Genomic DNA, 86,440 nt, shown 5'->3' with positions numbered 1-86,440 from the left:
AAAATTGACCGAGACAAGTCAAATTATAACACAGTTAGCAATGATCAGAATTTTTATAAACAGAATAAAATGAAATTTCCTAACAGTTACTAAGAAACGAGATTTATGAATAATATAGTGATACGAGAAATCAGAAACTCCGAAATTGATAAAATGGGAGATATGCTATATGAAGCAATCTATCAGCCGGATGAGAATAATCTGATATCAAGAGATGTCTTGGAAATACCTGAAGTCAATGCCTATATAAAAGATTTTGGGAGTGGGAAAGATGATTATTGTCTGATTGCAGATTCTAATGGAGAAATTGCTGGTGCTGTTTGGGTAAGAGTTATATCCGGCAATATAAAAGGCTATGGTTATATTGATGATTATACGCCAGAGTTTGCCATTTCTCTCTTTAAGGAATATCGGAATCAAGGTCTTGGAACCCAATTAATGATTGCTATGATAGAGCATTTACAAAAAAATGGCTACAAGCAAACCTCTATAAATGTAAAAAAAGAGAATTATGCCGTAAAACTCTATAAGAAAGTCGGATTTGAAATTGTTAGCGAAGACAATGAGGATTATCTGATGCTGCTGAAATTGGATTCAAGTACTCCGAAAAAAATAGCCCTGCAATTCAATAACTGTATAACTTATGCCGATATAGAGGGATTATCAGCATTGATGACGGAAGATCATGTATTTATTGATACTGAAAATAATCGAATTGAAGGGAAGGAGAACAATATTGTTCAGGCATGGAAGCCATTTTTTACTCTTTATACCGGTTATCGGAATATATTTGAAAATATTGTAGTAAGAGGCTCTACTGTTATTATGCAAGGTTATTCGATTTGTTCTGATGAAATACTTAATAATGTTCGTGCCATCTGGGTTGCAGGAATTATAAACAATAAGGTTGGTTCATGGCATATATATCCTGACACAAAAGAAAATAGGAAAATACTTAACTTGTAATCCTTTATATCTGAACATAAAGATATATTCCTAAAAGGCAGTATTTAGGTAGCAAATCTTTCGCTTAACTACTCTATACTCTTCCACTTTACCTATCAGAAGAATATGGCGAAATAACATTGAATGTGCCTAATCATCAAGTACTTGCTGTATTCTTCCAAATTCTGCCTATCTTTGCGAGATTTTTGTTATATTTGCTTTGTAGCCTTTTGTGGCCTGATTCTATCTGGTTTTACTATAGAGATTTAGAGAGTGCTTTTTATTAATAAAAAATAGATGATATGAGTAATTATTCTAAACTTAACAAGTCTGTCACGGGGATGCTGGGTGTTGCTATTATTGCTGTTATAATAACGATAGCTCTTATAGTAATGTATTAAGTTGCGCAGAAAACATTCGTTTTCGGGCTAAAATCGCTTGTGTGCGGGTGGAAATGGGGTGTTTGCTGTTGAGATTGGGGTGTGGGGGATGCGATCACTGCGCTCAGTGCGATCACTATTTTCAAACTTTTCTATTTTTATGTTCCTCGTTCCTCATTTTGGCGTTTATTATGAGGAACGAGGAACATGTTTTTTTAGAAAGTTTTAAAAACATGATCGCAGTGATCGCAGTGATCGCAAGGCCTCTTATGAGCTGAATCCTATAACTCCCTGTGTTCCTTGTGTATGGGGTGGTTTTGAGTTGCTTTTTTGTTCTTCTTCTATGACGTCTTCGGTGAGCACGACTACCTCAAAAATGCGTCCCTTACGTGCCTGAGAGTACCGAAAACCGTGCTTCTTGAGGGTTGTTGAGATAGTCATTGTGCCTCGTTTTGTGATTTGCATGCTGCTTTTGAGGCACATGTGACGCAGAATTTCGCTTGCTGTGAGGAACATCTTTTTCTCGTCTTTTTGCTCGGGTTTGCGGATGTATGTGAACAGGAGTTCTTCTTCGGGGGTGCGGATACGGAAGTCTTCGTTGTTACTGTTAATTTCTTGAATTTCAGGTTCTGATAGCCAGTATTGGAAGCCTGATTTCAGCAGGGTGACGGCTTGCGAATAGACGTTTTGGTAGTCTACGGGTGCCATGTAATCGATCTTCAGGGCTTCGAAGCAGAGGAACCGACGGGAACCGGTGAGGTCTTCAAATACCTGCTCGTCATTTACCGATCCGGCGCATGATGCCCGACGGATGAGTGTTTCGGGATTGCGTCCGTAGGGCAGGCGTTCGCGTACTACGCCTTTGGTGATGAGTTCCTTTAGCTTATTCATCTCGCGGGTGGAGAGGCTGCCTAGTTCGTCGAAGTTGACGAAGATACATTCCGACAGGGTGATCAGGGAGTCTTTAGAGTAGGGGTTGAGTGCGCCAGAATAGCGGTATTCTTTTAGTTCAGGGGGGATGAGGTGTGTACACCAGGAGGTTTTACCTTTCCCTTGTTCGCTTTTCAGTATCAATACGGTATGGTTCTCTTTGTCTTCCTGTGTGGCGCAGGCTACCATGGCTACCAGCCATTTGCGGAAGCATCTGTGCCATAGGTCTTGCTTGGTAGTTGTTACGGTATCTGCCAGGTGGGCGATATGGTCTGTTTGGCCGTCCCATTTGGGTAGGGAGTTGAAGTAGGTTACAAAGGGGTCGTATGTAGTGCAGAAGTCGGAGTATAATACGGCATTTAGTTCGTGTTGCTTGCATTTGATGCCTTTCTTCACCAGCTCGCGCCAGATGCTGTTTTCTGCCCTGTCGTTCATGCTTTTGTGGGTTTGGTTCGAACTTTTCCTTTTATATTCTACGCGGTGTGTTACTATGTTGTAGCGTAGTTTGTAGCGTTCTTCCAGGTGCTGCTCGATGCGTTCCAGGATGGATATGCTTTTGTCTTCTGCTTGTTCTGTTTGCAGGGCATGTTCTCCTTTGTGCCTGTAGGCGCTGTGGATGGCTCCGAGGCGTTCGTCGTCGGACAGTTCGGGGAACTGTTGCTGGCTGTAGGCGATGACTTCGTGGGCGGGGAGGCCTAGGCGGTTGCAGTTGTTGGCGAAGTGGAAGAGGTAGTTGTTGCGGTTGCCTTCTTCGTACTTCATCCTGCGGGTTGTTTGTTTGCGGGCGATGGATAGCTTTTTGTTTATGGGCGGGAGGCTGTCCATCAGGGGTAGCTCGCTGAGGCAGGCATCGGTTTCTCCGCGTAGGAAAGCTGCGTGCAGAGGGTTGATGTAGAGCTCGGGGTCGTAGGATACGAAGCACAGGCGGCCGATGTCTTTCCCCGAAGGGTCTACCTGTATATCCAGCAGTTCTTCGTAGTATTGCTGTACGACCTGGAAGGTTTTCCGGTGATTCTCGGGCTCTACGGGGTGACTTACATGGGGCAGGACGCCTATTTTGAGTCCTTTCCCTCCGGGACTACGAAAACAAAAGAGCGTATGGGGGATGGCGATGGCCTTTTCTTTGACCTCCTTCAGCTTGTTGGCTTCCAGCTTGTCTATGTCGAGTATCAGCACTCCATTGTAATGGATGATGCCAGTGTCTACTCTTCGCGCGCTGTAGGTAGCCGACAGGGTAAAGGCGGGAAGGCTTTTCTTTATTGCCTCTGCCGATGCTTGCTCTCCTTTTTTCATAGCTTTTTGCAGGTTTGTAACGGGGTCGGCATAGCGACCATTTTTGATATCCGAAAGGATATCCATCACCGGCGAGCTACCCTCATTCCGGTGAAATTTGGTAAAAAAGTTTACTTTCATATTTAATAATTAGGAAGAATGGAACACGCAGCACGCAGTACGGGAAGTTATACACCCCCTGCCTCCCTCTTAAGAGGGGAAGGCGTGCTGCGTTCTGCGTGTTCCGTTCTGCAATTTGTGTTGCAAATAGTCAAGGTTCTCCGAGATGTTTAACAATGCAGGCTACTTGTTTGGGTGTAAAGCAGCGTTGTTTGTGGACATATCCGTTTTGCTTTAGCTCTTCGTTTAGCAAAGGGTGATAGGAGATCCATCGCCATAATTGGCGGACGGCTGCCTGAGATGTTAAATTGGGAACATAAAGCTTTGCTAAATCCGATACATAATATGCATGTATCTCGAATAACGGTTCTGGTAGACTACTATTCATCTGGCGTTTATAATCATTTTTTACACTGCAAAAATACGAAATAAAGCGTTAATACTAAAACAATTAGATGTTAAATACTGCTTAATTATGCTAAAGCGGCAGTAAACGTCTTTTTCTGTACAAAAACGTACGAAAAGGACACCATCAACCGTAAACTGCCAATGCCCTTTTGCCCCATCGTACCTTTGTGAAACGAAAGAGCGAAAGAGTCGCTAATTATTAATCATGAATCGTTAAACGCTAAAAATTGAATTATGGCATTAAAGTACAAATTGGTTTTGAGAAAGAACATGTCGCCCAAGGCGCCGAATGGTCAGAAATTGTTTTATGCACAAACACGTGCTACAAGGGTATGTAACTTTGAAGAGATCTGCGACGAGGTAGCGGATACGTCTACGCTTTCCAGTGGCGACCTGAAACTGGGGGTAGACCGTATCACTAGCCAACTGGTAAAGAGCCTGAAAAAAGGCGAAGTAGTGCATATGGGCGAACTGGGCAACTTTCAGCTCCTGGTACGCAGTACCGGCAGTGAAAAGGAGGGTGAATTTACCCAGGCCAACCTGCGCCGTGCCCGCCTGATCTTCCGCCCCGGTGCCAAACTACGCTACCTGATGGAAACCGTAGCCAGCGAACGCTACATCCCCGAAACAAAAGAGGTAGAATGCACCAGAACCCATCTGGATTAATGGAAAAGCATGTTTTTGTAAAGAAGTTCCTGCCGCTTGCTCAACAGGTGAGTGATATGTATGGTATCCATCCGGTGGCCGTATTGGCACAATGTGCCGTAGAGTCGGGTTGGGGCGAGAGTGCCCTGGCTGTCCGCCACCACAATTATTTCGGTATCACCGGCTATGGATGTACCAACGCCTACTGGCAAGGACGGAAAAGCGAAGCTTCGCGTAGCGGACTGGTATTCCGCAGTTATGATGCCCCTCTGAACAGCTTTCTCGACTTCGGACGCCTGATCGCGTCGGCTTATAAAGCGGCAGCTGCCGTAAGCCACCTATACGACGCCTATGCACACGAGATAGCCTACAGCCCCTACATCAGCGAGCAGAATGGCGACAACCGTTCGTCTTACAAACGAATGATCAGCCGCATCTGCCACTCCTTAGACACGATTATTAACGCTAAAAACACAAACAATGAAAGCAGAGAAAGCCCGCAAGATTGTTGAGTTCATCATCTCCCTCCTGTCCTTCCTGGTAGGACGCAAACAGAAAAAACGAGATGACAACTAACCCCCGTGAACGTAGAGACAAGGCACCGCCGCCTTGTCTCTTTTGTCTATTTGTCGGAAAATGTACGGATCTTCTTTGCATCTTCATCTGATAAATGTATTTTTACCGGATACTTAAGAACAGGTACAGAATGAAGATAGAACACTTGGCTATTTGGGCGGATGATATAGAGTTGCTTCGTGAATTTTATATGAAGTATTTTGATGTTAGTTGCAACGATAAGTACACAAATACGAAAAGAGGCTTTTCGTCTTACTTTTTATCTTTCGGAGAAGATAAAAGCCGTATAGAACTGATGCATATCGGAGATCTGCAGGAACCACTAAAGCGCGGACAGATGAAAGGCTTGGCTCATATTGCTATTTCAGTAGGAGGCAAAGAGGCAGTAGATGCCCTTACGGAAACATTTCGCAAGGATGGATACACCGTAGCCAGTGAACCGCGAACCAGTGGAGACGGTTATTATGAAAGTGCGATTCTCGACCCGGAAGGAAATTATGTGGAAATTGTCTCGTAAAAAATCATTACTTTTGCCCCATGAAAGAATTTATAATCTCTGAGGCTCAAACGGAAAGGGCAGTGTTGGTGGGGTTGATTACTCCGGGGCAGAATGAACAAAAGGCAAAAGAATACCTGGACGAACTGGCATTTCTGGCAGATACAGCCGGAGCCGAACCGAAGAAGACCTTTTTCCAACGCCTGGATTATCCGCATCCGGTAACCTTTGTAGGCACCGGCAAACTGCAGGAGATCAAAGAATATGTCATCGAAAATGAGATAGGTTTGGTGATCTTTGACGATGAACTATCGTCTAAGCAGCTTCGGAATATAGAAAAAGAACTACAGGTAAAGATACTGGATCGTACCAACCTGATCCTGGATATATTCGCACGAAGGGCACAAACCGCTCATGCGAAGACACAGGTGGAACTGGCCCAGTACAAATATATGCTACCCCGACTGACCCGCTTATGGACCCACCTGGAGCGGCAACGCGGAGGTATCGGTATGCGTGGCCCCGGTGAAACACAGATAGAAACCGACCGCCGTATCATCCTGGATAAGATCTCCAGACTGAAACAAGAGCTGGTAGACATAGACAAACAAAAGAGCGTACAGCGCAAAAACAGAGGCAAGATGGTACGCGTAGCTTTGGTAGGCTATACCAACGTAGGGAAATCTACCCTGATGAACCTGCTGAGCAAAAGCGAGGTATTTGCCGAAAACAAGCTGTTTGCCACTCTCGACACCACCGTGAGGAAGGTGATCATAGAGAATCTGCCCTTCCTGCTATCGGACACCGTAGGCTTTATCCGCAAACTCCCGACAGAGCTGGTAGAGTCGTTTAAGTCTACACTAGACGAAGTACGCGAAGCCGACCTGCTGGTGCATGTGGTAGATATATCCCATCCCGGCTTTGAAGAGCAAATAGAGGTGGTAAACAAAACCTTGTCTGAGATAGACAAGACAGAGAAGCCAATGATTATGGTGTTCAATAAGATCGACGCCTTTACATTCGTCCCGAAAGAGGAAGATGACCTGACACCTCGCACCCGTGAGAACATCGACCTGGAAGAGCTGAAGCGGACATGGATGGCAAAAATGGGCGAGAATTGTATCTTTATCTCGGCCAAGGAACGGGCCAATATCGAGGCGTTGAAAAACTTGTTGTACGAACGGGTGAAGGATATACACATTACCCGTTTCCCGTACAATGATTTCTTATTTCAACAGTACGACGATGGGGAATGATTAAATATAAAGAATGAAAAAACGAAGAAACCTTACGCCGGACGAGATTGCAATATTGGAGTCTCAGTCTTGTTATTGTGAAAATTGGGAACAAGTAGAAGTACCGGAAGTGTTCGATATAGCGTATGTGCATCACACCCGTTTCTCGGGGAATGTGAAGTTGGGCGCTTTTGAGAAAGCCTTTGAACTGCCCGGCGGCTTAAAGAAACACAGCGGCCTGCGGCACGTAACACTCCACAACTGTACGCTAGAAGATAATGTGTTGATAGAGAATGTGCAGAACTACATCGCCAACTACCATATCGGCGAAGATTGCTTTATCCAGAACATCAATATCCTGCTGACGGAAGGAGAAACCTCTTTCGGAAACAATATCTCTGTAGCCGTATTGAACGAAATGGGCGGACGTGAAGTGCCGATCTATAACGAGCTGTCGGCTTCGCTGGCCTATGTGATTGCGCTATACCGCCACCGTCCGGAGTTGATCAAGCGCTTGCAGGATATGATCTCTGCCTATACTCAACAAATCAGCAGCCGATACGGCACGATAGGAAAGCGGGTAAGGATTACCAATACCGGTACGATCCGCAATGTGAAGATTGGCAATCACGCCACTATAGAGAACTGTGCCCGCCTGGAGAACGGCTCTATTAACAGTACGGAGGAAGCCCCCGTCCTGATGGGTGATAGTGTGATTGCGCAAGACTTTATTGTTTCTTCCGGAGCAATAGTGGCTGATGCGGCGAAGATTATCCGTTGTTTTATCGGCCAGGCTTGCCATGTAACGCATAACTTCTCGGCGCATGACTCTTTGCTGTTCTCCAACTGTGCTTTCGAGAACGGAGAAGCCTGTGCCATCTTTGCCGGTCCGTTTACCGTCTCCATGCACAAAAGCAGCCTGTTGATTGCCGGTATGTTCTCCTTTCTGAATGCAGGGAGCGGCTCCAACCAAAGCAATCATATGTACAAACTGGGTCCTATCCACCAGGGGATCGTAGAAAGAGGCTCGAAGACCACCAGTGACTCCTATATCCTGTGGCCGGCACGTATAGGCGCCTTCTCGTTGGTAATGGGACGGCATCATCATCACAGCGATACCTCGGATATCCCTTTCTCGTATCTGATCGAAAACAACGACGAAACTCACCTTGTCCCCGGTGCCAACCTACGCAGCGTAGGAACCATCCGCGACGCACAAAAGTGGCCGAAGCGTGACAACCGAAAAGACAGTGTAAAGCTGGATAAAATCAACTACAACCTATTGAGCCCTTATACCATCCAGAAGATGCTGAAGGCTGTAGACATCCTGAAAAACCTCCAGCTACTGGCCGGAGAGACGTCTGAGATCTACTACTACCAGAATACCCGCATCAAAGGAACGTCCTTGTGCAAAGGCTTGAAGCTATACGATGTGGCAATCAATAAATTCCTGGGGAATTCACTCATCCAACGTCTGAAAGGGACAACCTTTGATTCTATCGAAGAAGTAAGACAGCGATTGCTCCCCACAGAGCCGGAAGGCTCCGGAGAGTGGCTGGACTTATCCGGCCTGATCTTGCCGAAAGATTCCCTGGATAAGCTACTCTGCAAGATAGAGAGTGGAGAAGTGAACAAACTATCAGCCATCGAATCCTTCTTTGAAGAGGAATATAAGAACTATTACTCGATGGAATGGACCTGGGCATACGAACATATCGAGTCGTATTATGACATTTCCCTGCAATCGGTAACAGCAGAGAAACTGATCGAACTGGTACGGAAATGGCAGGCAGCAGTTATCGGACTGGACGAAATGCTGTACGAAGACGCCCGCAAGGAGTTCTCGCTAACGTCCATGACGAGCTTCGGCGTAGACGGCTCCCGCAAAGAAAAGAAACGAGACTTCATCGGCGTAAGAGGCGATTTCGAAAACAACCCCTTCGTCACTGCCGTCAAAGAACACATCACCACCAAAAGAGCCTTAGGTGACGAACTAATCTCCCGGCTCGAAAAGTTATTATAACAATGGATAACATCAAACAACTAATATACGAAGGGAAGCTGGAGGAGGCAATCCGGCAGTTGGATGCTTATATAGCAGAGCATCCGGAGGCTGACGAAGCCTGGTATCTGCGGGGAAATGCTTACCGTAAGACGGAGGATTTCCAGCAGGCGCTGAATAGTTACCTGAAGGCCATGGAGATAAATCCCGATAGCCCGGCTGCCGACGCGTATCAGATACTTACAAAGATACTGGACTATCGGAACAAGGAAGTCTATAACCCCTAAGCCAGCCTGTAGCGGTTGCCGGGGATTGTTTTGACAATACCGTCCATTTCCAACTCGAAAAGGAGAGGAGAGAGCTTAAAAACGGGTAATCCGAGCTCGGCTGATAGTTCGTTGATATGAAGTTCCGTTTTCTCCTTCAGTAGATTGTATATCCGGTTTATCTCTTCATTTTCGTGAAAGAACAGCTTGGCTTGTACGGGAGGCCCTATTTTCTTCTCTTGGACATCCCAGCTTAAGGCCTCAATCAAATCATTGGCGCAAGTAATAAGCCCGGCTTTGTTTTGCCGGATGATGCGGTTACAACCTTCCGAAAGCGCATCAGTTGTCCTGCCGGGAAAGGCAAAGACATCTCTTCCATAAGAAAAGGCGATATCAGCTGTAATAAGCGAACCTCCTCTGTTGGCTGACTCTATGATGATCGTGGTGTCGGCTAATCCGGCGATGATACGGTTTCGTTTGATGAAGTTCGGCTTGTCGGGGTTGGTGCCGCTGGGGAAGTCCGTCAGAAGACCTCCCTGTTCCAACATCTCAACAGCCGTAGAGCGGTGGGACGGAGGGTACAAGCGATCTAATCCATGCGCCAGGACGCCAACTGTCGGCAGTTGGTTCTTTAAGGCGCTTCGGTGGCCGATAATGTCAATGCCGTAAGCCAATCCGCTAACGATAAGTAAATCGGGAAAAATGACGGACAGGTCGGAAATCAGCTTTTCTGTTAGTTCCCTTCCGTAGTTGCTGGCTTTCCTTGTCCCCACTATGCTGATGATCCGTTTGGCATTCAGATCAGCCTTTCCTTTAAAGTACAGGACTAAAGGAGCATCTGTGCATTCACGCAATCGGACGGGATAGTCTTTGTCTGTCAGGAAGAAACAACTCAGCTTATTCTTTTCGATAAAGGCAATCTCCTTTTCCGCCCGCTTCAGGGCATCCGACTGACTTATCTCGTTGGCAAGTGCCTGGCCTATGCCGGGAATCTTTTCTAATATCCTGGGCTTTTCCGTGAAGACAGCTTCCGCGCTTCCTACGGCTTGTAGTAATTGCCTGCCCAGGATATCTCCTATCCCGTTTATCATAGTCAGGCCGATTTGGTAAAGGTTTTGGTTTGTCATACGTTGTTTATTTTTTCAGTCCTTTTATTAATTCGTCGAAGTATTCGCCCCTCGTTAGCTTCCCGTCTTCCACTACCACGGTCTCTACCTTTCCTTTGGCGGCCAGTACCATGTCGGAGGCTCTGTAAATGTCTTGGTAGAAGACTAGCTTGGGGCCTTCTTTTGACAGGTTCAGGCAGGAGACGAAAGAATCTCCGCTACGCAGCGATGTTTTGTATTGGATGTCTACCCTTGACACAAAGGCGTCTACTCCTTTCTCGTGCATGACGCCGAAGTTTTCACCCAGTGATTCCAGAAACTCATGGCGCGTATGCTCCATGTAGTGTTGATAGTTGGAGTTGTTCACCACTCCCTGCAAATCACATTCGTAATCACGAACTTTTATCGTCAGTTTATAAATATATTCTTTCATTTTTCTTTTACTAGTTTGTACATCCGGTCTGAGGGACGGACTTTTTCTTTTACTTTGAAGGAAAAGCGTTCGCCACGGACGGTTTCTTCTACAGGCTTCAGGTCTACGCGGATCTCGTCTATGGTTTGCATGATGGCTCCGGTAGTCGGGCCGGTGATAAGGATCTCGTCGCCTACTTTCAGGTTTTGCGATTCCATTTCAAACTCGGCTACTCCCAGTCCGCTGAAGTATTTGATGCCTTTGGCTACGTACACCTTCTTTTTGGTGGCTCCTGAGCCGTATTTGCTGCTCCATTCGCCTAATCGCTGCCCCAGGTAATAACCATCCCAGAAGCCCCGGTTGAATACGGAGCGGAGGCGTTCGTCCCAGTCGGCTATCTTTTCTTCGGTATAGCTTCCTTCGCAATAGGCTTTTACCGCTTCCTTATAGCATTCGGTTACGATGCGCACATATTCGGGGCCGCGAGCCCTTCCTTCTATTTTAAAGACACGTACACCCGCATCCATCATCTTGTTCATAAAATGAATGGTCTTCAAGTCCTTGGGCGACATGATGTATTGATTGTCGATATCCAGCTCGATGTTGCTTTCCTTGTCTTTTACGGTGTATCCCCGGCGGCAGATTTGCATACAGGCTCCCCGGTTGGCAGAATGGTTCATCTCGTGCAGGCTCAGATAGCATTTGCCCGATACCGCCATGCACAAAGCGCCGTGACTGAACATCTCGATGCGGATCAGTTCCCCCTTAGGGCCTTTGATCTGTTCATGTTCAATCTGTTGGTAGATATGTTTTACCTGTTCCAAGTTTAGCTCCCTTGCCAGTACTACTACGTCGGCAAAACGGGCGTAGAATTTCAAGGCTTCGGCATTGGTGATATTTAACTGGGTAGAAAGATGCACTTCCTGACCGATACGATTGGCATAATCCATCGCCGCTACGTCTGCCGCAATGATTGCCGATATATCCGCCTCTTTGGCAGCATCGATAATCTTGCACATCAGCGAGATATCATCGTCGTAAATAATTGTATTCACTGTAAGATAACTCTTTACCTGATGCTCCTTGCAGATAGAAGCAATCTTGTGCAAATCTTCAATAGTAAAGTTGTTGGATGAGCGAGACCGCATATTCAATCCCTCGATACCGAAGTAAATCGAATCAGCCCCCCCTTGTATAGCGGCCATCAGCGATTCGTACGAACCAGCCGGCGCCATGATTTCAAAATCTTTTTCGTTCAAAATAATAATCACTTTAGAATGAACGGCAAAGATACGCATTTTTACGAAATGCCTAACGAGCTATTTTATTTTGCTGACGTCTCGCTTTAAATTACTAATGTCTTGAGATTTGTCTATAACGACCTTTTTCAGGCGTAGAAAATCAAGATCATCAGTTGGGCAACCAATACACGCAGGAACATGGTGATAGGGTAGACCGTGGCATAACCTACAGCCGGAGAATCATTCCCTGCCGTGGCATTGGCATAAGCCAGTGCAGGAGGGTCGGTGGTACTACCTGCCAGTAATCCCATCAATGTAAAGTAATTGATCTTGAAAAAGTAGCGCCCTATAAAACCAATGAGCAACAAGGGTATAATGGTGATCAGGAATCCGTAACCAATCCAGGCGACACCTCCTTTGTTTACGATGGTATCGATAAATCCTTCTCCGGCACTAAGTCCTACACAGGCCAGGAAGATGGTGATACCTACTTCGCGCAGCATCAGGTTGGCGCTTTGAGTGGTATAGGTGATCAACTTATAATGATAGCCAAAGCGGCTGATCAGGATAGCCACGATCAGCGGACCTCCGGCAAGCCCCAGTTTGACAGGTTGCGGTATGCCCGGGAAGGCGATAGGAATACTTCCCAGAATGATCCCCAAGGCAATTCCCAGGAAGATGGTAATGAGGTTTGGCTCGTTCAGTCGCTTCAATGAATTACCCAGCATTTCCTCTGCTTTGGCTACGGCAGGCTCACTACCTACTACCGTGAGGCGGTCGCCTATCTGAAGGGTGAGTCCAGGAGCTGCCACTAGATCAACGCCCGAACGGTTTAGCCGGGTGATATTAACAGCCAATAGTCGGCGCAGTTGCAGGTCTATCAAGCGCTTTCCGTTCAGTTCCGGTTTGGTAACGATGATTCGTTTGCTGATAAACTCTGAATCGGCAGGGATCCATTGCTTACGATCCATCTGTATTTCCAAGCCGATAAATGTTTTGATGGTCTCTGTGTCGTTATCGGTGGTGACAACAAATATCTTATCGTCTTCACGTAATACGGTGTCGGCGGTTGCAATCTCTATTTTGCTTGTTTCGTGATTCCAGTAACGGGAGATTACGAACTCGCGGTGTGCCAGTAAGGCAGACACTTGTCCGATTGTTTTATCGAAAATTGCCGGGTTTTTAACGATCAGGGAGATCGGAGTGGCACCGTGAACCTGTTTGCTTTCTTCCTCGGCAATCAGGTCGCTCTCCTTCTGCATATTCACCCGGAAGATGTAACGTATCAGAAGCATCGACAGGATAATTCCCACTACTCCCAGCGGATAAGCCACAGCATATCCCAACGCAATGGTAGGGTCTGTAGATCCCATCAAATCACTAAATGCCTGCTGAGCAGCCCCTAAACCAGGTGTATTGGTTACAGCGCCTGACATAATACCTACCATCGTAGCAATAGGAGTTCCGGTGATGTAATGTATACAAAGCATCGTGACAGCTCCCAGGAAGACAATTCCACAAGCCAGCAGATTCAACGTAATACCTCCTTTTTTGAAAGATGAGAAGAACCCCGGACCTACCTGCATCCCTACCGAGAAGACAAACAGTATCAGTCCAAATTCCTTAAAGAAATGAAGAATCTCTTCATTAATCCTAAACCCGAAATGCCCTAAAACAATCCCCACAAAGAGTACGAGAGTGACTCCTAACGATACTCCGAAAATTTTGATTTTACCAAGCTGGATGCCCAAGGCAATGGTTACAGACAGAATAAGTATTGCGTGGGCTATTCCATTTCCCCACAGCAGTTCATTAATCCAATTCATAGCTAATAAATAAAGTACCTAGTATAAATTCGGCACAAAGGTAATCAATTCTTCGAACTAATGACCAAATTTCATTTGAAGTGCAAGATTGTAAGTATACTGTAACGGTGTACATATTCGATAATATTATAGGCAAAATGTAAAAAACTGTTTACGAAGATTTGTCTTTTTGATTATATCTATATCTTTGTACTCCAAAGTTGTGCTGTGGAATGGCAAAAGAAGAACTGATTAAGTATGTTGATCTCAGGAAAGTATTCCAGGAGAAAGCTCCTTCTTTGTATAAGAAGTTGCCTGGTTTTCTTATCAACTATCTGATTCGTATAATTCATCAGGATGAAGTGAACTACATCCTTAATCATTATCACGACAAGGATGGAGTGGATTTTATGGTTGAGCTGATGGATTATTTCGATCTGACATTACGCACTACGGGAGAAGAAAACCTTCCGGAGAACGGACGTTATATTTTTGCTGCCAACCATCCGTTGGGAGGTTTGGACGGTATATGCCTGTCGGCTCTTCTGGGTCAGAAGTACGACAAGAAAGTCCGCTACCTGGTAAATGATATTCTGCTGTTTTTGCCTAATCTTCGTTCCATCTTTATTCCGGTCAACAAGCATGGCAAGCAGGCAAAGGAAACGGCTGTACTTACAGACGAAGCCTATGCCTCGGACAAACAGATTATCACCTTCCCGGCCGGACTTTGTTCGCGCAAAAGAAAGGGTGTGATTACCGATCTGGAATGGAAGAAATCGTTTGTGCAGAAAGCTGTAGAGTATCAGCGGGATGTTGTCCCGGTTTACTTTGAAGGAAGAAATTCTAATTTCTTCTATGGGCTGTCTAATCTGCGTACCGCTCTGGGTATAAAGGCAAATATTGAAATGCTTTACCTGTCGGACGAGCTCTTTAAAAGCAAACACTCAACCTATCATATCTATTATGGCAAGCCGATTCCCTGGCAAACGTTTGACCAGACAAAGAAACCGGCAGAATGGGCCAAATGGGTACGTGACATCGTTTATGGATTAAAGAATTAATTGAAAAACACTTATATGCAAGACGTAATAGCGCCGATTGGCCGGGAACTGTTAAAAGCAGAACTGACACCGGATAAACTTCTCAGGAGAACGAACAAATCGAACAATGAGATATACATTACAACTGCGCATGATTCGCCGAATGTGATGCAGGAGATAGGCCGCCTGCGCGAGTTGGCCTTTCGCCATTACGGCGGAGGAACGGGGCAGCCGGTTGACATAGATGAGTTCGACACGATGCAGAATGCCTATCGCCAGCTGATAGTCTGGAATCCTGAAGAAGAGATTATCTTAGGTGGATATCGCTTCCTGTGCGGGGCGGATGTAAGGTTTGATGAAGCTGGTAAACCTTCATTGGCTACGTCGCATTTGTTTAATTTCTCGGAAGAATTTATCAAAGATTATCTGCCTTATACCGTAGAGTTGGGGCGTTCGTTTGTTACGCTTGAGTTTCAGGCTACCCGTGAAGGAGCAACCAAAGGTATCTTTGTGTTGGATAATTTATGGGACGGATTGGGCGCTTTGTCGGCTATCGACCCTACTTTGCAATATTACTTCGGTAAGGTGACGATGTATAACACCTACAATCTGGAAGCCCGGGATATGATCCTGTATTTCCTGTCTTTGCATTTCCCGGACCCTGATCACTTGATTACTCCGATACATCCGTTGAAAACAAATCCAGATCTGAAAAAGATGAAAGAGATGTTTACGTCCGACAACTATAAAGACAATTATAAGGTATTAAACCAGGAAGTACGTAAGTTTGGTATCAATATCCCTCCCTTGGTGAGTGCCTATATGAGTCTGTCTCCTCAGATGCGGGTGTTCGGTACGGCTGTCAACCATGAATTCGGCGAAGTAGAAGAAACCGGTATCCTGATTGCCATTGACGAAATCCTGGAAGAAAAGAGAAAGCGTCATATTGAAACCTACCTCAAGGAAGAATACCCTTCCCAGCCCTCGCTGAAAGGAGAACAATAATAGCAGGTTTTGGTGGGCGGAAAGCCAAGGTTTTTTATCCCTTGGCCAACCTCATGACGCGTTCAACGGCATCGTCTATCTGGGCGATTGATTCCATGCCAAGAGTCAGACTGTTTACATTTCCTTCTGTGAGGGCGAACTTGATTGACTTTTCACGCTCTGGATCTGTGATATGATCTCCTTCTCCGAATATCTTCATGCCGATTACTCCTTTGCCGTTTTGCTGAGCCAAAGCCAGTATTTCCTTTACCTCGTCCGGACTTCCGTCCATTTTTGTACCGAAAGGATTGATACGAGCCATGATTACATCTACCCAGGGATGTGTTGCAGCCGTGCGCAGGGCGTCAATATTGTGGCAAGATACACCTACAGCTTTCACAATACCGTCTTGTTTGGCTTTGGAAAGCCCGTCTATGTAATGTGTGCGTGTTTTGTCCCAATCGCCTTGCATCAGGCAGTGCATCAGGAGGATGTCTATGTAGTCTACACCTATTTCCTGACGGTATTTATCGAGAGTTTCGCCTACGGGGCGTACATGCTCGGAGCCGTTTTCGTGTGTCCACATCTTGGTGAGTAGCGTAACCTTTTCGCGAGGCAGTGTTTTGATAGCCTCTCCTACGTATGGATGTGAGCCATATCCGTCTGCCATATCGAAAAAGCGAATGCCTCTTTCATAGGCATGGCGAGCCATATTGGTGAAGCTTTCCATGCCCTGCCGGGTTTGATTAGACGCCTTGTTGCCGCCTACCGTTCCGGTGCCCATGGCTATCCGTGAAACCTGCAATCCCGATTTACCCAACTTTACCTTGTCGACACTTACACCGGCAGAGGTACAACTTGCATTTAAAAGTCCTGATCCGGCTACTGTTAGTCCGGCTAATCCGGTTACACCGGTCTTGATAAATTTCCGCCTGTTTATTTTATCCATGATAGATTAGATTTTTTAACGGATGCAAGATAAGTCTTTTTTAGTTTTTCTGCAAGTGTTTGTATTTTAAGAGAGAATGGTTGCCACTATTTTTCTTCTTCCTCCGGAATACCTGAATTCGCACAAATAAATACCCTGCCAGGTGCCCATATTGAGCTTGCCGTTGGTGATGGGAATACTCACGGATTGTCCCACTACCGACGACTTGATATGAGCCGGCATATCATCCCGGCCTTCATATACATGCTCGAATTTGGGATAATGATCCGGTATCCAGTCAGAGAAAAACTGTTTGATATCATCCGGCACCGAGGCGTCGGCATTTTCATTGATCGTTAATCCGGCTGAGGTATGCTTGATAAACAGATGCAATATACCTGTTTCGGGCAGCTTACCGATTTGCGACAACACCTGCGATGTTACCAGATGAAATCCATACGGATAGGCCGGAAGCGTAAATTCTATTTGTTGTGTCATAGGGCGTGTATTTTGCAGGTCTGACTACATTTCCAAAACCAATACTTCTTTTGGAGCGAGGCGTACTTCTTTGTCTAACGAAACGCTCTGTTTGCTGATTACGTCTTTGCCGCTTGTCTTGCCGCGCAGCACTTCGGTATAGCGGTCGAGCGGAAGGTCTATTGCCGAGTTGCGTCCGTTCATAAAAACCAATACGCTCTTGCCGTTCAGGCTTCGTTCGTATACATATACGCCCTGGTTGATTGCAAAATGTTTCATCTTTCCTTTGGCTATTACGTCATTGCCGCGACGCCATTTCAGCAGGTTTTGCATATAATTCCAGGCTTCGTTTTGTAAGGCGGTCCGTCCCGAGGCCTCAAACTGGTTTACATTGTCTCCCGGCCAGCCACCCGGTACATCCAGACGAATGTAGCCATCGCCTTTTTCTTTGCTTCCGTTCATCAACAACTCTGTTCCGTAGTATAACTGAGGGGTTCCGGGGATGGTAAGCAATAGGGCAATCCCTTGTTTGAAAGCATCCAGATTGTCGGGCATTTTCGAGAGAAAACGATCGGTATCGTGATTGTCCAGAAAGCGTAATACATTGTAGATATCCGGATATACATAGTCGTAGCACAAATGCTCGTAGATGCTGTATAAGCCACCGCTCCAGCCGGTTTCTTCTTCAAATACCTGGTGAGCCAAGCCCATCAGTCTGAAGTCCATCACCGATTTAAGGTGTGTGTCTTTTCCCGGATTCAGTTTGCTGCCGGTTTGCCAGTAAGCCGATCCGATTGTATAATTCATCCAGGCTTCTCCTACTATATTGTAATTGGGATATTCCGCATAAATGGCTTTGCACCAGTCTATCATCATGTCGTAGTCGGCATACGGATATGTGTCTTGGCGGATACCGTCTACTCCGCTGTATTCTATCCACCAGATAGAGTTTTGTATCAGGTATTTGGCTACGTGAGGATTCTTTTGATTCAAGTCTGGCATGGTGGGGACAAACCATCCGTCTATCAGGGTATTGAAGTCATACTCCGAAACGTACGGGTCGAAATAGGCCTCTTTGGCATGGTTGGTCTGCACATAATTGTCGATATTGTTGAACCAGTCGTGGCTGGGTATATCCTTCATCCAGGGATGATCGCTTCCGCAATGGTTGAAGATCATATCCATTACTACTTTCATGCCTTTCTGATGTGATTTGTCAATCAGGCGTACATAATCTTCATTGGTGCCGAAACGGGAGTCTACCCGGTAGTAATTGGTGGTGGCGTATCCGTGGTATGAACCGCCTTCCATATCGTTCTCCAATACGGGATTCAGCCAGATAGCCGTTACGCCCAGGTCTTCAATGTAGTCCAGATGTTTTTCTATACCGGCCAGGTCACCTCCATGACGGGCGTTCGGGTTATCCCTGTCTACCTTGTAAGGCATCTTTAAAGCTAAATTATCGTTGGAAGGATCCCCATTTGCAAAACGGTCGGGCATGATCAGGTATAATACGTCCGAAGAGTCGAAGCCTTTTAATTCGCTAGCGTTGGATTTCCTGGCTTTCAGTTCATAACGATAGTTTATTTTCTTTTTATCTTTTGTAAAGGTAATGTCAAATGTTCCGGGCTGAGCATCTGCTATATCAAGATAAACCAACAGATAGTTGGGGCTTTCGAGGCTAACGGCACTTTTCAGATGCACACCGGGATAAGTAACCGACGGACGGTAGGAGCCAATCCCTTGTCCGTAAACCATTAACTGCAATTCGGAATTTTTCATCCCGCTCCACCAGAAAGCAGGTTCTACCTGGATGGTATTCGCCATCATTGCCAAAGGCAGGAATAGAGCAATAAAGAAGCTCAGTATAATTTGTCTGTTCATGATATAATAGTACGTTTTTAATTAATAACAAAGAGAATACAAAACAAATGTAATGATTGTCAACTGCTTTTGTTCAATTATCAGCATGTAAATAACAATATTTGCTTGCAAACGTTTGCAAAACCGAAATATTTTTTGTCAATCTTTGATAATTTTTTATATTTACATCGTAGACTGGAACTGCTTGGAAGAATGACTGATCTGAATGCTTTTAATCAATTATTTACGGATTATCAGGGAAGATTTATCCGTTTTGCCAATACGTATGTGAGGGATCTGGCAGTAGCTGAAGATTTCACGATGGAAGCGCTCATGTACTATTGGGAGAATAGGCATTCCATAAAACAAGATTCAAATATACCCGCTTATATCCTTACAACTATTAAGCACAAATGCCTGAATTATCTTCAGCACCTACAGATACGTGAACAAGCTGCCGGAACGATAAAGGATCATGCCGCCTGGGAGTTGCAGACTCGTATATCAACCCTGGAAGCTTGTGATCCGGATGAATTGTTTTCGGCTGAAGCCATGGAAATCGTACGAAATACATTGAAAGCCATGTCTGAAAGAACCCGTGAGATATTTGTAATGAGCCGCTATCAGAATAAAACGTATAAAGAAATAGCCTCCCGTTTACATATAACAGAGAAAGGTGTAGAGTTCCATATATCAAAGGCCCTTAAATTACTGCGCCACCACTTAAAAGACTACCTCCCGGTTTTTGTGTATTTATTTTTATAAAAAATGTTTTTTCTCACTAGGGGGCTTTCTTTCTGAACTGCTATACATATACAGGAGGTCGTAAAACAAGAAAATGAAGAAAGATATATTATACAGATTTTTTGAAGGAACAGCTTCTTTGGAAGAGGAACAACAGATCAGGGAATGGATGGAAACTTCCCCTGAAAACAAATCCCTTTTCTTTAAAGAACGCAAGCTGTTTGACGCTATGACCTTGCTGGCTACTGACGACCTTGCAGTTAAAAGACAAATCCACTCCGGAAGGTTCTTGCGCGAGATGTTGAAAATAGCTTCTGTAATCCTCCTGACACTTACTGCCGGATACTTCTTCACGCAATATCGTCAATCGTATAAAGAGATTGCCATGCAAACCATCCATGTACCTTCCGGACAACGGGTAAACCTTACCTTGCCGGATGGAACAAATGTATGGCTGAATGCCCGTACAACCTTAAAGTATCCTGTCACTTTCAGTGCTAAGGAACGCTTGATGGAACTGGATGGTGAAGCCTATTTTGAAGTAACGGAAAACAAAGAAAAGCCTTTTATCGTAAAGACAAGCAAGGGGGCGGTTGAGGTATTAGGAACAGACTTTAATGTAGAATCTTATACTTGGAAGAATGATTTTGAAACCACCCTGATGCGAGGAAGTGTAAAGGTTACTTCTGCCGCTAATGAAGAGAAAACTGTAACCCTTACCCCCGACAATAAAGCTATATTGAGAGACGGTGAGTTTGTTGTAGAAAGAGTAGATGATTATACTACATACCGCTGGATAGAAGGGCTGATTTGTTTCAAAAACGAGTCGTTTACTTCTATCATGAAAGACTTTGAAAAATATTACGGTGTAACTATTAAGGTCAAGAACCGGAAGATTCAGCAATATCATTACACCGGAAAGTTCAGACATACAGACGGCATAGATTATGCCTTACGTGTATTGCAAAAAGATATATACTTTACTTATTCCCGTGACGACGAGAATCAAATAATCTATATTGAGTAAATTAAGAATGATTGCTAATTTTAAAAAGAGTATTTGCCTATGATGAAATGACAAGCCAACCTGAAAAAATGCCGGTAATAGCACCACCAATTACCGGCATCTATTAACACAATTCATTGAAATAAACTGTATTAATTTTCAAAACATTACAAAGATATGGAAAATAAATCTTTGTCGGTAGGATATTATCTGAAAAATCCGCGACTTAAACAAATCTTTAGAATTATGCGATTAACCACGTTTTTATTAATGGTCTGCATACTCTGTACTTACGCTGAGAACACACACTCCCAGAATGCCCGGGTAAGCATAAATAGAAGTAATGCTCCCTTAGACGATATATTAAACGAAATAGAAAAACAAACAGATTATCTTTTTATTTACAACAATCAGGTAAATGTAGAAAGAAAGGTGTCTGTAAAGGCTAAAAGCAAAGCTGTTTCAAGTGTCTTAAACGACTTGTTCAGAAATCTGGATGTAGATTATTCGATGGAAGGTACGCATATTGTACTGTCCAAGAGAAACGAGCCAATAATACAACAGGAGACTCGCAAAATTACGGGAATAATAAAGGATATTAGCGGTGAGCCGATTATAGGAGCCAACGTAATAGAGAAAGGGACTACCAATGGTGTGATCACGGACTTTGACGGACGGTTCAGCCTGAACGTAAGCCCCGGTGCTATCTTGAGTATCTCATATATCGGTTATATGCCGCGTGAAGTATCGGTAGGAAACCAAAGCGTAATTGATGTTGAGCTGACGGAAGATATGAAAGCATTAGACGAAGTAGTTGTCATAGGATACGGTACTTCCAAGAAGAGCGACTTAACAGGTTCGCTATCCTCTGTTTCGGCAAGAGACATTGAGAAATTGCCGATGACGAATATAGCATCCGCTTTGCAGGGACAAGTTCCCGGAGCTATGATATCAAACACTTCAGGAGCTCCCGGAGCCAGTCTGAAAGTGCGCATCAGAGGTGCCAATTCCATCCTTGGCAGCAACGATCCTTTATACGTTGTAGACGGAGTAGTCCTCAATGTAGGACTGAATGAACTAAACGTAGGCGACATAGAGCAGATGAGCGTTTTGAAAGATGCTTCGGCTACAGCTATCTACGGATCACGTGGAGCCAATGGTGTTATTCTTATCACCACAAAGAAAGGAGCCGATCAGGCACCTAAAGTGCAGGCAAGTGTAAACATAGGAATCAGCCAGCTACCCAATAAGTATGATCTGCTTGATGCCCCTTCTTTTGCAACTGTAACGAACCAGATCAAACCCGGCTATTTCTCAGACGAGCAAATAGAAGGCTTCCGAAGGAATGGTGGCGTAGACTGGCAGGATGAAATATTCCAGACCGGTATCACGCAAGACTATAAAGTAGGGATAAGCGGAGGTAGTTCTACTTCGTCTTATTATATCTCAGGGAATGTAATCAACCAGACAGGTATTGTTACCAACTCAGATATAAATAAATACCTCTTGCGCTCGAACGTTAGTACATCTATCGGAAAGAAAATAACGGTTGACCTGAACCTGACAGCCGGTAGAACAAAAGGATTGAATACAGAGGATAACGGAGCGAAGGGGTCTCCGGTGTGGTTGGCTCCTGTTTTCCCGACAACCTTCCCTATCTATACGGATGGACAATGGAACCGGGTGGACAATCTTTCCGGGCCGAATTATTCCAACCCATTAATGAGCCTGAAAGAAAGACATAGCGATTATATAACCAACTCGTTGACGGCAAATACAAAATTGTCTTATCAGATCATTGACGGATTAAAGCTTGATGTCTTGTTAGGTATAGATAATATCAGCCGCCAGGGAGGTAATATCTCTAACGCTTGGGTTAGTACAAATCCTTCCGCTTCCTTAAACGAAGCTAAAACATATACCTGGCAGAATAGTAATATTTTGACCTATAATAAAATATTTGGAGAAATACATGATCTGACTCTTATGGCTGCCAATGAACAGACCAGTTCGCAATATTCTTTTTTCAGCGCCAGCGCTCAGGGAGTAGATCCTATTTCTGTCGGATATGATAATTTAGGACTTGCGGATAATAAGAATGCTACTTCTTCAAGAACAAAGTATGCCTTGCAATCTTTCTTCGGAAGGGTTTCGTATTCTCTTATGGGTAAATACTTACTTACGGCCACTTATCGTGCAGACGGTACATCTAAATTCCAAGAGGATAACAAATGGGGATATTTCCCTTCGACTGCTCTTGCCTGGAGGGTGTCGGAAGAGTCATTTATGAAGAATCAGGATATAATAAGTAATCTTAAGCTACGTGGAAGTTGGGGTATTACAGGTAATCAGGGAGTAAACCCTTATGCTACGATAGCCAAGGTATCTAACTGGTCGCATTCTTACGGACAAAGCGTAATGTATCCGGGTACGTATTATGTTGGTGCCGATAATCCAGATCTGAAATGGGAAACAACCAAGCAAACCAACGTAGGGATGGATGTTTCGTTCCTGAACGGACGCATTAGTTTAAGTGCCGATTATTACGTGAAGAATACTACCGATCTGCTATTGGCTGTTTCTATACCCAATTACAACGGAGGCGGAACAATGAACAAAAACGTAGGAAACATACAAAACAAAGGGTTCGAGATTACACTCTCCAGTACGCCAATAGACAACCGGAATTTTTCCTGGAACTTTAATTTCAATATCTCATCTTATAAGAATAAGGTGAAAAACCTGGGAGATGAAGACTTTATCCTGAGTTCTACGATACCAGCTACCGGTATGTTCGCCACTTCTCCTTTTGTGTTGAAAGTAGGTGAATCCATGGGCTCATTCTGGGGCTACAAGTGGGGAGGAGTCTATCAGACTTCCGAAGCTGAAGAAGCTGCAAAATACGGATTTAAACCCGGAGATAATAAATATCTGGACTACGACAATGACGGCGAAATCACCAGTAAAGACCAACACATTATAGGAAAAGCATTACCCGATTTCGTATGGGGCTTTGACAATAATTTCACGTATAAAAACTTTACATTAAACTTTATGATCCAGGCAGCCCACGGACGGGAAGTGCTGAATACGATGTATGCGGCGGCTTCTACTGTCTTATCGGATGCAACTGTTATATCAAGTGTTGATGGCGCTGACTTCTGGACTCCTCAGAATGAAGGTGCGAAGTTTGCAAGCCCCTCTACCAGTACCGGTAAGAACTTCATTGCTTCTACTCAATTCTTGCAGAACGGAAGCTATGTGAAACTGAAGAATATAGGTATATCTTATAACCTGGATCGGTCTGTTACCAAGTTTACTGATATAAGGTTGACTCTTAGTGCTCAGAATCTGTTTACTATTACGAAGTATAAAGGCTATGACCCGGAATCATCTACTACCAACAACGATATCGACGGAGCGATTGATGTAGGTGCCTATCCGAACCCGCGTACTGTTACTTTAGGTTTACAATTCAACTTTTAATTAAATTAGCAAAGACATGAAAAGACATATAATTTCTCTTTTAGCCATCTTTCTGTTTTTTTCCTGCGATAGCTTTTTGGACGAAAAAACGTATGGCCTTGTTGTTCCCAGCACATATCCTCAGTCTATAAGCAGTCTGGAGAAATGTGTGAATGCACTCTACAGTATAAATAATAGTATGTATCGCGAAGCGGGATGTTTTGTGGCCTGCATGGGAGGTGATGATGTAACTACCTTGCCCGGAGGTAATAAAGGAGCCTTCTTGCAATTCGATATCTTCAACGCACAAGACAACAACGATCGTATAGAGAAGCAGTGGGATACCGCTTATGATGTGATCAAGCAGGCAAATGTAATTATCGGAGCTATGGATAATATCAAAGAGCCTACCCTGTCTATAGAATATGTAGAAGCTCAGAAGAACAGAGCACTGGGACAAGCTTATTTTCTGAGAGCCCTTGCTTATTATAACTTAGTGCGTACCTTTGGTGAAGTGCCCATCGTGGATGGTTTGACTATTGATTATGAGCTGACCAAGGCGCCTTTCGGGGAAATTTACACCCTGATAGAAACCGATCTGATAAATGCAGAGAAGCTGATTCCCGCAGATTACAGAACAGCTCCCAACGCCTCTGATATGGAGAAGACAACTTATTACGCACGTGCTTCGTTAGGCGCAGTAAAGTCGCTGATGGCATCTGTTTATCTTACCTGGGCCGGTTTCCCGCTCAAAGATAATTCGAAGTATGCTTTGGCTGCAGCGAAAGCAAAAGAGGTGATTGATAATGCAAACACTTACGGATACCGTCTATTGGAGAATTACGGCGATTTGTGGAAATGGGAAAGCGGCTGGAAAGAAGTAGGCAATGCCGAGAATGTATTTACCTGTCATTATAATACCTCTGTAGGGGATTGGAGTGATGGTGGTACGGAATCCAATGGTAATATGTTGGCTCCGGCATCTATGTTTCCTGAAAACTTCGGGGGATGGTCTGATGCTTTTGCAGAGCTAACCTTTTTCAACGAATTTCCGGAAGGTCCCAGAAAAGATGCTACTTTCCTGACGAGTGGACAGGCTACTCCCGAAAGTCCGGTTATAGGGTGGGATCAGTTTACGGCCTCTCATCCATACTATAAGAAGTATATAGAAATCCCGGGCTTTGATTATACCAACATGAGTGCGTATATTGACTGGTGGAGTTCGCGTACAAGCCAGGTAATCCGCTATGCAGAGGTCTTGTTGATATATGCGGAAGCTCAACCCATGGCTGATGGCAGTCCGAATCAAATGGCATACAGCTGCCTGAATCAGGTTAGAAACAGAGCCGGATTACCGGACATGACTACCGGTTTGAGCAATACCGCTTTTCGTGATTCGGTTGTTATGGAGCGTAAGTGGGAGTTTGCCGGATTAGAGCCTTGCGCTCGCTGGTATGATATGGTAAGGACAGAAACGGTAGCTGCTACAACTGCTAAAAGGAACTCGAAGGAGATTCCGGTGGTAGGCGCTCCCAATGATCAGAGCCATGAGAGATACTTCGCTCCTATACCTCAGAAGGATAAAATGCTTAATCCTAATCTATAAATAAAATGAACAACTATCTGGCCTTTTTTGTCGGTTGCTTATTGATGCTACCGTTTATTTCATGTGAGCAATCAGAGAAGGGAGTGAAAATGCAGTTTTCTTCTGCAGAGAGCCTAGCTACTTACTCTTGGGCGTTAAATGATATGGCTCCCGATCTGCCTTCGGACTGGTCGACGTATAATTATCTGGTGTTGGAGATGAAGGCTTCATCGCCGCAGCGGTTCTCGATGGGACCGCTTACTGCCGGAGGACTTCTGCCCAAGAATATTCAGCCTTTTCCGGGTGCATGGATACGGTTTACCATTCCGCTTGATTACTTCAGGGAGTTGCCCGCATCGGCTGTAGATATGGCAGCTACTTACAATAAGCGCAGGAAACTGGGTCAGATTAATATTCACACCTCCCAGGTAGGTCCGTTGACGGGTATTGACAGTCTTGTCTTTTTTATGCGCAATCCGGTTAATGACCCTACTTTGGAGATTCGTTCGGTATCGCTGGACGTTGAAGATCCGGGAGAGGCTTTACTGCAAGAGGGATATCTGGTAGATGCCTTCGGACAATGGGCTACAAAAGACTGGACTGGTAAGGTGAAGTCATCGGAAGAGCTTCAGGCTGCTTGGAAAGCGGAAGACGAGCAATTAGAAACACCTTTGTCTTCAGAGGTCTCACAATATGGAGGCTACAAATCAGCCCCACGGCAAAAGGCTACTGACTTTTTCCGGGTAGATAAGATTGACGGTCGTTGGTGGTTCGTTGATCCCGAAGGATATCTGTTTCTCTCTGCCGGGGTAGACTGCATGAATGCTTCGGTACGTACGACTACCGAAGGACGGGAGTTTATCTTTGATGGACTGAAAGAAGGCGAAGGCTATGCAGACTATTACCTCTGGAATATTCAAAAGCGCTATGGTGTAGGGAATGAGAGAGAATGGATCAATACAGCTGTTAAACGTATGCACAACTGGGGACTGAATACCATCGCCAACTGGTCGTCGCGCGAAATCATAGGCTCTAACCGGATGCCGTTTGTTCTCTCATTGCCGGGCTTAAAGTTGCACGAAGGAATCATGGGTTTGCCCGATGTGTATAATCCGCAATACGAAAAAGATATCGATCAGTCTATCGGTGGAATGGCTGCTCAATACAAGGATAATCCTTGGCTTCTCGGATACTTTGTCGGGAATGAACAGCCTTGGCCGGGACAGGAAAGTGTTCTTTGTGATCGTATCTTAGCCTTGGAAAAGGAGGCGCCTATCAAAGGAATGCTTCAATCCTATCTGAAAGCTAATGGCGATACGCCGGAAAACAGAGTGGACTTTGTACAGGAAACCTTCAATGTATTCCTTGGCCTGGTAAACCGTACGCTTAAGAAGCACGACCCGAATCACCTGAATTTGGGTATGCGCTTTGGCGGACATACTTCCAATGCCTTACTGGCTATAACGGCTAAGCATTTTGATGTATTCAGCTTCAACTGTTACGAGATACAGCCTTCGCTTGATTTTATGAAGCGGATTGACGAGCAAACGGCTTTGCCTATTATCATTGGCGAGTATCACTTTGGCGTTCCCGACCGGGGGATGGCTGCCGGTATTATGCAGGTTCCCAATTACGATGAAAGGGCAAACGCCTATCGTTTCTATAATGAGCAAGGGTATAGCCACCCGTCCTTGATCGGCGCCCATTGGTTTCAGTGGATCGATCAGGCAAATACCGGGCGAATGGACGGCGAGAACTATAATATAGGCTTGCTCGACATTACCGATCGCCCCTATCCGGAAATGGTAAAAGCGATGCAGGAAACTCACAAACGTATATATCAGGTTCATAGCGGAGAATTAGCGCCTTATGATATAAGCCCTAAAGCTACCGGTTATTAATTAATTATCAACTAAGTTACATACCATGAAAAAAATATATTTAGCATTATCCATGCTGATGATGCTGGGATATTATATCAATGCCCAGCAAGTGAAGATGGAGCAGAAGACGTTGACACTTCCTACGTATGAGATTGGTGCTCCCGATGCGAACTCTATTTTCTTTACAGGGCGCGTGTATCAGGGGGCACAGGGACATATCTATCCCTATCCATTGTATGACATTCTAACAGACGTTAAAGTTGACAAAGACTATAACGCATTGTATCTTGATAATGAATATGTAAATGTATGCGTTCTCCCGGAAATGGGAGGACGCATCCTGTCGGCAACAGATAAGACGAACAATTACGAGATCTTTTACAAACAAACGGGTATTAAGCCGGCCTTGATCGGGATGCTCGGTGCCTGGCTGTCGGGAGGAGTAGAATGGAACTTCCCGCATCATCACCGCCCGTCGAGCTATATGGATATAGACTGGACGATGGAAGAAAACGAAGACGGCAGCAAGACCATCTGGGTAGGAGAAACGGAGTTTCGCCACCGCTTTAAATGGTCGATAGGCGTAACGGTCTATCCCGGACGCTCCTGGGTAGAGGCAAAGGTAAAGGTCATGAACCGTACGCCTTTTATCCAGTCGATGCTTTACTGGGCCAATGTCTCGGTGCATTGTAATAAAGGTTATGAAGTAATATTCCCGCCCGCTACACAATTCGGTACCGACCACTCGAAGGTGTACTTTACCCGTTGGCCGTATGGCGAGGCTGTACACGGAAGCGGTGAGGATGTAGATCTGTCCCGCTGGGAAAACTATACAGGTAATTCACGATCTATCTTTGCCTGGAATTTTGAAGACGACTTCCTGGCGGGATACGATCACGGCAAACATGCCGGAACGGTACATGTGGCCAACCATCATGTGGTGAACGGAAAGAAGTTTTTCCTCTGGGGAAACAATCCAAGTGCCGAGATGTGGAACACGATGCTGTCTGATAAAGACGGGCATTATCTGGAACTGATGGTAGGCGCTTTTTCGGACAACCAACCGGATTATAGCTGGATAGGCCCGGGCGAAACGCGCGAGTTTTCACAGCGATGGTATGGTATCCGTGATATCCGCTCGGTAAAGAATGCTACCGACGATGCGGCGGTAAACCTGGAGCGTTTAGCCCCCGGTAAGGTGTTTATCGGATTGAACGCGACAACGAAGTATCCGAACGCACGTGTATTGCTGACCCATGGCAATGAGATCCTTTTTGAACAAACCATACAAATTGACCCGGCTACTCCTTTTGTGAAAGAGGTAGACATTCGCCAGAGCATTAAAGACGAAGAAATGCGTGTTGTATTGACGGATGCCAACGGAAAGGAGCTGGTAGCCTATCAGCCGGTGGTATTGGAAGAAAAGCCGCTCCCCGAAGTGGTAGAAGGTACAAAGCCGGTAAGCGAATATAAGACGGTTGAGGAGCTCTATCTGGCAGGCTTGCGTGTAGAGCAGTTCCATAACGCCCGCCTGGATCCGATGGACTTCTATAATGAAGCTTTGCGCCGCGATCCGCTGGATGCACGGGTGAATACGGTAGTAGGTATCCGCTATGCGCGTGGCGGAGAATGGGAGAAGGCAGAAGAGCACTTGTTGAAGGCCTTGGAACGCTCCGCTAAAGATTATACGGTAGTAAAAGACCCCGAACCTCACTACTACCTCGGGCTCGTTTATCAAATGCAGGGAAGATACAAAGAGGCTGCCAATGCCTATTGGAAAGCAACCTGGTATCCTACCTTCCAGCATCCTTCCTATTATGCTTTGGCCGAGATAGCCGCCATACAGGGTGATATGGCTGAAGCAATGGATATGATAGATCAATCGCTGAATGTCGGAGGAAACGACACCAAGGCGCTTACGCTGAAGGCCTATCTTCTTCGTAAAGCAGGAAAAGCCAAAGAGGCTTCGGATGTATTGAAGAAGGTGCTGGCAATAGACCCACTTGATTACTGGTCGCTTTCGGAAGAAAGCCTGCTGGCCGGTAAAGGGGTAGCTTTCCTGGGCAAAGCCGACGATTCACGCGGAAACGGTATTGTCCGCCTTCAGGAGTTTCTGGAGATTGTCATGGATTATGGCAACATAGGGGGGTATCAGGAAGCGATTGATTTGCTGAATGCAGCGATAGCCCTTGGTGAGCCGTATATTTCATCACCCTTAGTCTATTATTATAATGGATATTACAACCTGAAACAGGATAATAAGGAAACGGCAAAAGTTATGTTTGACAAGGCAGCTCAGCAACCTTCCGCTTATTGTTTCCCGTTCCGCCTGGAAGAGATCGCCGTCCTGAATGCCGCTTTGCAAACCCATCCGATTGACGGAAAAGGTGCTTTCTATCTGGGGAATCTCTTCTATTATTTAGGCCAAAAAGAGAAAGGCGTTGCTTGCTGGGAGCAGGCTGTAAAGGCGGATCCATCCTTTGCACAGGCCTATCGCAACCTGGGCTTTGGTTATAACCGTGCCGCTGATCTTGGCAAGGCTGTTGCGGCTTACGAACAGGCGGTCAAGGCAGATAAGAATGATCCCCGCTTCTTCCTTGAATTAGACCAGCTTTATGAGCAATCCGGTAAAACGGCAAAAGAGCGTCTTTCGTTGATGGAAAAGAATCTGAAGACCGTCTTGAAGCATGACGATGCCGTGATTCGTCTGCTCACTTTATACAATGAAACAGGCGCCTATGATAAGGCAATCAAGATTCTGGACGAACGGCATTTCCACGTATGGGAAGGCGGCGGACAGGTACATGGCGTATATGTGGATGCTCATCTACTAAAAGGCATGAAACTACTAAACGGAAAGAAATATGCCGAAGCCATCAAATCCTTTGAACGGGCAGACCTATATCCCGAAAACCTGGAAGTAGGACGTCCCGTTGGTGGGGGACATAGCCCCAAAGGCTTCTACTATATGGGCGAGGCCTACAAGAAGATGGGTGACACAGAGAAGGCGAAGCAATGTTTTGAAACAGCCGCCGGAGCACAAACGCACCGCTGGAGAGCCGTATCGGAAGATGTCTTCTTCAAAGCATTGGCTATGCGCGAAAGCGGACAAACAAGTGAAGCCAATAAACTTATGGCCAACTTGAAAGAAGAAGTCAACAAGCAACTAAACAGTTCGGCTGTAGTAGACGAATACTCTAAGTTTGGTGAAGACGGTTCACGCGCCGAACGCTTAGCTAACCTGAATTACCTGAACGGACTTGTCCACTGGTACGAAGGCGATCAAAACAAAGCAAAAGCCGACTTCCAAAAAGCTGTTCAGATGAATCAGAACATGATCTGGCCCAAGCAGTTACTGAATAAATAAAACTCATTGTTATATGCTGAAAAATTGCATGCATGCGATTTTAGAAACGCATGCATGCAATCTCAAAAACGCACGTGTGCAATTTATAAAAAGGACACGTGCGATTTTTTTTCGCTAACGAGCTATAAATATTGATGGGTGTAAACCTTAGAAATTGAGGGTGAGTTGTTCGGGTAGGAGGGTGAATGTTTTACGATGATGAGGTGTGATACCGTGGGCTTGGATGGCTAGCCGATGGGCTTTGGTGGGGTAGCCTTTGTTGTTTTTCCAATGATAGGCGGGATGTATTTTGTCTAATTCGTCCATATAGTCGTCGCGGTATGTTTTGGCCAGGATGGAAGCGGCGGCGATGGAGAGGTACTTACCGTCTCCTTTGATTACGGTGGTGTGCCGGATGTCGGGGTAGGGGGTGAATCGGTTGCCGTCTATCAGTAGATGCTCCGGCCTTACTTTTAGTTGGTCTATGGCCCGGTGCATAGCCAGGAAAGAGGCGTTCAGTATGTTTATTTTGTCGATCTCCTCGGCAGTTACGATACCTACAGCCCAGGCGATGGCCTCTTGCTCTATGATGGGGCGTAGGGCGTAGCGATCCTTTTCGCTCAACTTTTTACTGTCGTTTAGCTTTTCATTGCTGAAGTTGGCAGGCAGAATAACGGCGGCGGCAAAGACGGATCCTGCCAGACAGCCTCTTCCTGCCTCGTCGCAACCCGCTTCTATGCGTCCCGCTTTGAAGTAAGGTAATAACATATCAGCTCTTTTTGATAATCCGGGGACGTAAGACATACCAACAAAACAAGGATGCCGTAAGCACTCCTCCGGTATTGGCCAAGAAATCGAACCAGTCACCCCCGCGATATGCAGTAAGGTATTCTTGTCCCAGTTCTACTATTCCACTGAACATAATGGGGCAGAGAATAGCACCCACTACGATGTGTTTGATACTTAGTCGCTCCCTTCTGTGATTAAGCAGATATTCAAGCCATAGCATGCCCGACATCCCTCCGTACATGCAAAAGTGAGCTACTTTGTCTATACCCGGAAAAAACGGCATATCCAGGGATGGAGGTTTGAAGAATGACAAATAAAGGACAATCAGTATAATTGTCAATGAGAAAGGATATTTCTTAATGTAGTAGAGCATAACTTATATTTGTCAAAACATGGTTTTAACCCGTTCGATACCTGCTATGAACGTGTCTATTTCTTCCTTGGTATTGTAGAAGGCGAAAGAAGCACGAACGGTTCCTTCTATACCGAATGCCTTCATTAAAGGCTGCGCACAGTGATGCCCGGTACGTACGGCGATTCCCAAACGGTCTAACAACATTCCCATATCGTAATGATGAATGTCTCCGATCAGAAAGGATAACACGCTGCTCTTATGAACAGACTGCCCGAAGATACGGACGTCTTCAATAGCCTCCAGGCGCTTGCTGGCATGACGAAGTAGCTCGTCTTCGTGGGCGGCAATGGCCTCTATGCCCAGCTGCTCTACGTAATGTATGGCTTCGGCAAGGGCTGTGCTGCCGATGTAATCCGGGGTGCCGGCTTCAAATTTGAAGGGTAACTCATTAAATGTCGTCTTCTCAAACGTAACCGTAGCGATCATTTCGCCCCCGCCCTGATAAGGAGGGAGTTTGTCCAACCAGTCTTCTTTGCCGTATAGTACACCGATTCCGGTTGGTCCATATATCTTGTGTCCGGAGAATACATAGAAATCAGCATCCAATGCTTGTACGTCCACTTTGGTATGGGGCACGGCCTGGGCACCGTCCAGCAAAACCGGTACGTCGTGCTGATGGGCTATCTCGATAACTTCCTTCACCGGATTTATAGTACCTAATACGTTTGAAATATGAGCGACCGATACCAGCTTGGTTCGCTCTGAAAACAAGCTGCGATACGTATCCATGCAAAGCTCTCCCTTCTCCGTAATAGGAATAACCTTCAGACTAATGCCTTTCCGGGCAGCCTGTATCTGCCAGGGAACGATGTTTGAATGGTGCTCCATTTCGGAAATAATAACTTCGTCGCCCTCTTCCATAAAGGCATCGGTAAAACTGGAAGCAATCAAGTTGATCGATTCGGTAGTCCCCCTTGTAAAGATAATCTCGTTGGACGAGCGGGCGTTCAGGAAACGTTGTATGGTTTTGCGAGCCTCTTCGTGTGCTTCGGTAGCCGCCTGGCTCAGAAAATGTACGCCCCGGTGAATATTGGCATTCACATTGTAATAGCCATTCTCTATCTTCTCTACCACTTGGCGGGGCTTTTGCGTGGTAGCGGCATTGTCGAAATAAATCAACGGTTTATCATATACTGTATGGGACAGGATCGGAAAATCCTTGCGTATGGATTGTATGTCTAACATAATCTTCTGAATTAAATCATATTCATATAAACAAACGTCAAAGATACGATGTTTATTTCATTCTATATTTCCGGGAATAATATTCGGAAGCAATATTATCTTTGTAAAATGAAAAATTGGAAAAAGATTTTCCTTATTATCTGGTCGGGGCAATTCTTGTCTATCCTGAGTAGTACGATTGTAAACTTTGCCATTATCTTGTGGATAAGCATTGAGACCGGTTCGGTAGAGATGCTGGCCAAAGCTGCTATTGCTGCCATGCTTCCGCAGGCTATACTAGGCCCGGTTACCGGTGTGTTTATCGACCGCTGGAATCGTAAGCTCGTTATGATATTGTCGGATAGCTTTATTGCCCTTTGCACGTTGATACTGGCTGTTTTGTTCTGGGTAGGGGTAGCCGAGATGTGGCATATCTTTGTCTTGCTGGCGATGCGTTCCGTAGGATCCGCTTTTCACGGACCGGCGATGCAAGCCTCTGTTCCCCTGATCGCACCGCAAGATCAGTTGACCCGCATTGCCGGTATCGACCAGATTATCTTTTCGGTAGGGAATATAGCTGGTCCGGCCTTGGGCGCTCTATTCCTGTCTATCTGGGATATGCAATATGTATTACTGCTGGATGTACTGGGAGCTATTATAGCATGTGTCTCTTTGCTCTTTGTACATATTCCCGATCCGGAGAAGGCGGAAGAGGAGGAGCCGAAACGTTTTCTACGTGAGATGAAGGAAGGCTTTATGGCTATCTGGGACAACAGAGGCCTTAGCTGGATGTTCCTTTTTTCAATTATTATGATGTTCTTTATCATGCCGGTTAGTGTGATGTTCCCGTTGATGACATTAGAGCATTTCAATGGAAACGCTTTTCAGGTGAGCCTGATTGAAGCCCTATGGGGCGCCGGAGCCTTGATCGGTGGAGCTATTATGGGAGTGAAAGTCTACCGGATCAATAAAGTGGTATTGATTAACCTGATGTATATTGTGCTGGGGTTGACGTTTCTTTTCTCCGGTATCTTATCGCACGACGGATTTGTGTTATTTGCCATTCTAACATCCATTGGCGGTATATCCGGAACCGTATTCATCTCTGCTTTTACAGCTATTGTGCAGACGAAGATAGACCCGGCTGCTTTGGGGCGTGTTCTTTCCATGTACTATTCGGTAGGGCTTTACCCTTCGCTGATCGGATTGGCCGGGATAGGTTTTTTTGCCGACCATCTAGGGCTTACTACCTCCTTTATCGTTTGTGGTATAATGATGGTTGTGATTGGTTTCATAGCTTTCCTTCCTACTACTTCGCTTCGTTTAGATCGCCGCGAAAAGAAAATTACCTGAGGGGTTATTGTCTTTTTCTACAAAAAAAGGTGAAAGTAGCATTAAAAATGTTATATTTGCTTTTTTGAATGCTACCACTTTAATCTTTATGGAAGACATAGATAATACGCGGGATCTGAATAGTCTCTTTGTAAACTATAAAGAGCGTTTTGTCCGTTTTGCCAAAACCTATGTTTGCCTGGAAGAAGCTGCCGAAGATATTGTGATTGATAGTTTTATGTATTATTGGGAAAATAGGACGAATTTAGCCAACGAATGGAACATCCCTGCTTATATTCTGACCACAATCAAGCATAAATGCCTGAATCATCTTCAGCGAATGCAAAAAGAAGAAGAGATAAGGAGTTACATATCCAAGACAAACGCCTGGGAACTGGATATGCGCATAGCCACACTTGAAGCATGTAATCCGGAAAAGCTTCTTTCTTCCGAAGTACAAGAGATTATAGACAATGCATTGACGTCGCTTCCAGAACAAACGCGTGATATCTTTGTACGAAGCCGTTTCGAGAAACAAAGCCACAAGGAAATAGCCATAGCCATAGGGCTTTCCACGAAAAGTGTGGAGTATCACATAACAAAAGCATTGAAAATATTGAAGAGCGCTTTGCAGGATTATTTCCCTCTTTTGCCGCTTCTTCTTTATTTTTCTGAAAAAAGTTTAAATTTGTTTTAGGGATATTTGCATCTTGTTTGCTTTATTAACAAAAGCATAATATGGATAAACGGATTTTATATCGTTTTTATGAGGGTTCAGCTTCTCAACAAGAGAAAGAAGAAGTCAAAAACTGGGTTGACTCTTCTTCTCTGAACAAGGAGGAATTTATGAGAGAGCGTGAGTTCTTTGATGCGATACTCTTATCCGGCTATAAACGTAATGAAAATAAACAACTGAAAGGACATCGTTCTTCAACGATTCGGCGCGAACTGTTAAGGCTTGTAGCTGCTATAGCTCTTCTGATAATTGCGGGAGTTAGCTTTTATCAGTTGAAAATAAACGAAATAAATACGGTGCAAAATACCATTATTGTGCCGGCTGGCCAGCGTGTCAACCTAATCCTTCCGGATGGAACGAATGTTTGGCTGAATGCTCTTACGGAGTTGAAGTATCCATCATTTTTTAACGGATCTACCCGTGAGGTATATTTGAACGGGGAAGCTTATTTTGATGTGAAGCCTACCGGAGGTAAAAGATTCGTTGTCCATACGGAACGCTATGATGTGGAGGTTTTAGGAACCAGCTTCAATGTGGAAGCCTATAACGAAACAGGGAAATTTTCAACAGCGTTGATGGAAGGCTCTGTCAAGATTGTAAACCGTAGCAATGAAGCGGATAATATTACACTTGAAAGGAACCAGAAGGCGTATGTGTCCTCGCAAGGTTTGCTGGCTTCGAGTATAATTAGCGATTTTGATATGTATCGTTGGAAGGATGGTCTTATCTGTTTTAAAAACACCAATTTTATAGAGCTGATGAATTGGTTTGAAAAATATTATGACATTGATATCATAATAGAAAACGAAAGGCTGGCCGACCATGTATTCAGTGGTAAATTTCGAATATCAGACGGAATAGATAATGCATTAAGAATTTTACAAAAAGATGCAAAATACACATATATAAGAGATATAGAAAACGCCGTGATTTACATTAAATAACTTTTTAACCCTAAAATAAAAAATTAATTGCCTATGGAGAAGTAACCAATTTGAAAAACACAAAAAAGCCGACAAGTGCGCCAACACTCATCGGCAAATCAACACAATTAACTAATTAACTGTATTAATCTAATAGACATGTAAAGATATGGATAAAAATTCATTATCAGGAGCCTTGCTATATAAAAGGCCACGATTTAAACAATTTTTTAGAATAATGAGAATCACCACAATACTGTTGTTAGCCTTCGTTTTTGGCCTTCAGGCTGAAAATGCTAATTCTCAGAATGTACTTATTACCCTGAAGAAGGAACGTTCGCAATTGGAGCAGGTTTTAAACGAAATAGAGAAACAATCAGACTACTTGTTTGTCTATAACAAAAACGTGGATGTTGACAGAAATGTCTCTGTAAGTATTACTGAAGCACCTTTGCAGAAAGCATTGGAGCAAATCTTTGAAGGTACGGGTATTGATTATGAGTTTGAAGGTTCTTATATCCTCCTTTCTTCTCATAAGCTGAAGAATGCACCTGCCGTAAATCAACAAACGATTACTGTTACAGGTACGGTAGTAGATGAAACAGGAGAATCATTGCCAAGTGTAACTGTATTGGTGAAGGGAACTACTATCGGAACGATCACTGATATGAACGGAAGGTATAGTATCAATGCTTCTTCTGCTAATGCAACACTGGTTTTCTCTTATATCGGATATACAAGTGTTGAAAAGGCAATAGGCAACCAACGTATCATAAATGTAACGATGCAGGAAGATAGTAAACTGATTGACGAAGTAGTTGTTACAGCCCTGGGTATCGTAAAGAAAGAGAAGTCTCTGACTTATTCTACGCAAATAGTAGACGGGGAAGAGTTAACCCGCGCAAAAGACCCGAACCTGATCAATACCTTAGCCGGTAAAACTGCCGGTGTGCAGATACGCAGTAGCTCTGCCGGTTTAGGGGGATCCGTAAAAGTTACCATACGTGGTGACCGTTCCGTTAACGGAAGTAACCAGCCGTTGTACGTAATCGATGGTGTGCCTATCAATAGCTCCGCCAATAACCAGACGGCAACAACCATAGGTGGGAATAATGATGCCGGAAACCGCGACGGTGGTGATGGTATCTCCAACCTGAACCCGGATGATATTGAAAGTATGAACATCCTGAAAGGTCCGGCGGCAGCCGCTTTGTATGGTAGCTCAGCAGCAAACGGGGTTGTAGTAATAACAACTAAGAAAGGAAAAGTAGGCCGTACCGCCATTACTTTCAATTCTAACACAACATGGGAAAATGCCGTTCATGGCAGACCTGAATTCCAGAATAGTTATGGTGGCTATTCTACCAGCTGGGGGAAAATGCCCGACAGTGACGAGTATATAAAGATATCCGGTAGCCCTGATTATATGAAAGAATTTTTCAAAACAGGCTTTACTACCATAAACTCTCTTGCATTAAGCACTGGTTCAGAAAGCATGCAAGCTTATTTTTCTTATGCCAATACACATGCAAAAGGCGTTATCGAGAATAGCTCTCTGGACAAGCATAACTTCAATTTCAGGCAAACAGCTAATTTCTTCGACAAAAGATTAATTGCCGACGCAAACATCAACCTGATGTATCAGGATGTTCGCAACAGACCGTCGCCCGGAGGTTTCTACATGAACCCGCTGATCGGTGTGTATCGTTTCCCCAGAGGTGGCGTATATGGCGGAGAATCATTTGCCTATTACAAGGAAAACTACAAAGTATTCAACGCAGAGCGTAATATGTATCTCCAGAACTGGTACACAGAGCCTACAACCTGGGAACAAAACCCATTCTGGTTGACCAATATGCTCCCAAGTGAAGATCAACGCTATCGTACAATTGCTAACCTGAGCCTTTCTTTCAAAATAAATGAATATTTCACCGTAAAAGCGCGCGGTAATGCCGACCTTATACTCGACAATTATGAAATGAAGATGTATGCTGGCACAACCCCCGCATTGACAGGTGGAAACAACGGACGTTATTCCGTGAGCGAATCAAACAGCATGGGTCTATATGGCGATGCAATGTTAACCTACATGCAGACATTTAATGATATCAGCGTGAATGCCACAGCCGGAGCCAGCATTAAAGACGACAGAGGCAAATCTCTGGGCGTAGACTCATATCCTGGTGGAATGTATAATCCGAACTTGTTTAATTCGGGCAATATAGATTATAATGGCGGCTCGCCTTCTATGGGCAAATATCATGGACAGGAGCAAGCGGTATTTTTTGCCGGACAAGTGGGCTTCCGCGACTGGTTATTCCTGGATGTAACAGCTCGTAATGACTGGACTTCTACCTTGGCTTTCACTAAATATAAAAACAAAGGTTTCTTCTATCCTTCTGTGGGTCTAACCTGGGTGATGAACGAAGCATTATCTCTTCCGGAATGGATTAACTTAGGAAAAGTTAGAGGCGCTTGGTCTAAGGTAGGTAACGGACTGCCTCGCTACAGAAGTAATCCGTTGAACAGTGTAGGACGTAGTGGAACAATCGGTTATAATTCTACAGCTCCTTTTAATGAACTGAGACCGGAAATGACAACTTCTATCGAAGCCGGTACGGAATGGCGTTTCTTCAATAGCCGTCTGGAATTTGATTTCACTTTCTATAAAACAAATACCAAGAACCAGTTATTCTCTCTGTCTGCTCCTTCAGGATCAAAATATACGACTTATTATGTAAATGCAGGAAATATACAGAACAAGGGTGTTGAAATCATACTAAGTGGTTCTCCTGTTTGGACCGGTGACTTCAGATGGAAAACTGGTGTAAACTTCTCTCTGAACAGAAATAAAGTGATAGAATTGACGGAAGAGTTGGGCTATTTCAGCGTGAGCGGACAGAATTCTAACAGTTATCAGATGAGATTGGAAGAAGGTGGATCTTTCGGTGATATTTACGGAAGAACATTCTCCCGCGACGAACAAGGCAACATCCTGTATGATAATAACGATGTGCCGATGCCGGATAAATCGGATTTGCAGAAAGTGGGAAACACCTCTCCGAAGTTTAATTTGGGTTGGAGCAATACCTTTACGTACAAAGGCTTCTCATTATACTTCCTGATAGACGGACGTTTCGGAGGCGATGTGCTGTCACTGACAGAAGCAGAACTGGACAAATACGGTGTGAGCAAACGGACTGGGGATGATCGTACAAGAGGCGGTGTTTCCTTCGACGGAAAACTCATCAAGAATGTAGAAGGATTCTATAACATCGTTGGCGGACGTGATGGTATCACAGAATATTATGTATACGATGCAACCAACATTCGTTTACGCGAATTGTCTTTGGGATACTCGTTCCCACGTAAGATGTTCAACAATACTCCTTTTATTAAGGGTATAGACTTGTCTTTGATTGGTAGGAATCTGTTCTTCTTCAAGAACAATGCCCCTTATGATCCGGATGGAACATTATCTGTAGGAAACTCATTACAGGGGGTTCATGCCTTCGGTATGCCGAGTTCACGCTCTTTTGGTTTCAATTTGAAAGTTAATTTTTAAATCTACGGAACATGAAAACAATAAATAAATATATAACAGCTATTTTATCGCTTTTCCTTTTATTGCCTGCATGTACGGGTGATTTTGAAGAAATGAATACAAATCCGTTTGGAGTGACCGACCAGGAACTGACACAGGATAATAACATCATTGGTATGCACTTCCCGAGTATGCAGAAGTCTATTTATTACAATCCGAGCGGTTTTGGTTGGGATTTTCAGCTGTATCAGAACCTGAGCGCCGATATCTGGTCGGGGTATATGGCTTCACCTACCAATTTTAAGAACGGAATTAATAACCAGACTTACTTCCTGAATAATGACTGGAACGACGCCTGCTGGTCATACACCTATAGCAGTGTGATGGTAAATCAGCTGAAAGTAAAAGAAAAATGCCAGGAACTTGGATATGAAACCTATGCCCATTTTGATGCCATAAACTCTATTATCCGTGTGCTGACGATGTCTCGTATTTGCGACCAGTACGGGCCGATTATCTACACAAGATATGGTGAAACGATGACCGGCGGTGTTTATAATTCGGCAGAAGACGTATATAAAGCTTTCTTCTCTGAATTGACAGAAGCCGTAGGCATACTAGAGGGTTTCCTTGGTAAACCGTCTGCTTCCTTTGCTAAATTTGATCTATGTTACGGAGGGAAATTGGACAAGTGGATGAGATTGGCCAACTCCTTACGCCTGCGCTTGGCGATGCGTGTTGTGAAGTATGATGCTATATGGGCAAAGAAAGAAGCAGAAGCGGCTATCAAAGCTCCTCAGGGAGTTATGAAAAAGGATGATAGCTACATCGTAAACGGATACGGTTGGAGACATCCACTATATACGTGTTCTATTTCATATAATGACATTTTTATCAGTGCTAATGTGCAATCTATATTAGGGGGGTATGCAGATCCCAGATTGCCTCTGTATGGTTTGGCAAAAACTTCAGACGGTGTGATTGGTGTAAGAACCGGATTACCAGATCTAAGCGTCCTGCAAGATTCGTATAAGGAAATTATTTCTCAAATAAATGTTACACAAGAGCAGCCAGGTGTTATCTTTACAGCTGCAGAAAGTTATTTCCTTTTGGCTGAAGCAGCATTAAGAGGATGGGATGCCGGAGGTAATGCGCGGCAGTTCTATGAAGAAGGCGTGAGTGCTTCATTCTCACAATGGGGAGCATCCATGGGGGATTATCTGAATAGCGCTAACAAACCGGCCGACTGGGTAGACCCGCTTCGTGAAGATTTTAATTCTCCTGCCGTAAGCAAAGTATCTCCAAACTGGGACGATGCTAAGACCGATGAAGAGCGATTGGAAAAGATCATCACCCAAAAATGGATCGCAGGCTTCCCCGAAGGAATGAACGCATGGGCTGAGTGGCGCCGGACAGGCTATCCCAAATTATTCCCGGTAGTGTGGAATGCAAGTCAGAATGAAGAAATTTCTACTGAATGGGGAGTACGACGCCTTACCTATACAAACAGGGAAAAAAGCGATAATCCGGAAGGTTATGCCAAAGCGGTAGAAATGCTGAAAGGTCCGGATTCCGGCGCCACCCGTTTGTTCTGGGATATCAATAAACCCAATCTGTAATGTGGCAGATTTAGACCCAAATGTTAAAAATAGTACCGTATGAAAAAAGTTTTAGGAGTAATCTCTCTGATCCTTCTTGGACACAGTAGCCTCACGGCTCAAATTGATGAAAAACTAAAGGAGGATATTCGTAATACAGGCTATGTTCATAGCCCGTTACCATTGGATTATAGCAAATCATTCGAGACTTTCGGGCTGACTAAAAAAGTCAGCCTCTCGGATATGCTTTGCGATATGGAGGATATGAGCAAGTGGTCTCATGACGGAATTGGCGGAATCTATCAAACCGCTGAAAGAAGCAAATCCGGCAAGCATAGTTTGCGGATTGTCGCTCCCTCTACAGTAGACGAGTTCCTGGGTTGGGGGCTGGGTTTCGGAACCTCTTTGGCCAGCTATGATGTAGGTGGCGAAAACTGGGAAAAGTATAATCGTATCAAGCTGTCTGTTTTTCCGGACTGCGAAGGTGCCCGTAGTATCTATCTGAACCTTTATGTAGAGAATGACGGAGAGATCAAAGTGCCGGATAAATATGGCAGGGAAGGTTATCATGAAATAAACCTTGTCAATGGTCAGTGGAACGAGTGTTTCGTTGAAATGCCGGAGTTGGCGCGCGATAAAGTAACCAAGCTCTCATTTGCTATTGAAGTGTTTGGGAAAGAACGTACTATGGGTGATTCTCTGAAGTTTGATATAGATGCGGTAGAATTGCAAGTGATTGAAAATCCAGAGGTCGTGTCCGGCTGGCAACCGGCCACGGGCCGTATAATTTTCTCCACGTCCGGTTATCGGGCAGATAGTGAGAAAACAGCTATCGTCCGGATAGACGATCATAAAGGTAAGTTCCAGTTGATAGATTATAGGACTTCGCTGGTAGCTTATGAAGGTGATATCGTTTCCGGAAAGACAGCTATCGGGGCCTTTGAAACACTTGATTTTTCCGAATTCAAGAAAGAAGGACAATATGTAATCCGGGTAGGGGATGTTATTTCTATGCCCTTTTATATCAACAACAACCTGTGGGAGAACTCCGCCTGGCGCGTTTTGAACTTTATGTTTGTAGAGCGCTGTGGCTATCCTGTTCCCGAGAAACATGGTGCTTGCCATACCGACTTGAACGGCGTGCATAACGGACAGATGTTTACCGTAAATGGCGGTTGGCACGATGCGGCAGATATGTCTCAGCAGACGTTGCAGACCGGCGAAATAGCCCTTTCTATGTTGGAAATGGCAAACCGGGCAAAGGAGAAAGGCAATAAAGATCTCTACCTGCGCTTGCTGGAAGAGGCCCAATGGGGATTGGATTATGTCTTGAAAACCCGTTTTGGAGACGGTTACCGGGTACAAACCTGGGGTACCAATCTTTGGACAGACGGCTTTATCGGAACAAAGGATGATTCGGGTCGCAGACAGGTTCGCATCCACAATCGCGCCTTTGAAAACTTTGTCTTTGCAGGTATAGAGGCATATGCAGCTATGAGCATAGAGAAAGACGTGATGTTGAAAGAGCATCTTCAGAAGGTAGCGAAAGAAGATTTTGAGTTTGCTATCAAACGTTTTGAAGAAATGGGCTACAAGGAACTGGCCAGTGGAGGCGGTGGTGGAGACCATGCAGCTATGGCATCGCAGAGTCAATACATGGCGAATGTGTCATGGTCTGCCAGTATGTTGTACAAACTTACCGGAGATAAGTACTATGCTGACAAAGCAGCCGAGGTGATTCAATACACCCTGCAATGCCAACGCACAGAGCCTTTGAAAGACAAAAACAAAATCCGTGGTTTCTTCTATCGTGACTTAGATAAGAAATCGATTGTTCATTATAACCACCAGTCGCGTGACCATTACTTTATGTGGGCTTTGACACTGCTTTGCGAAACACAGCCCGGACATAAAGACTATGCAAACTGGGAAAATGCCATCAAACAGCATGCGGAATACCTGAAGAGCATCATGCAATATGTAAAACCTTACGGCATGGTGCCAAGTGGGGTGTATCATATCGATGAAGTGAAGGATTCGGCTAATTTCTATATCGCACAGGTAGGAATCCGCAAGGGGGCTGATGCTGATTATAAGGAGCAGCTGGAGAATGGCTTCAAGCTGGATAAAGAACATTACCTGAGAGTGTTCCCCGTTTGGTTCTCTTTCAAAGGAAATGCTGCGGTTCATCTGGCAACCGGGAAGTCTGCCGCTCTTTGCGGGAAATTCCTGAAAGACCGGGAGCTTATTGATATTGCTGAACAACAACTATTCTGGATTGTAGGGAAGAATCCGTTCGGACAATCTCTTATCTGGGGTGAGGGAAGCAACTATGCGCAACAATATACCGCACTTCCGGGCGAAACCGTAGGTGAGATCCCCGTAGGGATGCAGTCTCGCTTCAATGAAGATACTCCTTACTGGCCGCAATTTAATACGGCTACGTATAAAGAAGTCTGGGGATCTTCTGCCGGAAGGTGGATTTCGTTAATTTCCGAATTTTGATGTTTTATGAAAACGGACTTTACGCAAAGAAATGTAGGCATAGATCTGTTGCGGGCACTCACTATGTTTGTGATGATCTTTGTCAACGATTTCTGGAAGATACATGATGTCCCTCATTGGCTGGAGCATGCCAAGTGGGGGGAGGACTTTATGGGGCTGGCAGATGTAGTATTCCCCTGCTTCCTGTTCGTGGTTGGGATGTCAATCCCTTTTGCCATCGAACGCAGGTACAGCAAAGGATTTTCGGGAGAATCAACAATAGGACATATCCTCTCCCGTACATTTGCATTGCTCGTGATGGGCGCTTTTATCACTAATTCCGAAGCTCGTTTGCATCCGGATGTTAGTTATAAGATCGGGGTATATTGGATCTTGATGGTGATAGGCTTTATCTGTATATGGAACCAATATCCACGCACAGAAGATCCTAACAGAAAAAGGCTTTACACTGGGCTGAAAGTGTTGGGGACAATCATTCTGATCTATCTGGCAATTACTTTCCGCAATCCGAAGGAGGGTGTTTTTGGTGCTCATTGGGGTATTCTGGGCTCTATCGGCTGGACGTACCTCTTGTGTGCTGTTATCTATGTGTTTACACGTGATAATCTGAAGAAATTGATCCCTATATGGTTTGTGTTTGTCATTATCTGTATCCTGGGTTCAAGGATGAGGGAAGAGTTTGGGGCTACGGCTATCCTGAATTTGCCACGCCCTAACTTCTATAACGATTTCTTAGGTATCCTGCATATAGGAAACGGAGCTTTGCCGGCCTTTACAATGGGAGGTGTGATTTTGTCGCTGATAAGTACCAAGTACTCGCAAGTGGCTACTCGTAAGAAAATCATATTTGTGCTTGTAACTGTCGCTGTATTATTCCTAGCCGGGTTTATTTCCCGGAACTTCTGGATATTGGCGAAGATAGGCGCTACTCCTCCTTTTGTCTTTTATGTTACGGCTATAGCTGTTGCCATGTATGCTCTGCTTACCTGGCTGGCAAATGCGGGCAAGGCTTCCTGGTTCGATATCATCAAGCCGGCTGGTACGGCTACGCTCACCACGTATCTGATACCTTATGTTTCTTACGGACTGGCTGACCTAACGGGGATTATATTGCCGGATTGGTTTACGCACGGATTCATGGGGATTGTTAATTGCCTCTGTTTCGCCTTTGTCATTATAGGCGTGACGTATCTGCTGGGACGTGTTTACATAAAGTTAAAGATATAGTTAGATAATATATAATTAATGAAATATGAGAAATCTGAAAATTGTTTTGTTATTGCTGGTAGCTGTGGGAATGCTTTCCTGTACAGAAAAAAAAGAAGAGCCAGTATCTAAGTATCCGATGTTCTGGACATGGTTGGACTATCGCCCAACGATGAATTTCGACTCGGTTTGCGTCGTTATGAAAGAGACGGGAATTGAAGGCGTAATGCTGAATGCGCCAACGCCCGACGATTACCGTAAAGCCATTCCAATTGCACATAAACACGGGCTTGAAGTATATGCCTGGTTATGGACGATGAACCTGGAGCACGATCGGGAAAGAATCCTGAAAGAACATCCCGAATGGTTCAGTGTAAACCGCAAAGGAGAGAGCCTGGCGGATACAAAAGCGTATGTGAATTATTATAAATTCATGTGCCCCATCCTCCCTGAAGTACGCCAACACATCCGCGAGAAAATCAAAGCCTATTGCGAAGTAGAAGGGCTTAATGGTATCGCTATCGACTATCACCGCTTTGTAGACGTGATTCTGCCTACTACCCTGTGGCCTCGTTACGGAATTGTACAAGACCGTGAGTATCCCGAGTGGGACTATGGCTATCATCCGGCGATGATTGAAGCTTTCAAGGCGAAACATGGCTACGATCCGCGTGAGCAGGAAGACCCGTCTGCCGACGATCTGTGGCTGCAGTTCCGCTGCGACCAGATCACGGAAGTAGCCAACGAGATTGCCGAAGTAGTTCATTCGTACGGAAAAGTGATGGCTGCCTCTCCGTTCCCTACGCCTAAGATGTCTAAGCGGATGGTTCGCCAGGACTGGGGCAAATGGAACCTGGATATCGTATTCCCGATGGTATACCATAACTTCTATACCGAAGATGTGAGCTTTATATCCGACTGTACAATAGAGAACGTAAAGGATAAAAATCCTAATACTACTCTGTATTGCGGGATGATGGCTTCCAATGGCCCGATGATGTTTGACTGCATGAATGAAGCATTGAATAATGGGGCAGAGGGTATTGCTATCTTTACAGTTGGAAGCCTGCGCTCACCGGAAGTGCGGGCACAGTTCAAGGCCTATACGGATAGTGTAAAAGCCGTTCGTGCCGAACACAAAGGAAACCCTGTGCAAGCCCGTACAACCGTGAATATTGATCCCTTCAAGAACGAAGGTATCATGAAGCTGATTCAAGCACGTATGCTCAAGGCCTTAAGTCTGGAAAATAAGGCGCAGCCCGAAAAGCTTGATTTAGGCGAATACAAAGTAACAGACGAGTATGGCACAACAGTATGCTATCAGGTACTAGACAAAGCAAGCAATGTAGCATTCGACGTTACATTCTATTTCTACGGTGGAATCATTTCCGGATGGGATGTAAAGCCGGAGAATACGTCTTTCGAGAAGTATAAATTGTAATAAAAAGAATCGCGTGACATATGTAGAACGATCAAAACACATATGTGGAGTGATCGAAACACATATGTAAATCGATCGCGTGACATATGTGGCGCGATTCTTTTATCATGAAAAAAGAGAGGTAGCATCAGGTATTTGAATTATACTGATGCTGCCTTTTTTATTCCTGTGAAATGGATTTGTAATGCCTTAGTACGAGTACGATAGCGGCAATACTGAATGCCGAAATCAGAAAAGATCCTTCTAGCCCGAAAGCCCCGCCATTGAAGAAGTTGTTCTCCGGATATTCCAAACGAAGAATGCTATAGATTTCCTGTCCGCTTACGTTGAAGCCCAAAAGTGTGCCTTGCGTAAAGTTCCAGAACAAGTGCATGCCAATCGGAAACCATAAATTACGCGTATAAATATATGCGGAGCCTAGCAATATACCTGCCAGGAAGAGGTTGAATACCGGCAGCGGCGCTATATGATTGTTGGGCAAATGCATGAGTGCAAAAATAGCCGACGAAATAATCAAAGCGGCATACTTATTCATTGAATCCATCAGAGTGCCCAGTATATATCCCCGGCAGAGCACTTCCTCAAAAACCGCAACTCCGATAAACAGTACAAGAGCAGAAAGAAAAGCCCCTACATCAAATGCATTAGCCTCTGCTCCTATCTGTTTGAACAATAATAGAATGCCAAAAGATATAAGCATGATGACTATGGCAATGCCAGAGCCTGTCCAGAACTCCTTCACGTGTCCCCGAAGCGAAAAGCCCAAATCTGTCATCTTCTTCTTATTGAAACGATAAAAAATAAAGATGGTAATTAATGTGGCAATCAGCTGTGCGTAAACAGATATCAAAGGATCTATAGATTCAATACTCTTCTCTCCAAATATAACAAAAGGCAATATTAGTATCCCTGATATGAGAGAAAATACAATCCCGAAAAGTAGTAATTTCAATAAAGTCACAAGTACTCGTGCAACAAAAGGTACGTCTTTCATAATGTATATAGTTATTGTTTTTTATATTTATTGTTTCTGATGTTCCTGGAGAATCTGAGTGGCACATTCTCGATAGGGATCTAATGTTGAAAGAGCTGGAAAGTCATTCATGATTTCAATGCCTTCTTTGGCATACATGATTGATTGTGTTTTGTCAGGGACTGCATTTATATAAAAGGCACTCAGACCTATAAGGCATGCAGCAACACTGGGTAGGTGATCCTGAGGATTTTCTTTTGCTTGTGACCGGAAAATTGTCAATGCTTCGTTAAACTCAGACAGGGCCTCTTCATGATGCTCCGCTTTTGCAGTGTGTAGAATGGCCAGATCATTGAGGAGCGTTGCCAGAAAGATCAAATAGGGCTTAGGATTATTACTGACAAGCAACCGGCACATTGACAAGGCTTTTTGAGCCTTCTCCAAACCTTCGTCGATTTCCCCTTTCATCCTGTGATGGGATGCTTGTTCATTCAGGGAATAAGACATTGCTGTCAGAGCATTCATTATTTTTTCAGTATCAGGCAAATGAACTAGAGATTTTTCTTCTGGTGTTAATGAGTTTCGGATGGATAGAACCTTTTCATATTTTTCAAAGGCCTCATCGTATTCATCCATTGCCTGATGCAAAAAACCCATATTACTTAATACAGTGACATAATCAGACAAATGTTCCAAATTATTCTTAGAAGCATGCCGATAGAGAATTTCCGCTTTTTTGAAACTCGCCAATGCCTCTTCATACTTTTCTTCTGCTATAAGGGCTTTTGCCGTATTATTAAGATCTGCTGCTATTTCGGGGAAATAACTGTTGGTGTTGTTGTTCGTGTCGTGAAAGGTGTTTTCCATTTGTTATCTTTTACATTAATAGGTTAGACAAATAATAAGTTAGACAAAAATACGCTAAATAAGTTTTAGCCAAAATATATACGTATTTTTGTGAGATTAGAATGATGAATTGTACAATGGATATAACGACTTTTTTCTTGTTGGTAGGTCTGATAGCTATTGGGCTTATTAATATTATATTGACTTTAATAGGGAGTAGGAGTAATCTTGGAGGGTTCAAGAATAAGCTGATTGAGATGAATGCGGAACTGCGCAGGATTGATCCTCTGATACGTGATGAGTTTAGCCGCAACAGGGACGAAAGCCGCCAATCGTTGAAGGATAACCGGGTGGAACAAGCTACCTCCCTAAAGGAGATACGCGAAACCGTTGAGAGTAAACTAAGGAGCATTCAAGACGATAACAACAAGCGCTTGGAGGAGATGCGTAAAACAGTGGATGAAAAACTTCAGGAAACGGTAGAGAAGCGTTTCAACGAGTCGTTTAAAATGATAAGCGATCGGCTGGAACAGGTACATCGTGGACTTGGAGAAATGCAAACCCTGGCCTCAGGGGTAGGTGATCTGAAGAAGGTACTTACGAATGTCAAAACCCGTGGAAATTTAGGCGAGATACAGTTGGGCGCTATTCTGGAGCAGATACTCTCTGCCGAACAGTACGAACATAATGCTGCCGTGAAGAAAGGTAGCCAGGAGCGGGTGGAATACGCGATTAAACTTCCCGGAAAGAACAATGACGACCAATCACTTCTGCTTCCTATCGACTCAAAGTTTCCAACAGAAGACTACCAGCGCTTGCTGGATGTGTACGAGAATATTAGCGACTTAAACTCCAAAGAGGTAGACGCTATCTCCAAGCAGTTTGAAAATTCAGTAAAGAAGAATGCCAAGGATATAAGAAGCAAATACATAAACCCTCCGGTGACAACAGACTTTGCCATTATGTTTGTCCCCACAGAAGGGCTTTATGCTGAAATATTGAGGCGTACAGGCCTTTTTGAAGTTCTGCAAAGGGATTACAGGGTTACGGTCGTTGGACCAACCAATCTGGTAGCCTTTCTGAGTAGCTTACAGATGGGATTCAAGACATTAGCCATAGAGAAGCGATCAAGCGAAGTATGGGAAATCCTTGGAGCCGTAAAAACCGAATTTGGCAGGTTTGGAAGACTCTTAGACGATACAAAGAGAAAACTACAAGCTGCTACAAATGTGATAGACGCAGCTGGAGTAAGATCAAGAGCTATAGAGAAAAAACTACGTGCTGTTCAGGAGCTTCCCCAAGAAAAAGCTGTAGACCTTCTAGGAGAAGCTGTCGATCTGGAACCGGAGGATCGTGAGGCCGAATAAAGGTTTGTCTGAAATAATGAATATCTTTGCGTAACAAACTTCCGGATCATGATGAAACAACATAAAATACTGATTGTAATTCCTGCCCGCTATGCCAGTACGAGGCTCCCGGGTAAACCGCTGGTAAAAATAGCCGGAAAGGAAATGATAAAGCGCGTAGCCGAAATAGCTGAATCTGTAGCCCGTAAGCATGAATCGTGCAGCTATGTGGTGGCAACGGATGATGATAAAATTGTAGACTTTTGCACTTTGCACCATATTCCGGTAACGATGACTTCCGAGACATGTAAAAGTGGAACAGAGCGTTGCTGGGATGCTGTTCAACCGATGGAGTACGCTCCTGAGTTTATCATAAATTTGCAAGGAGATAATCCATTATGCCCTCCCTGGTTTATCGACCAGTTGATAGATAGTTGGGAAAAAGATAAGGAAGCACAGGTCTTTACTCCCTGCCTGCACTTGTCTTGGGAAGAATATGACCGGATGAAAGAAGCCAAACAATCAACCCCTTATTCGGGAACTACCGTTCTGGTGGATAAGTTTGGCTATGCTTTGGCGTTTAGCAAGATGATCATCCCGGCTATTCGGAAAGAAGAGAAACTGAGGGATTTGTTGGATAAGTCTCCCGTACGCAGGCATATCGGCCTGTATGCCTACACGTATGATGCGCTGAAGAACTATTTTGAAGAAGAACCTTCGCCCTACGAATTGCCCGAAGGTCTTGAACAGATGCGTTTCCTACACAATAGGATACTTGTGAAAATGGTGGAAGTCGATTATAGAGGCCGGAAGTCTATGTCGGGAGTTGACAGCCCGGAAGATGTAGCTAGAGCGGAACAACTAATTGCCGAATTTGGAGAGTTATGCGAAGAAAGATAATCATAGCCCGTCACGGGAATACGTTCCGTCCGGGAGAGACTCCCACAAGAGTGGGAGCTAAGACAGATCTGCCATTGGTAGAAGAGCACCGAGCAAGGAGCATCGGGATATATTTAAAAGAAAACAACCTGATTCCAGACACCGTTTACGCAGCGCCTCTGTTACGTACGAAGCAGACTGCAGAACTAGCCGTTCAGGTAATGGGTCTGCAAACATCCGTAATCCCCTTGGTCGATTTTGTTGAAATAGACTATGGCGTAGACGAAAATCGCACGGAAGAAGAAGTAATGATGCGCTTGGGCGCTGGCGATATAGCTAAAGGAAAAGCCATTATAGACGCCTGGAATAAGGAAGCAATCGTGCCGGACGGCTGGCATGTAAATCCTCAGCAAATTATCCGGACCTGGGAAGATTTCGCTGCAAAAGTAGCATCAGATCCCGCTCATCAGACGGTATTACTGGTTAGTAGTAACGGAATACTCCGCTTCGCCCCGTATCTGACCGGAGATTTTGAGAAATTCACTCAAGAGCATGAGATAAAGGTTGCCACAGGAGGCGTTTGTGTTTTTGAAAAAGAAGACAATGAGCCGTTCTGGACATGTACGGCCTGGGATGTAAAACCGTATAAGTTATATCCGGCTTCTTAGTATTTTAAGCCCTGGTAGCTTTTAAGGATGGCGCGGGTAGAGCCCACCTTTAGCTTAGAATCGATACGTACAGGGATGCGGTTGGGATCGTTGGTAATATACACTTTCATTGCCTCTTTCTGGTCTTCAAAGACTTCACCGTTTATGATTAATACCAGCTTGATACAGTCGTATTTGTTTCCGTCATTGGCTTTCATGGCCTCTGTCCCCTGATATACGATATCCATATTTTCCATTCGTTTTCCTGACAGAAAAGCTACATTTGTTTTCTGCCCTTCTTTCATCGTGGAATAGTCAAGGGTACGGGCATAATACACTATGCTCAGCATGTCGTAGATGCAAGAGGCTGATGTTAGATTTTCGTCGAAGCGCAGGATATCGTTTCGTACGCGTGATGTCTTGATATGCACCTTTTCGCCTTCGTAGCTGTATGTCGCCTTTTCAATGGTATAGTCGTCGTTCTCAAAAGCATTCTTTAGATAAGCTAACGGAACAAGATCCTTGGACATAATGCAGGAAAGCGTGTCTGCCAATGAGAAAACCGACTTCACTACTCCCGAGGATTTGGCCATCAATGTCATTTTCAAGGCATCCTTGTTGTTGTACTTTTCATTTGTCACCCGTAAGGAGGTATTTCCGGCCTTTGCGTTGATAAGCCCGTATTTGAAATACATATCATACCTCAGGTCTTCCCCTGCCTGGAAGGTGTTGTTGTCTACTCTGCACTGGGCGCTTATCTGCCAGGCAAACACGAGTGAGAAAAATAAGATTATATATCTAAAAGTCATCGTTTCAAAAGTTATATATCTTACAAATATAAAAAGATTTATATATTTGTTTGTACTAAACTAAACAAACAAAGGAATGAAACAATATAATTTTGATGAGATTATTAACCGCAAAGGAACAAACTGTATAAAGGTAGATGCTCTGGAAACGGTTTATGGCAAGGCGGATCTTACGCCTCTATGGGTGGCTGATATGGATTTTCGCACGCCCGATTTTATTGTCGATGCACTAAAGAAACGCTGTGCGCATGAAGTATTCGGATACACCTTTGCTTCCGACGATTACTATCATAGCATTATCCGCTGGCTAAATACTCAATATGCCTGGGAAATCAAAAAAGAATGGTTAAGCTACATTCCGGGAATTGTAAAGGGAATAGCCTTTGTGTTGGACTGCTTTACCCGTCCGGGCGATAAAGTTATTATCCAGCCGCCGGTATATCATCCGTTTCGTTTGGTGCCGGAAGCCATGCAGCGGGAGGTAGTTTACAACCCACTGAAGCAGACAGAGGGCGCGTATGAGATGGACTTCGATCAGCTGGAATCCATTATCGACGAGAAGTGTAAAGTATTGATATTGTCTAATCCCCATAATCCCGGGGGAATTGTCTGGACGAAAGAAACCCTCGCCCGTTTGGCCGAGATCTGTGCCCGCCATCAGGTGCTGGTTGTCTCAGACGAAATACATTCCGAGATGGTGTATCCTCCTTTCAGGCATTATCCGTTTCCTTCGGTTTCGGAAACGGCTGCTTCGTGCAGTATCACATTTATGGCGCCTAGCAAAACCTTCAATATAGCGGGGATTGTAACCTCTTATGCCATCATACCCGATGACCTTATTCGTGAGAAATTCTATACTTTTCTGGAAGCAAGAGAACTGAGCGCAGGTACAATTTTTGCGTACGAAGCCACCCGTGCCGCCTATACGTACGGAGAGGAATGGCGGAAGCAAATGCTTCAGTACGTCATGCAGAATGTAGACTATGTTGCAAACTATATGGCCGAAAATATCCCTCAGATAAAGGTTTACAAACCTCAGGCCTCTTTCCTTGTGTGGCTGGATTGCCGGGAGCTGGGATTGAGCCGGAAGGAGCTGGTAAGCCTGTTTGTAAACGATGCCGGGCTGGCCTTGAACGACGGCGCTATGTTTGGCTCCGGCGGCGAAGGATATATGCGTATGAATGTCGGCTGCCCGCGCGCTGTGTTGGAACGTTCACTACCCGCATTAAAAGAGGCTATTCGGCACAGATAAAAAACGTGCCCATACGTTTGAAAAATCGCATGCATGCGTTTTGAAAATTGCACGCATGCGATTTCAGAATTGCACGCATGCGATTTTTTATAGCTCGTGAGCTATGATAAATAGCAGGTTAATGTTATCTTTGCAATCAGTAAGCATTTATAAATCAAAAATCAAATGAAAATTGCAACAAATAAATTCGTTTCGGTTACTTACGACCTGAACGTAGGCGAAGGTGACGAACGGGAATTAATGGAGAGAGCAACAGCCGAGGTGCCTCTGAGTTTTATCTTCGGTACGGGCATGATGCTCCCCGCCTTTGAAGATGCATTAAAAGGCTTGAATGTAGGCGACTCATTCAACTTTACTATATCTCCGGCTGATGGCTATGGCGAATATAACGAAGAAAACCTGCTGGAGCTTCCTAAGAATATATTTGAGGTAGATGGTAAGTTCGATGCAGAAATGATTAAAGAAGGAAATACCGTCCCGATGATGGATTCAAACGGCAATCGTTTGAATGGTTCTGTTATTGAAGTGAAAGATGACGTTGTAGTAATGGATTTCAATCATCCCTTGGCCGGAGAAACCTTGAACTTTACCGGTGAAGTTATAGATGTACATGAGCCTACAGCAGAGGAAATAGCTTCTATGTCTTCTTCAGGTGGCTGTGATTGTGGCGACGATGGCTGCGAAAGTGGCGGTTGCAGCGGTTGCGGACATCAGCACTAATTCGTTGTGAATTCTTTCGGTACGATATATAGACTAACTTCGTTTGGCGAATCTCACGGACCCGCTGTCGGTGGTGTAATCGATGGTTGTCCGGCAGGGATCGTATTGGATATGGAGCATATCCGGTATGAGTTGAGTCGTCGTAAACCAGGACAATCCAAGGTAACGACTCCTCGTAAGGAGGACGACGAAGTGCAGTTTCTCTCCGGCATTTATGAAGGAAAGACAACCGGTACACCCATTGGTTTTGTGGTATGGAATAAAAATCAGCATTCCAATGACTACGACAACATGAAAACAGTGTACCGCCCTTCACATGCTGATTATACATATCAAACAAAATACGGCATCCGCGATCCGAGAGGCGGAGGACGTTCTTCGGCTCGCGAAACGATTGCACGCTGTGTAGCCGGGGCTATTGCCAAACAAGCCTTACTGCCCTATAATATATCCATTCAGGCATACAGTTCACAAATAGGTTCTGTTAAGCTGAAGGGTGATTATAAGGGCTATAACCTCGACTTGGTGGAAGAAAGCATCGTCCGTTGTCCCGACCCTGTCCTATCCTCGCAAATGGAAGAACTCATCATGGAAGTAAAATCCAAAGGTGACACCATTGGTGGCGTAGTTAGTTGTGTGATCAAGGGGAGTCCGGTAGGATTGGGTGAACCTGTATTCGGTAAATTACATGCGGCTCTTGGGCAGGCTATGCTCTCGATCAATGCCGTAAAAGGCTTTGAGTATGGAGATGGCTTTAATGCTCCCCTTTACAAAGGGTCTGAACGGAACGACCGTTTCTTTAATGATGGAGGACGGATCAATACACGCACGAACCATTCGGGAGGTATCCAGGGAGGTATTTCCAATGGACAGGATATTTACTTCAACGTAGCCTTTAAATCGGTGGCAACGATACTGATGGAACAGGACACGGTTACGGTGGAGGGAGAGGATACCGTTTTGACGGCTCGCGGGCGTCATGACGCCTGTGTTATACCTCGTGCTGTTCCTATTGTGGAAGCGATGGCTGCCATGACGATCCTGGATTTCTTGTTGCTTTGGAAAAGCAGAAGTTGATACAGGATATTGTTTTTGGAGTTATCAACAGTTTTCGCCACTTATCAACAGGTAAGGTATAGTTTTGTACCATTTGAATTGTGTATAAATATTTAATGTTTAGTTTTGCACGAGAAATAGTTTAGGACAAAATATGGGAAAAATTATTGCTATAGCAAACCAAAAAGGCGGTGTTGGAAAAACAACTACTACTATAAATCTCGCCGCGTCATTGGCTGTTCTTGAGAAAAAGGTGCTGGTTGTGGATGCTGACCCACAGGCTAATGCTTCCTCAGGGTTAAGCGTAGACATTCGCAACGTAAATCTTTCAATCTATGAATGCCTGGTAAACGGTGACGATGCCAAGCAGGCGATTGTTCCTACAGAGGTAGAAGGCCTGGATATTATCCCGTCTCACATCGACTTGGTAGGGGCTGAGATTGAAATGCTGAACATGGAAAACCGGGAGCAGATACTGAAGTATGTGTTGCTACCTCTGAAAGACATGTATGATTTTATACTGATCGACTGCTCACCTTCGTTAGGACTGATTACCGTTAATGCACTTACGGCTGCCGATTCGGTTATGATTCCGGTGCAGTGTGAATACTTTGCCTTGGAAGGTATCAGCAAATTGTTGAACACCATTAAGATTATCAAGTCTAAACTGAACCCGTCACTGGAAATAGAAGGATTCCTGCTTACAATGTATGATTCCCGTCTTCGCCTGGCAAACCAGATATACGAAGAGGTGAAACGTCCGTTCCGCGACTTGGTGTTCACAACTGTGATACAGCGTAATATTAAACTCAGCGAAGCCTCCAGCTATGGGAAGCCGGCTATTCTATATGACGCAGAATCCAAAGGCTCACTCAATCATATACAATTGGCAAAAGAATTAATAGAAAAGAATAAATAACATGGCAGTAGGAAAAAAGTCTCCTTTAGGACGTGGATTGGATGCCTTGATCACTATGGACGATCTGAAAACAGGTGGTTCATCATCAATTAGTGAAATAGAATTAAGCAAAATTCAACCGAACCCTGATCAGCCTCGTTCCGTTTTTGAAGAAGAAACGCTGGAAGAACTTTCGGCATCTATCCGTGCCTTAGGTATTATCCAACCGATCACGTTAAAAGAGATCGGCGCGGATAAATACATGATTATATCGGGTGAACGCCGCTACCGTGCCTCCTTGAAAGCCGGACTGGAACGTATCCCGGCTTACATAAAAACAGCTGACGACGAGAATGTGGTGGAAATGGCGCTGATAGAGAACATTCAGCGTGAAGACCTCAACTCGATAGAAATAGCTCTGGCTTACCAAAAACTAATAGATACTTACGGGCTCACACAGGAAAAGCTGAGTGAAAGGGTAGGTAAAAAACGGGCAACGATTGCCAATTACCTGCGTTTGCTGAAGCTCCCTGCTGAGATACAAATGAGCCTGAAAGACAAAAAAATAGACATGGGGCATGCCCGTGCATTGATCCCCGTAGAAGATCCGGAAGTGCAGCTGGCCTTGTACGAACAGATCATGTCGGAAGGCTTGTCGGTACGTATGGTGGAAGAAATGGTGCGCGGAGCAGCGGCCGGAGAAGATCCACTACAAAAAGATGATAAAGGTGCTTCGAAGGATACGCGTAAACCTAAGCTTCCGGAAGAGTATAAGATGTTGAAAGATCATTTGTCCCATTTTTTCAATACAAAAGTACAGCTGACTTATAATGAGAATGGGAAAGGAAAGATAAGCATTCCTTTTACCTCGGAGGAGGATCTGGAGCGTCTGATCGGTTTGTTTGATAAGTTGAAATAACAGACAGGATGCGGCAGGCAACAATTAAAACATGTAGTGCCATATTAACCGCCTTATTATGGTTGTTTTGTTTTCCGGCAATAGGGAGTGCTCAGGAGATCGTAGATGTTACGCCTGTAGATACGGTGGTCGTTGTAGCTCCCGACTCGTTGACTCAAGCCGTTTTGCAAGCAGCTGATTCGGCTTTTGCATCTATGCCGGAAGTACCCAAACAAGCATTCAAACCTAACTCTACAAAATCTGTTCTTTTTGCACTTGTTCCCGGTATGGGACAGATATATAACCGTAAATACTGGAAACTGCCACTCGTTTACGGAGGGTTTATGGGCTTCATGTATGCCGTTACCTGGAACAATAAAATGTACCAGGATTACTGGCAGGGATACAAAAGTATGATGAACGATGCCGATGCTTATCAAAAAGCCTTGAATGCGGCAAACGGAGAGCAAGTAGACTTTAATTTCAGCAATGAATGGCTCGACTTAATGGCTGCCGGAACCGATCCGAAACAAACCGTTTTAAACAAGACACAACAAGACCGATTGAAAAATAATAAGAATTATTATCGAAGATATCGGGATTTAAGTATAATTTTGACGGTGGGCTTCTATGCCCTCACTTTGATTGACGCGTACGTAGATGCCGAATTGTTTAATTTCGACGTCTCGCCGGATTTATCTATGCGGATAGAACCGGCCTACTCGCCGCAGACTCGTTATAGTTCGCGGAATATAGGATTTAACTGTAGTATAACATTCTAACAAATATGAGCAGACATTTATACCTTTTAGTTTGTTTTCTCTGTTTCTCTTTTGCCTTATTTGCACAGGAAGAAGCAACAGAAGGGCAGAACTATTCGGTTTTATCGTCGGATGTACTCTCTGAAGACATCGGATTGATCCCGGAAAGTTTGGATGCCAATGTGGACAGTTTGCTTCAGTCGTGGCATGTGAGATATTTCTCCAAAACAGACGGCTATTGCCATGACGACGAAAAAAACGTTTATTTCTCTGACGAAGTGATTAGAGAGCGCCTGGAAAGGTTGCCTCGTATAATCCCTATGACTTATAATAATATTGTCCGTAACAGTATCAACCTGTATACGGAACGCCGCCGCAGCCTGATACGTTATATGTTGGGAATGGCAGACTTTTACTTCCCAATGATTGAACAAATATTGGATGAAAACGGTCTGCCGATGGAATTGAAATATCTGGCGGTTGTGGAAAGTGCTTTGAATCCTACGGCTTTGTCCCGGGTGGGAGCGGCTGGCCTCTGGCAGTTTATGCTGCCTACCGGTAAGAGCTACGGACTGGAAATAAACAGTCTTGTAGACGATCGTCGCGATCCGGTAAAAGCAACTCAGGCAGCTTGTCGTTACTTCAAGGATATGTATGAGATTTATCAGGATTGGCACTTGGTATTGGCTGCTTATAATTGCGGTCCGGGAAACGTAAACAAGGCCATTCGTCGTTCAGGCGGTAAGATGGACTTCTGGCAGATCTTCCAACATCTGCCAAGAGAAACCCGTTCGTATGTGCCCCTTTTTATTGCTGCCAACTATGCCATGAATTATTATTGTGACCATAATATTTGCCCGGTAGAAACCACCCTGCCGCTCTCTACGGATACTGTCATGGTAAATAGAGCGGTTCATCTACAACAAGTAGCAGACTTAGTGCAAATGGATGTGGAAGAAATTCGTGCATTAAACCCGCAGTATAAACGGGATATCATCCCCGGAAATGTGAAACCATCTGTATTGAAATTGCCTACCAGTAAATCATTTGCTTATATCGAAAAAGAAAATGCTATTTATGGTCACCGGGTGGATGAATTGTTGGGAATGTTTGACGAGAATGGACAAGCAAATGCTTCCAATCGGGAACAAATTATCCATGTGACAAAAGCAGGTGAAACCCTGTTTACCATTGGTGATAAATATGGTGTAACAGCGCGTGATATCCGCAAATGGAACGGCTTAGGCTCCAATCGCGTTGCTTCCGGAAAGCGTTTGAAACTGTATGTGGATAATGGAGGTGTAGCCTTTGCTTCAAACAAAGCTAAACAAGAAACAACAGCTACTGCCACTGCAACTAAAACGACAGCTGCCTCACAACAGGTGAAAACACAAACAGCTAAAGCAACAACAGCAAAGACGCAGACTGCTTCGGCTGCTAATAATAAAGGTTATGTAACATACAAAGTAAAGTCGGGAGATTCCCTTTATTCCATAGCCCGGAAATATCCGGGTGTTTCAGCAGCCGTGCTTCAAAAAGCAAACAACCTGCCCAATTCAAACATACGTCCCGGCCAAATACTGAAAGTTCCTACCGGATAATATTATGAGCAATACGAAAGAACAAATGAAGTCTGACGACCAGATGATACAGGAAGAGTTTGATGCGCTATTAGATGATTATCTTAATTCGAACCATCGACGTAAAATAGAGAAAATCACTAAAGCATTTAACTTTGCCAAGCAAGCGCATGCTGATGCACGCCGCCGATCGGGTGAGCCGTATATTATGCATCCGTTGGCGGTGGCCCGTATCGTATGTGGCGAAATGGGCTTGGGATCTACCTCTATTTGTTCTGCCTTATTGCATGATGTAGTAGAAGATACGGATTATACGGTTGAGGACATAAAGAATATGTTTGGCGAGAAGATCGCCCAGATCGTTGATGGCCTCACTAAGATATCCGGAGGTATTTTCGGAGAACAGGCATCTGCTCAGGCGGAGAATTTCCGGAAATTGCTTCTTACGATGAGTAGTGACATCCGTGTTATCCTGATTAAGATAGCAGACCGCCTGCACAATATGCGTACCTTGGGTTCCATGCTGTCGGCCAAGCAATATAAGATTGCCGGTGAAACGCTTTACCTGTATGCCCCTATGGCTCACCGCCTGGGGTTGTTTACGATAAAAACCGAACTGGAAGACCTCAGCTTTAAATACGAGCATCCCAAGGAGTACGAACTTATACACGAAAAGCTGAAAGCCACTGAAGAGTATCGCAACACTTTATTTGAACACTTTGCCGTTCCGGTGAGGGAAAAATTAGCAAACATGCATCTCACCTATGAGATGCGGACACGTGTAAAGTCTACGTATTCCATCTGGAATAAGATGGAGAACAAAGGTATCCCCTTTGAAGATGTGTACGACTTGTTTGCCGTCCGGATTATTTTTGAGCAGCAGGATGATGTGGACGAAAAGAATACCTGTTGGGATATCTATTCTGCCATAACCGATATTTACAGGATACGGCCGGACCGTATTCGTGATTGGGTAAGTCACCCGAAAGCAAACGGCTATCAGGCATTGCACCTTACGGTAATGGGGCCTGATGGGCAGTGGATAGAAGTACAGATACGCAGTAAGCGTATGGATGAAATAGCCGAGAAAGGATTTGCCGCCCACTGGAAATACAAGGAGAGCCATGTGGAGGAAGATACCGAACTGGATAAATGGCTTCAAACGATTACTGAAATACTCGAAAGCCCGGATCCGAATGCCTTGGATTTTCTTGATACCATCAAGATGAACTTGTTTACTTCCGAGATATTCGTGTTTACGCCTAAAGGGGATCTGAAGACCCTCCCGGCGGGAGCAACGGCCTTGGACTTTGCCTATGCCCTCCATACCAATATCGGTAATAAATGTATTGGAGCCAAGGTGAATCATAAGCTGGTACCCCTGAGTCATAAGTTGTCAAGTGGTGATCAGGTAGAGATACTAACTTCCCGCTCACAAGAACCTCAGCCGGAATGGAGACACTTCGTTTCAACGGCCAAAGCCCGGACCCGAATTGATGCTGCACTTAAGCGTATACGGAAAGACGTAGCTAAAAAAGGAGAAGAAAAGGTGATTGCTGTATTGAAGAAATCGGAGCTGGAACCTTCTTCAGCCAATATGGATCGTCTGGCGCTTTTCTTTGGTTTCCCCAAGCGGGAGGACTTTTTTTATTCTGTAGAAAAGGGGGATGTTACGTTTCCAGACAATATAAAGAAGCTGCTGAAAGAAAAGTCGAACAACTCGATGTGGAAACAGGTGATGGAAGCGCTTAAAATGAATAAAAAGGAAAAAGCGCCCCTGCCTGAAGAGAACCCTGAGAAGCCTGTATTTGATAAAACCAAAGCTTATATTTTGACAGAAGACGAGTTTGAGCATAACTATATCATCGCTCAATGTTGCAAACCCATTCCAGGTGATGATGCTCTCGGCTTCATTAACGATGATGGGCGGGTAGTAGTCCATAAACGTTCCTGCCCGATTGCCATGCGTCTGAAAAGTAGCTTTGGCGAACGTATCCTCTCAACCCAATGGAGCAGTCATAAGATCGCTTCCTTTGAGGCTACACTGGAGGTGAAAGGAATAGACTCGTTGGGTGTAATAAATACGATAACCAAAGTCATAACAGAAGAATTTAATGTAAATATTCAGCGCTTGCTGATTGAGGCCAAAGACGGGGTGTTTGAGGGCAAAATAAAACTAAAGGTACACGATGTGGAAGATATTCAGCGTTTGTGTATCAAACTCGCGAAAATTAAAAACATCAAATCAGTAGGCCGGATTGCCGATTAAGCAGTAAGCAACAGCAATCCGCCTGTATTCTGTAAAAAGAATTCCTTTAAAAAGGTAGGTCATCCGTTGGGTTTGAGGGAGGGAAATCCTGAGCGGGTGCAATAGGAGCGGAGGGAGGCATTGCATTGCCCGGAGTTACACCACCTGCTGCAGCATCGCGTTCTACTTTCCATGCATTGATATTGGTATACCAGCGTCCGTTGTATTCGCGGCTCTCTATGTCGAAGAAAACAGTCAGATCTTCGCCTGCCTGGATAGCAGCCTGCTCTATTTTGTCTCCTCCGAATATTTGGAAACAAACCTTTTTAGGATACTGGTCATATGTCTCCAGTACATACTCCTGTTTTTTCCATTCGTTTCCGGTCTTGCTTGTGCCGCCTTGTTCCGGTAATACGGCAATAATCTTTCCTCTAACTTCCATTTTATTTAATCTGTATTTTTGTGTATTTGTAAATAAACATGCAAAGGTACTATTTTTACCGTTTGAATCGTGCTTAGAATTTTATGGAATTAAAAGCGTTTTGAAGATAACTCAAATCTTCTTTGATTTGTTGTAAACGGTAAATAGCCTCTGCGGTGCGAACAGTACTTTCTCTGTTGTCTTTTAATTGTTGGCGGGCTCCAGCCAGTGTTAGTCCTTTTTCTTTCAATAGATAATGTATCAAACGAACGGATTCTATATCTTCCTCTTTATAATAGCGTACCCCATTAGGCTTCGTGTGAGGGTGAAGAATGTCAAATTCTTTTTCCCAATACCGGAGTGTAGGGGTGTTTAATCCGAACTTATCCGCTACTTCTTTGATAGAGTAGAACTCTTTTTTGTCTTTGTTTTCTTTCGGATCCACAGTAGAACTATTAGTCCATAACCTGGCCGTGGTTATCGGCAAGCTGAATCATGTGATCGTATTCTTCAGGAGAAAGATCCATGAAGTAATATTTAGAAGGATTGTCATGCTTGCCACGCACAATTACTTCGTAGTGCAGGTGAGGGCCGGTAGACTTTCCGGTATTACCCACATATCCGATTACTTCCCAACGGCTTACTTTCTGTCCAACACGTGCTTTGAATTTGCTCATGTGTCCGTATAAAGTCTCATAACCAAATCCGTGGTCAATCATAAGGCAGTTGCCATATCCTTGTTTCCAACCGGCATAGGTTACTACACCGTCACCGGTAGCATATATTTCTGTGCCTATTTTTGCGGAGAAGTCCATTCCTGCGTGGAATTTAGGTGTACGGTAGATCGGGTCGATACGCATTCCGTAGCCGGATGCCGTACGGGCAAGGTCTTTATTGGAAATTGGCTGGATAGCCGGGATACATTTTGTCCGTTCTTCCTGTGTCTTTCCTATGTTGATCAGTTCTTCCAGCGAATTAGACTGTACGTATAATTGCTTACTTAGTATGTCCATCTTCTGTGTTGTTGCTACTACCAGTTCGGCATTGGAAAGACTCATCAGGTGTTCATAGCGATTGCTTCCTCCGAAGCCTGATTTTCGGATGGATTCGGGAATGGATTCAGCCTGAAAGATGGCGCGGTATAAGTTTTCGTCGCGCTGCTGTATACCATTCAGGATGTCAAACGCATTATTTAAGCGTAAGGCTAATACTTCATATTGGGTTTGGAGTAATTTGTTTTCCTTGCGTAATTGAGATTCCATGGGGGAGTCAAACAAATGCATCATGGAGAAAAACAAGATAACCCCTACTACTATTCCGGTACTCAAATGCCTGATTACACTGAATATACGGTCTTTTGCCGAAGGGTAGACGCGCTCGTAACTCAGCGTATTGGGGTCATATAAGTAGTATGATTTTCGTGTTTTAAAAAATCCCATTTAATATTTTGTAATGATAATTGTCGCAAAAATAATAATTTACAGTATTTTTGCAAATTGTTTTTCGGATTATTAACGAGTAGTACACAATATATTATGTTGACAGCAAAAGAAACCCGCGAATCATTCAAGTCGTTTTTCGCTTCAAAACAACATCAGATAGTACCCTCTGCACCAATGGTTATCAAGGGAGATCCTACACTGATGTTTACCAATGCGGGGATGAATCAGTTTAAAGATATCATATTAGGAAATGTCCCTATTAAATATTCACGTGTGGCAGATTCGCAGAAATGTCTGCGTGTCAGCGGCAAACACAACGACCTGGAAGAGGTTGGACATGATACATACCATCATACGATGTTCGAAATGTTGGGGAATTGGTCGTTTGGCGATTACTTCAAAGAAGATGCGATAGCCTGGGCATGGGAATATCTGGTAGATGTGTTGAAACTGAATCCTGCAAACCTGTATGCTACGGTTTTTGAAGGAAGTGCTGCCGAGGGCTTGGAGCGGGATAATGAAGCTGCGGGCTATTGGGAAAAGTATCTTCCAAAAGATCATATATTGAATGGGAATAAGAAAGATAATTTCTGGGAAATGGGTGACACGGGCCCTTGTGGTCCTTGTTCCGAGGTGCATATAGACCTTCGTCCGGAAGAAGAGAAAAAGCAAATCAAAGGAGCCGATCTGATCAACAAGGATCATCCTCAGGTGATTGAGATATGGAATCTGGTATTTATGCAATACAATCGCAAGGCTGATAGTTCCCTGGAACCCCTTCCGGCCAAAGTGATTGATACAGGGATGGGCTTTGAGCGTCTTTGTATGGCTGTACAGGGGAAGACGTCTAACTATGACACGGATGTGTTCCAGCCTATCATACAGAAGCTTGCTGCTCTTGCTGGTGTTACTTACGGAAAAGATAAGCAGAAAGATATCGCTATGCGTGTGATTGCAGACCATATCCGTACCATCGCTTTTTCTATTACAGACGGTCAGTTGCCATCTAATGCAAAAGCTGGCTATGTGATTCGTCGTATCTTGCGCCGGGCTGTTCGTTATGGATATACCTTCCTGGATCGCCGGGAATCTTTCATGTATAAGCTGTTGCCGGTCTTGATAGAAACAATGGGCGATGCTTATCCCGAACTGATTGAGCAAAGGATGCTGATCGAACGGGTAATGAAGGAAGAAGAAGAATCCTTTCTCCGTACCTTGGAAACAGGTATTCGTCTATTAGATAAGAAAATGGAAGAAGCAAAAGCCGAAGGACGGAATACCTTAGGAGGAGTAGATGCTTTTACATTATATGATACATTTGGCTTTCCTCTTGACCTTACCGAACTAATTCTGCGTGAGCATGGTATGAATGTAGATATCGCGGCCTTTGATGCCGAGATGAAACAGCAAAAAGATCGTGCCCGTAATGCCGCAGCCGTTGAAACGAGTGACTGGGTGGTATTGAAGGAAGGTGAAAGCCGTTTTGTGGGGTATGACTTTTTTGAGTCGGATGCTGAAATATTGCGCTACAGAAAAATCAAACAAAAAAATAAAGAGTTATACCAGATCGTACTCAACGAAACTCCCTTCTATGCTGAAAAGGGAGGACAGGTTGGTGATTGTGGCTGGCTGATCAGTGATGAAGATAAAGTGGCAGTTTTGGATACAAAGAGCGAGAACAACCTGTCGGTTCATCTGACAGAACGTTTGCCCAAAGATATTGCCGCAACATTTATTGCCAAAGTAGATAAAGTAAAACGCAGACAGTGTGAGTGCAATCATACCGGTACGCACCTTTTGCACGAAGCTCTGCGTGAAGTGCTGGGCGCGCATGTGGAACAAAGAGGGTCGTATGTTTCGCCCGAATCACTTCGCTTTGACTTTTCACATTTCCAGAAGGTGACAGATGAAGAAGTTCGTCAGATAGAACGTTTGGTGGGTGAAAAAATCCGTGCGAATTATTCGTTGGAAGAACATCGTTCCCTCCCGATAGCTAAAGCTAAGGAAATGGGTGCAATGGCTCTTTTTGGAGAGAAATATGGCGATGAGGTACGTGTGGTAAGATATGGTAGTTCGGTTGAACTGTGCGGGGGTACACATGTGCCTGCCACAGGAATGATCGGGTCGTTACGTATCGTTGGCGAGAGTTCTATTGCTGCTGGTATTCGTCGTATCGAAGCTGTAACGGCAGAAGGCGCCGAGAATTACTCCTATAATCAGCAGGATATGATTCGCGAACTACGTACTTTGATGAATAATATGCCAAACTTGGTGCAAGCCATCAAAAAGTCTATCGAGGAAAATGCCGATATGAAGAAGCAAATCGAGGACTATTTGAAAGAGAAAGCAGTACAGGTAAAAGCAGAGCTTGTTTCACGGGCGGTAGACTATCATGGTACAAAGTTGATAAAGGTAGTAACAAAAGGCCATGCCGAACTGATGAAAGATGTAGCTTTTCAGATAAAAGGAGAGCTGAAAGACAGTTTTGTTCTTGTAGCCGGACTGATTGAAGAATCCAAATGTACACTGATGGTGATGCTGAGTGATGATGTGGTAGCCGAAGGACACAATGCCGGTAAGCTGGTAAAAGATGCGGCCAAGCATATCCAGGGAGGTGGCGGTGGACAGCCTCATTTTGCAACAGCCGGAGGGAAAAACGCAGATGGCTTGACCATTGCTGTCAATAGTGTTGTTGAAGCATTAGGACTAAGTTGATATCCTTATGACAACTCAAAAAGTAGTTATCTCTGCCGATATACGGATGGATTTAGAGCAATTCCTATCCTCTCTGAAGTATGATAAACTGTTTGTTCTTACCGATACGAATACGCAAGAGAAATGTTTTCCTCTTTTGCAAAATATTCCGCAAGTAAAGCAAGCGCGACTAATTACGATCAAAGCAGGAGATCTTCATAAAGAGCTGGATCAGGTAGTGTATATCTGGAATATCCTCTCAAATGAAGGGGCTTCACGTAATTCATTGCTTATAAATATCGGTGGCGGCATGATTACCGACTTGGGAGGTTTTGCCGGGGCAACGTTCAAACGAGGATTGCAAACGGTTAATATTCCAACCACATTAATGGCCTCTGTGGATGCTTCCGTAGGGGGTAAAACCGGTATAAACTTCAATGGCTTAAAGAATGAAATAGGCTCCTTCTATCCACCATTGTGCGTCTTTATAGACTGTGCCTTTCTGCAGTCTTTGGATAAGGATAATATCCTCTCTGGCTATGCCGAGATGATCAAGCACGCCCTTATCAGTTCCGAAGAGATGTATAATGCTATATTGGGCTTTGATTTGAATATTCAATGTTCAACGTTTAAAACTCAGTTAACGAAGCTTGTGGCTGACTCTGTTGCTGTAAAAGAACGCATCGTAGAAGAAGATCCAAAGGAGCAAGGTATTCGCAAGGCACTGAATTTTGGACATACTGTCGGGCACGCCATCGAAAGCCTTTCCTTTAAGCAGAATCAACCCTTGTTGCACGGGCATGCAGTTGCTGTTGGGATGATCTGTGAGTTATATCTTTCATACAAACAATGCGGTTTTCCTAGTAAAAAACTCAGCCAGATCACTCATTATATAAAAGAATATTATCCACCTTTCTTCTTTAACTGTACCGATTATAATAGCCTGTATGCCTTCATGACTCACGATAAGAAGAACGAGGCCGGCATCATCAACTTTACCCTGTTGGTCGACATTGGTAAAGTCCGTATAAATCAATCTGTAAGCAAGGAAGTCATCATGGATTCATTAGATTTTTACCGTGAAAGCTTTGGTATATAATCAAAATACCCTACCTTTGCACTCGAAATAAAACGGGATGTAGCTCAGCCCGGTAGAGTACGCGTCTGGGGGGCGTGTGGTCGCAGGTTCAAATCCTGTCATCCCGACGGCTGAAATAAAGAGGTTTACAAGCAATTGTGAATCTCTTTTTTTATTGGTGCGTGACGGATTTGTGACAGATTTCTCTAATATATCAAGCCTTCACAGGTTCCCGAAGGTTCCTCTGTTTTGAGGTATAAAAACTAATTTATTGACATGTGTTTGTTGTGAAAGTATCTGTGTCTGAGCTGTTAGTATTTGCGTGAAGAGTTGACAAAAAAAGAAAAAAAATGTTCCCCGTAACAACTGAAATATTGCATCATATGTTCCTCCGAAGCAGCATATCATATGCAAGATGAGGAACAATGACACGCTCGATGACCCTAAAAAGCATACATTTAGCTACTCTAAAGCCCCAAAAACACATGTTTTGAAGGAGTATTTTTTGTAGAAAACACCATAAAAGAAAAATAAGCGCAACATCAAGGCCTGTATTCATGCGGTATTTGGAAAATAAGTTGCGATCATGCGATCACTTTTAGACTGTTTTGAAACTTTCTATTAAAAAACGGTTCCTCGTTCCTTATATTAACGTCCAAAATGAGGAACGAGGAACCAAAAAATATAAAAAGTTGAATATGGTGATCGCAGTGATCGCACCTCCCCCATTCACTCACCTCTCAACTTAAATAACTAACGACCCATTTTTATTCACCCACACTCCATTTTAAACAACAAACAGTCCATTATTATATCTCTTGATGCAATTGCAATAAAATGCATTGAGGTGTAAAAATATTGCCAGTAAAATGCAAATCAACTATTTTATTTTTGCTGTGGCTTGTTATGATAACAGAGTAAATAAATTGCTACATTTGCTATATAAACAAGCATGCGATTATGACAGAGAATGAATATGGTGCAGTCTTGATTACTGGAAATGGATTTGACTTAAATTTAGGACTGAAAACAAGTTATCAAGATTTTATAACAAGTAATACTTTTAATAATTTGCTGACTACTAATAATCAGCTTTGCTCATATTTGAAAAATCAACATGAGCTCAATAATTGGATAGATATTGAAAATGAATTGAAAGAGTATTCAAATATAATTTATAAAGATTCTGACAGAAAAGTCTTTAGAAAAGAGTATCAGGCACTATGTAATTCTCTCTGTGAATATTTGAATAGTTTAGATATGTCTGAGGTAGATGAAACGTCTAGAGTTTACGAGATTATAACAAAAAAAATTAAAAATCTGCTAATTTTCAACTTCAATTACACCTCAAGTCTTGATTATATTGCATACCAAAATAATTTGAATCATAAAATATTGAGAGTGCATGGCAATGCAAGGAAGAACAAAATAGTTTTTGGTGTTGAAGATGATGCGAGAATTAATTCAAATGATGTTTTTCTAAAAAAATCAACTAGTTTGTGGAATGAGATACTTAATGTTAATTCTGTGCTATCCAGCGCAGAAAATATTATTTTTTTAGGGTATTCTTTAGGAGAAACCGACCATCATTACTTTAAGGATTTTTTTCTAAGTGCATCTCTCAATGGTTTTATGAATAAAACCCGGAAAAACATTCTTATATCATATTACAAAGAAGATGGAATGTACGATATTTTAAAGCAAATAGATAGTATGACCAACAATCGGATTCAAGGTATAAGAACTCATCACAATTTCAAAATGTTTGATTTGGCAGAATAAAGATAAAAAGCGAAACTGTATCGTTTATAATTAGGATTGAAGGCGAAATTTGATACGTTGCTGCATTTGTGTTTGCTATCCGTTATTTCTATCTGTATTATCAAAGAAATGACCTATTTCATGGACTATAAAAGCGTACATTTTATCGTTTGTTGCCCCATGCGTTGCCCCTAAAAAGAAAAAATCCTTGATAATCAGTTGATTATCAAGGATTTTTCGTACCCAGAGCCGGGGGTGAAATAGTTAAATTGGGAACATTGTAGACTTCTTGCAATTCACAAGTTTGCGGTTTTATATGACTGATATTAAATGCGTTATAACGGCCTGGTTGTTTAATCGAATTTAGAGAGATTGAAATAAGTTTAGGATGTATGGGAACAATTTGGGAACAAATCAATATCTTTGTACCAAACATAACATCATTGATTTATGAAGGTTTCTGCATTTCTAAGAAAGACCGCTAAGAAGAATGATACGGATACTCAAGCGACCATCTACTTCCGTTTGCGAGATAAAAATAAGGATTTCAAATCGGCAAGCGAATTGACGATCAACCCGAACCACTGGAGCCCGGAGAAGCAAGGCTACAAAGATCGGGTTGCCTTGATAGGCGATGATATGAAAATGAAGTTGAGAAATGATATTCAAAGTATCATATCTCTCATCACTCAGAATTATACAGAAGATGCCGATGCTGAATGGTTGAGCGAAATAATCGACCGCTACCACCATCCCGACAAATACAAAACCCAAGAAGAGGTAGAAGCAGAAACGAAACTTACTTTTGAGCAGCTTATGGATGATTTTCTCTTGAAGCATAAACTCTCCGAGGTCAGGCAGAAAAATTTCCGAGTAGTCAAGAGAGCATTACTTCGTTATGAGTTATACGTAAGAGCGACCAGACGAGGACAGAAGTCTTTTGTGTTGGACATTGACAATGTCACTCCCGATACACTACAAGACATTTGGAATTTCTTTGAGAATGAGCACAAATATTATGAGTTGTATCCGGCTATTTATGAGCAAATCCCAGAAAAACGGATACCGAAGCCGAGAGGACGAAACACGCTGATTGATTGTTTTTGCAGGATAAGAACCTTTTTCCTGTGGTGTTATGAGAAAAAGAAAACCGCAAACAGGCCATTTGACAATTTCAGAATTGAAGAATGCACATACGGTACTCCTGTTTACATCACGTTGGAGGAGCGAGATAAACTATATGAGAAAGACCTATCCGCCCATAAACAAGTAGAAATCCAACGAGATATATTTGTCTTTCAAAGTTTGATAGGTTGTCGGGTTGGTGACTTATATCGGATGACAAAGCAGAATGTAATCAACGGTGCGATAGAGTATATCCCTCGAAAGACGAAAGAAGGGAATCCGGTGACGGTAAGAGTTCCTTTGAACGACAAAGCAAAAGCTATACTGGAAAAGTATAAGGATCATGAAGGGAGTAAACTTCTCCCATTCATTTCAGAGCAGAAATACAATGATGCCATAAAGAAAGCCTTTGAACTGGCAGAGGTAAACAGAATCGTTACTATTCTTGACCCACTCACAAATGAAGAAGTTAAGAAACCGCTATATGAAGTCGCCAGTAGCCACATGGCTCGGCGGACATTCATCGGGAATATCTACAAGAAAGTGAAAGACCCGAATCTGATCGGAGCGTTGAGCGGACACAAGGAAGGAAGCAAAGCTTTTAGCCGTTATCGAGAGATAGACGAGGAAATGAAAAAAGAATTAGTAAATTTGTTGGATTAATCAGTTGAAAAACAGAAGAAATAATTATGAGTACAGATATAACAAAAGATTCGGAATTTAAGCAATGGCTAGTGGATTTGAAAGGCAGAATCCGCCAAAGCCAACTAAGAGCAGCAGTTAAGGTTAATTCTGAATTGTTGCGACTGTACTGGGATTTAGGGCAGGATATAGTTGTCCGCCAGATGGATGCAGTATGGGGAAGTAGCTTTTATACTCGCTTAAGTAAAGAATTGAAGAAAGAATTTCCCGGTATGCAAGGATTCTCGGTTACTAACTTAAATTATTGCAAGCGGTTTTATCAATTTTACACGAAGGAATATCAATCTAACCAGCAACTTTCCGATAAAATCCACCCCCAAGCTGGGGGAGAAATTCAAATCGCTGATAATGTGAACAATATAGTTTACCCCCAAGCTGGGGCTGAATTTGACAATCCATTGTTTTCGATTCCTTGGGGACACCAAAAACTCCTTATTGATAAATGTAAATCTGTGCAAGAAGCCTTATTTTATATTCAAAAAACTATCAAAAATGGATGGAGCAGAGCCATGTTGATGAATTTCATGGATGTTAGTCTGTATCAGGCACAAGGAAAATCAATCAACAACTTTGGTCGATTACTTCCTGATGTTCAGAGTGATCTGGCAAGAGAAACTCTGAAAGATCCATATAATTTTGATTTTCTCACTCTCGCAGATGATTATAAGGAAAAAGAATTAGAAGATGCCTTGGTTACAAATATCACAAAGTTCTTACTGGAGCTTGGACAAGGCTTTGCCTTTCTTGGAAGGCAGTACCCTATTAAAGTCGGTAGTAGAGAACGAAACATTGATTTGCTATTTTACCATTTAGAACTGCGCTGTTATGTAGTAGTGGAGTTAAAAGTTAAAGAATTTGAACCTGAACATACAGGTAAACTCGGATATTATATAGAAGCCATTAACAATCAACTTAAAAAAGACATTGACAATCCAACGATTGGACTGCTTATTTGTAAAACAAAAGATGATATCGAAGCCCAGTACTCACTGAAAAGCAGTAGTCAGCCGATAGGAATTTCAGAATACACATTTTCCAAGCTGTTACCGGAAAATTTCAAATCTTCGCTCCCTTCTATCGAAGAGATTGAGAAAGAATTAAGTCAAGAAGACGAGAACCAATAAATAGAATAAAACCATGTCAGGAGGTCATTTTGATTACCAACAATATCGCATCAATACAATTGCAGATGAGATATTAGATGAAATTCGTAAGAACAAAGAGGGATATGAAGATTATCCTGATGGAGTAAGCTATGGTTATGGGGAGAACGGAACCATAAAAGAGCGGCCGGAAGGTTGGCAGCGATATTCAGGTGAAACACTAAAAGAATTTAAAGAAGGAGTTCGTCTATGCAAATTAGCAGCTGCTTATGCTCAAAGAATTGACTGGTTAATTTCTGGGGACGACAGTGAAAGTTGTTTTCACAAACGGCTGGAAGAAGATATAGAGAAAATTGGGCTCGAAATAAAACAACTTGATGAGAATAATTGGAACATTGGAAAGAAAAGAGAAGATGTTGAAGGTTATTAGAAAATTATAATTGAGGAAATGAGCCAACAAGACTTCAACAACTTCAAACAACGCATAAAGGACTGGATGGATTCCCACCCGGAAGAGTACGATTGCTTTGAGGAAGAGATGAACCGAAAGGATAATGCCGGTTACCAGCAAATTCTTACAAAGGCTTTCTCTTTGGTGCCGAAGTATCAGAAGATCATTCGAAAAAGAGTTAACCAGGCATCAACAGAAGATGTTTCTGATATAGAAACTCTCTTTTCTGAAAACAATCTTGCAGAGTCCTTGATAAACGAATTTGAGAACTCTTCTCCAGAATCTATTGTGCCAGCAATGCTTTCATGGCTTTACTTTGGAAAGAGCTTTGAACGGATGGTGGAACGTGGTGAAGAGATACGGCGTAATCCAGAGACGACCTTTGCCGAAAAAATTGTCATTTCGCCTGTTATCAAATTAGTCATAGCTCGATCTATTAATTTAGGACTGCGAACAAAGGCAGATTGGGAAAAGCATCGAGAGTTGATGAAGCTGGCAGAAAGTGAAAATGTCATGGATTGGGCAATGGATGATGCTATCGCTGAAAAGAAAACAGCAGGAAGGAGACCCGATACTCAAATACTGCCAGAAGAGTTAATTCAGGCCATCGAAGACTTTCTTCGAAATAGCCATAGCCAGCGGGATATTGCTTGTCTGAAAATCGCATTAGAAGAACTACGATTGTCAAAGCCGGGTGGTATAAAAGCATTTAGAGATGCCTTACACAAACAGTATCAAGACACAAACATCCATATTATTCCCGAAAGAGGAATACAGAAGGCATATAGAGAACTTACCGACCTTGTAGGAGGAACAAGAGTGAAAGACCTAAAAGAAAACCGTACTTACATTGACGAGATAAAAGATATTCTATCCAAATAAATTCGTTTAATTCGTTCCGTCATTGCGCGAATTTAACGAGCCTTAAATCATTGATATTCAGATTTTATTTGATATATTTTTGTGGCTGCTATCCATTGGTCGGGTAGCGGCTTTCTTTTTGTAATCCTGCCGGAAAAGAAAGTTTCAACCTCGGTAGGCTGACATAAAATGAAGAATATATTATCCATTATTCAGAATGAGCATGCCAGTATCAAACTGGAAGTAACCGGAGAAGACCTGCTTAACTTCTCCAACGATTTAATCAACCGAGCAAAGAATGAGCTCTCTTTGGAGATCGCTGAAGCTCGAAAGGAAAAATACCTTACCAAAGAAGAGGTAAAGGAAATTTGCGGTGTATGTGATGCTACCTTGTGGCATTGGAACAAAAAGAATTACTTGAAAACTATCAAAATCGGGAATAAGGTCAGATATAGAATGTCTGATATTCGGAAAATTCTCGGAGAAAGAGAGGGCAAGTGATGGAAACCAATAAAATTACAGCAGAGGGCATCATCCACGAAGCTCTACATTGTAAAGGAAAGATGTACGGCTCAGATTATCCGGTTCAAGTGTTCCCACATCAGATTCAGGATATTGTCTATGCGACAGGAGAATGTCTCAACTATCCCATTGATTACATTGCAGCATCACTTTGTTTTGTACTATCAGTTGGAATTGGGAATACGCATGTTGCCAAGTTGAAGGAAGGCTGGACAGAACGAGCAATTCTATATACTGCATTGATTGGTCGTCCGGGAGTAAACAAAAGCCATCCACTTAGCTTTGCTTTTCATCCTTTGTTTGAACATGACGCAAAGAATGGAGTTGCGTTTAAGAAAGAGATTAAGGAATACGAACAGCTTCTTTATCTCAGTCGGAAAGAGCGTGAGGAGCAAGGAATTAGCGAACTGCCAAACGAACCCGTTCTGAAAAAGTTTGTTGTTTCAGACATTACTCCTGAAAGCCTTGCCTTCATCCACGAAAATAACAAAAGAGGAATTTGTTTATACACGGACGAGTTAGCTTCTTGGTTTAAGAACTTCAATCGCTACACAAAGGGTTCTGAGGAGCAGTTCTGGCTCTCTCTTTATAATGGGAAGCCCATTATTTTGGATCGACGTGGATCCAAAAACTCTGTATCAGTCAAAAACTCCTTCATTGGCGTAATTGGCACCATTCAGCATGGAGTATTGAGAGAGATGGCGAAAGGCGAACGTAATCAAAACGGTTTTTTAGACCGCATTCTATTTGTGTTACCAAACAATTTAGAGAAGCAGTATTGGAGCGATCACCAGTTATCTCGGCATGTAATCCCTACTTGGAATAACCTGATGCAGAAACTTATCAATCAGGAATACCTCACCGATGACAATGGCGATATAATTCCTGTTGAGTTATATTTTCAAGAAGATGCCAGGAAGCGACTCTACGACTGGCAACGAGAGAATACGGATCAATGTAATCGAGAAATCAACGAGACGTTGATGGGTATTTACAGTAAATTGGAAATATATGCCATTCGTTTTTGCCTGATCTTGCAAGTTGCTCGCTGGCTCTGTGGAGAAGCCTCTAAAGATTCTATTGATTTAGTCAGTGTGGAGGGGGCTATCAAGTTGGTCGGTTATTATCAGAAGACCGCACGTAAAGTTCAACAAATCGTTGCCTCTTCTGCAACTTTGGAGCAGCTTCCCTCCGACAAACAACGATTGTATAATGCACTTCCGTCAGACTTCTCTACAGCGGAAGGAATACAAGTCGCTTCTCAGTTTTCGATATCAGCAGATAGCTTCAAACGTATGCTTAGTGATTTCAAGGATGGCTTGCTTGATAACTACAGACATGGACGATACCGGAAATTGCTTTAGCGCATTTTCCACATTCTCTACACTTTTGATCCTAAATCAAAGACATTCAGGTATATAATAATTTGCAAAACAATCCACTTTTCCGCTTTTTTATGCTTTTACCATACTTAAAGTGCGAGGTTGTGTAAACCGATACGCACATATCAAAGAAAGTAAAGCATTGATTTACAGTTCTGTTTTTCGAGAAATGCGGAAAGTGTACAAAATGTAAAAAACATAATGAGCTATAGATATATATTAGAACCCTATAAAGGAATCGCAACGCGGCACACCTGCCCGGCTTGTGAACAAAAGAAGTGTTTTTCTCGCTACATCGATACCGAAAATAAAGTTTCGCTTCCAAATCATGTGGGTAGATGCGACCGGGAAGAAAAATGTGGATACCACTTCACTCCGAAGCAATATTTTGAGGAGAATCCGGATAGACGAGAGGAGTTTATTGATTATCATCCTACAATAATACCCAAAAACTACCCTCCCGTGAAAGAAAAAGAACCAAGCTTCATCGATAGCAACTTAGTGGCATCCTCGCTTGGTCATTACCAGCAAAACAAGTTGTTTCAATTTCTATCTTCTCAACTGGGAGAAGATGAAGCAACGAAGTTGATGATAAAATACAAGGTCGGTTCCGCTAAGCATTGGGACGGAGCAACAGTTTTCTGGCAAATGGATATTGCCGGAAGAGTGCGCACAGGAAAAGTAATGCTATACGATCCGGAGACCGGAAAGCGAGTTAAATATCCATATAATCATATCACATGGGTACACTCGCTCCTGAAGCAAGAGAACTTCAATCTAAAACAATGCTTCTTTGGCGAACACCTGCTCGCCAGTCAATCCAACCTGCCGGTAGCGATTGTAGAAAGCGAAAAGACTGCATTAATCTCTTCTTACTATATGCCCCAATTCCAATGGATCGCTACCGGAGGAAAGCATGGTTGTTTCAATGATGAAAACTTGCAGATTCTTAAAGGTAGAAAGACAATCCTATTTCCAGATTTAGGAGCGTGGGAGGATTGGCAAGTGAAAGCAAACAAGATGAAGAGCCTAAACATAGAGGTCGAAATTTTCGATTTTCTGGAGAAACGAGCAACGCCGGAGCAACAGAAAGAGGGGTACGATATTGCAGATTTCCTACTTGAGGCGAAACAGCCTACGGCAATCCTTCAAGACATGATTAAACGTAATCCTGCCTTGAAAACACTAATGGAAGAATTTAGTTTAGTGCTTGACAATTCTTCAAAGAAGAAGGTAAATCCTCGTAAAAAGACCGGATTTAGACTCTAATGGAAAATCTGCGATTTTTAGCGGAGCAAGTTTATGTTTTGGTCATACCAAAACGCCACTTGCTCCCCAAAATGGGAGGAAATCCCGCTGGTCTAATAGTTAAATAGCAATTTAAAATGGAAGATAAAAAACCGAGAAAAACAGGTGGTCGCCCCACTAAAGGATTAGGCGAAAAACGCACCTATATGGTCAGCGTTAAAATGGATTCTCGCGAATACTTTTCGTTAAAAACGAAAGCCAAATCGGCAGGAATTAGCCGAAGTGATTTCGTTCGTCAGTGTATAGCCGGGAGTGAAATTTGTCCCCGGTTAACACCTGAACTGAACGATTATATTCGAAAGCTATCAGGTATGGGGAATAACCTGAATCAGATTGCCAGAAGAGCTAACGCCGAAGGCTATACCAGTACTCGACATGAATACCTCTATCTGGCAGATAAGATTGATAACGTAATTGAAATGATTGAAGATGATGGCAAAAATAGTAAAAGGTAAAGCGTTCAAGGGTGTGGTCAATTATATCCTTGACAAGCAAAAGAATACGGAGATTGTCGATTTTGACGGGCTTCGCATGAAAAGCAAAGCTTCCATCGTTCAGAGTTTCGTAGCCCAAGCGAGCTTGAATAGCCGTGTGGCAAAGCCGGTGTGCCATATCTCGTTAGACTTTTCTGCACAGGACAAAGATAAGATATCCAATCAACTGATGGGACAGATTGCTCACGACTATATGAAACAAATGGGTATAGTGAATACACAATATATTATTGCGAGGCATTTCGACAAGGAGCATCCGCACATCCATTTGGTTTATAACCGGGTGGATAATAACGGCAAAACAATTACAGATAGCAACGATCGTTTCCGAAGCGAGAAGATCTGCAAGGAACTGACCGAGAAATACAGTTTATACTTCGCCACCGGCAAAGAGAACGTAAAAGAACATCGCTTGAAAGAACCGGATAAAACCAAATACGAGATATATAATTCTCTTAAAACATTGGTACCAAAGTGTAAGAACTGGAAACAATTGACGAATGAACTGCAAAAGGCAGGGATAAAAACCGAGTTCAAAACCAAAGGAGATTCCGATGAAGTACAGGGAGTTCGGTTTGAGAAAAACGGCTATTTGTTTAATGGTTCAAAAGTAGATAAGATGTTTAGTTACTCGAAAATTGATTATCAGTTGGAACAAAATGCCCGCAGTCAGTCGGCAAGCCAAAGTCAGGAACAATCCCACTCGACCAGTAATGCCGTTGTATCAACAATCGGATCAGTCGGTTCTGCTTTGGGTGGATTGTTTGATATTCAGCCCGGAAGCGGATACGATGAGAATGAGGCAGAATATCTTCGCCAGCAGCGATTAAAGAAGAAACCAAAACGAAAGTTCGGACGACAAATGTAAATGTATTAACAAATTAAACAGTAAGAGAATGAGAAATATAGAGATAAACGAAGTGTACACGCTTTTTGAAGAAATCAAGAAACTGATTAAAAAGGGGAACGATAATACTCCTACCGTTATTCAACCCGAAATAGAATTACCGGACTTATCCGTCATAAACGAATTGACAGATAAGCTACAAGAAACAGTCGAAGAGGTTCGCAAGCCTACAAAAACAGAATGCCATCATATATTCAGCATTGCCTCGAACAAAATCTTCTTTAGTGTAATCGGTATAGGTGTTGCCTTGCTTGTATGTATGTTTGTTATATACTACCAACGAGAGGAAATGGCTATGTACAAAGATAACGACCTAAAATATCGCTATGTTAAGATGCAAGGAGAAATAACGTCGGGTGAAATAGGCTATTTGGAAAATATATTTGACTATAAGCGAGATAGTGTAAAAATTATCCGAAAGCAAGTAGAGCAACATGAGAAAGCAGTATTGGAAGAAGCCAAGCGTTTGGAAAAAGCGAGATTGAAAGAACAAGAGGCGGAACGACTTAGTCGTGAGGCGGAGAATTTGAAACAAAATAACCACTAACTCTTTTCTGTCATGCTAATAGCTCATACTAAAATAGCAAGACTGTATTTTGCAGTCTTGCTTATACTTGTATTGGTTCTTGAAGCTCAAATAATAACTCAATGCGTTGAATTATTATACTCAGATCAAATATACCACCTATTATCGCTCCTCTTTCTTCATAATGTTTTACAGCACCCAATAGAAGGTCGTTATTTATTACATTCAACTTAAATGTTAATGCTGGTTCTGCGTCTTTGGTTAGAAGTTCATAAGTTTTAAATCCTCTACTATCAATCGAATAGCAAGACAAGAGCTTTGCAATTTCGAAGATAACAAAACGAGAATTGGTATCGTATACGTCTGATGAGGAAAGAAGTCTGGCAGGCAACTTTTCTTCTAAAAATTGAACAATTTTTTGTATCGTTATTTTTTTGGTAAGTAAAGAGTGATAAAAATCAGGGTAGGATATACGGAAGTATTGCAAAAGTAAAATCGTACCAGGTTGAGAATAGCTATTTGTTTGAATTGTTTGTAGCGTTAGACGAATATGCGCATATATTTTTTCCATTTGCCTTAAATTAAGATGCATCTGAGCAAATATAATTTTGGACATTTTTACAAAACTCTCACCCTCTTCTCTATCTCTAAAATTAGATAAACGTTGAGGGTTTTCGAAAAAAGCATCAAAGTCATACACATCAAAAAGATAGGCGCAAAATTTGTCTATATCTGGCTCTGGCAAAGCATATTCTATATCTATAAAGCGTTTGAGATATTCTTCCGCATTGATAGAGTCACTGCCGTAGTATCCTCGGATGGAGCTGCATAGCTGTTTCTTGTCGATCGATAAAACAAATACAATATTGGGAATAGAGAAAAGGTGTTTGATCCTTTCGAGGACTTTTACCGCATAAGCCGGATTGCATCTATCCAATTCATCCACCATAAATATTAAGGGCTTACCTTCATTACAAGAATCAACAAGATCGATCAATGCATTGCGAAATTCTTTTATTGAGTTGCATTGCTCTTTATAAGTATCTAATTCTTTTTTTAATAAATCAGAAGATGCATCTATTCCGGCTTTAAGAACATCACCTATCTCATCTCCTAAATATTTCTTTACTGCAGTGGTAGTTGCGGCAGAAACGATGCTGGTAAAAATTTTTCCGCCAGTAGCAATAACGGTCGCTAACTTGCTTTTAACATTCTCTTTGAGTTCTAATTCTTGCAACTCCCCTATTAAGCCGACTAAAGGGTCTGAAACAAAATCGTGTTCCCACACATTGAAGTATAGCGTTTTGAAATTCTCTTTATTCAAGTATTGACGCCACATTTTCATAAATGTTGTTTTTCCACTTCCCCATTCCCCATTGATAGCCAAGACACAACCATTTGTGTAAGAAGAAACTATCTGTGTTAATATTCTAGCATACTTTTCACGTCCTAATTTACAATTCTGAAAAGGATTGCGTTCTATTATTTCGGGGTCTTGTAACCTACAAATCATACGATTAATCTTATTATACTATTCTACAAAGTGTTATAATGCTACACTACGAACATACTAACCATGGTCAAAGGTAACGAAATTCTATTAGCAGGATAACCAATTTTTGAGCATATAATATATTTATTAAGTGTAATAGACCCTGAAGATATAGCAAGAGCACATAACCTTCTTTTTGGCTGCCAAGTATAGAGTAAGAAAACAACATAAGTTGCTAAAAACAAAGGTTCTTCATTATTGTTGTTCCCATTTGCCTAATATTCATTAAATTTGTAAGCAAGTAAAACAATTTGAAAATGAACATAAAACAGTATATCGAAGAGTTACAAAGGCAATACCAATCTGGAGTTGCACGTGAACACACCTATCGACCTGCTTTGCAACAGCTTCTGGCAACGATGTTACCCCATCTTATCGTGCTTAACGAACCGGCGCGACAAGCCTGTGGAGCTCCTGACTATATTCTGCAACGAAAGACGGATAATATCCCGGTAGCGTTTATTGAAGCAAAGGATATTAACGATTCCGACCTTACCGGTCGCAATAAGAATAAAGAACAATTCACTCGGTATAAAAATTCGTTAGATAATATCCTGTTCACCGACTACCTTGACTTTTTATTGTATGAAAAAGGTGAGTTTGTTGAAAGCATCCGTATTGCGGAGCTCAAAGGTGAAAAGATTATTCCTCTGCAAGAAAACTTCGATAAGTTCACTCACCTGATAACTCGTTTTGGTGATGCGAAACCACAACGCATAACCTCCTCGGCTAAGCTGGCTGAAATAATGGCGGGCAAGGCGCGATTATTAGCCGATGTGATTGAAAAGTCTTTTTCACAAGGCGATATAGAAGGAAACTTGGAAGGACAGATGAATGCATTTAAAGAGGTTTTGATTCATGACATCACCCCTAAAGAGTTTGCCGATGTATATGCTCAAACTATTGCTTATGGTATGTTTGCGGCTCGTTTGCACGATTCTACTCCCGACACCTTTTCTCGCCATGAAGCAGCGACACTGATTCCTAAAACTAATCCATTTCTCCGGCAACTGTTTCAAAATGTTGCCGGATATGATCTCGACGAACGAATCAGTTGGATAGTAGATGACTTGGCCGAGACTTTTCGTGCCACGGATATTCAAGCTGTTATGAAAGGATTTGGAAAGCGGACACAGCAAACCGATCCGATGATTCATTTTTACGAAAACTTTCTTTCTGCTTATGATCCAAAATTGAGAAAAAGTCGTGGCGTTTGGTATACTCCACAGGCAGTAGTAAGCTTTATTGTAAGAGCTGTAGATGAAATTTTACAACAAGAGTTTGACTTGCCAATGGGATTGGCAGATACGTCAAAAATCAAGATTGAGCGCAGCATCATACAAAGTCTCGATAAGCGTTATACTGATAATAAAAAGAAAGAACAAGTAGAAACCCACAAAGTGCAGATACTTGATCCGGCGACAGGAACAGGAACTTTCTTGGCAGAAGTTGTAAGTCAAATATACGATAAGTTTCAAGGACAGACCGGCATGTGGCAGGGTTATGTAGAAGAACATCTGCTTCCTCGCCTCAATGGATTTGAGCTATTGATGGCTTCCTATACAATGGCGCATCTGAAGTTGGATTGGCTGCTTACTGAAACTGGATATAAAGCGATAGAAAACAAACGCCTACGTGTATTCCTTACCAATTCATTGGAAGAGTATCACAAAGACACCGGAACGCTCTTTGCTCAGTTTCTCGCTCGCGAAGCCAATGGTGCAAACGAGATTAAACGCAACACACCCGTTATGGTAGTATTGGGAAATCCGCCGTATAGTGTGAGTAGCAACAACAAAGGAGAATGGATTCAGAATCTCATTGCGGACTACAAGAAAAATCTGAACGAACGAAAGATCAATCTTGATGACGACTATATCAAGTTTATTCGATATGGGCAGCATTTCATAGATGAAAATGGAGAGGGAGTCTTAGCCTATATTTCTAATAATAGCTTTATTGACGGAGTAACTCATCGTCAGATGCGAAAATCTCTACTCACTACTTTTGATAAGATATATATCATAGACTTACACGGTAGCACGAAAAAAAAGGAGACTGCCTTAGATGGTAGCAAAGATGAAAATGTCTTTGATATTATGCAGGGGGTCTCAATCAACATTTTCATAAAGACCGGAGAAAAAGCACCAACACAATTAGGAAAAGTCTTTCATCATGATCTTTATGGCAAACGAGAAGATAAATACTCTGTATTAAATGCCGGCAATTTACATACAATCAACTGGTCTGAGTTAGCCATCTCTGCGCCATACTACTTTTTCGTCCCCAAAGACTTTTCTTTGATTAAAGAATATGAAAAAGGATTCAAAATAGACAGACTATTTGTATTAAATGTATCTGGTTTTCAGACAAAGCGAGATAAAATTACCATAAAATTCACAGAACAAGAGCTCTGTGATGTACAGAATGTGTTTGCTTTAAATGACCCAGAGCATATACGGTCTATTTTACAACTACCTATGGATGGTCGAGATTGGACTATTAATGCTGCAAAAAATGACCTGAAATCAAATAATCCGAGAGCGATTAAGATTATGTATAGGCCTTTTGACGAGCGATACACTTTCTATACTGGCAAGTCTAAAGGATTTGTCGCTTATCCTAGAGCCGAAATCGCAAACCATCTTTTTAAGGAAGACAATATTTCGTTAATAACCTGCAGACAACAATCATCATTCGATTTCCAGCACGTATTTGTAAGTAAGCTATTATCTGATATGTGCAATATATCTTCTCAAACAAAAGAGACCGGATATATATTCCCTCTATATCTATATCCACAACAGTCTGACTTACTTAACACTACCCGTACTCCCAACCTTGACTTAAAGATCGTTCAGAAGATAACTACAGGCGTTGGGCTGGAATTTGAGGCAGAAAAAAGTGGCGATACTAACAAATATGCTCCGATAGATTTACTCGATTATATCTATGCCATCCTTCATAGTCCGGCATACCGCAAGAAATACAAAGAATTTCTAAAAACAGACTTCCCATATGTGCCTTATCCGCAAGACGCGGAAGAGTTTCATCGCCTTGTTGTCATTGGAGGCGAACTTCGTAAGGTTCATTTGATGGAGCATCCCTCCTTATCGAAACTTATCACGCAATATCCTGTTGCCGGAGATAATATTGTAGGTAAACCACGCTGGGAATTATTTCCTGATGAACAGAGCGGTCGGATATGGGTAAATGACCAACAGTATTTTGACAATGTACCCCTAACAGCATGGCAATTCTATATAGGCGGCTATCAGCCCGCCCAGAAATGGCTAAAAGACAGACAAGGGCGCACACTAGCCTATGATGACATTATGCACTATCAACGCATAATAAAGGCGTTGGTAATGACAAACAAAATAATGTCCACTATTGACAATTAAACATATAATAGATGAGAATCGAAAAACTGAAAGAGTTTATTCAATCAGCCAACATCAATTTTTTGATTGGTTCTGGCTTGTCTCGCCCATACTTGTCAACACTGGGAGATATAGAAACGTTGTTAGCCGATCTGAATGACAACAAAGAGTCCGACAACATAAAAAGTCTTGTTAAGGGATCAATCTACAAGTCGTATTTTATCCAAGTTATGTATCCCAATATTGATTCAGAAAAAGCTAAAAATATTGGCATCTATCAGCAAGTTATAGATCAATATTCATTTTTTCTTGAGCAGTGGAACCAGATAATTCATAATCGGGGCGGAAGTCTCTTAGCTAAACAGCTAAACATATATACAACCAATATTGATACTTTTTTTGAAAATAGTGCTGAAAAATGCAAGGTTGAATTGAATGATGGCTTCAAGGGTAGTGTAAAGCCTATTTTTGACGAAGGCAATTTCCAAAAATCATATACTAAAAACAGTGTCCACTTTCAGAACTCGACTGAACTACCGGTTTTCAATCTGTTAAAGATGCATGGCTCAATAAATTGGTCTGCGAACGAATACGGACAAATACTTAATGATTCAAGACTTCAGTTGGTGGACGCTATCTCTAAGGAGCTGTCAATCATCGGAGATGACTTTTTTATTTCTCTTAAGGATAGTCTCTCCGAGATGATAGAAGATGCCAAGACTAAAATTGGAGGGCAGAAAATAAAAGTAGGAACTCGACTAAAAAAGTTTTTTGACGCGTATGAGAAACTGATTATTGTGAATCCAACCAAAAGAAAGTTCAGTGAAACGGTTTTAGATATCCATTTTTATGATTTAATGCGAATGTTCTCTAATTCTCTCGAGAAAGAGAATTCTTTGCTGATGGTAATGGGCTTTTCTTTTGGAGATGAACATATCGCGAGCATAGTAGAGCGAGCAACAAGAACAAATCCAACTTTATTGGTCGCAATTTTTGCTCATTCAGATGCCGATGAAGAAAAATATCAAACTAAGTTCAAATCGAATAGCAATGTAGTAATATTTACACCAACCAACTTTAACTCTGCTAATAAAGAGGCGATGGAAAAGTTTGGAATAGACAATATTGTAGAATTTGATTTTAGCGGAATAAATAAAGTTTTTGAGTGGATATCTCGCATGATTCCAGTAAGTTTCAACTATGGCAAATAATAATGAGATAGTTGTCAACCAGTCTATATTTAGAATTGGCTGCGTATTGTCAGTCAATGGAAGAGATGTAAGAGTAAGAGTTGATAAACAAAAAAATCTTTCCCACATCATTTATAAAGGTGGATTGGTAAAAAATATCTCGGTTGGTGGTTATATAAAAATCATCAAAGGTTTCTCATCTATTATTGCTAAGGTTGAAAGTGAATATATTACCGAAGACACTTCTCGAAATGGGAACAATTATTCTTCAAGCGAGGACAAAATACATCGAATTTTAAGTGTTAGTCTGCTAGGCTACCTTGATTCAGACAAATTTATTAAAGGAGTGAAAGAACTTCCCCTAATTGATAATGAGTGCTATCTATTATCTAATGAAGAATTTGTAAAAATTCACAAATTTGTTAGTAAAGACACGGATAAGACGATAACAATAGGCACATTATCCTCGGATAACTTTATGCCAATCTCTTTAGGGGTAAATAGACTATTTTCAAGCCATATAGGTGTTTTTGGCAATACAGGAAGTGGAAAGTCATATACGCTCGCCAAGATATATAGAGAACTCTTTGAATCATATAAAGATAATCTGAATTTTTCAAATAACTCTAAATTCTTATTTGTGGATTTCAATGGCGAGTATTCAGGCAAAGATGTAATGGTCTCAAACAAGAAAATATGTAATCTTTCAACCCGCTCAAAAAAAGACACACTGCCTCTACCAAAAGAATCTTTGCTTGATCTTGATATGCTTTGTATTTTCGCCAGTGCAACAGAAAAGACGCAACGACCATTTATTAGTAGGTGTATTGAACTTGCGAAAAGGATCAACAATGAAACTCATTTCAAGAATTATTTAAAACAATGTATTGTCGAAATATTATGCATGGCTGATAAACCCAAAGCAGAACTTCTTTTAGACTATGTTGAACAGATTGTACCAAAACGTATAGATGAGGATTCTGGAGAGGAAATAGAGTTGAGAAGTGATATTTCTTTTCATGACAACAACCGCTATTATTATCTCGTAGGGAGAGGGGAAGCATATTTGAATAATATTCGAGATATTTCTCAAAATGGAAATTCTAATCATGAATTTGCTAAGCAGACTCTCTATTATCAGCAAGCAGGGGCTTATACCGATCCTACGAATTTTATTGAGAAGTTCATCAAAATAATGTATCTTAGACTTATTAGAGACCTTTTGAATAATAGGGCAATGAACGAGCATATTGCTCCAGCCATCAATAAACTAAAAAGTGTAGTGAATGATATAGAGAAGTTGATAGACTTTACTGATGATCGAGATTTTTGGGATGGCAAAAATATTGCTACTATAAACTTGAATGATACCAATCAAGATGCGAAGAAGATGATACCACTCTTAATAACCCGCTATCTATACAATGAGCATAAAAAGAAAAAAGAAGAAGACCTATCATATCTAAATATCATTATTGATGAAGCTCACAACATACTCTCTTATCAATCAAGTAGAGAAAGTGATACATGGAAAGATTATCGGCTTGAAGTATTTGAGGAAATTATCAAGGAAGGGCGAAAATTTGGGGTGTTTATGACAATTGCAAGTCAGCGCCCATCAGATATATCTACCACAATCATTTCCCAGCTTCACAACTATTTTATCCATAGATTGGTCAATGATGAAGATATTGATAAAGTCGGCAGATCTATATCATATTTAGTCTATCCTTAAAAGCATTTCATTTATTTGATTGACAATATATTAGTTTGATTATTTCTTGTTTATATCTGCAAGAATTAGTATCTTTA

Annotated in this window: 69 protein-coding genes and 1 tRNA gene; 51 read left to right on the top strand and 19 right to left on the bottom strand. The window is 42.9% G+C overall.

Annotation, left to right across the window (positions count from 1 at the left end):
- Positions 1-105: 105 nt before the first annotated feature.
- Positions 106-966 carry a GNAT family N-acetyltransferase gene (locus M2470_RS15550; protein ID WP_280745868.1) on the top strand — a complete coding sequence of 287 codons (861 nt, stop codon included), beginning with the start codon at positions 106-108 and terminating at the stop codon, positions 964-966.
- A 626-nt stretch (positions 967-1,592) separates the two neighbouring features.
- On the opposite strand, the gene M2470_RS15545 is transcribed toward M2470_RS15550, so the two are convergent.
- Together M2470_RS15545 and M2470_RS15540 are read right to left on the bottom strand one after the other, a co-directional pair.
- Complete coding sequence (locus tag M2470_RS15545) at positions 1,593-3,668, bottom strand: VapE domain-containing protein (RefSeq protein WP_280745869.1); 2,076 nt, start codon at positions 3,666-3,668, stop codon at positions 1,593-1,595.
- A gap of 130 nt (positions 3,669-3,798) precedes the next feature.
- Positions 3,799-4,035 carry a DUF4248 domain-containing protein gene (locus M2470_RS15540; RefSeq protein WP_280745870.1) on the bottom strand — a complete coding sequence of 79 codons (237 nt, stop codon included), beginning with the start codon at positions 4,033-4,035 and terminating at the stop codon, positions 3,799-3,801.
- Positions 4,036-4,289: 254 nt separating this feature from the next.
- Between M2470_RS15540 and M2470_RS15535 the strand changes: the two genes are divergently transcribed.
- The 6 genes from M2470_RS15535 to M2470_RS15510 all read left to right on the top strand — a co-directional run bounded on the left by M2470_RS15535 (position 4,290) and on the right by M2470_RS15510 (position 9,296).
- Positions 4,290-4,721: an HU family DNA-binding protein gene (locus M2470_RS15535; protein WP_280745871.1), complete on the top strand. Its 432-nt coding sequence runs from the start codon at positions 4,290-4,292 to the stop codon at positions 4,719-4,721.
- Complete coding sequence (locus M2470_RS15530; RefSeq protein WP_280745872.1) at positions 4,721-5,212, top strand: glucosaminidase domain-containing protein; 492 nt, start codon at positions 4,721-4,723, stop codon at positions 5,210-5,212. Before M2470_RS15535 ends, M2470_RS15530 begins: the two co-directional genes overlap by 1 nt.
- Positions 5,213-5,406: 194 nt before the next feature.
- Entirely contained in the window at positions 5,407-5,793 is a 387-nt protein-coding gene (locus M2470_RS15525; protein WP_280745873.1) for a VOC family protein, read from the top strand.
- A gap of 20 nt (positions 5,794-5,813) precedes the next feature.
- Positions 5,814-7,028, top strand: a complete 1,215-nt coding sequence (hflX, locus tag M2470_RS15520) for a GTPase HflX (RefSeq protein WP_280745874.1) — start codon at positions 5,814-5,816, stop codon at positions 7,026-7,028.
- Between the two features lie 13 nt (positions 7,029-7,041).
- Positions 7,042-9,030, top strand: coding sequence for a DUF4954 family protein (locus tag M2470_RS15515; protein ID WP_280745875.1), 1,989 nt, complete (start codon positions 7,042-7,044; stop codon positions 9,028-9,030).
- Between the two features lie 2 nt (positions 9,031-9,032).
- Entirely contained in the window at positions 9,033-9,296 is a 264-nt protein-coding gene (locus tag M2470_RS15510; RefSeq protein ID WP_280745876.1) for a tetratricopeptide repeat protein, read from the top strand.
- Here M2470_RS15510 and dprA read toward each other — a convergent pair.
- The 4 genes from dprA to M2470_RS15490 form a co-directional block, all read right to left on the bottom strand.
- On the bottom strand, positions 9,293-10,402 hold the full coding sequence (gene dprA, locus M2470_RS15505) for a DNA-processing protein DprA (protein ID WP_280745877.1): 1,110 nt from the start codon (positions 10,400-10,402) through the stop codon (positions 9,293-9,295). The two genes, M2470_RS15510 and dprA, sit on opposite strands and share 4 nt — an antisense overlap.
- Before the next feature lie 7 nt (positions 10,403-10,409).
- The gene (locus tag M2470_RS15500) at positions 10,410-10,814 is read right to left on the bottom strand and encodes an acyl-CoA thioesterase (protein ID WP_280745878.1); all 405 of its coding nucleotides are present in this window, start codon (positions 10,812-10,814) and stop codon (positions 10,410-10,412) included.
- The gene (locus M2470_RS15495; RefSeq protein WP_280745879.1) at positions 10,811-12,052 is read right to left on the bottom strand and encodes a peptidase U32 family protein; all 1,242 of its coding nucleotides are present in this window, start codon (positions 12,050-12,052) and stop codon (positions 10,811-10,813) included. Before M2470_RS15495 ends, M2470_RS15500 begins: the two co-directional genes overlap by 4 nt.
- A gap of 128 nt (positions 12,053-12,180) precedes the next feature.
- The gene (locus M2470_RS15490) at positions 12,181-13,860 is read right to left on the bottom strand and encodes a putative transporter (RefSeq protein WP_280745880.1); all 1,680 of its coding nucleotides are present in this window, start codon (positions 13,858-13,860) and stop codon (positions 12,181-12,183) included.
- Between the two features lie 212 nt (positions 13,861-14,072).
- Between M2470_RS15490 and M2470_RS15485 the strand changes: the two genes are divergently transcribed.
- Together M2470_RS15485 and M2470_RS15480 are read left to right on the top strand one after the other, a co-directional pair.
- The gene (locus M2470_RS15485; protein ID WP_280745881.1) at positions 14,073-14,900 is read left to right on the top strand and encodes a 1-acyl-sn-glycerol-3-phosphate acyltransferase; all 828 of its coding nucleotides are present in this window, start codon (positions 14,073-14,075) and stop codon (positions 14,898-14,900) included.
- Positions 14,901-14,915: 15 nt separating this feature from the next.
- Entirely contained in the window at positions 14,916-15,884 is a 969-nt protein-coding gene (locus M2470_RS15480; protein ID WP_280745882.1) for a GNAT family N-acetyltransferase, read from the top strand.
- A 34-nt stretch (positions 15,885-15,918) separates the two neighbouring features.
- Here the strand turns inward: M2470_RS15480 and M2470_RS15475 are convergent, their stop codons facing one another.
- The 3 genes from M2470_RS15475 to M2470_RS15465 all read right to left on the bottom strand — a co-directional run bounded on the left by M2470_RS15475 (position 15,919) and on the right by M2470_RS15465 (position 19,152).
- Complete coding sequence (locus M2470_RS15475; RefSeq protein ID WP_280745883.1) at positions 15,919-16,812, bottom strand: aldo/keto reductase; 894 nt, start codon at positions 16,810-16,812, stop codon at positions 15,919-15,921.
- A 66-nt stretch (positions 16,813-16,878) separates the two neighbouring features.
- Entirely contained in the window at positions 16,879-17,289 is a 411-nt protein-coding gene (locus M2470_RS15470) for a secondary thiamine-phosphate synthase enzyme YjbQ (RefSeq protein WP_280745884.1), read from the bottom strand.
- 24 nt (positions 17,290-17,313) lie between these two features.
- Positions 17,314-19,152, bottom strand: coding sequence for a glycoside hydrolase family 13 protein (locus M2470_RS15465; RefSeq protein WP_280745885.1), 1,839 nt, complete (start codon positions 19,150-19,152; stop codon positions 17,314-17,316).
- 192 nt (positions 19,153-19,344) lie between these two features.
- Between M2470_RS15465 and M2470_RS15460 the strand changes: the two genes are divergently transcribed.
- From M2470_RS15460 to M2470_RS15435, 6 genes are all read left to right on the top strand, one after another.
- Positions 19,345-19,896 carry an RNA polymerase sigma-70 factor gene (locus tag M2470_RS15460; protein WP_280745886.1) on the top strand — a complete coding sequence of 184 codons (552 nt, stop codon included), beginning with the start codon at positions 19,345-19,347 and terminating at the stop codon, positions 19,894-19,896.
- Between the two features lie 73 nt (positions 19,897-19,969).
- Complete coding sequence (locus tag M2470_RS15455; RefSeq protein ID WP_280745887.1) at positions 19,970-20,902, top strand: FecR family protein; 933 nt, start codon at positions 19,970-19,972, stop codon at positions 20,900-20,902.
- Between the two features lie 156 nt (positions 20,903-21,058).
- Positions 21,059-24,367 carry a TonB-dependent receptor gene (locus M2470_RS15450; RefSeq protein ID WP_280745888.1) on the top strand — a complete coding sequence of 1,103 codons (3,309 nt, stop codon included), beginning with the start codon at positions 21,059-21,061 and terminating at the stop codon, positions 24,365-24,367.
- 16 nt (positions 24,368-24,383) lie between these two features.
- On the top strand, positions 24,384-25,952 hold the full coding sequence (locus tag M2470_RS15445; RefSeq protein ID WP_280745889.1) for a RagB/SusD family nutrient uptake outer membrane protein: 1,569 nt from the start codon (positions 24,384-24,386) through the stop codon (positions 25,950-25,952).
- A gap of 5 nt (positions 25,953-25,957) precedes the next feature.
- Positions 25,958-27,832 (top strand): hypothetical protein, encoded by a 1,875-nt coding sequence (locus M2470_RS15440; RefSeq protein WP_280745890.1) that lies wholly within the window; start codon positions 25,958-25,960, stop codon positions 27,830-27,832.
- 25 nt (positions 27,833-27,857) lie between these two features.
- On the top strand, positions 27,858-31,181 hold the full coding sequence (locus tag M2470_RS15435; RefSeq protein ID WP_280745891.1) for a DUF5107 domain-containing protein: 3,324 nt from the start codon (positions 27,858-27,860) through the stop codon (positions 31,179-31,181).
- A 147-nt stretch (positions 31,182-31,328) separates the two neighbouring features.
- Here M2470_RS15435 and M2470_RS15430 read toward each other — a convergent pair whose 3' ends face one another.
- From M2470_RS15430 to M2470_RS15420, 3 genes are read right to left on the bottom strand one after another with little or no spacing between them, the layout of a single operon-like run.
- A complete protein-coding gene (locus tag M2470_RS15430; protein WP_280745892.1) occupies positions 31,329-31,928 on the bottom strand; it encodes a ribonuclease HII in 600 nt (199 codons plus the stop codon).
- Position 31,929: 1 nt separating this feature from the next.
- Entirely contained in the window at positions 31,930-32,322 is a 393-nt protein-coding gene (locus M2470_RS15425; protein WP_280745893.1) for a VanZ family protein, read from the bottom strand.
- 12 nt (positions 32,323-32,334) lie between these two features.
- Positions 32,335-33,549 carry a cysteine desulfurase gene (locus tag M2470_RS15420; RefSeq protein WP_280745894.1) on the bottom strand — a complete coding sequence of 405 codons (1,215 nt, stop codon included), beginning with the start codon at positions 33,547-33,549 and terminating at the stop codon, positions 32,335-32,337.
- Positions 33,550-33,657: 108 nt separating this feature from the next.
- Between M2470_RS15420 and M2470_RS15415 the strand changes: the two genes are divergently transcribed.
- From M2470_RS15415 to M2470_RS15380, 8 genes are all read left to right on the top strand, one after another.
- Positions 33,658-34,881 carry an MFS transporter gene (locus M2470_RS15415; RefSeq protein ID WP_280745895.1) on the top strand — a complete coding sequence of 408 codons (1,224 nt, stop codon included), beginning with the start codon at positions 33,658-33,660 and terminating at the stop codon, positions 34,879-34,881.
- An 88-nt stretch (positions 34,882-34,969) separates the two neighbouring features.
- Entirely contained in the window at positions 34,970-35,557 is a 588-nt protein-coding gene (locus tag M2470_RS15410; protein ID WP_280745896.1) for an RNA polymerase sigma-70 factor, read from the top strand.
- Positions 35,558-35,598: 41 nt separating this feature from the next.
- Positions 35,599-36,540, top strand: a complete 942-nt coding sequence (locus tag M2470_RS15405; RefSeq protein WP_280745897.1) for a FecR family protein — start codon at positions 35,599-35,601, stop codon at positions 36,538-36,540.
- Between the two features lie 217 nt (positions 36,541-36,757).
- Positions 36,758-40,084 carry a TonB-dependent receptor gene (locus M2470_RS15400; protein WP_280745898.1) on the top strand — a complete coding sequence of 1,109 codons (3,327 nt, stop codon included), beginning with the start codon at positions 36,758-36,760 and terminating at the stop codon, positions 40,082-40,084.
- Positions 40,085-40,095: 11 nt separating this feature from the next.
- Positions 40,096-41,682, top strand: coding sequence for a RagB/SusD family nutrient uptake outer membrane protein (locus M2470_RS15395; protein ID WP_280745899.1), 1,587 nt, complete (start codon positions 40,096-40,098; stop codon positions 41,680-41,682).
- 39 nt (positions 41,683-41,721) lie between these two features.
- Complete coding sequence (locus M2470_RS15390; protein WP_280745900.1) at positions 41,722-44,166, top strand: glycoside hydrolase family 9 protein; 2,445 nt, start codon at positions 41,722-41,724, stop codon at positions 44,164-44,166.
- A gap of 6 nt (positions 44,167-44,172) precedes the next feature.
- Positions 44,173-45,393, top strand: a complete 1,221-nt coding sequence (locus M2470_RS15385) for a DUF5009 domain-containing protein (RefSeq protein WP_280745901.1) — start codon at positions 44,173-44,175, stop codon at positions 45,391-45,393.
- Positions 45,394-45,418: 25 nt separating this feature from the next.
- Positions 45,419-46,813, top strand: a complete 1,395-nt coding sequence (locus M2470_RS15380; protein ID WP_280745902.1) for a family 10 glycosylhydrolase — start codon at positions 45,419-45,421, stop codon at positions 46,811-46,813.
- Between the two features lie 160 nt (positions 46,814-46,973).
- On the opposite strand, the gene M2470_RS15375 is transcribed toward M2470_RS15380, so the two are convergent.
- Together M2470_RS15375 and M2470_RS15370 are read right to left on the bottom strand one after the other, a co-directional pair.
- The gene (locus M2470_RS15375; RefSeq protein ID WP_280745903.1) at positions 46,974-47,807 is read right to left on the bottom strand and encodes a type II CAAX endopeptidase family protein; all 834 of its coding nucleotides are present in this window, start codon (positions 47,805-47,807) and stop codon (positions 46,974-46,976) included.
- A 27-nt stretch (positions 47,808-47,834) separates the two neighbouring features.
- Complete coding sequence (locus M2470_RS15370) at positions 47,835-48,653, bottom strand: tetratricopeptide repeat protein (RefSeq protein ID WP_280745904.1); 819 nt, start codon at positions 48,651-48,653, stop codon at positions 47,835-47,837.
- Positions 48,654-48,769: 116 nt separating this feature from the next.
- Here M2470_RS15370 and rmuC point away from each other — a divergent pair, with 116 nt between their 5' ends.
- The 3 genes from rmuC to M2470_RS15355 are packed head-to-tail and all read left to right on the top strand — an operon-like array spanning position 48,770 to position 51,525.
- On the top strand, positions 48,770-49,999 hold the full coding sequence (gene rmuC, locus M2470_RS15365) for a DNA recombination protein RmuC (RefSeq protein WP_280745905.1): 1,230 nt from the start codon (positions 48,770-48,772) through the stop codon (positions 49,997-49,999).
- Between the two features lie 51 nt (positions 50,000-50,050).
- A complete protein-coding gene (gene kdsB, locus M2470_RS15360; protein ID WP_348524226.1) occupies positions 50,051-50,878 on the top strand; it encodes a 3-deoxy-manno-octulosonate cytidylyltransferase in 828 nt (275 codons plus the stop codon).
- Positions 50,863-51,525 (top strand): histidine phosphatase family protein, encoded by a 663-nt coding sequence (locus tag M2470_RS15355; RefSeq protein ID WP_280745907.1) that lies wholly within the window; start codon positions 50,863-50,865, stop codon positions 51,523-51,525. Before kdsB ends, M2470_RS15355 begins: the two co-directional genes overlap by 16 nt.
- Here the strand turns inward: M2470_RS15355 and M2470_RS15350 are convergent.
- Complete coding sequence (locus M2470_RS15350) at positions 51,522-52,313, bottom strand: DUF3108 domain-containing protein (RefSeq protein WP_280745908.1); 792 nt, start codon at positions 52,311-52,313, stop codon at positions 51,522-51,524. The genes M2470_RS15355 and M2470_RS15350 overlap by 4 nt on opposite strands.
- 76 nt (positions 52,314-52,389) lie before the next feature.
- Here M2470_RS15350 and M2470_RS15345 point away from each other — a divergent pair, with 76 nt between their 5' ends.
- From M2470_RS15345 to M2470_RS15310, 8 genes are all read left to right on the top strand, one after another.
- The gene (locus M2470_RS15345) at positions 52,390-53,565 is read left to right on the top strand and encodes a PatB family C-S lyase (RefSeq protein ID WP_280745909.1); all 1,176 of its coding nucleotides are present in this window, start codon (positions 52,390-52,392) and stop codon (positions 53,563-53,565) included.
- 165 nt (positions 53,566-53,730) lie between these two features.
- Complete coding sequence (locus M2470_RS15340) at positions 53,731-54,285, top strand: FKBP-type peptidyl-prolyl cis-trans isomerase (RefSeq protein WP_280745910.1); 555 nt, start codon at positions 53,731-53,733, stop codon at positions 54,283-54,285.
- A 6-nt stretch (positions 54,286-54,291) separates the two neighbouring features.
- Positions 54,292-55,362 (top strand): chorismate synthase, encoded by a 1,071-nt coding sequence (gene aroC, locus M2470_RS15335; RefSeq protein WP_280745911.1) that lies wholly within the window; start codon positions 54,292-54,294, stop codon positions 55,360-55,362.
- 133 nt (positions 55,363-55,495) lie between these two features.
- Positions 55,496-56,260: an AAA family ATPase gene (locus M2470_RS15330; protein WP_280745912.1), complete on the top strand. Its 765-nt coding sequence runs from the start codon at positions 55,496-55,498 to the stop codon at positions 56,258-56,260.
- A 1-nt stretch (position 56,261) separates the two neighbouring features.
- Positions 56,262-57,158 carry a ParB/RepB/Spo0J family partition protein gene (locus M2470_RS15325; protein ID WP_280745913.1) on the top strand — a complete coding sequence of 299 codons (897 nt, stop codon included), beginning with the start codon at positions 56,262-56,264 and terminating at the stop codon, positions 57,156-57,158.
- Between the two features lie 8 nt (positions 57,159-57,166).
- Positions 57,167-57,919: a DUF5683 domain-containing protein gene (locus M2470_RS15320; protein ID WP_280745914.1), complete on the top strand. Its 753-nt coding sequence runs from the start codon at positions 57,167-57,169 to the stop codon at positions 57,917-57,919.
- 5 nt (positions 57,920-57,924) lie between these two features.
- Positions 57,925-59,499 (top strand): lytic transglycosylase domain-containing protein, encoded by a 1,575-nt coding sequence (locus tag M2470_RS15315; protein WP_280745915.1) that lies wholly within the window; start codon positions 57,925-57,927, stop codon positions 59,497-59,499.
- A 4-nt stretch (positions 59,500-59,503) separates the two neighbouring features.
- Positions 59,504-61,747, top strand: a complete 2,244-nt coding sequence (locus M2470_RS15310; RefSeq protein ID WP_280745916.1) for a RelA/SpoT family protein — start codon at positions 59,504-59,506, stop codon at positions 61,745-61,747.
- Between the two features lie 46 nt (positions 61,748-61,793).
- Here the strand turns inward: M2470_RS15310 and M2470_RS15305 are convergent, their stop codons facing one another.
- The 3 genes from M2470_RS15305 to M2470_RS15295 form a co-directional block, all read right to left on the bottom strand.
- Positions 61,794-62,168: a DUF3127 domain-containing protein gene (locus M2470_RS15305; RefSeq protein ID WP_280745917.1), complete on the bottom strand. Its 375-nt coding sequence runs from the start codon at positions 62,166-62,168 to the stop codon at positions 61,794-61,796.
- 73 nt (positions 62,169-62,241) lie between these two features.
- Positions 62,242-62,592: a MerR family transcriptional regulator gene (locus tag M2470_RS15300; RefSeq protein ID WP_280745918.1), complete on the bottom strand. Its 351-nt coding sequence runs from the start codon at positions 62,590-62,592 to the stop codon at positions 62,242-62,244.
- 10 nt (positions 62,593-62,602) lie between these two features.
- Positions 62,603-63,586, bottom strand: coding sequence for a M23 family metallopeptidase (locus M2470_RS15295; RefSeq protein WP_280745919.1), 984 nt, complete (start codon positions 63,584-63,586; stop codon positions 62,603-62,605).
- A gap of 96 nt (positions 63,587-63,682) precedes the next feature.
- Between M2470_RS15295 and alaS the strand changes: the two genes are divergently transcribed.
- The 14 genes from alaS (at position 63,683) to M2470_RS15225 (ending at position 78,524) form a co-directional block, all read left to right on the top strand.
- Positions 63,683-66,304: an alanine--tRNA ligase gene (alaS, locus tag M2470_RS15290; protein ID WP_280745920.1), complete on the top strand. Its 2,622-nt coding sequence runs from the start codon at positions 63,683-63,685 to the stop codon at positions 66,302-66,304.
- A gap of 7 nt (positions 66,305-66,311) precedes the next feature.
- Positions 66,312-67,382 (top strand): 3-dehydroquinate synthase, encoded by a 1,071-nt coding sequence (aroB, locus tag M2470_RS15285; RefSeq protein WP_280745921.1) that lies wholly within the window; start codon positions 66,312-66,314, stop codon positions 67,380-67,382.
- Between the two features lie 33 nt (positions 67,383-67,415).
- A tRNA-Pro gene (locus M2470_RS15280) sits at positions 67,416-67,489 on the top strand.
- An 832-nt stretch (positions 67,490-68,321) separates the two neighbouring features.
- A complete protein-coding gene (locus M2470_RS15275) occupies positions 68,322-69,143 on the top strand; it encodes an AbiH family protein (protein ID WP_280745922.1) in 822 nt (273 codons plus the stop codon).
- 429 nt (positions 69,144-69,572) lie between these two features.
- Positions 69,573-70,910, top strand: coding sequence for a site-specific integrase (locus M2470_RS15270; RefSeq protein WP_163320348.1), 1,338 nt, complete (start codon positions 69,573-69,575; stop codon positions 70,908-70,910).
- A gap of 26 nt (positions 70,911-70,936) precedes the next feature.
- Positions 70,937-72,073 (top strand): PDDEXK nuclease domain-containing protein, encoded by a 1,137-nt coding sequence (locus tag M2470_RS15265; protein WP_163320347.1) that lies wholly within the window; start codon positions 70,937-70,939, stop codon positions 72,071-72,073.
- A 13-nt stretch (positions 72,074-72,086) separates the two neighbouring features.
- A complete protein-coding gene (locus M2470_RS15260; protein WP_163320346.1) occupies positions 72,087-72,482 on the top strand; it encodes a hypothetical protein in 396 nt (131 codons plus the stop codon).
- Between the two features lie 18 nt (positions 72,483-72,500).
- Positions 72,501-73,385 (top strand): DUF6043 family protein, encoded by an 885-nt coding sequence (locus M2470_RS15255; protein ID WP_163320345.1) that lies wholly within the window; start codon positions 72,501-72,503, stop codon positions 73,383-73,385.
- Positions 73,386-73,553: 168 nt separating this feature from the next.
- Positions 73,554-73,865, top strand: coding sequence for a helix-turn-helix domain-containing protein (locus M2470_RS15250; RefSeq protein WP_163320344.1), 312 nt, complete (start codon positions 73,554-73,556; stop codon positions 73,863-73,865).
- A complete protein-coding gene (locus M2470_RS15245; protein ID WP_163320343.1) occupies positions 73,865-75,250 on the top strand; it encodes a DUF3987 domain-containing protein in 1,386 nt (461 codons plus the stop codon). The genes M2470_RS15250 and M2470_RS15245 overlap by 1 nt, the downstream gene beginning before the upstream one ends.
- Before the next feature lie 216 nt (positions 75,251-75,466).
- Positions 75,467-76,537, top strand: a complete 1,071-nt coding sequence (locus M2470_RS15240) for a DUF6371 domain-containing protein (protein ID WP_163320352.1) — start codon at positions 75,467-75,469, stop codon at positions 76,535-76,537.
- A 116-nt stretch (positions 76,538-76,653) separates the two neighbouring features.
- Positions 76,654-77,031: a plasmid mobilization relaxosome protein MobC gene (locus tag M2470_RS15235; protein WP_163320342.1), complete on the top strand. Its 378-nt coding sequence runs from the start codon at positions 76,654-76,656 to the stop codon at positions 77,029-77,031.
- Entirely contained in the window at positions 77,006-77,938 is a 933-nt protein-coding gene (locus tag M2470_RS15230; RefSeq protein ID WP_163320341.1) for a relaxase/mobilization nuclease domain-containing protein, read from the top strand. The genes M2470_RS15235 and M2470_RS15230 overlap by 26 nt, the downstream gene beginning before the upstream one ends.
- A 28-nt stretch (positions 77,939-77,966) precedes the next feature.
- Complete coding sequence (locus M2470_RS15225) at positions 77,967-78,524, top strand: hypothetical protein (protein ID WP_163320340.1); 558 nt, start codon at positions 77,967-77,969, stop codon at positions 78,522-78,524.
- Positions 78,525-78,585: 61 nt separating this feature from the next.
- On the opposite strand, the gene M2470_RS15220 is transcribed toward M2470_RS15225, so the two are convergent.
- The gene (locus M2470_RS15220; protein WP_163320339.1) at positions 78,586-80,016 is read right to left on the bottom strand and encodes a P-loop NTPase fold protein; all 1,431 of its coding nucleotides are present in this window, start codon (positions 80,014-80,016) and stop codon (positions 78,586-78,588) included.
- Positions 80,017-80,312: 296 nt separating this feature from the next.
- On the opposite strand from M2470_RS15220, the gene M2470_RS15215 reads away from it, so the two are divergent.
- From M2470_RS15215 to M2470_RS15205, 3 genes are read left to right on the top strand one after another with little or no spacing between them, the layout of a single operon-like run.
- Complete coding sequence (locus M2470_RS15215) at positions 80,313-83,459, top strand: type ISP restriction/modification enzyme (protein WP_280745923.1); 3,147 nt, start codon at positions 80,313-80,315, stop codon at positions 83,457-83,459.
- 11 nt (positions 83,460-83,470) lie between these two features.
- Positions 83,471-84,649 (top strand): SIR2 family protein, encoded by a 1,179-nt coding sequence (locus M2470_RS15210; RefSeq protein ID WP_163320337.1) that lies wholly within the window; start codon positions 83,471-83,473, stop codon positions 84,647-84,649.
- On the top strand, positions 84,639-86,363 hold the full coding sequence (locus tag M2470_RS15205) for an ATP-binding protein (protein ID WP_163320336.1): 1,725 nt from the start codon (positions 84,639-84,641) through the stop codon (positions 86,361-86,363). The genes M2470_RS15210 and M2470_RS15205 overlap by 11 nt, the downstream gene beginning before the upstream one ends.
- Positions 86,364-86,440: the final 77 nt, after the last annotated feature.

It is taken from the genome of Parabacteroides sp. PH5-46 (assembly GCF_029892785.1).
Lineage (GTDB): Bacteria > Bacteroidota > Bacteroidia > Bacteroidales > Tannerellaceae > DFXE01.
Note: the sequence above shows the minus strand (reverse complement) of the source record. Positions and strands in the feature narration are given on the sequence as shown.

What these genes read in the sequence shown, in the direction of transcription:
- M2470_RS15510 (WP_280745876.1), top strand. Translation starts at nt 9,033, where the DNA reads ATGGATAACATCAAACAACTAATATACGAAGGGAAGCTGGAGGAGGCA.
- M2470_RS15425 (WP_280745893.1), bottom strand. Translation starts at nt 32,322, where the DNA reads ATGCTCTACTACATTAAGAAATATCCTTTCTCATTGACAATTATACTG.
- M2470_RS15440 (WP_280745890.1), top strand. Translation starts at nt 25,958, where the DNA reads ATGAACAACTATCTGGCCTTTTTTGTCGGTTGCTTATTGATGCTACCG.
- M2470_RS15235 (WP_163320342.1), top strand. Translation starts at nt 76,654, where the DNA reads ATGGAAGATAAAAAACCGAGAAAAACAGGTGGTCGCCCCACTAAAGGA.
- M2470_RS15465 (WP_280745885.1), bottom strand. Translation starts at nt 19,152, where the DNA reads ATGAACAGACAAATTATACTGAGCTTCTTTATTGCTCTATTCCTGCCT.
- M2470_RS15295 (WP_280745919.1), bottom strand. Translation starts at nt 63,586, where the DNA reads ATGGGATTTTTTAAAACACGAAAATCATACTACTTATATGACCCCAAT.
- M2470_RS15375 (WP_280745903.1), bottom strand. Translation starts at nt 47,807, where the DNA reads ATGAAAGACGTACCTTTTGTTGCACGAGTACTTGTGACTTTATTGAAA.
- M2470_RS15325 (WP_280745913.1), top strand. Translation starts at nt 56,262, where the DNA reads ATGGCAGTAGGAAAAAAGTCTCCTTTAGGACGTGGATTGGATGCCTTG.
- M2470_RS15410 (WP_280745896.1), top strand. Translation starts at nt 34,970, where the DNA reads ATGGAAGACATAGATAATACGCGGGATCTGAATAGTCTCTTTGTAAAC.
- M2470_RS15470 (WP_280745884.1), bottom strand. Translation starts at nt 17,289, where the DNA reads ATGACACAACAAATAGAATTTACGCTTCCGGCCTATCCGTATGGATTT.
- M2470_RS15480 (WP_280745882.1), top strand. Translation starts at nt 14,916, where the DNA reads ATGCAAGACGTAATAGCGCCGATTGGCCGGGAACTGTTAAAAGCAGAA.
- M2470_RS15220 (WP_163320339.1), bottom strand. Translation starts at nt 80,016, where the DNA reads ATGATTTGTAGGTTACAAGACCCCGAAATAATAGAACGCAATCCTTTT.
- M2470_RS15420 (WP_280745894.1), bottom strand. Translation starts at nt 33,549, where the DNA reads ATGTTAGACATACAATCCATACGCAAGGATTTTCCGATCCTGTCCCAT.
- M2470_RS15390 (WP_280745900.1), top strand. Translation starts at nt 41,722, where the DNA reads ATGAAAAAAGTTTTAGGAGTAATCTCTCTGATCCTTCTTGGACACAGT.
- M2470_RS15275 (WP_280745922.1), top strand. Translation starts at nt 68,322, where the DNA reads ATGACAGAGAATGAATATGGTGCAGTCTTGATTACTGGAAATGGATTT.
- M2470_RS15215 (WP_280745923.1), top strand. Translation starts at nt 80,313, where the DNA reads ATGAACATAAAACAGTATATCGAAGAGTTACAAAGGCAATACCAATCT.
- M2470_RS15385 (WP_280745901.1), top strand. Translation starts at nt 44,173, where the DNA reads ATGAAAACGGACTTTACGCAAAGAAATGTAGGCATAGATCTGTTGCGG.
- M2470_RS15550 (WP_280745868.1), top strand. Translation starts at nt 106, where the DNA reads ATGAATAATATAGTGATACGAGAAATCAGAAACTCCGAAATTGATAAA.
- M2470_RS15350 (WP_280745908.1), bottom strand. Translation starts at nt 52,313, where the DNA reads ATGACTTTTAGATATATAATCTTATTTTTCTCACTCGTGTTTGCCTGG.
- M2470_RS15545 (WP_280745869.1), bottom strand. Translation starts at nt 3,668, where the DNA reads ATGAAAGTAAACTTTTTTACCAAATTTCACCGGAATGAGGGTAGCTCG.
- M2470_RS15405 (WP_280745897.1), top strand. Translation starts at nt 35,599, where the DNA reads ATGGATAAACGGATTTTATATCGTTTTTATGAGGGTTCAGCTTCTCAA.
- M2470_RS15535 (WP_280745871.1), top strand. Translation starts at nt 4,290, where the DNA reads ATGGCATTAAAGTACAAATTGGTTTTGAGAAAGAACATGTCGCCCAAG.
- M2470_RS15445 (WP_280745889.1), top strand. Translation starts at nt 24,384, where the DNA reads ATGAAAAGACATATAATTTCTCTTTTAGCCATCTTTCTGTTTTTTTCC.
- M2470_RS15370 (WP_280745904.1), bottom strand. Translation starts at nt 48,653, where the DNA reads ATGGAAAACACCTTTCACGACACGAACAACAACACCAACAGTTATTTC.
- M2470_RS15260 (WP_163320346.1), top strand. Translation starts at nt 72,087, where the DNA reads ATGTCAGGAGGTCATTTTGATTACCAACAATATCGCATCAATACAATT.
- M2470_RS15320 (WP_280745914.1), top strand. Translation starts at nt 57,167, where the DNA reads ATGCGGCAGGCAACAATTAAAACATGTAGTGCCATATTAACCGCCTTA.
- kdsB (WP_348524226.1), top strand. Translation starts at nt 50,051, where the DNA reads ATGAAACAACATAAAATACTGATTGTAATTCCTGCCCGCTATGCCAGT.
- M2470_RS15340 (WP_280745910.1), top strand. Translation starts at nt 53,731, where the DNA reads ATGAAAATTGCAACAAATAAATTCGTTTCGGTTACTTACGACCTGAAC.
- M2470_RS15530 (WP_280745872.1), top strand. Translation starts at nt 4,721, where the DNA reads ATGGAAAAGCATGTTTTTGTAAAGAAGTTCCTGCCGCTTGCTCAACAG.
- M2470_RS15450 (WP_280745888.1), top strand. Translation starts at nt 21,059, where the DNA reads ATGGAAAATAAATCTTTGTCGGTAGGATATTATCTGAAAAATCCGCGA.
- rmuC (WP_280745905.1), top strand. Translation starts at nt 48,770, where the DNA reads ATGGATATAACGACTTTTTTCTTGTTGGTAGGTCTGATAGCTATTGGG.
- M2470_RS15415 (WP_280745895.1), top strand. Translation starts at nt 33,658, where the DNA reads ATGAAAAATTGGAAAAAGATTTTCCTTATTATCTGGTCGGGGCAATTC.
- M2470_RS15210 (WP_163320337.1), top strand. Translation starts at nt 83,471, where the DNA reads ATGAGAATCGAAAAACTGAAAGAGTTTATTCAATCAGCCAACATCAAT.
- M2470_RS15315 (WP_280745915.1), top strand. Translation starts at nt 57,925, where the DNA reads ATGAGCAGACATTTATACCTTTTAGTTTGTTTTCTCTGTTTCTCTTTT.
- M2470_RS15395 (WP_280745899.1), top strand. Translation starts at nt 40,096, where the DNA reads ATGAAAACAATAAATAAATATATAACAGCTATTTTATCGCTTTTCCTT.
- M2470_RS15455 (WP_280745887.1), top strand. Translation starts at nt 19,970, where the DNA reads ATGAAGAAAGATATATTATACAGATTTTTTGAAGGAACAGCTTCTTTG.
- M2470_RS15230 (WP_163320341.1), top strand. Translation starts at nt 77,006, where the DNA reads ATGATGGCAAAAATAGTAAAAGGTAAAGCGTTCAAGGGTGTGGTCAAT.
- M2470_RS15265 (WP_163320347.1), top strand. Translation starts at nt 70,937, where the DNA reads ATGAGTACAGATATAACAAAAGATTCGGAATTTAAGCAATGGCTAGTG.
- M2470_RS15485 (WP_280745881.1), top strand. Translation starts at nt 14,073, where the DNA reads ATGGCAAAAGAAGAACTGATTAAGTATGTTGATCTCAGGAAAGTATTC.
- M2470_RS15310 (WP_280745916.1), top strand. Translation starts at nt 59,504, where the DNA reads ATGAGCAATACGAAAGAACAAATGAAGTCTGACGACCAGATGATACAG.
- M2470_RS15345 (WP_280745909.1), top strand. Translation starts at nt 52,390, where the DNA reads ATGAAACAATATAATTTTGATGAGATTATTAACCGCAAAGGAACAAAC.
- M2470_RS15435 (WP_280745891.1), top strand. Translation starts at nt 27,858, where the DNA reads ATGAAAAAAATATATTTAGCATTATCCATGCTGATGATGCTGGGATAT.
- alaS (WP_280745920.1), top strand. Translation starts at nt 63,683, where the DNA reads ATGTTGACAGCAAAAGAAACCCGCGAATCATTCAAGTCGTTTTTCGCT.
- M2470_RS15430 (WP_280745892.1), bottom strand. Translation starts at nt 31,928, where the DNA reads ATGTTATTACCTTACTTCAAAGCGGGACGCATAGAAGCGGGTTGCGAC.
- M2470_RS15255 (WP_163320345.1), top strand. Translation starts at nt 72,501, where the DNA reads ATGAGCCAACAAGACTTCAACAACTTCAAACAACGCATAAAGGACTGG.
- M2470_RS15270 (WP_163320348.1), top strand. Translation starts at nt 69,573, where the DNA reads ATGAAGGTTTCTGCATTTCTAAGAAAGACCGCTAAGAAGAATGATACG.
- M2470_RS15490 (WP_280745880.1), bottom strand. Translation starts at nt 13,860, where the DNA reads ATGAATTGGATTAATGAACTGCTGTGGGGAAATGGAATAGCCCACGCA.
- M2470_RS15250 (WP_163320344.1), top strand. Translation starts at nt 73,554, where the DNA reads ATGAAGAATATATTATCCATTATTCAGAATGAGCATGCCAGTATCAAA.
- M2470_RS15245 (WP_163320343.1), top strand. Translation starts at nt 73,865, where the DNA reads ATGGAAACCAATAAAATTACAGCAGAGGGCATCATCCACGAAGCTCTA.
- aroB (WP_280745921.1), top strand. Translation starts at nt 66,312, where the DNA reads ATGACAACTCAAAAAGTAGTTATCTCTGCCGATATACGGATGGATTTA.
- M2470_RS15205 (WP_163320336.1), top strand. Translation starts at nt 84,639, where the DNA reads ATGGCAAATAATAATGAGATAGTTGTCAACCAGTCTATATTTAGAATT.
- M2470_RS15515 (WP_280745875.1), top strand. Translation starts at nt 7,042, where the DNA reads ATGAAAAAACGAAGAAACCTTACGCCGGACGAGATTGCAATATTGGAG.
- M2470_RS15400 (WP_280745898.1), top strand. Translation starts at nt 36,758, where the DNA reads ATGAGAATCACCACAATACTGTTGTTAGCCTTCGTTTTTGGCCTTCAG.
- M2470_RS15540 (WP_280745870.1), bottom strand. Translation starts at nt 4,035, where the DNA reads ATGAATAGTAGTCTACCAGAACCGTTATTCGAGATACATGCATATTAT.
- M2470_RS15380 (WP_280745902.1), top strand. Translation starts at nt 45,419, where the DNA reads ATGAGAAATCTGAAAATTGTTTTGTTATTGCTGGTAGCTGTGGGAATG.
- M2470_RS15460 (WP_280745886.1), top strand. Translation starts at nt 19,345, where the DNA reads ATGACTGATCTGAATGCTTTTAATCAATTATTTACGGATTATCAGGGA.
- M2470_RS15355 (WP_280745907.1), top strand. Translation starts at nt 50,863, where the DNA reads ATGCGAAGAAAGATAATCATAGCCCGTCACGGGAATACGTTCCGTCCG.
- M2470_RS15500 (WP_280745878.1), bottom strand. Translation starts at nt 10,814, where the DNA reads ATGAAAGAATATATTTATAAACTGACGATAAAAGTTCGTGATTACGAA.
- M2470_RS15475 (WP_280745883.1), bottom strand. Translation starts at nt 16,812, where the DNA reads ATGGATAAAATAAACAGGCGGAAATTTATCAAGACCGGTGTAACCGGA.
- M2470_RS15305 (WP_280745917.1), bottom strand. Translation starts at nt 62,168, where the DNA reads ATGGAAGTTAGAGGAAAGATTATTGCCGTATTACCGGAACAAGGCGGC.
- dprA (WP_280745877.1), bottom strand. Translation starts at nt 10,402, where the DNA reads ATGACAAACCAAAACCTTTACCAAATCGGCCTGACTATGATAAACGGG.
- M2470_RS15525 (WP_280745873.1), top strand. Translation starts at nt 5,407, where the DNA reads ATGAAGATAGAACACTTGGCTATTTGGGCGGATGATATAGAGTTGCTT.
- hflX (WP_280745874.1), top strand. Translation starts at nt 5,814, where the DNA reads ATGAAAGAATTTATAATCTCTGAGGCTCAAACGGAAAGGGCAGTGTTG.
- M2470_RS15330 (WP_280745912.1), top strand. Translation starts at nt 55,496, where the DNA reads ATGGGAAAAATTATTGCTATAGCAAACCAAAAAGGCGGTGTTGGAAAA.
- M2470_RS15225 (WP_163320340.1), top strand. Translation starts at nt 77,967, where the DNA reads ATGAGAAATATAGAGATAAACGAAGTGTACACGCTTTTTGAAGAAATC.